The 89,823-nt window shown below is 35.4% G+C and carries 64 protein-coding genes, 1 tRNA gene and 1 riboswitch; of the genes, 21 read left to right on the top strand and 44 right to left on the bottom strand.

From position 1 onward, the window contains the following. Positions 1–402 precede the first annotated feature (402 nt). Positions 403–2,229 (bottom strand): pentapeptide repeat-containing protein, encoded by a 1,827-nt coding sequence (locus tag EO244_RS14335; protein WP_129255379.1) that lies wholly within the window; start codon positions 2,227–2,229, stop codon positions 403–405. A gap of 1,287 nt (positions 2,230–3,516) precedes the next feature. Between EO244_RS14335 and cobT (EO244_RS14330) the strand changes: the two genes are divergently transcribed. From cobT (EO244_RS14330) to EO244_RS14310, 5 genes are all read left to right on the top strand, one after another. Then, positions 3,517–4,575: a nicotinate-nucleotide--dimethylbenzimidazole phosphoribosyltransferase gene (gene cobT, locus EO244_RS14330; RefSeq protein WP_129255378.1), complete on the top strand. Its 1,059-nt coding sequence runs from the start codon at positions 3,517–3,519 to the stop codon at positions 4,573–4,575. Positions 4,576–4,763: 188 nt separating this feature from the next. Further along, a complete protein-coding gene (gene cobT, locus EO244_RS14325; protein WP_129255377.1) occupies positions 4,764–5,801 on the top strand; it encodes a nicotinate-nucleotide--dimethylbenzimidazole phosphoribosyltransferase in 1,038 nt (345 codons plus the stop codon). 77 nt (positions 5,802–5,878) lie between these two features. Continuing rightward, positions 5,879–6,637, top strand: a complete 759-nt coding sequence (locus EO244_RS14320; protein WP_129255376.1) for an adenosylcobinamide-GDP ribazoletransferase — start codon at positions 5,879–5,881, stop codon at positions 6,635–6,637. A gap of 113 nt (positions 6,638–6,750) precedes the next feature. Continuing rightward, positions 6,751–7,281 (top strand): alpha-ribazole phosphatase, encoded by a 531-nt coding sequence (gene cobC / locus EO244_RS14315; protein WP_129255375.1) that lies wholly within the window; start codon positions 6,751–6,753, stop codon positions 7,279–7,281. Positions 7,282–7,534: 253 nt separating this feature from the next. Further along, complete coding sequence (locus EO244_RS14310) at positions 7,535–8,266, top strand: tetratricopeptide repeat protein (protein ID WP_129255374.1); 732 nt, start codon at positions 7,535–7,537, stop codon at positions 8,264–8,266. A 73-nt stretch (positions 8,267–8,339) separates the two neighbouring features. Here the strand turns inward: EO244_RS14310 and EO244_RS14305 are convergent, their stop codons facing one another. Continuing rightward, on the bottom strand, positions 8,340–8,993 hold the full coding sequence (locus tag EO244_RS14305) for an aspartate kinase (RefSeq protein ID WP_129255373.1): 654 nt from the start codon (positions 8,991–8,993) through the stop codon (positions 8,340–8,342). 132 nt (positions 8,994–9,125) lie between these two features. Next, a riboswitch (TPP riboswitch) is annotated at positions 9,126–9,221 on the top strand. Between the two features lie 88 nt (positions 9,222–9,309). Between EO244_RS14305 and thiD the strand changes: the two genes are divergently transcribed. After that, the gene (gene thiD / locus EO244_RS14300) at positions 9,310–10,116 is read left to right on the top strand and encodes a bifunctional hydroxymethylpyrimidine kinase/phosphomethylpyrimidine kinase (protein WP_129255372.1); all 807 of its coding nucleotides are present in this window, start codon (positions 9,310–9,312) and stop codon (positions 10,114–10,116) included. Between the two features lie 61 nt (positions 10,117–10,177). Further along, on the top strand, positions 10,178–10,648 hold the full coding sequence (locus tag EO244_RS14295) for a YciI family protein (RefSeq protein ID WP_129255371.1): 471 nt from the start codon (positions 10,178–10,180) through the stop codon (positions 10,646–10,648). A gap of 65 nt (positions 10,649–10,713) precedes the next feature. Here EO244_RS14295 and EO244_RS14290 read toward each other — a convergent pair whose 3' ends face one another. Next, positions 10,714–11,187, bottom strand: a complete 474-nt coding sequence (locus EO244_RS14290; protein WP_129255370.1) for a superoxide dismutase [Ni] — start codon at positions 11,185–11,187, stop codon at positions 10,714–10,716. Positions 11,188–11,359: 172 nt separating this feature from the next. Between EO244_RS14290 and EO244_RS14285 the strand changes: the two genes are divergently transcribed. Then, positions 11,360–12,517: a twitch domain-containing radical SAM protein gene (locus EO244_RS14285; protein WP_129255369.1), complete on the top strand. Its 1,158-nt coding sequence runs from the start codon at positions 11,360–11,362 to the stop codon at positions 12,515–12,517. Positions 12,518–12,790: 273 nt separating this feature from the next. On the opposite strand, the gene EO244_RS14280 is transcribed toward EO244_RS14285, so the two are convergent. From EO244_RS14280 to gyrA, 13 genes are all read right to left on the bottom strand, one after another. After that, a complete protein-coding gene (locus tag EO244_RS14280; protein ID WP_129255368.1) occupies positions 12,791–13,804 on the bottom strand; it encodes a tRNA dihydrouridine synthase in 1,014 nt (337 codons plus the stop codon). 186 nt (positions 13,805–13,990) lie between these two features. Then, positions 13,991–14,590: a hypothetical protein gene (locus EO244_RS14275; protein ID WP_129255367.1), complete on the bottom strand. Its 600-nt coding sequence runs from the start codon at positions 14,588–14,590 to the stop codon at positions 13,991–13,993. Positions 14,591–14,624: 34 nt separating this feature from the next. After that, positions 14,625–15,440: a metallophosphoesterase family protein gene (locus EO244_RS14270; protein WP_129255366.1), complete on the bottom strand. Its 816-nt coding sequence runs from the start codon at positions 15,438–15,440 to the stop codon at positions 14,625–14,627. Between the two features lie 202 nt (positions 15,441–15,642). Beyond that, positions 15,643–15,999, bottom strand: a complete 357-nt coding sequence (locus tag EO244_RS14265) for an arsenate reductase family protein (protein ID WP_129255365.1) — start codon at positions 15,997–15,999, stop codon at positions 15,643–15,645. 125 nt (positions 16,000–16,124) lie between these two features. Then, positions 16,125–18,419 carry a M56 family metallopeptidase gene (locus EO244_RS14260; RefSeq protein ID WP_129255364.1) on the bottom strand — a complete coding sequence of 765 codons (2,295 nt, stop codon included), beginning with the start codon at positions 18,417–18,419 and terminating at the stop codon, positions 16,125–16,127. Next, entirely contained in the window at positions 18,406–18,804 is a 399-nt protein-coding gene (locus EO244_RS14255; RefSeq protein ID WP_129255363.1) for a BlaI/MecI/CopY family transcriptional regulator, read from the bottom strand. The genes EO244_RS14260 and EO244_RS14255 overlap by 14 nt, the downstream gene beginning before the upstream one ends. Positions 18,805–18,922: 118 nt before the next feature. Continuing rightward, the gene (locus EO244_RS14250) at positions 18,923–19,810 is read right to left on the bottom strand and encodes a DUF4249 family protein (protein ID WP_129255362.1); all 888 of its coding nucleotides are present in this window, start codon (positions 19,808–19,810) and stop codon (positions 18,923–18,925) included. Positions 19,811–19,823: 13 nt separating this feature from the next. Further along, positions 19,824–22,385: a TonB-dependent receptor gene (locus EO244_RS14245; RefSeq protein ID WP_129255361.1), complete on the bottom strand. Its 2,562-nt coding sequence runs from the start codon at positions 22,383–22,385 to the stop codon at positions 19,824–19,826. A gap of 266 nt (positions 22,386–22,651) precedes the next feature. Continuing rightward, entirely contained in the window at positions 22,652–23,107 is a 456-nt protein-coding gene (locus EO244_RS14240; RefSeq protein ID WP_129255360.1) for a hypothetical protein, read from the bottom strand. Between the two features lie 55 nt (positions 23,108–23,162). After that, positions 23,163–24,116 carry a FecR family protein gene (locus EO244_RS14235; RefSeq protein ID WP_129255359.1) on the bottom strand — a complete coding sequence of 318 codons (954 nt, stop codon included), beginning with the start codon at positions 24,114–24,116 and terminating at the stop codon, positions 23,163–23,165. Positions 24,117–24,181: 65 nt separating this feature from the next. Then, positions 24,182–24,751 carry an RNA polymerase sigma-70 factor gene (locus tag EO244_RS14230; RefSeq protein WP_129255358.1) on the bottom strand — a complete coding sequence of 190 codons (570 nt, stop codon included), beginning with the start codon at positions 24,749–24,751 and terminating at the stop codon, positions 24,182–24,184. A gap of 323 nt (positions 24,752–25,074) precedes the next feature. After that, positions 25,075–26,244, bottom strand: a complete 1,170-nt coding sequence (locus tag EO244_RS14225; protein WP_129255357.1) for a tetratricopeptide repeat protein — start codon at positions 26,242–26,244, stop codon at positions 25,075–25,077. 161 nt (positions 26,245–26,405) lie between these two features. Beyond that, complete coding sequence (gene gyrA, locus EO244_RS14220) at positions 26,406–29,003, bottom strand: DNA gyrase subunit A (protein ID WP_129255356.1); 2,598 nt, start codon at positions 29,001–29,003, stop codon at positions 26,406–26,408. 336 nt (positions 29,004–29,339) lie between these two features. Here gyrA and EO244_RS14215 point away from each other — a divergent pair, with 336 nt between their 5' ends. Then, positions 29,340–31,841 (top strand): ATP-dependent Clp protease ATP-binding subunit, encoded by a 2,502-nt coding sequence (locus EO244_RS14215; protein WP_129255355.1) that lies wholly within the window; start codon positions 29,340–29,342, stop codon positions 31,839–31,841. Between the two features lie 178 nt (positions 31,842–32,019). Further along, the gene (tpx, locus tag EO244_RS14210; protein WP_129255354.1) at positions 32,020–32,535 is read left to right on the top strand and encodes a thiol peroxidase; all 516 of its coding nucleotides are present in this window, start codon (positions 32,020–32,022) and stop codon (positions 32,533–32,535) included. Positions 32,536–32,611: 76 nt separating this feature from the next. Here the strand turns inward: tpx and EO244_RS14205 are convergent, their stop codons facing one another. The 6 genes from EO244_RS14205 to EO244_RS14180 all read right to left on the bottom strand — a co-directional run bounded on the left by EO244_RS14205 (position 32,612) and on the right by EO244_RS14180 (position 43,095). Further along, positions 32,612–33,517 (bottom strand): bifunctional enoyl-CoA hydratase/phosphate acetyltransferase, encoded by a 906-nt coding sequence (locus EO244_RS14205; protein ID WP_129255353.1) that lies wholly within the window; start codon positions 33,515–33,517, stop codon positions 32,612–32,614. A gap of 278 nt (positions 33,518–33,795) precedes the next feature. Next, positions 33,796–34,668 carry a formate/nitrite transporter family protein gene (locus tag EO244_RS14200; RefSeq protein ID WP_206734575.1) on the bottom strand — a complete coding sequence of 291 codons (873 nt, stop codon included), beginning with the start codon at positions 34,666–34,668 and terminating at the stop codon, positions 33,796–33,798. A gap of 35 nt (positions 34,669–34,703) precedes the next feature. Further along, positions 34,704–35,429 carry a pyruvate formate-lyase-activating protein gene (pflA, locus tag EO244_RS14195; RefSeq protein WP_129255352.1) on the bottom strand — a complete coding sequence of 242 codons (726 nt, stop codon included), beginning with the start codon at positions 35,427–35,429 and terminating at the stop codon, positions 34,704–34,706. 95 nt (positions 35,430–35,524) lie between these two features. Continuing rightward, complete coding sequence (gene pflB / locus EO244_RS14190; RefSeq protein ID WP_129255351.1) at positions 35,525–37,750, bottom strand: formate C-acetyltransferase; 2,226 nt, start codon at positions 37,748–37,750, stop codon at positions 35,525–35,527. Positions 37,751–38,159: 409 nt separating this feature from the next. Continuing rightward, entirely contained in the window at positions 38,160–41,195 is a 3,036-nt protein-coding gene (locus tag EO244_RS14185) for a sensor histidine kinase (protein ID WP_164977505.1), read from the bottom strand. Positions 41,196–41,598: 403 nt separating this feature from the next. Then, the gene (locus EO244_RS14180; RefSeq protein WP_129255349.1) at positions 41,599–43,095 is read right to left on the bottom strand and encodes a hypothetical protein; all 1,497 of its coding nucleotides are present in this window, start codon (positions 43,093–43,095) and stop codon (positions 41,599–41,601) included. 382 nt (positions 43,096–43,477) lie between these two features. Between EO244_RS14180 and EO244_RS14175 the strand changes: the two genes are divergently transcribed. Then, the gene (locus tag EO244_RS14175) at positions 43,478–44,572 is read left to right on the top strand and encodes a gamma-glutamyl-gamma-aminobutyrate hydrolase family protein (RefSeq protein WP_129255348.1); all 1,095 of its coding nucleotides are present in this window, start codon (positions 43,478–43,480) and stop codon (positions 44,570–44,572) included. Between the two features lie 98 nt (positions 44,573–44,670). Here EO244_RS14175 and EO244_RS14170 read toward each other — a convergent pair whose 3' ends face one another. The 3 genes from EO244_RS14170 to EO244_RS14160 form a co-directional block, all read right to left on the bottom strand. Next, positions 44,671–47,043, bottom strand: a complete 2,373-nt coding sequence (locus EO244_RS14170; RefSeq protein ID WP_129255347.1) for an ABC transporter permease — start codon at positions 47,041–47,043, stop codon at positions 44,671–44,673. A 503-nt stretch (positions 47,044–47,546) separates the two neighbouring features. Next, positions 47,547–48,155, bottom strand: coding sequence for a transposase (locus EO244_RS14165; RefSeq protein ID WP_129255346.1), 609 nt, complete (start codon positions 48,153–48,155; stop codon positions 47,547–47,549). 269 nt (positions 48,156–48,424) lie between these two features. After that, entirely contained in the window at positions 48,425–48,841 is a 417-nt protein-coding gene (locus EO244_RS14160; RefSeq protein ID WP_129255345.1) for a hypothetical protein, read from the bottom strand. 410 nt (positions 48,842–49,251) lie between these two features. Between EO244_RS14160 and EO244_RS14155 the strand changes: the two genes are divergently transcribed. The 5 genes from EO244_RS14155 (at position 49,252) to EO244_RS14135 (ending at position 56,338) form a co-directional block, all read left to right on the top strand. Next, complete coding sequence (locus tag EO244_RS14155; RefSeq protein ID WP_129255344.1) at positions 49,252–49,656, top strand: hypothetical protein; 405 nt, start codon at positions 49,252–49,254, stop codon at positions 49,654–49,656. Between the two features lie 333 nt (positions 49,657–49,989). Then, positions 49,990–50,295, top strand: coding sequence for a hypothetical protein (locus tag EO244_RS14150; protein ID WP_129255343.1), 306 nt, complete (start codon positions 49,990–49,992; stop codon positions 50,293–50,295). Positions 50,296–50,439: 144 nt separating this feature from the next. Then, a complete protein-coding gene (locus EO244_RS14145) occupies positions 50,440–51,981 on the top strand; it encodes an efflux RND transporter periplasmic adaptor subunit (RefSeq protein WP_129255342.1) in 1,542 nt (513 codons plus the stop codon). A 95-nt stretch (positions 51,982–52,076) separates the two neighbouring features. Continuing rightward, entirely contained in the window at positions 52,077–55,166 is a 3,090-nt protein-coding gene (locus EO244_RS14140; protein ID WP_129255341.1) for an efflux RND transporter permease subunit, read from the top strand. Next, on the top strand, positions 55,163–56,338 hold the full coding sequence (locus EO244_RS14135; RefSeq protein WP_129255340.1) for a TolC family protein: 1,176 nt from the start codon (positions 55,163–55,165) through the stop codon (positions 56,336–56,338). Before EO244_RS14140 ends, EO244_RS14135 begins: the two co-directional genes overlap by 4 nt. 131 nt (positions 56,339–56,469) lie before the next feature. On the opposite strand, the gene EO244_RS14130 is transcribed toward EO244_RS14135, so the two are convergent. Beyond that, on the bottom strand, positions 56,470–58,650 hold the full coding sequence (locus tag EO244_RS14130; protein WP_241687989.1) for a RelA/SpoT family protein: 2,181 nt from the start codon (positions 58,648–58,650) through the stop codon (positions 56,470–56,472). 299 nt (positions 58,651–58,949) lie between these two features. Between EO244_RS14130 and EO244_RS14125 the strand changes: the two genes are divergently transcribed. Together EO244_RS14125 and hemL are read left to right on the top strand one after the other, a co-directional pair. Further along, entirely contained in the window at positions 58,950–59,651 is a 702-nt protein-coding gene (locus EO244_RS14125) for a uroporphyrinogen-III synthase (RefSeq protein WP_129255338.1), read from the top strand. 11 nt (positions 59,652–59,662) lie between these two features. Further along, a complete protein-coding gene (gene hemL / locus EO244_RS14120; RefSeq protein WP_129255337.1) occupies positions 59,663–60,958 on the top strand; it encodes a glutamate-1-semialdehyde 2,1-aminomutase in 1,296 nt (431 codons plus the stop codon). A gap of 535 nt (positions 60,959–61,493) precedes the next feature. On the opposite strand, the gene EO244_RS14115 is transcribed toward hemL, so the two are convergent. Beyond that, on the bottom strand, positions 61,494–61,727 hold the full coding sequence (locus EO244_RS14115) for a helix-turn-helix domain-containing protein (RefSeq protein WP_129255336.1): 234 nt from the start codon (positions 61,725–61,727) through the stop codon (positions 61,494–61,496). A gap of 168 nt (positions 61,728–61,895) precedes the next feature. On the opposite strand from EO244_RS14115, the gene EO244_RS14110 reads away from it, so the two are divergent. Beyond that, a complete protein-coding gene (locus EO244_RS14110) occupies positions 61,896–62,528 on the top strand; it encodes a ribonuclease H1 domain-containing protein (RefSeq protein WP_129255335.1) in 633 nt (210 codons plus the stop codon). A 92-nt stretch (positions 62,529–62,620) separates the two neighbouring features. Here EO244_RS14110 and EO244_RS14105 read toward each other — a convergent pair whose 3' ends face one another. The 17 genes from EO244_RS14105 to mnmE form a co-directional block, all read right to left on the bottom strand. Further along, complete coding sequence (locus EO244_RS14105; protein WP_129255334.1) at positions 62,621–63,865, bottom strand: hypothetical protein; 1,245 nt, start codon at positions 63,863–63,865, stop codon at positions 62,621–62,623. Continuing rightward, the gene (locus EO244_RS14100; RefSeq protein WP_129255333.1) at positions 63,862–65,856 is read right to left on the bottom strand and encodes an AAA family ATPase; all 1,995 of its coding nucleotides are present in this window, start codon (positions 65,854–65,856) and stop codon (positions 63,862–63,864) included. Before EO244_RS14100 ends, EO244_RS14105 begins: the two co-directional genes overlap by 4 nt. Before the next feature lie 33 nt (positions 65,857–65,889). Beyond that, positions 65,890–67,716, bottom strand: coding sequence for an AAA family ATPase (locus EO244_RS14095; protein WP_129255332.1), 1,827 nt, complete (start codon positions 67,714–67,716; stop codon positions 65,890–65,892). 5 nt (positions 67,717–67,721) lie between these two features. Continuing rightward, positions 67,722–68,336 carry a hypothetical protein gene (locus EO244_RS14090; protein WP_129255331.1) on the bottom strand — a complete coding sequence of 205 codons (615 nt, stop codon included), beginning with the start codon at positions 68,334–68,336 and terminating at the stop codon, positions 67,722–67,724. Positions 68,337–68,357: 21 nt separating this feature from the next. Continuing rightward, positions 68,358–71,582: a type I restriction endonuclease subunit R gene (locus EO244_RS14085; RefSeq protein ID WP_129255330.1), complete on the bottom strand. Its 3,225-nt coding sequence runs from the start codon at positions 71,580–71,582 to the stop codon at positions 68,358–68,360. A 4-nt stretch (positions 71,583–71,586) separates the two neighbouring features. Continuing rightward, positions 71,587–73,413: an ATP-dependent helicase gene (locus tag EO244_RS14080; RefSeq protein ID WP_129255329.1), complete on the bottom strand. Its 1,827-nt coding sequence runs from the start codon at positions 73,411–73,413 to the stop codon at positions 71,587–71,589. 4 nt (positions 73,414–73,417) lie between these two features. Next, positions 73,418–75,253 (bottom strand): ATP-dependent nuclease, encoded by a 1,836-nt coding sequence (locus EO244_RS14075; protein ID WP_129255328.1) that lies wholly within the window; start codon positions 75,251–75,253, stop codon positions 73,418–73,420. Between the two features lie 4 nt (positions 75,254–75,257). After that, positions 75,258–76,427, bottom strand: a complete 1,170-nt coding sequence (locus EO244_RS14070) for a restriction endonuclease subunit S (RefSeq protein ID WP_129255327.1) — start codon at positions 76,425–76,427, stop codon at positions 75,258–75,260. After that, on the bottom strand, positions 76,411–77,976 hold the full coding sequence (locus EO244_RS14065; protein ID WP_129255326.1) for a type I restriction-modification system subunit M: 1,566 nt from the start codon (positions 77,974–77,976) through the stop codon (positions 76,411–76,413). The genes EO244_RS14070 and EO244_RS14065 overlap by 17 nt, the downstream gene beginning before the upstream one ends. 250 nt (positions 77,977–78,226) lie before the next feature. Further along, positions 78,227–81,352: a DEAD/DEAH box helicase gene (locus EO244_RS14060; RefSeq protein WP_129255325.1), complete on the bottom strand. Its 3,126-nt coding sequence runs from the start codon at positions 81,350–81,352 to the stop codon at positions 78,227–78,229. Positions 81,353–81,909: 557 nt separating this feature from the next. After that, positions 81,910–82,422, bottom strand: a complete 513-nt coding sequence (locus EO244_RS14055; RefSeq protein ID WP_129255324.1) for a hypothetical protein — start codon at positions 82,420–82,422, stop codon at positions 81,910–81,912. 5 nt (positions 82,423–82,427) lie between these two features. Further along, a complete protein-coding gene (locus EO244_RS14050) occupies positions 82,428–83,402 on the bottom strand; it encodes a conserved phage C-terminal domain-containing protein (protein ID WP_129255323.1) in 975 nt (324 codons plus the stop codon). Further along, the gene (locus EO244_RS14045) at positions 83,392–83,739 is read right to left on the bottom strand and encodes a helix-turn-helix domain-containing protein (RefSeq protein ID WP_129255322.1); all 348 of its coding nucleotides are present in this window, start codon (positions 83,737–83,739) and stop codon (positions 83,392–83,394) included. The genes EO244_RS14050 and EO244_RS14045 overlap by 11 nt, the downstream gene beginning before the upstream one ends. Before the next feature lie 136 nt (positions 83,740–83,875). Then, the gene (locus EO244_RS14040) at positions 83,876–85,369 is read right to left on the bottom strand and encodes a hypothetical protein (protein WP_129255321.1); all 1,494 of its coding nucleotides are present in this window, start codon (positions 85,367–85,369) and stop codon (positions 83,876–83,878) included. Beyond that, on the bottom strand, positions 85,366–86,451 hold the full coding sequence (locus EO244_RS14035; RefSeq protein WP_206734574.1) for a tyrosine-type recombinase/integrase: 1,086 nt from the start codon (positions 86,449–86,451) through the stop codon (positions 85,366–85,368). The genes EO244_RS14040 and EO244_RS14035 overlap by 4 nt, the downstream gene beginning before the upstream one ends. Before the next feature lie 189 nt (positions 86,452–86,640). Then, complete coding sequence (locus EO244_RS14030; protein WP_129255320.1) at positions 86,641–86,997, bottom strand: helix-turn-helix domain-containing protein; 357 nt, start codon at positions 86,995–86,997, stop codon at positions 86,641–86,643. A gap of 253 nt (positions 86,998–87,250) precedes the next feature. Next, positions 87,251–88,648: a tRNA uridine-5-carboxymethylaminomethyl(34) synthesis GTPase MnmE gene (gene mnmE, locus EO244_RS14025; RefSeq protein ID WP_129255319.1), complete on the bottom strand. Its 1,398-nt coding sequence runs from the start codon at positions 88,646–88,648 to the stop codon at positions 87,251–87,253. Between the two features lie 205 nt (positions 88,649–88,853). Between mnmE and EO244_RS14020 the strand changes: the two genes are divergently transcribed. Beyond that, positions 88,854–89,207, top strand: a complete 354-nt coding sequence (locus tag EO244_RS14020; protein ID WP_129255318.1) for a hypothetical protein — start codon at positions 88,854–88,856, stop codon at positions 89,205–89,207. A gap of 325 nt (positions 89,208–89,532) precedes the next feature. After that, a tRNA-Leu gene (locus EO244_RS14015) sits at positions 89,533–89,614 on the top strand. The last annotated feature ends 209 nt before the right edge of the window (positions 89,615–89,823 follow it).

Below are 89,823 nucleotides of genomic sequence, written 5' to 3'. Positions count from 1 at the left end.
TTATTTCATAGTTATTGTAATTTATACTTTCACGTTTAAATCCACTCATTTCGTTGGTGAGCATCCCTTCTTTTCTTTTTTCCATTACCTTGACTTTTTGTGTCAAGCTATTTCAGGGTATTACAAACACCTCCCGGGTGCAACGGAGCAATAAACTGGGTGAGTTGTTGATGTAGCAACTCTACCTTTGTTCTACTATTATGAGATTACTTCACTCGCTTGGGCTCCTTCGTAATGACAAATAGGGGCTGTCTTTGCGAGAGCGAGGCACGAGCTCGTGGCAATCTCATCATTAATGTAGCAACTCTGTCCCATTGCTATTTCATTACTTATATTATTTCTCCTTCTGGTTCCTGACCTTGTTGAGGGAAAGGAGAAGGCGATGTGGTTTGTTTTAACAGACTAATTCTTATACTTTCTAAAGGCAGTAATGGTTTGATAGATACCATAAGCGATAACTATTTTTCCAAGTATAAAAATAAAGATAGCAAGGTTACTTATTGTCTTTTCCTTATCTATAAAAAGATCATTGATACCACTAGGTAACCATAGATATTTAATAAAGCCTTCTCTATTTGTTTCGATGCTTAGGAAGAATACATCTCCAATACCATCGCGGCTCATAATAAATACGCCATAGAACAATAACCAAACTGTAAGTGTAAATAGCACGCCTCGAATCCAGCTTAATCCATTTTTATTCGAAATGGTGTTTAGCATCAGTACAATCATTTCATTTAAGAATGAACCGATTGAAGTCCATATAAATATTAAGAGAGTTATAAAAGCTATTAAGGTAAAAAGTATTTGATGAGAGCTAAAAACTATAATTAGAGCTGGGATTGCAAATAATACTGACAGTATTATTTTTCTTGTTACTGAATCTTGTAGGTTATGCAATAGAGTTTTTAATACTAAACTAGGTTTAATTTTGCTTATTAGTTCTTTTTGGTACAAAGCCATTTCTTTAGCCTTATAATGCAAGCCATCTATTGAATTTCCACTTTTATTAGCCGAATCCTTCAATAGGCGAGCAGTCTTTCTGTCTACAATAGTTTTTGCATTAGTATCTTCTATTTCAACGAGTCCTGTGTTTAGAGCACTTTTAAAGGTTATTTCTTCAATATTATCTTGATTATCTTCAAGCATTATAACACCGTCATTATATACCGATGTAAAATCTAAACGTTTAATATTTGATTCATAAATTCTAAATAAAGCACCTTTATTAATATTAGCAAAACTAGCTTCGAGTAAATCAATTTTACAATTTTCAAAGTCTATTCTGCCAAATATTTTAGCTCTCCTGAAAGTGATTTTATTTATGATATTTGGAGTAATCTCAGTAAACTCTTCTTGTTCTTCTTCAGGATAGGCTGTGAATAAAATATTGCCTTCTAGCTCAGTATCATAAAAACAGACTGATACCTCAAAGTGTGTTTTACGTAGGAGAATATTACTATGAAACTTAGCATCACCGAAATAGCAAGCACGATCAAAATTATTGTAGGACAAATCAACCTGTTTGTAAAATTCGGAGTTTCTAAAATCTATAAATGGAGTATCTCTTCTAGGATCATTTATAAATTCTATGCTCTGTCCATGAAAATTACCTTTAAAGATGGAATTATCAAAAGAGATCTCATGTATATTGAATAGTGCTTCATTAAAGTATACATCTTTATTAAATATACACCTATCAAAATTTGAGTTACGAATAAATTTAGCGTTTTGGAAGTTTGCATGTTCTTCAAAGAAACAGCCACTGAAAAAGGCATTCCCATTAAATGTTGAATTTTTGAAATTAACATACTTATGAAACTTAGTTTGGTTGAAGAAAGCACTGTAAATCAAACTATTTTCGCATACCACTCTTAGTTTAATCTCATGATAGTAGGTGTTCTCTATACCAGCACCATTGTTAATGAAACAATCTAGTTTTTCAGCTTTGTCATTTTCTTTTAATATATCACATAAGTTAGTGAGCGAGGGTTTATCGCCATTTGTAGTGGTACTAATAATACAGTTTGAAAGATCAATATATTTAAAAAAAGAGAAAGGCTTATATTCTTTATCGTAATCAATCTCTTGCTGTTCAAACTTATATTTTATCCAGTTTATAATTTTTTTAGGTGTGTTCAATTCATATCTACTAACGCCATTTTCACCTTTAATTTCTTTAATGTCAGAAATATCAGTTCTTTCACCTAGAAGATCATTTTTATTCATTTAAATACCGTTTTGATATATTTTCTTTTTTTGATCAATCAAATTTAACGATAAATAGATGACGAAAAGAAAAAACATAAAGGAATATAGATTGTTTATTTAGGAAAGGGATTCGTGATTTTGTTTATAGCTTTATTGGGAGCCTCACAAAAAAAGTGAAACCCTCAAACTATTGACCGTCATGCTCTGACTATAGGCAAGCTGCACATGTCAGGGTATGACTAGATTTTATTGGCTAAGTTTTATTGAGAGCCTCACTGGGAGTGAGACCCTCAAACTATTGACCGTCATGCTCTGACTATAAGCAAGCTGCACATGTCAGGGTATGACTAGATTTTATTGGCTAAGTTTTATTGAGAGCCACACTGGGAGTGAGACCCTCAAACTATTGAATGTCATGCTCTGACTATAGGCAAGCTGCACGTGTCAGGGTATGACTAGATTTTATTGAGAGCTTCACTGGGAGTGAGACCCTCAAACTATTGACCGTCATGCTCTAACTATAAGCAAGCCGTACATGTCAGGGTATGACTAGGTTTATTAGCTAAGTTTTATTGAGAGCCTCACTAGGTGTGAGACCCTCAAACTATTGACCGTCATGCTCTAACTATAAGCAAGCCGTACATGTCAGGGTATGACTAGGTTTATTAGCTAAGTTTTATTGAGAGCCTCACTGGGAGTGAGACCCTCAAACTATTGAATGTCATGCTCTGACTATAAGCAAGCTGCACGTGTCAGGGTATGACTAGGTTTATTAGCTAAGTTTTATTGAGAGCCTCACAAAAAAGTGAGACCCTCAAAATATTGAGTGTCATGCTCTGACTATAAGCAAGCCGTACATGTCAGGGTATGACTAGATTTTATTGGCTAACTTTTATTGAGAGCCTCACAAAAAAGTGAGACCATCATGCTCTGACTTTAGGCAAGCTGCACGTGTCAGGGTATGACTAGGTTTATTAGCTAAGTTTTATTGAGAGCTTCACTGGGAGTGAGACCCTCAATCTATTGACCGTCATGCTCTGATTATAAGCAAGCTGCACGTGTCAGGGTATGACTAGATTTTATTAGCTAAGTTTTATTGAGAGCCTCAAATTCATATTCCGTCAGAGCAGACCCGGATGTGTAGCGAATTAACTTAACTACTCTCGTTTTGAGATTACTTCAATCACTTAGGTTCATTCGTAATGACAGGTTCCTTATCGAAAATATATTCTCTAGCATTAAAATTTCTCAAGTATAAGTTCGCATTTTGTGTAAATTGCAAGCCTTACAAAACACACTAAACCTATGCAAGAATTTAAAATAGAAAACCTGTCTACTGAACTAGACGAGAAAATATTAAATAAGACCAACAATAAAACCAAACCTTTAGGTTCTTTGGGAATTTTAGAGCGTATTGCTTGTAAAATAGCAAAGATACAGAGCAGTTTGAGCCCTGAGATTAAAAAGCCTACAGTAGTCGTTTTTGCTGGTGATCATGGAATTGCAGATGATGGCGTGAGTTTTTATCCTAAATCGGTAAGTTACCAGATGCTTTACAATTACATGCAAGGCGGAGCAGCGATTAATGTTTTTTCGCGTCAGCATGGTATCGATTTTAAGGTGGTTGATGCAGGGGTTGATCACGATTTCGAGCCCGAATTGAATATCATCAACCGTAAGATTGCTTATGGAACTAAAAACTACCGATTTGAGTCTGCCATGACTAAGGAACAATGCCTGGAGGCCATTGAAAAGGGAGCGGGTATTATTGAAGATTGCCATAAGGAAGGCTGTAATTTTATTGCTTTCGGTGAAAAAGGGATTGGGAACACCTCTTCGGCAGCACTTATCCTAAGTCTTTTAGCCAATATTCCTCTTGAAGATTGCGTGGGACGTGGTACCGGACTCGATCAAGCCGGAGTGAAGAGCAAATACGAGCTTTTAAATGAAGGTCTGTCGAAATACACAGGCAAAACAGATGATGCTCTTGAGGTGATGACCTATTTTGGTGGTTTTGAAATTGCCATGATTATGGGAGGAATGCTTAAGGCGGCCGAACTGAAAATGACACTTCTAATTGATGGTTTTATCATTACATCGGCACTATTGGCTGCGTCAAAAATCAATCCTAAGGTTTTAGAATACTGTTTATATGCCCACAAATCGAACGAGAAAGCACACATCAGTATGCTCAATCATTTGGGTGCAGAACCGATTATGGACATCGGCATGCGATTGGGAGAAGGCACCGGTGCCATGGTTTGTTACCCTCTGGTAAAATCAGCCGTACAATACTTTAATGAAATGGCATCATTCGAGGAAGCCGGCGTCAGCGAAGCGGTTGAAGAAGCGGCTAGCCACTAAGTTTAAAATAAAAAAGGTTAAAGTATAACGTGAAATAAGCCCAACATTGGGCCTTGAGCGGAGTCGAAACAGAGTAAGGCAAAAGTAAATAAAGGTGAAAAATGACCTTGTTGCTAAGTCTAATTTTAAAGCAAAATAACTACCTTAGATACTGATTTAACCCAAAATTCACTCAAAATATTCGAATTATGATTCAATACAATATAAGCGCTCTTAACACAGAGAAAGCTGAAGCGCTTCAGCATAAAATTGATTTAAAAACCAAGCCTCTCGGCTCTTTGGGCAAGTTGGAGGAGATGGCCAAACACATTGGTTGTATTCAGAACACCTTAAGTCCGGCACTAAAAAAACCGGTTATTATGGTTTTTGCCGCCGATCACGGTATTGCTCTTGATGGGGTGAGTCCTTATCCACAGGAAGTGACCTGGCAGATGGTTGCCAATTTTATGAATGGCGGTGCAGCCATAAATGTTTTTGCCAAACAGCACGATATTGATATCCGTATTATAGATGCCGGTGTCAACTATGATTTTGATAAAAGTTCAGGCGTTTTGAATGCCAAAATTGCTTATGGAACCAAATCCTACCTTAACGAATCTGCTATGAGCAGTGAAGAGTTCGAAAAAGCAATGAAACGGGGTGGCGATTTAGTCGAACGCATTCACTCCGAAGGGTCTAATATTATTGGTTTTGGAGAAATGGGAATAGCGAATACATCTTCGGCTGCTATTATTCTCCATCTTCTTAGCAATATTGAGCTGAGTGCTTGTGTTGGCCGTGGTACCGGATGGGATGACGAAGGACTACAACGTAAATATGAAATTCTGGGTCGTGCCCTTTCAAAATACAGAGGTGGCAACACAGCTGAAGAGGTATTAACTTACTTTGGCGGCTTCGAAATTGTGATGATAGCAGGTGCCATGCTCAAGGCTGCTGAGCTGAAGATGTGTATCATGGTAGATGGCTTCATTATTACTTCCGCTTTATTAGCGGCCTCTAAAATGAATCCTAATATTTTAGACTATTGTATTTTCACACATAAGTCACAAGAAAAAGGGCATCAGTTAATGCTCGATCAGCTTAAAGCAAAACCACTATTGGATATGGGCATGCGTTTAGGCGAGGGTACAGGTGCTGCTGTTGCTTTTCCATTGATTCAATCGGCAGTCAATTTCCTAAACGAAATGGCTAGTTTCGATGAAGCTGGTGTGAGTAATGCCGAATAATTAATTTACAATGAGTGATTAACAATTAGTTTTAGATCTGTTTCTATCACTAATTGTTAATTGCCAATCTACTTTCTATGTTTAGAGAACTCAATATCTTCTTCACAGCACTTTCCTTTTTCACACGAATTCCTTTCCCAGGATGGGCTAAATTTGAAAAAGCCTATCAACACGAAGCAGTTAAGTATTTTTCCCTTTCGGGCATTATTATTGGTGGTTTGAGTGCTTTGGTCTTCGTATTGGCTCATTGGCTTTTGCCTTTCCATATTTCCCTTATTTTAAGCATGGTGTTTACCGTTTTATTTACGGGTGCTTTACACGAAGACGGATTTATGGATGTTTGCGATGGTTTTGGAGGGGGTTGGACCAAGGAGCGTATTCTTGAGATCATGAAAGATTCTTTGGTGGGCGCTTTTGGCATTTCGGGTATTTTATTTGTTGTTCTGGCTCGTTTCTTTGGTATGGAAGCCATTTCAGCAAGTTCATTACCCGTGGTTTTAATTGTGGCCCATTCACTAAGCAGAACCCTTGCCGGCAGTTTGGTCAATAGTCACGAGTATGCTCGTGTGGATAATTCAAAAGCTAAAGATTATGCCCACAAGCTAAGTCGGGGAAATCAAATCTTTTTATGGCTTACGGGGCTTTTACCCATTCTCCTTTTACAGGATGTCAAATATTTCCTGATCATTATCCCGGCTTTTTTAGCCAAATACCTTTTGGGACGCTTCTTTCAAAAATGGATTGGCGGCTATACAGGCGACTGCATTGGAGCCACACAGCAGGTGGTTGAAATTGTAATTTATTTGAGTATTTATATCATTTCAGTCCACATGTAATTGTTGTAAGAAATAAAATAACAGATTAAAGCCACTTCAACAGGTGGCTTTTTTGCTACAATTCATTTCATATTACTATTTTTGTCTATTCATTCAAAAGAAACAAAACAAATATGATACTTCACTTAATAAGACACACAAAGGTTAATGTAAAACCAGGTGTTTGTTACGGACAAAAAGACGTTGAATTGCTTGAGACTTACCCTGAAGAACTGGAAGCAATTAAAAAGAATATTGATGATTTGAAGTTTGACGCTTATTATTCGAGTCCACTCACACGTGCAAAAACGCTTGCAACAGACTTGTTTGGCGAAGCTGTAACATTCGATGATCGATTGATGGAACTGAATTTTGGAGATTGGGAAGGCAAGGCCTGGGACGAGATTCAAGATCCTTTTCTGGATAAATGGATGGAAGACTTCGTGAATAAAAAATGTTCCAATGGTGAATCTTTTGTAATGCTTCACGAGCGTGTGGTAAAGTTTTTAGAAGACTTAAAAAAGTTAGAGCAGCAAGATATTGCAATTGTAACTCATGGAGGAGTAATCAGAACCCTTCAGGCAATACATAAGAATATCCAGTTGAAAGAAGCTTTTAACGAAGCACCGGCAGGATTTGGAGAACTGGTTCAATTAGAATTCTAGAAGTTCTTTTTAACCTTAAAGTCTGATTATGTGGGAATACTCATCAGGCGACAAGTTTCTTTTAACAATTTTTTAATCAATTTTATTTGATTATTTAATGAAATCGTTATTTTTAGGCTTGTTTTTGAAAAACGAGAACAAAAATTAATAACATAAGTGACATCGATCGGAATACAAAACACTTTTAATTTCTTTTAAGTTGAGTTAATATTGTTTTGTGGCCCAGATCTAAAATTTAAACCAAATTACGAATATGAAAAAGTTATTTCTTACCCTAGTTGTATGTATAAGTGTTTTAGGTGCATTTGCTCAGGATGCTGTTCAATTAAAAAATGACGGAAACGCCGCACTAAAGGCTAAAGATTACAAAGCAGCTATCGTTCATTTAGAAAACTACCTAAGATTACCTGAAGCAGCAGATGATATCAAAACTGTTTACAATGTTGGATATGCAGCTTCAAAAGTAAAAGATTACGCTAAAGCGGTTATTTATTTTGACAAAACAATAGCAGCTAAATATAAATTGTCAAGTTCATATTTAAGCAAAGCAAATGCTCTTAAAAAACTTAACAAATATGACGAGATGGTTGCAACCTTAAAAGCTGGTATTGCTGCTGTTCCTGCTAAAAATGCAAAATTGACTAAAACCTTAGCTACGTATTACCTAATTGAAGGACAAAAAGCTCAAAAAGCTTCTAAATTTGACGAAGCTGAAGCTGCATACAAAAATGCTATCGAAGTGAAGTCTTCAATGAAAACAGATGCTATCGTTAGCCTTGGTTCTTTATACTTTGGAGAAGGTGCTAAAATTCAAGCTGCAGCCAATCCATTAGCAAATACTGAAAAAGAGAAGTTTGCTGCTGAAATTGCAAAAGCAAAATCATTCTACAAAAAAGCTGTTGATCAGTACACTAAAGCGAAAACTCTTGCTCCAGCCAGAGAAGATGTTGACTCTTTATTGAAAGAAGTTAAAGCTGTATTGTAAACGACAATCACTTCAAAATATTAAAGGGATGCTTTGGGCATCCCTTTTTTTGTCTTGTATCAATCTCTATAGTCTAGCTTTGTCCCAAATTCTTCAGAACGGAGAAGGTTTTATCAATTGCATCATCGTTTACCACAATCGTAAATTCATTAGTGGTAGATATCACCTCACGAATATTAATCCCAGCCCAGGCAATACTTTTAAGAATGTGGTAATAGAAACCGGCCTGTTGCGCATTCACATCCGGTAATTTAAGGGTCACAGCAGAAAGACGCCCACTTTTACTCAACATGCTTTCTTCCTTAAAAATAGTTTCAACCTGATCAGCTAAGGATTGACTAACAACTAAATTCGATTCAAAAACCCCCTGAACCATTGTATAGAAAAATTCCCGATTGGGACCAATAGCCCTTAACAAATCTGTATGCCTTTCAATCAGCATACTTGAATTTTTATAGGTGTAATCCACTAATTGTGAACGAACAATTATATCCCGAACAACCACTTCTGCTCCAAGATGAGAAATTTTACCTTTCATTTTAGGAATCAGTCTATTGATCGACATAACGATTGCGCCACTTTTCACCTGGTCTCCAAAATGTTGTTCCACCTCGGGCTGAATTTTTCGAGCCAATGAGGAAACATTGATTAATCCCTCAACCAAAGCTTCAGCAAGAAAAGGCTGATGTGCAATGATTTTTTCTACGATCTGAGAAATACTTAGCATATGTATATATTTTTCTCAAAAATAGACATATTGTTTAAATTTTCACACGGATTTTCCATAAGAATTCAATTTTATTGAAATAATTGAATGTGATAGCATTTTATAGATTTAATCATAAAAAGAATATATTTGTCATACCGTTAGGGGTGCTTGATTTTATCAGGCTGAGATAAAACCCTGGAACCTGACATGCATAATAGCAGCGTAGGAAAACGAATTCATTTTAAGAGCTTTTATACAGGCTCTTATCTTGTATTTTCTATCCCACAACAACATTTATGTCTGAATAGTTCCTAAACCTAAATTGAACTAAGACATGAAATACAATAAAGTACTCACCATTGCAGGGAGTGATTCCGGTGGAGGAGCTGGTATACAAGCTGATATAAAGACGATTTCGGCTTGCCAATGCTATGCCAGTTCAGCCATAACCGCTATTACAGCACAAAATACGCTTGGTGTTACGGCTATTCACCCAATACCACCTTTAACCGTTAAATCACAAATTGAGGCCGTTCTCGATGATATTGGAACCGATGCCATTAAGATTGGGATGTTGCATTCTTCTGAAATCATACAAATTGTAGCTGATTGCCTTGATAAATATCAAATCAAAAATATTGTTCTTGATCCGGTAATGGTATCGACCTCGGGGAATCCATTACTTTTAAATGAAGCTATCAATAATCTAAAAACAATTTTATTTCCTAAGGTTAGAATCATCACACCCAATCTGCCAGAAGCAGAAATATTACTGGGTCGAAAAATTGAAAAACAAACTGAATTTAGAAGTGTTGCCAAAGAGTTAGCTCAAAAATATCAGCTTTCTGTTTTATTAAAAGCGGGTCATTTAAGCGGAGACGATTTAATCGATGTTTTATACGATTTTGAAACATCAGAAAGTCATGATTTGAAGTCGAAAAGAATTGAAACACAAAACACGCACGGAACAGGTTGCTGCTTATCTTCTGCTTTTGCATCATTTTTGGCAAGAGGCTATACCATATCAGAATCAGCTCAACAGGCTAAGCATTATATCACAAATTCAATACAAGAAGGGCGAGATTATAAAATTGGGAAAGGCCATGGGCCAGTGCATCACTTTCACCAGTATTGGAAATAGCTGCTTGAGGATAAGTTAAAATGTTTTTCTTATCTTATAACTACAATTTAAAATCATAAAAATGAAGACTTTATACTCAATTTTATTTCTATGCATTGTAGGAATTTCTTTATCTGCCTGTCAGGAAACACCGCATAAAAGAGAATATAATCAGGAACTTGCACTCAAACTGAAGGCGGATCAATATGGTATGAGTCAGTATGTCATGGCATTTTTAAAAAGAGGTCCCAATAGAAATCAGGATTCAATTACTGCTGCACAATTACAAAAGGCTCATCTAAAAAATATCATGAAAATGGCTGAGGAGGGAACCCTTGTTCTTGCCGGCCCTTTTATGGACGATGGTGATATTAGAGGCATCTATATTTTTAATGTCGAAAGCTTGGAAGAAGCCAGGCGTTTGACAGAAAGTGATCCAGCCGTTAAAGCAGGCCGATTAATTATGGAATTACACCCCTGGTATGGTTCTGCAGCAGTTAAAGAAGTTAATGCTATTCATAATCAATTAACTAAGAAATCAATCGCTGAATAAGAAAGTGTTTATCTAAATATAGAAAAACCTCTTCATGAATGTGAAGAGGTTTTTTATATTGATGACTAATGCTTGTGTTCGTCTTTGCTAAAATATGCATGATCGAAATCATGAACCGTATCATTCAGGTTTTTAATCACTTCCAAATTTGTACTCTGCTTGGCTTTCATTGCATAGACACATATTTTATGCAGCAATTCAAGTTGTTTCATATTTTTTGCTTTCATTACCGGATCGTCACTCAACTTAACACGTTGAAACATAAAATACTGAGTCGCTATTTCCTGTAATTTCTTAGCATGCTCTTCTTTATTATTAACCCAACGAACCAATTGATTGTAGTCCGGTTTTTCTGCAGCAGAAAGCTCAACAATCATTTTCATACTCTTTTCGATGGTTTGAATATGCTCATACATCATTTTAACTCTGGCAGCATCATCATAAATACCGCAAGGAATTTCACAATGGGCATAGCTTTTAATCGTGCCAAACCCTGCAAACATAAGGCAAACAAGAGCCAATACTTTTATCTTTTTCATAATGAATAATTTTTATTTAAAAAGTTTAATTAAAATTAATCTAAATAGATGAGACCTGAAAATATTATGAAGCTTAAATAAAGACAAAACTGTATTTATTTAATAGGTGAAACAAACCAAAATAGGGGATCAAAACCTAAAGAGGAAAAAGCAATTCGATTATATTTGCAATATGAATCCAGAACGTCCTTTTTGTTTAATGCCCTTTATTCATTACCATGTAGGCAATGCAGGAAATGTAAAAGCCTGTTGTGTAGCCAATATCCCATACGGAAATTGCAACAAGCAAGCTTTCAATGAAATTTGGCAGGGTGAAGCCATCAATAAGCTAAGGGAAAAATTTAAAAAAGGAGAATCTGACCCACGGTGTGCTGTTTGTTTAAAACTCGAAGAGGCAGGAGGAAAGAGCATCAGACAAGAAACACATGAACGTTTTCCGACATTCAAAGGGTACGAAGCCATTTACCAACCCATTTATTTTGATATTCGCTTCTCAAACGCGTGTAATTTTGCTTGTCGCACCTGCTGGCATGGTGCCAGCTCATCCTGGTTTCCCGAAGCCAAACAACTAAAACGCAGTTTGGGACAATCGGCTTTGCTAAAGAATATCAACGATTTTGAAAACTTTATTTCAGAAACCGGTGAAGCCCTTTTTCAAGCAGAAGAAATTTATTTTGCAGGAGGAGAGCCCCTAATGAGTGAAGAGCATTATGCGCTTCTACACTATTTAATTGAGAATAAACACACTAAACTTCGCTTGAGATATAACACTAATTTTTCTGTTTTGGAATTCAAAGGTCATCGGATTCTGGATTATTGGAAGCAGTTTGAACATGTTGAGATTCTGGCAAGCATAGATGCTCATGGGAAATTGGGCGAATATATCCGAAAGGGATTTAATTGGACAAAATTTATAGAAAACAGAGAAGCAATCAGAGAATTGTCGCACATTAAATTCAAAATTGCCCCAACCATTTCTATTTTATCCATTGCCAACCTGCCTGAATTATACAAAACCTGTTTGGAACAGGATGTGATTCGAAAAGAAGACTTCTATATCAATATTCTGGAACGACCTTATTATTATAACACTAAGGCTATTCCTTCACACATTAAGAATACAATTGCGAAATCATTTGAAGCATTTTATCAGTGGGCTAATAAAAATTCGATTCCTCAGTTTGTTTTAAAACAATTTGAAGAATGCATTACGTATATGCAAGCCGAAGATTTAAATCAACATTGGAGCATGTTTTTAAAGGAGACGGAACTTTTCGATAAGCTTCGTGAAGAATCGTCAGAAGAATTAAAAACAGTGTTGGGAATTTAAACCAAACACTCAAATTTCAAATGCCTGATTTGAGACCATCATTTGATCTTTAAATACCCATTTTATTCATTTTATCTAGTTTAACAGAAATTTCGAACCACAATAAATAATGATAAAAACCCCATAAACAGCAGCTTACATAAACATAAAAGCCTTTAGAGCCCCCTAATTTAAAGCTATATTGAACTAGGGGACATCATGCCAATAAATATTCAATTCTCAGATGGGATTCTCGGGTAATTTTAATCAAATCTTACTGAAGATTTGAAATGCTTAAACCAATTCTTCCAGTTGGATATTTTGTTTGTGGAAATCTAAGGCTTCCTTCACTTCTTTAGCCGAAGAAGTTTGCATCAGCTGATGACACAATTTTGCCGCGCCATGAAACTCTTTGCAATAGATTTTGAAGAAACGTTTAAGAATTGCAAAATTCTTATTTCCCTGCCATGTTCTTTCGTATAAATCGGTATGCTCCCAAAGCATATTCAATTTTCGCTCTTCATCAACTTCAGATAAACCCGGACTAAACAACCAGGGATTTTTAAAAATGCCACGACCAATCATGACCCCATCCACACCAAACTGATTCACTTTATCTAAACCTTCCTGATATGATAAAACATCACCATTACCTATCAACTTTATCTGAGGCGCAATTTCATTTCGTAATTGAACGGCTTTGGCTATTTCGTCCCAATCAGCTAAGCCATCTGACATTTGTTTTTGAATACGACCATGAACAATGAGAGCATCAATCGGCATTCCCAGTAAATGAGAGATCCAGGAGTTTGTGACTACTTCTTTGAATCCTATTCGTGTTTTGACACTCAATGGCAGATCAGAACCCTCACGAGTCGCTAAAATAATATCTTTTGCCAATTCAGGATCTTGTATCAGTGCTGAACAACAACCCGATTTGACAACATTCTTTACGGGGCAGCCCATATTGATATCAATCCCGACAAAATCAGTTTCCTGAGCAATATACTGAGCTGTCTTGTAATATTTTTCCGGATCTTTTCCCCAAATTTGAGCAATGAGCTTCACCGACTTTTCTTTCAAGAGTAATTTCTCACTTTGATTAATTTGAAGACGATGTTTTACCTTATCATGACCAATTTCATGACACATCCCATCCGTTGAAGTAAACTCAGAAAACAAAAGATGTAAGCGATCTTGTTCTGAGTTTTTCAGAATCATCTCACGAAAGACTGTATCTGTAACATCTTCCATGGGAGCCAATGAAAAGGAGGGAGCTTTTTGCTCGTGCCAAAAATTAGTTTGCATTACTCTTATTTAGAATTAATAAACATTGCGAAACTAAAACTTTTTTTTGACATGCCAAACAAAAAAAGCCCTATTTGCATCTTAGTCACAAGAACTACGGCAAATAAGGCCTTATATCTTAAAAACTCCTTTTTGATTGAGTGAAGCCTAATATTATTTCTATTAAAGAATCAGATTTCTTCGAATCTAAAAATAGAAGGAAAGCCCTAAAGCTAGATTCCATATGTCACTATACTTGACGTAATCTGTTCGAATAGCCTCAAGTAGATAATTATCCATAGTCCCCATTTCAAAATAGAAGTCGATGCCTTTAATCGTTTTATAGGGTAGTGGATGATAAATCGTTGCTCCAACAAATGGAGCGAAATGAATTTTATTCTGAAAATAGTACTTATCAGGAAAATAATCAGGTAATTTCCGATATGTATTATGTGTCGATCCTAAATTAATACTTAAACCTGCCATAGGGCTCAGAATAAAGTCTTTATAATAAAATTTCTTAATATGAAATGTATTCTTAAAGGCTAATGTATTAAGGGTTTTGGCATCTGTATGATCGGTAGCCATACCGTACATGATGGATAACTGGTACCAGTCGTCAACCAGATAATAGGTTGCACCAAGGGACATAAAACCGATATTACCTGCATGTTGAATCTTTGCTGCTCTGGGAATATACCATTTTCGTTTTAGAGTATCGTTTTTAATTTTCTCATTTTCAGTCCCCTTTAAATTCAACGATAAAAGGGTGAAAACAAGAATGCTTATTCCAATTTTTTTAATCATTTCCTTTTCAATTATTCCAACATCAACATTCAAATTAAAAAGACACTTTCTCTATACTGTACGAATCTTCATCTATCGAGATGATCGCATAAGCTTTATCAGCAATATCCCCAACAACCAAATAATCCACTTGATCGTATCGCTTACCATGATAGAAACTATGGGTATGCCCATGCAGAGACAGCTGAATATCATTTTCCTCCATCATTTCATTAAACACATGTTCATTTCCATAGTTGTACTGATCCGCCCAAGGTGGAATATGGGAAACCGGAATAACAAAATTGTAATCGCCATCATTTTCCAAATTGGCCTTAAACCAATCAAATTCAGGATCATTATTCTTGTTCTCCCAAATATTATTATCAAACATCACAAATTTGCACCCTCTGAATGTAAATGTGTAATTGCCTGGTCCGAATGACTTTTCATAAATTGCTTTCCCATTAGACAGATAATCGTGGTTACCAATAACTGTGATAAAAGGTTTGTTAAGCTTAGACATTATTTCGTTAAACCAGGTGTATTCTTTATGTAGTGCACTTAAAGTCAGGTCTCCTGCATGAATCACAAAATCAATATCATCTCGGGCATTTAAAGCTTTAACCGCCTCTTCAAATTCATCGTAAAATGTATGGGTATCTGAAATAAGAGCAATTTTTAAAGACGATTTCCCAGCATCAATAGCTTTAAGCTTGGCTAGATTTTTAGCTGTTAAATCCCGAAACTCCTTTTCAACAATGATATCATAGGGACTGTATTCAAAAGGCAGATTACAGGCTGGCAATACACCAGTTAGTGTCAACATTCCTAAGATGCCAGACATTTTCACAAACTCTCTTCGTCGCATTTTTATTTAATCGTGTGTTTTGGATCTTTTCATTATCCATATTAAGAAAGGCTAGCGAAAATAAGAATTTTATGAGTTCTGTCTCCCTTTATAACATTAATTAACTAACAAAAACAATTGGTTGAAATAGCAAACGTTTTCAAACAAAAAAGTCCTGAAGCTGAAATAGCAACAGGACTGTTTGAAAATAAAATAAGATTTGTTACAAACCCAGTTTGGCTTTTGCAGCCTCTACGGTTTTCTTCGAATTTCCCACAAAAGCTTCTCCATCTATGAGAATAAACGGACGTTTCAAGAAGGTATATTCATCAAGCATCAACTGTTTGTAATCGTCCTCGGATAAATTCTTTTCTTTAAGTCCCAAAGACTTATATTTCATGGCGCGTTTGCTGAATAAGGCTTCATAAGAACCAGCCTGATTAGCAAACACCTTTAAATCAGATTCGCTTATATTTTCGATTTTAATATCCTGCTGTTCGAATTTATCATCGATGCCAAGTTCTTTCATAATTCTTTGGCAAGTAGAGCAGGTGGATAGGTAATAGATTTTATTTGTCATGATTGTGTTTATTTTATGAGACTCAAAGCTAATTAAATTTTAAATTCAACTATAAAAGGTTTAGGTCAGAATACAAAAAAAACGACCCCAAGGAATCGTTTTTTTTTAATTCGTTAAATATTTGATTAGTCTTTTTTTGACTTCATATATTCATTAAAATTCTTTATACGATCATTTTTTGTTGTAATTTCAATGACACCATTTTTTGCTTTTTTACCATATTTCTCAATAGCGGATTTATCTTTCAAAACATTAATCGATTCAATATCACTAGGGTCAATATCGGTTATTTTCATGTGTTTGTTCATTTTAACACCATCGATGATATAGAGTGGGGGATTCTTGGTCTTTCCATTTATTTTAATTGTCTTGCTATTTTTCGACCTGTCCTTTGAGCGCCTCATATTTTTGGAGTCAATCAGGATAACACCATTTTTTCCCTTCTCACCATAAATACTCGTTTCTGTTTTATCTTTTAAAACGTTAATGGATTCTATCACATCCGAATCAATCTTATTCAATTCGTTCTGACTAATTTCAATCCCATCAAGAATACAAAGAGGCATATTAGTTGAATCAATCTTCAATTTAATCTTTTTACCTTCATTATTCTTTAGACATTTTTCAATATGTATACGACTCTTTTCAATATTATCCTTCAAGTTTTGCTGAAACTCTGGAGATTCAAACTTTTTGATCATTTCCCTGATCTTTTCTTTTTGAGCTTCTAAAGTTCTTTTAAACTCACCGGATTTTATCTTCTCCAGTTGACGCTGAATACTTTCTTTACTGCGTTCCAGGTTTTCACGAATTTCCTGACGGAATTCTTCAGAATTAATCCTTTCCAAAGACGATTTTATCTTTGCTTTTAATTCATCCTTTTCTGTTTGACTCAGGTTTGAATTCTCATCAATATCTTTAAATGATATTTTTTGATGCTCTTCTCCGAGATTCTTTAATTCTCTTTCCATCTCAGCTTCAGCCTCAATGAGTTCTTTCTTAATATTAATATCAATTGATTCCAATTCCTTCAAGCCCTCTTTAAGTTCTTTCAAACTCTCTTCACTTATCTCAATTTTCACAGATTCCAACTCTTTAAGTGCATCTTTCAAAGCTTCTTTCTGAGTTTTACTTAATTCATCCATCTTAATTATAGTATCCTGTAAAGCACTATTCAATTCAGGTGCTTCGGGAACTTCTGGCAATGCAGGAGACTCAGGAAGACTTGGGATTTCAGCTAGGGAAGGCTTTGCAATAGTTTGAACCTTTTCCGGAGCTGTCAGGCTATCAGTCTTCTTTTTTTGTTCCAAATGAACAGGAGCAACTTGCCCGAACGGGTTGTTGTCAAGATCAACCAAACTTAAATTTATTGCACCTTGAGCTTTAACTTGATTTTCAGAATTTGCCAGATTTGAAAATAGAATCATACCAAACAGTGCAAATACAAATAAAGCACTCATCAGACCACGTTCCAAAACAGGATGGATATCCGTTTTAGGATTCACAATTCTTCGAACTCTATTCAAGAGGTTCGCTTTTTTACCTGAAAAACTCAATACCAATTCAGGTTTCTTTTTTCTGATACTTTCCATATTATTTAAGGCTTTAATAAGGGTTAAGGATTCACCACAAACCTTTACCGCCAGATCATCACAAATGTGTTCTCTTTCGGTATTAACCACAGAAGACAGCCACCATACCATAGGATGATAGAAAAATAGTATTTCGATTATGCCTTGTATAAACTGAACCAAATAGTCGTGACGACGAATATGGGCCAATTCATGAGCAATTATAATTTCAAGTTGATTATCAGGAATCCCACTTATTAAAATTATGGGTAGAAGGATTACGGGTTTAAAATAACCGATTAAAGAGGGAGAATCTATAGATGCCGATTCTCTGAATATAACCTTTTTCTTTATATTAAAACGCTCGACTAAACCGGATGCTAAAAGCATATGCTTCTCATTTAACTGAAAGGCCTTATGCTTTCTTAATCGTAGAGCTGTTATGTAATTCATTACCATTTTCAATGAAAGAAGAGCGACTCCAATCAGCCAGGTTCTTAAAAGAATGGGAAACAGAATATTAGTAGGCAAAAGGCTTTTAAACCAAGCCCAAGACATGACAAAACTTTGATTACCTGAAACAAGCTCTTGATCGAGATTAGAAAGATTGAGCTTAGTAATTAATGTCTTTTCAGGTAGTGTTGAGATGAATGTCAGAATTGCAAATACAAAAATAAATAACATGCCCAAACTAGCCATTGCATATCGTAATCGGGCATTATTTTTATCAAGAAATCGAAATGCCAGGGCTATGATTCCTGCTATTAAAGCTGCTTGCCAAATAGAGTGGAGGAGAGTCCATGCTAAAGCTTCTGACAAACTATGAATATTTAAATTACTTAGATTCATGATCGGCTTGTTTTTCAATACATTCAATCAATTTCTTTATCTCTTCGAGTTCTTCGGTACTACATTTATGATTTCCAAGAGCTTGTAAAACCATACCTGATGCCGATCCACCAAAAAGTGTACTCACAAATTTATCAAGCAACTGATTCTTTGTCGCTTTTTCTTCAACCAGAGCAGAATAAATATGGGTACGTGCATCCTTATAACGATCCAGCATGCCTTTCTCAGTCATAATCTGCATCACTTTAAGGGTGGTTGTGTATCCCACATTTCGCTCACTTTTAAGCTTATCATTAACAAAACGAACAGTTGAAGGACCGTAAGTCCATAATATCTGTAAAATTTCTAATTCAGCTTCGGTTGGCTTAATCTTCTGTGGTTTCATATTGTGGTGAATCTGTACTACGATTTGTTTCGTATCAAAGATATACGATACTTGTCGTAATTCAAAATCATACTACGATTTTTTTCGTAATAGACTAAAAAAATAATTTTTAAAGCGACTAGGGGAGTTTGATATTCATCGTACTTACGGCATATCCGGCAAAGATACCGGAACCTGATACAACATTCGAATGCAGATTGATTTTTTTATAGAAGGCAAAATTCTTGCGATTTTCAATCATATTCTTTGAACGCTCGAAAGCGTAATAATCCTTATTTACGTGGTAAAGCAGAACTTTCAGTTCTGCAAAATCGGACCAATTACTTGTTTTTTCAACAAAAAAGGAAATCTTTGTCTGCTGACCATTGAAACTATAATCCGAAAAAGTTTTACTCCCTAACAAATATTGTTGTTCCAGATCAGTTGCGTTTTCCAATAAGTTACCATTGAAAACAACATCATCACTATAATAATTAATATCAGTTGAATACGTATAGCTTTCGCCATTAGTCTCATATAAAGAAATTCCTTTGAGCAAAATCATATAGTAGTCTTGACTTGCTTCTTTATCATCGAATTTAAGACTGTAATATTGACGATTTGAATCTTCTTTCTCTAATATTACATCAACAATAGGCGTACTTAGCGGGATAAGAGTTTTACTGTGAATTGCATTGTAGTCTGGATGCCTGACAATAATCTCATATTCTTTTTCTGATTCAAAACTTGCATCCAACTGATACCAGCCATCATTGAGTGCTTGTAGACTCCCTAACAGCTTATTTTCGTTATACAACTCAACAGTTGCTCCATTAAGAGTCTGATTAGTTTTGTCTTCCTTTAAATTATAGGTTCGGGAAACATTCACCCTAACCAGACTATCTTTTCCAGCCAAGGCATTAAGAACCAATATTGGTGACTGATTTTTCAAAGCCAAATCCAGGTTTTCCTCACAGGAACTGAGTATAAAAATGCATAAAACAATGCTGTATAAATAGTTTCTCATTGATCTCAAATGATTAAAAGCGGTAGGTGTACGAAACACTTGGTATTAAGCCAAAAATACTTAATTGTTTCAAAGAATAAGAACTGTTGCCATAGGCATCATAGGTTTGACTCATATAAAGAAGGCTCGGATTTTTCCGATTATACACGTTGTAAACACCAATATTCCAAATTCGGGTACCGTGTTTTTTTTTCTTTCTAAAATTTAAAGAAATGTCTAATCTGTGATAAGAGGGCATACGTATATCATTTCTTTTTATAAACAGTGGCACATCTTCAATACGATCCGGCTGATATGGTGATACAGATGATGCGAATTGGGTATCAAGCGTAACGGGTAAACCGCTTCCATACGTCCAATTCACTGTAAAATCGATTTTAGAACTTAACTTTTGACTAATTTGAAAGCTTAAATCATGTCTGCGATCATAGGGAGAAGCAAATGCTTTGCCTGAATTCAAATATTTATATTTTACCTCCGATTTAGCCAGTGTATAAACCAAATGTCCTTTCGTTTTCCCTGTATTCTTTTTAAGCATGAATTCAATACCAGTAGACCATGATTTTCCGGGTTCCACTTGCTGATCCCAAGCTGAAGAGCCGTCACTTGTGTAATAGTTTTCACTAAACTCTAAAATATTACGCGTCTTTTTATAATAGATTTCTGATTCGAAACTAAGTCCTGGTAGAATTTTCCATACAGATCCAAGATTATACTGACTCGAACGTATAGGGCGTATCTTATCGTTGACAGGCAGCCAAATATCAGTGGGTAAACTTAAATCACTGCTCGTAATTAAATGCATGTACTGCGACATCACAGAAAATCCTGAATTAAAACTAAAATGCTCATTCAATTTATACTGTGCGGTCAAGCGAGGTTCAACAGATAAATAGGTCTTATTTTTTAATGCAAACCGACTTGTTCTAAGTCCAATATTGGTTAAAAGTTTCTTTGTCCACTGAATTTGATTTTCGGCATATAACGATAACTCCAAGGCACTTATACTTTTATCTTTTACCGTATTCTCTTCCAAACTATTCTTGCTGCTATAGAAACTACTACCTGGTTTGGTTAAATGGAATGCGCCTTCAAATCCAAATTTAAAGTAATATTTAGGGTGGGGTATAAAGTCAAATTCAGACTTAAGGGTATAGTCCCGAATTCCCGAATAAAATTCACGGTAATAGTTCTCCTCAAAGTCACCATCAGCTATTTTATTCAGACGCTGGTCCTTAACCGAATAGGTATATCGGCTTAAAATGAAAGATGTATTTCCAAACAATTTATCATTATAAACATGATTCCATCGGATTGAATTTGTAAAATTTCCCCAGCCAATTGTATTCCGGCTTTTCTCCGTTAAATTATCAGTCAGATCCTCGGTATGTCTCTGTTTCGCCAGGTCTTTACCCATATATGTACTCAAATACACTTTATCTCTGTTTGAAAACTTGTGCGTTAACTTAAAATTGAGATCAGCGAAATAATAACTCATATACAGACCTTCAGAATCAGCAAGAGAAAACAACAAATTTGTAAATAAATCGAGATAAGAACGTCGTGCCGAGACATTAAAGGTTGTTTTTCCCTTAATAATAGGTCCTCTGACACTCAACTGAGAGGTTAGGAGTCCAAGGTTAAATTCCCCCTCAATCTTCTTTTGATTACCATCTTTCATTCGAATATCGAGTACAGACGAGACTCTTCCTCCATATTGAGCGGGAAAACCACCTTTAATTAATCGGGCTTGATGAATAGCATCCGGATTAAAAATGGAGAATAAACCCAAGAGATGTGATTGATAATAAACAGGTACATCATCCAATAGAATCAAGTTTTGATCAGGAGAACCATTTCTGATAATTAAACCTGAAGAAGCCTCATTGGCAGTCTGAACACCTGGCAAATAAGAGATATTTCGAAAAAGATCGTTCATGCCTAAAACCGACTTTTGTTTCAAATCAGTTTCAGTAATATTATAAGTACTCAAAAAGAGATGGTTGATGTTGTTTGTTTTATCGTCAGCAACAACCTTTATCTCTCTCAGTAAATTATTGGGCTGGAGTTTTATATTAATGCTAGTGTCCTTAATACAACTGAATTTAAGTTCTTTATCCTCATAACCCACATATGATATTCTAACTTGAGGGCATTTCTTCTTTTGGTAAAAACTAAAAAAACCAAAATTATTACTCACAGTACCTTCAAATGTTTTGGGGTTATAGATGCTGGCATTTATCAGGTTTTCACCTGTTTCTGCATCGCTTATAAAACCACTGATTCTAAACATCTGTTCTTCAAAAGGGATCTTTACAATTAAGATTTTGTTATCCAAACAAACAATTTTAAATGATGACAAATCGAGAACTTGCTTCAAACAATTTTCGACACTATACTGCTGCTTTTGCAAGACTACTTTTTCATCAAAATTCAAATCACTGGTGTAGCTAAATTCAATTCTTGTCTGCTTATTTATCTCATTAAATAATTCAGATACAATGTACTCCTGTTTGGGTAGATTAAGTTGTTGTTTCAACAATACATCTTGAGCATAACTGTGTGTTGCTATCATCAACACAGATAAGAATAGGATATATTTTAGGATATGATTCAATAGACTTGATGTATTTTTAACGGACTGCAAATTTAATACAGAAGTTTTTTATATTAATCATACTCAAGCATTATTTCTTTGATCCTAAAGCGCTAATAGAAAAAAAGATAAAAACTGAGAACCATTTCATACAAATACATAACAAAAATGGCTTGCCAAATTAAGGCAAGCCATTGTAATCTAAAATTAAATATTCTGTTCTGAATCAAGTATTTCAATGTTTATTACATTGTTTTCTTGAATATATAACGAGTAATAAAAATACCTTTTCCATCGCCTTTTCCGCTATCACTCTCAACTGCAGATGTCACAAATGCCAATTCCCAACCTTCGGCAACCAATGTGTTTATTTTGGATGAAATAAGGGCATCATTCGAAGCAATATTCTGGAAGTTAATCCCCGCAACACTGTAGAAATTCAGCAACTTTGTTTCTGCAAACAGATCAACTTTGGCATCTTTTCTTTTAACTGAACCTTGATTACTTTTCTTGCCATCTGTACGTTCAGTTGTAAAAGCCTGAGCATCGATAGGGGACTTCTCTTCAATAATTCTTGATCGTCCAAGACCCATTGGCACAATTGATTCGACCGAAGTAACGACTTTGTACTGTACTGTTTGTGCGTTTGATTCAAAAACAAATGCGCCTACTACTAAAGCTAATAATAATAATTTTCTCATGTGAAATTTTAATTTAAATATTACAGTGATTTTGGTGTTTGAATTTTACCATGATTTATTTTATAGTAATAACTTGTCCTTTTTTCTCAATATTGGCCTGTATTAAAAGCTCTAATTGTTTTAAAACTTTATCTATATCGTAATTATTAAAATCTATAGTCAGTTTCAAGTTTTCAAGCTCAATGTTTTGATTCTTAATTTCAACTTTGTACAGTCTTTCAATATCTTGAAGAACCTGAATGAAAGGGGTATTTTTAAAACTCAGAAATCCCGTACGCCAAGAATCATAATTAAAACCGGGCTTATTTATTATTGCAAGCTGATTATCCTTAAACAAACCAACTTGCCCTTTTGTTAAAATTAATTCCTGGTCATTATTCTTAATTTTAAAACTTACTCTACCGGTATTAACACTAACAAGAGTCTGATCTCCTGCCATATTCCTAATATTGAAGCTGGTTCCCAAAACCTTAATCAGAGTTTTACCTGATTCAATAATAAATGGCTTGGACGTGTCTCTTTTTATATTGAAAAACGCTTCACCCTTGAGTTTAACCAAGCGTTTATTATCTCCAAAATGGTTGGGGTATATCAATTTACTATTCACATTTAACTGAATCTGACTTCCATCAGCTAATTCAAATTTATCCTTAGATTCTGTGGTTTGTACTTTCGATAATTTGCCAAATCCGGGAGTGGTGTTGTATAAATAAAGGAAACTAAGACTACAACTGATAAAAACGACAGCTGCATATCTCAAGATGTGCGTTACCCCAAAAGTCTTTTTTTTTCGCTTCATCTGAATTCTCTTCCAGTCGAGTTCCAAATCAATCTGTTCAAATACATCTATATTTGAAGCTGAAGACCAAAGTTCAGTCATTCTTACAAACAGTTCTTTGTTTTCAGACGATTCGGACAGCCAGGAAACCAAAGTAGCCTTTTCCTTCTCGTTAGCACGACCTTGAAGATTTACTCGTAACAAATCTTCATCTATATTAATATTTTTCATTTTCAAGCTTTTCTTATACTAAGACAAAATCAAAATCAAAACACGTACTTACACCTAAAAACATTTCATTTACTATTATAAATCAGCCATAAAATCATAAGATGAAGGAGAGTGGGACTCAATTTTAATCTCAGGCTTTTTAGTGCTTTTGAGATTTGTGTCTCCACAGTGCGCTTCGAAATCTGTAAATAATCTGCAATCTCTTGATTATCTAATCCTTCAATACGATTCATTCTAAATATGCGTTGACATTGATCTGGAAGCTCACCAATAGCTTTATAAAGCTGATATTCCAATTCTGTTTGTTCAAATATATCATCAATCTCATAACTGGCAGCATCGTTCAAATACAGAATATTCTCGTGATGCAGAGACCTGTTCTGATTTTGTTTGATAATGTTTAAACACGCATTTTTGACAGATTGATACAGGTGAGATTTAACTGATGTGTGTATTTTAATACGTTCTTTTCTGTCATAAAGCTTGACAAAAACATCCTGAACAACTTCACGAGATTCTTCCAAATCCTTAAGAAATTTATTTGCATATGCAGTCAATACCAAATAGTACTCATTAAATAACTGCTCAATACGTTTGTCATTAATTATTTCTACAGTATTAGAATTTGTCATCATAAACTTTCAATTTGTATCCGGACAAACAACTCGAAGGCTACTATAATAAAGTAAGTTGTTAAAATGTCATTAAATTTAAACAATCTGATTTAGTTAAGGACAATTAAATTTTTAAAACACGTACGATAAATAATATTTTTGATATTGTTTTACAATATTTTTTAGATGGAATTAATGAAGCAAATCTGAAACACAAAGTCTTATAATTCATATTATGTTAAGTAAGGCGTGTTTGTAATTATTTTCACAATTATATCAATATGCCCTCATAAAAAAGCCTCCAAGAATATTCTTGGAGGCTTCGAAAAATTTTACCGAATTTATTACAAGCTATCAGCTTTTGCTTTAAATTCTTCATATTTCTTCATATACTCAGGCTTTTCATTTCTAAGCTTGAAATAAAGTTCTTTAAGAGTCACAATTGAATTCTGCTCATCAGGCTTAATCTCAAGAACATTTTCGAAATATGGAATAGCTTCTTCATATAACTTATATAAGTTCTTAACAGCTGCATCATATTTTTTCTGATCTATAATATCATTAGTAACCTTACGAGCTTCTTCACAAACGTTTATTTGAAGAACACCAAGATTGTAATAAGAAATATAATCCTTAGGATCTTTAGCCAAAGCAATATTGTACAATTCTTTTGCTTTCTCAATCTCATTTGTTTTTTCATACAGAGTAGCCTTTGCTCTGTAGTATGAACCATTTTCAGGATCTAAAGCAATTGCTTTATCAAGGTATTCAGCAGCTTTACTTGGCTCACCTCCCAATAAGTAATGGTTAATCAACTCAACTAGCATGTAAGAATCGTTTGGATACATCTCAAACCCTTTATGTAGGTAAGTCAACGACTCTTCTGCTTTATTGCTATCTGCTAGAACTTTAGATAAATACGCATAAGCTTTAGCACCACCGTAATTATAACTTATAGTCTGCTTATAGTACTTAATTGCAGCTTCAAGATTATTAGCTTTTTGTGCAGCAAGACCAGCGTTAAAAATAACAGCTGTATCAACGGCAATATTATCAGCTTTGAACATTTCCATGTTCTCAATCTCTAAAACTTTCTCAAATGCATTCAATGCTCCATTATAATCTTCAGCATTGTAAAATTCAACAGCTTTATTTGTGTAATCTGGAATTAAGTTTGTCATCTGAGCTTTAACAGCCTTAGCATATTTATTCTTAACATCTAGTTCCAAACACTTCATGTAAGCGTCATAAGCTATCTGTAATGGTGTATCAGATAATTTTCTATAGGCTGGAAGTGGACTTTCGAAAATAGCTTGATAAACTTTTCCTTGTACTAAGTATGCTTTTGGCCATGCAACACATTTTTCGTCACTAATACCTGCATCAATAGCTTCTTTTGCCTTATCCAGTTTACCAGATGTTAGGTAGTTGCTAGCACCTGTTACTTTACTCTTCTGAGCGTTTACCATTGAAACACACAAAAGAAGAACCATAATGAATGATAATTTTTTCATCAGTAAATAGTTTTTGTTTTGCTTGTGAATCTTTCCTAATATTTAAAAAAATCAATAAGAAAGCCTCTTTTTATAGTTTGTTTGTATAAGAATCTTGCACAAATTTAATCCATAAATCGACAATTGAAACAAGATTATTTTCTTTATAATTAATCTAAGTTTTAGAATAAACTGGTTTGTTCACCATCCAAGGTATTTTTAGGCTGATCTTCACCATTCTCTTCAACTTGCTCATCAATTGATGTTTCAATTAAATTATCAGGCTGATCAACAACTACACCATTTTCAAGATCTTCAGTAATTAGTTCTTCCTCACCTGCTGCATTAACTTTTGCAACGGCGGCAATTGAATCCCCTTTTTTACTCAAGTTGATCAAACGCACCCCTTGTGTTGCTCGTCCCATAACTCTTAAACCTGCTACTGCTAAACGAATTGTAATACCTGATTTATTAATAATCATCAAGTCATCACTATCGCTCACTGATTTTAAGGCAATAAGTTCGCCTGTTTTTTCAGTAATATTAATGGTTTTAACACCTTTACCTCCACGATTGGTAATTCGGTAATCATCAATATTGGAACGTTTTCCATAACCATTTTCAGAAACCACCATGATATCTTCGTCTGAATTCTCGACACAAATCATGCCAACAACCTCGTCAGCCTCGTCACGAAGAGTGATTCCTCGTACTCCAGATGCAGTTCTACCCATCGCTCTAACCTGATCTTCAGCAAAACGGATAGCTTTTCCTGATCGAGCAGCAATTAAAATTTCTTTATTGCCATTGGTTAATCTTGCTTCCAACAACTGATCACCTTCACGTACGGTAATTGCATTCACACCATTGACACGTGGACGAGAATAAGCTTCAAGCGAAGTCTTCTTCACAATACCTTTTTTCGTACACAAAATGATATTATTGTTGTTGATATATTCGTCTTCGCTAAGAGTCAATACATTGATGTATGCTTTTACCTTATCATCAGGCTCAATATTTAGAAGATTCTGAATCGCTCTACCTTTTGATTGTTTTGACCCTTCAGGAATCTCAAATACCTTCAACCAGAAACATTTTCCTTTTTCGGTAAAAAATAACATGGTGTTATGCATAGTCGCCATTATCATGTGCTCAAGGAAATCTTCATCTCTGGTATGAGAACCCTTCGCTCCTACACCACCTCTGTTTTGAGTTTTAAACTCTGTCAATGGTGTCCGTTTGATATAGCCCATATGCGAAATTGTAATCACCATTTCTTCATCAGCATAGAAATCTTCCGGATTAAAATCTTCTGAAGCATATACAATTTCAGTCCTTCTTTCATCACCATATTTAGCTTTAACCTGAAGTAGCTCCTCTTTAATGATACCCATACGAACATCATGGTCATTTAAAATTGTTTTTAAATGATCAATCAATTTCATGATTTCATCATATTCAGCTCTTAATTTATCTTGTTCAAGTCCTGTTAACTGACGAAGACGCATTTCAACAATAGCGCGAGCCTGTATTTCAGACAATTCAAATCGCTCGATCAGAGATGCACGTGCAATATCAGGGCTTTTTGAGCCTCTAATGATTTTAATCACTTCATCAATATTATCCGAGGCAATAATCAATCCTTCAAGAATATGAGCTCTGGCTTCAGCTTGTCTTAATTCAAATTGCGTACGACGTACAACCACATCATGACGATGCTCAACAAAATAGAGAATCAAATCTTTAAGATTCAACAATTGTGGTCGCCCTTTTACCAATGCAATATTGTTCACAGAGAACGATGATTGCATTTGAGTGTACTTAAACAATTTGTTTAGCACAACATTAGCAATGGCATCACGTTTCAAATCAAAAACAATACGCATACCGTTTCTGTCTGATTCATCATTTACATTTGAAATGCCATCAATTTTTTTATCATTGATTAAATCAGCCGCCTTCATAATCAATTCGGCCTTATTAACCATATATGGAATTTCTGACACAATAATTTTTTCACGGCCAGAATCCGTAACTTCAATATTTGTTTTTGCTCTTACTACTACACGACCTTTACCCGTCTCATAAGCTTCCTTAACACCCTGGTATCCATAAATAGTACCTCCTGTTGGAAAATCTGGAGCTTTAACAATATCTACCAACTCATCAATAGAAACATCGTTATTATCGATATAAGCAATGGTTGCATCAATTATATCTGTCAAGTTATGTGGTGGCATATTGGTTGCCATACCCACTGCAATACCTGAAGCTCCATTTACTAATAAATTGGGGATACGAGTAGGAAGTACAGTTGGCTCTTGCAAAGTTTCATCAAAGTTAGGAGACATATCAACTGTATCCTTTTCCAAATCGCCAAGCATTTCTTCCGCAATCTTTTTCATACGTGCTTCAGTATAACGCATAGCCGCTGGGCTATCACCGTCAACCGAACCAAAGTTACCCTGCCCATCAACCAAAGGATAACGCAAAGACCATTGTTGAGCCATTCTAACCATGGCCATATAAACTGAACTGTCACCGTGAGGGTGATACTTACCCAAAACCTCACCAACGATTCTCGCTGATTTTTTATGAGGTTTATTGGCTGCTATACCCAATTCATTCATTCCGAATAACACTCGGCGGTGAACAGGCTTAAGTCCATCTCTAACATCTGGTAAAGCTCGGGAAACAATTACTGACATCGAATAATCGATGTAAGCCGATTTCATTTCCTCTTCAATATTAATGCGTATGATTCTTTCTCCCGTGGTCATATATTTTGTCTTTTAGATTCTATTCTTTAATGGGAAATATAATTCCTGCTTTTTGACCAAATGAAACGTTCATTTCATAGTTCAAATCACAGAAAGACAAAAGTAAAAAAATATGTGCAATTTTGATAATAAATAGGCTGCTATTTGAAGTCCAATTAAGATAAATATTTTAGCTATATTAAGCTCGATCAGCTTAAGTCCTTTAATCTTCGTCCTTTAGTCACAATGACCGTTAAATTCCCTATATTTTTGACTTAAGTTTACTTCGAATAAAAATATTCTTATTAAATTCACCAAAGACGAATAGAATAAATACACAACTAAAACATCATATATATGGAATCAAAGTTTTCACCCCGTGTAAAAGATGTCCTGTCTTATAGCAAAGATGAAGCTGAAAGATTAGGCAATAGTGCAATTGGCACCGAGCATCTTTTTTTAGGGATTCTGCGTGAAGGTGAAGGTGTTGCAATTAGCATCCTTAGTTCCCTGGGGATCAATCTCCTTGATCTCAAACACGATCTGGAATTTAAGCTGCAAAACACCACCTTAGACCGATTAGGTCAGGAAGATATTCCATTACAAAAATCTGCTGAGCGTGTTTTAAAACTTATTTACCTTGAAGCAAAGGCTTTAAAAAACCAAACCATAGATACTAGTCACCTATTATTGGCGATTTTAAAGGATGAAAAATGTTTGGTGACACGCTACTTAGATGCTAAAAATATAGATTATAATACAGTGAAAAATAATATCAATATTACTTTACCCAAAGCTCAAGCCGATTTCCCTTCAGAAGAGAGAGAAGGATCCGGTAGTGGCATGCATGGTAATAATCCCAAATCTGGGACTACAGGAAAATCAAACACACCTGTTCTCGATAATTTTGGGGTGGATATTACTCAAGCAGCTGAGGAAGGCACCCTTGATCCTATAGTTGGACGTGAAATTGAAATCGAACGTTTAGCACAAATTCTTAGCCGACGTAAGAAAAACAACCCTATTCTTATTGGGGAACCTGGTGTTGGAAAATCGGCAATTGTCGAAGGCTTAGCTTTAAGGATTATTCAGAGAAAAGTTTCTCGTGTCCTTTTTGACAAACGTGTGGTTACTCTTGATTTGGCTTCTATTGTTGCCGGGACAAAATACCGTGGTCAGTTTGAAGAAAGAATGAAAGCAATTCTTAACGAGTTAGCTAAAACCACCAATATTATTCTTTTTATTGATGAGATCCATACCATTGTGGGCGCTGGTGGAGCCACTGGTTCTCTTGATGCGGCCAACATGTTAAAGCCCGCTTTAGCTCGTGGAGAGATTCAATGTATAGGGGCGACAACTTTGGATGAATACCGTCAAAATATTGAAAAAGACGGCGCCCTGGAACGACGTTTCCAGAAAATTTTAGTTGAACCCACTTCAATTGAAGAAACAATTTCCATTCTCAATAATATCAAAGAGAAATACGAAGATCACCACAGTGTATATTATACACCGGATGCTATCGAAGCCTGCGTTAAACTAACAACACGTTATATTAGTGATCGTCACCTGCCTGATAAGGCAATTGATGCTCTTGATGAAGCGGGATCGCGTGTACATATTTCCAATATTCTGGTTCCTAAAATTATTGAAGAGCTTGAGGCAAACATCGAAGAAACCAGACAACAAAAAATCAAATCTGTTAAAGCTCAAAAATTTGAATTAGCTGCCAGTTTCCGAGACAAGGAAAAACAGCTGATGGATAAACTTGAAAGCGAAAAAGATAAATGGGAAAAGGATTTGAGCATGCAAAAAGAAAGAGTCTCAGAAGAAAATATTGCTGAGGTTGTTGCCATGATGACGGGTGTTCCTGTTAAGCGTATCGCTCAGGCTGAAGGTTCACGCTTGCTTCAAATGAATGAAGAGCTCAGAAAAAGAGTAATTGGTCAGGATGATGCCATTGCTAAAATTGTAAAAGCCATCCAAAGAAATCGAGCAGGCTTAAAAGATCCAAACAAACCAATTGGCTCATTCATCTTTTTAGGACCTACCGGTGTTGGTAAAACACAATTGGCAAAAGTCCTTTCAGAATATCTTTTTGATAGCTCTGAGGCTTTGATTCGTATCGATATGAGTGAATATATGGAGAAGTTTGCCGTATCGCGTTTGATTGGTGCACCTCCGGGATATGTTGGTTACGAAGAAGGCGGGCAATTAACTGAGAAAGTAAGACGTAAGCCCTACTCTGTTATTTTATTGGATGAAATTGAGAAGGCGCATCCCGATGTTTTCAATATTCTATTGCAATTACTCGATGATGGGCAGTTAACAGATTCGTTAGGCCGTAAAGTTGATTTCAAAAACTGTATCGTTATCATGACATCCAACATTGGATCGCGCGAGCTTAAAGATTTTGGTCAAGGAATTGGATTCCAATCCAAAAGCAGTAGCACTAACGACTATACCAATAATATTATTCAAAAAGCCCTTCGCAAGGCTTTTGCACCTGAATTCATAAATCGTGTAGATGATCTGATCATGTTTAACTCATTAAATGAGGAACATATTCATCAAATTATCGATATTGAATTGAGAGGCTTGTACAGCCGCGTTGAAGACTTAGGTTTTAAGATTAAGATTTCAGGAGCTGCCAAAGACTTCATCGTTGAAAAAGGCTATGATGTACAATATGGAGCCCGCCCACTGAAGCGTGCGATTCAGAAATATCTGGAAGATGAAATGGCCGAAGTCATTATACGTGCTTCCCTAACTGAAGGTGACACCATATCCGTTGGGCTTGACAAAAACAAAGGCAAGATCACAACTAAGATTTTGAAACAAAACAAAGAAGTTGAATAAACTTTAATAGTGCCAGCAATGCTGGCATTATTTATTTTATATAATTCAACAAAAATCTTTATTGCGACTTAGTTTAAATAACCAATATTACATATCTTTGGTATCCGAAAGGATAAAAAGAGAATTTACAATCCTGATTTCCTATTTAGACAAAATATAACATTAAAATACAAATCAAATGAAAAAAGACAATACAAAAGTGACATTTGCAGGTGGTGCAATTACATTGGTTGGAAACCCCGTAAAAAAAGGTGATAAAGCTGAAAATTTCACAGCACTAAATCAAGGTTTAGCTCCTGTATCTCTATCAGATTTCGATGGAAAAGTAAAGATTTTATCTATTTTCCCATCTGTTGACACGGGCGTTTGTTCAGCTCAGGCTCACCGATTCAACAAGGAAGCTTCTAGTTTAGGAGACGACGTTCAGATCATCACTTTATCCAACGACCTCCCTTTTGCTTTAGGCCGTTTTTGTGGTGCAGAAGGTATCGAAAATTTAATAACATTATCTGATCACAAGGAAATGGATTTCGGTTACAAGTATGGCTTCTCAATTGAGGAACTACGTTTATTGACTCGTGGAGTCGTTGTTATCGATAAAGAAAACACCATACAGTATGTTGAGTACGTTCCTGAAGTAACAGACGCTCCAAATTTTGACGCAGCTATTGAAGTGGCTAAAACACTTATTTAAGCTCAAAACATATAAAATAAAGAGGGCTAATTCTGATGAATTAGCCCTCTTTTATTTAAATACACTCAGATTGCTTTTATTTTGAAGCTACAAGTGCAGCCATAGCAATAGAATACAATTTCGTTTTTACGCTATCGCCACGTGAAGAAAGGATAGCCGGAACCTTCGCTCCCATAACCATTGCTCCGAGTTCAGCATTCGCTAATTTGGTATTTACTTTATAGAAAACATTACCGCTTTCGATATTTGGGAACACCATACAATCGGCATCACCGGCAACCATTGAATCCAATTTCTTAATCTCAGCAGATTCCTTATCAATTGCCACATCAATAGCCAATGGACCATCAACATAAGCACCTTTTATCTGACCACGATCAGCCATTTTAGAAATAATAGCTGCATCAACACAAGCCTCCATCTTTGGCAACACCTGCTCAGAAGCAGCAATCAAAGCAACCTTTGGCTTTTCAATTCCTAAAGATTGAGCAACTTTAATTACATAGTTTGTAATCGCAATTTTTTGATTCAAATCTGGCTGAGGGATTACAGCAACATCACTCACAACCAATAATTTATGATAATTCGGATTTTCCATCACAGTCACGTGACTCAAAACGGCCTTTGGAGGCATTAACCCATTTTCTTTATTAAGAATGGCTTTCATATACTTATCCGTACTTACAAGGCCCTTCATAATCATATCGCCTTCACCATTGTTGATCAACTCAACAGCTTTTTGAGCTGCCTTTAGTTCATTAGGCTCATGAACAATTGTAAAGCGTGACATATCAAAGTTATGCGCCTTACAAGTTTTTTCAATTTCAGCTTCGTCACCAACCAAAGTTGCATCAACAATACCTAATTCCACAGCATCGTTTACAGCCCCAATTGTATGAGAATCGTTAGCATAAGCAGCTACCAATCTTTTCTTTTCGTTGTTCTTAAGAACGTCAATGATTTGATCTAAACGTGTAATCATTTTGATTTATTTTGGTGTTTGTATTTGTTCTTCGTTGATGAATTTATAAAAGACAGCGTCCTTAAACTATCCATCTCTAGTGTAAGGCAAAAATATAAAATAAAGCCTGATTTGTATTTAAATTTGGGATAAATATTATCATCTATCATTAATATGAAGTTTTCCCTTATAAAATGAAAGTATAGAACTGAGTCAGTCTATTACCACTCTAAATCAAAAAAACATAAAAAAAGCAGCAACCTTAAGATTACTGCTTTCAAAACAATTTATAATTAAACTTATTTTTTATCATAAGCATACCAATAGGCAGTCCCTACAAATAAGCCCCCTCCTACAATATTACCCAAAGTCGCTGGAATTAAGTTTTTCACAATAAAATCCATCCAGGTAATATCTGCACCATGAAAAATGGCAACCGGAATAAAAAACATATTCGCAACGCAGTGTTCAAATCCCATTGCAACAAAAGCCATTACTGGAAACCAAATACCCAGAATCTTACCTGTGATATCTTTAGCTGCATAAGCCAACCACATTGCCAAAGCAACCATCCAATTACAAGCAATCCCTTTCAAAAAGGTTTTGTAAAAAGGATTTGACGTTTTTGCAATGGCAATTTTTATAGCCGAATCCATTGATGGAGAATGCATGATAACCTCAGTGAGATACACCAGAAAATAAGCGACTATAATTGACCCAATAAAGTTCCCTACATAAACAATAGCCCAATTTTTCAGAGGCACTTTCACAGACATGCGCTTTGATAAGACTGAAGGAATGAAATAAGCGGTATTCCCTGTAAAAAGCTCAGCTCCGGCTACTGCACACAGAATTAATCCCAATGGAAAAACAGCGCCAAAAAAGAACTTCTGCAAACCCGGATTGGTTTGAGCAAGCCCTGGCATGGCACCTCCAACGATTAAAGCCAAAAGGCTCCCCATAGCAATATAACCACCAGCTAAGATAGCCAAAACAAAAACTTTTTTAGAAGCTGTATCTCGTTTTGCTTCTGCTGTATGATTAACAACTTCAACAGTTTCTTTCGGAGAATTAAAACCAATATATTCTACAACCGAATTCGATTCTTTAGCTCCGACATATGCTTTACGCTCAACTGTTTCAACAGTTTCTTCAAATGTATTAAAAGACATCACTTGTTTGTTTAACAAAGAGTTGAACTCTGTTTTTAATTAATAATTATCTCTTTAAAGTACAGACTTAAGATCTCTTCTGCCCGAGTCAATTGTTCAGAAGAATTTTCAGGTACTCCATCAAGTTTATATTCCATACCTAAGTGCTCATATTTATGAACCCCTAATTTATGGTAAGGCTGGATTTCCAGTTTTTCGATATTTGAATAATCTTTGAAATATTGTCCCATTTCATGCAAATAATCTTCCTGATCTGAATACCCCGGAACCAACACGTAACGCAACCAGGTTGGTGTATTTGTATCTTTCAGATATTTGGCAAACTTCAGAGTTGTTTCATTTGTTTTACCCGTGATGGTCTTATGCCAATCCGGGTTGATATGTTTAATATCCAACAACACCAGATCTGTATTCTTCAACAAATTTTTCACATCATCATTAAATACATTTCCATTGGTATCGATACACGTATTGAAACCATCATCTTTTAGCTCCTGAAATAGAACAGAAAGATCTTTTGCTTGCCACAAAGGTTCTCCCCCTGAAATTGTGACCCCTCCCGTTTTACCGAAAAATGGTCTTTGATTGCGAGCCTTACGCATAATTTCTTCATTAGGAGTTGGTGTACCTCCCTTGAAAGTTATGGTATCGGGGTTCGCACAATATAAACATTTAAATGCGCAGCCCTGTAAAAAAACTACGAGTCGAATACCTGGTCCGTCATAAGTCCCAAGCGATTCGAAAGAATGAACATTTAGCATTTGTATGTTTGTTTTAAGTAAAAATGAATCTTTTTATAAAAAGATTCCGGAACTCCATAGGAGCCCCGGAATTATATCATTTCAAATGAAAATCATTACATTTTCTCGAAGAAAGAACGAGAAATAACTTCCAATTGCTGTTCGCGAGTCAATCTTACGAAATTAACTGCATAACCCGAAACACGAATAGTCAACTGTGGGTATTCTTCAGGATGCTCCATAGCGTCCATAAGAAGATCACGGTTCAATACATTTACGTTAAGGTGATGAGCACCTTTAACAAAATATGCATCCATCATAGTTACCAAGTTCTCTGTACGAGCTTCTTCAGTTGCACCCAACGATTTAGGAACAATTGAGAACGTATTTGAGATACCATCCAATGAATCTTCGTAGTTGATTTTTGCTACAGAGTTCAAAGAAGCAATCGCACCATTTGAATCACGTCCGTGCATTGGGTTAGCACCAGGAGCAAAAGGTACACCTGCAGCTCTACCATCAGGAGTCGCACCAGTCTTCAAACCATAAACCACATTAGAAGTAATGGTTAGAATAGACATTGTAGACTCAGCATTCTTATAAGTATGCAATTCTTTCAACATACTATTGAAGATGTTTGGAATCTCAACTGCAAAACAGTCTACTGCATCATCATCATTACCGTAGTATGGGAAATCACCTTCGATTTTAAAATCACAAGTTAAACCTTCTTCATTACGAACGGCAGTTACCTTAGCATTTTTAATTGCAGAAAGTGAATCAGCAACGATTGAAAGACCAGCAATACCATAAGCAAGGTTAATAGCAGGATTTGTATCAACTAGAGACATTTGTGCTTTCTCGTAGTAGTACTTATCGTGCATGTAGTGGATGATATTCATTGAATCGTTGTATACACGAGCCATTTCTCTCATCGCAATCTTATAGTTAGCCATTACTTCGTCGAAGTTCAACTCGTCGCTAGACAATGCTGGAATACCTTCGATAAGTACAGTACCTGTTTTCTCGCAACGTCCACCGTTAAGAGCCAAAAGAAGCGTTTTAGCCAGGTTACAACGTGCACCAAAGAACTGAATTTGCTTTCCAATTTCCTGATAAGATACACAACAAGCAATACCATAATCATCAGACTTACGAGTATCGCGCATCAATTGGTCATTCTCGTACTGGATAGATGACGTATCGATAGAAACCTTAGCACAGAATTTTTTGAATCCTTCAGGTAAACAATCAGACCAAAGCACAGTCATATTTGGCTCTGGAGAAGCACCTAAAGTATATAATGTATTAAGGAAACGGAAAGATGTCTTAGTTACCTTAGTTCTGCCATCCATAGTTCTACCACCGATTGACTCAGTTACCCAAGTTGGGTCACCAGCGAAAATCTCATCGTAAGCGTTCATACGAAGGTGACGAACCATACGCAATTTCATTACGAATTGATCAAGCATTTCCTGAGCCAACTCTTCAGTAATGGTACCATCCTGAAGATCTCTCTCGATGTAAATATCAAGGAAAGTTGAAACATTACCCAATGACATAGCAGCACCATCCTGCTCCTTAACAGCAGCAAGGTAACCCATGTATACCCATTGAATAGCTTCCTGTGCAGTCTCAGCCGGACGTCCTAATTCTAAATCGTATTTAGCACCCAACTCTTTGATTTGACCCAAAGCTTTAATTTGCTCTGCAACCTCTTCACGAAGACGAATCAAATCATCAGTCATAGTTCCGGTTAAACCAGCCAAATCCTCTTTTTTCGCTTCGATCAGGCGATCGATACCGTAAAGCGCTACACGACGGTAGTCACCAATAATACGACCACGTGCGTAATTGTCAGGAAGACCTGTCAAGAATCCTAATGAACGGAATTTACGAATCTCGTCAGTATAAGCATCAAAAACACCATCGTTATGAGTTTTTGCAAAGTTGCGGAAAATATCCTTAACGCGGTCTGATACCTCAAGACCTTGCTCAGTACAAGCTTTTTCAACAACAGCAATACCACCATAAGGCTTCATCGCTCTGCGAAGCAATTCGTCAGCCTGAAGACCTACGATTAGCTCCAACGACTTGTCGATATATCCTGCTCCATGAGAAGCAATAGTTGATACTGTTTCAGTATCTATTGAACGAACACCATTGTTTGCGCGCTCTTCTTTAACGGCATTCTTACAGATGTCCCATAATTTCTTTGTACGTTCTGTTGCTCCGGTTAAGAACGAAGCATCTCCCTCATAGGAAGTTAGGTTATTACTAACGAAATCTCTAACGTTAATTGCTTTTTGCCACTCTCCGGCCTTGAATTGCATTTTAGTCATGCTAACTAGTTTTTGTTCTTTTGGTTGTATAGAGCGGTTATCCACTAAAGATAATCCGGTAAAAATGCTAAGAAATATCGAACATCTCCTTCATTTTTACGGCCGCAAAGTAAAGACTTTAAATATTGCTATGCAAGCATTATTTAATTATTTTGCAATCTCTGGATTACAAAGCAGCAAACATCTAACAAACAGTGAGATAGCTGGGGAGTTAGTATTAATAGAGTACAATTTTGTTCTTAAAAGACCCATTTGTAAACTTTTAGACCGATACACGTTTCTTTAGGATTCTTCTTAAAACATAATAAAAGACAAACAAGTATTCTATTTCACAGAGGGTAATTATGAAAACAAAACACAAACTAAATGTCTAATAAGGAAATTCGTCTCTTGCTAGTAATAAAATAAGTTATTTATCTAAGGGAATGTATACTGAGAAAACTGTTCCCTTCCCCTTTTCCGATTGAATCTCAATCCTACCACCATTCAGCTCAACAAACTCTTTGGATAGCATCAAGCCAAATCCTGATCCGGTTTCATCAGAAGTCCCGTTCGTTGAACTAATGGCATCAATACGGAAAAGCTGATCAATTCTTTCAGAACTCATCCCTACACCATGATCCTTAATTCGAATCACAGCCATATCATCGAGCTCTTCTGTTTCGAGTACAATAACATCTTCAGGATAAGAGTATTTAATCGCATTCGACAGAAGATTTCTAACCACCGTATCGATCATACATTGATCTGCAAAAACGAATACATCCGAAAATTCCCCTTCAATATTCACCTTTTTAATTGCGGATAGTTTTTTATGAACATCAAGGTTTTTTTGCATCAATTCCCTGAGGTTAAAAGACTCAGGTGTCGCTATCATATTCCCTTTTTGAAGATTAGCCCAATCCAGAAGGTTTTCCAGCAGTTTAAAAGTATCATCCGAACTTTTATAAATCATCTCAATTATTTCATTCTTCTCTTCTGACTCCAATACCGAAGTATGATCCAACAACATTTGAGAAAAACCTCTTATAGCATTAAAAGGGTTACGCAGATCGTGAGCAATAATTGAAATAAACTTATCCTTCGCTAAATTGACTGTTTCCAACTCCTCATTAACCTTTTTTAAATCTTTGGTTTGTTCATCAATCAATCGTTGGAGATTCAACATTCTCTTATGTGCTCTATTTTTACTGGTCAAATAAGTCAGATATATTATAGCCAGCAAAAACAAAACAAAAATCACAACACTATACCACCTCAGATACCAAACTTCATTTACTTTAATGGTAAGATGTCTTTCATCACTCCAAAAGTAATTGCCCGAGTGTTTTGTCCGAATCTTGAATTGATAATCACCAACTTTTAAATCAGATATAATAATCTGGTTCTTTGTCTTTAATGGTAACCAATCTGGGACACCTCCAAACTCATCAATAATGCAATATTCAAATTGATTCTTTTTTTGTGGGTACGATAAACTGCTCACATTAAAAAAGATCGTTGTATTTTTAGATACGTTTAAAATACTATCTGTAAGTAAGATGTGTTTCCCATCCCAAATGCTATAAAGTAAAGGTTTGGGGATTTTTTTTGGTTTTTGTTTTATGTCAGAATAAGCTAAGCCATTACTTGTCCCAACCCATAAAACGCCTCCACCGTCAACCAATATATTGCCAATACGAACTGTTTTTGAAGGTAAACCATCTTTGGTTGTAAACAAAGTTAATTCATCACCTGACTTTCGAATTACCCCTCTACTTTCACTCAACCACAGGTGCCCCTCACTATCTTTAGTAACAGAGCTGATTTCCTTTCCCGTATAATCATCCAAATCAATTCGTTCAACGGCCCCATCAAAATACTTAATTAAACCAATAGAAGTTCCTATAAATATAGAATCTCCATCTATATAAATATCTCTGGTCCAGAATTCCTTCCCCTTCATAAAATCGGTATCAACACTGGCATTTGTAATGCTATCATTAAATTTATCGTAGAAATATAAATAAGAATCTTGATTTGCCCCACCAATAACCAAATCGTTTTTATTCAGATACTCCACATCACGAACAACACGATTGCCTCCAAATTGTTTTAAATAGGAACTCTGACTTCCATCTGATAAATCAAGCCGAAAAAGTTCATAATTACTAATCACCCATGCTTCACTTGACGAATTAATGGCAATATCAGTTACATCAGTATCCGAAACCTTAAAGGTATACGTCAATCTATTTTTCTTATAACAACGTATTTCTCCTACAGCATTCCCAACAAGAATCAAATCTTTCCAAATGCCTAATTTTGTCGAGTTGTTTGTATCAAATTCCAAAACAGTCTCAACACTATAATCCGGATATACCCGGCACACAGATTGGGGATTGAGAAAATAAATGCCTTTTTCATTTGTAACAAAATCCCTAACCCAATCTGTATTCTGATTAAGAAGCTGGGTAGAAAAGAATTCTGTCTCAAGATGTACAATGCCCGAATTGCTTGCCGCCCATACACAACCAAAATAATCCCGATACATATTATTGACAGAAAAGGAGGGAAACCCGCCAGCCGGATAAACGTTAAAATTAGGGCTCAAAGAAACCTCTAAAAGTCCCTGAAACCATGTCCCCACAAGAAACCGATCTCTTTTTAACGGTACCATACAGGAAGCTACAATATAAGGATCGAGTACTTTTTCCTCTAAAAGATCACCATTGGAAGCATACTTGAAATTCATTAAACCTTTCGATGTTCCCAAAATAAACTCATTGCTTTTATACAGAAAAAGGGTGTTAACCAAAAATTTCGCTTCATAATTCATCTCCCCAAAAACATTCAGATCTTCATTGAATTTATAAAACCAACCCCTCTGAGAAACCACCATTATTTGGCCTTGATCCAATTCCATAAACTGATATGATCGCAAATAAGAATCAGATTTATTCTTCTCATCCATTTTATACTTTGTCAGTTTTCCATTCGCATAAGAAAAGATATTAGAATGATCGGCAATCCAAATTCGATTTTTAGAATCCTGGTAAATATTCTTAGGATATTCGGGTACGCCCTCCCCTTTGTTACATTCGATAAATAACTCCAATCTTGCATTTTCAGTACCTGAAATCAATTTATAGATCGCATCATCAGAAACAACCAAAATTGACTGATCGTTTAATGAAAAAAAAGCTTTAAAATATGACGACTTCCCCTCGGCTATTGGCACTCTGTGAAATTCGTTATGTATTAAGGCATATAAACCGTTATCTGTAGCAAAATATGGAATCCCCTGTCTGTCAGCTATAACATCTTTCACTAACTCTTCGGGTAAACCATTTTCCTTATTATATTCATACATACTAAATACAGTACGCTGAGCAAATAAACTTTCTGCTGAAATAAAAAGAATGAGTAGACAAATAATTAATCTCCCTTGAATAACTGAATTCATTTTAACCATATATTAATGAGCGTATAACTAAAATAAGAATAAAACTTTCTATAAAAAAATATTTCAGTTAAATACAGAATGCTTACTCTCTTTTCCTGCCTGGATTCAACCTGCAAAATCCTCAATCAAAAAGCTCAGGACAAACACAACAAAAAGTAAAATATAAAATTGCCTTCTATCATGAGTATTAACTCGGGATAGAAGGCAAATCAAGTTAGTGAGAAGTACAGAACGGTGCGAATACGTCGCCTGACAAGTCAGTACTGGGCAGTCGCTACACTTTCCATGTGTATAGGTAACAATTTACGTTATTCATTTCTTTGCAATTAGATCGGTTCTTATGCACTGGCAACCACTAAAAAATTAGATTATTAAAAGTACTTAGTCGTTATATACATTCCAATTAGCTAACCTGCTCCTCAAAAACCTTTGATTCATTATGGGCTAAATCATATTCTTTTCCCATAATCAATTCCTCATTAGAAAAGTCGGCTGCTTCATGTATATTTTCTTCTAAACTTACACGTGTATGCCACATATTTAAATTTTTAAACCAATGTGCAGTTGAATAAACCATCTTTAAAACAAGGCTAAACAACAAACCTATCGTGTTAAAAAACAAAAGAGAGATAAGTTTCCCAAAAGACAAACTCTGTAATTCCAATTCTTGTAAATCTCTTTCTTCTGCATAAACCTCTGCATCATCTGCTTGCTTGATGTAAGCAAGAAATTCCTTATAATTTGCTTCGTGCATAACTTCGATATTTAAATCTTTCAAACGAAATAATTCGATAAAACCGACCTTTTTATATAAGTCTAAAACATATTGATCTTCTACATCAAATAATAAACTCAATCTATCAAACTGACAATGTTTTATACCTGATTGAGAACGCGTAAAATATTCGAATAAGCGATCTCCCTGTGGCGTATTAAGATGTGTTATTAAGCGAAATGTTCGAATTACGAACTTATCATCCACAACATCGCAAACAAAATATCCAACTAGAATCTGACAAACCTGAACGGGCAACAAAAGGTTTCCCTTATAATGTTCTATATCATTCCAAAGAACAAAATTCAAATTCAGAATTTTATTTACCTCAGTCTGATTAAAAATGTCCAATCGCTCTTTCAATCGATCCAACGCATGAGCCTGAATATATATTGGCAAGGCATCTTGAGTTCCCTTATAATGATCAGTTAATTTTTCCTTATGTATTTTCAACCACTGAATACCAGATGCGCAGGTTGGCATAGCCAACTTATAAACCGATCTTAAGGAACGATGTATCATCATTGATTCATGTCTAACCCAATAAACCGACACCATTGGGCTAAGCGTCATATTCAGTTGACCTAAATTATCTGTTCGTTTCATCTCAAAGGCATAGTACTTTTTTCGGACATCATTCAATCGGCTTAATAACAAAATCAAACAACCTGAATAATATTCAGGTACTTTTTTCAACAAGGAAATCCCTTCCAAACTTGGAATCGCAAAAGCCTGTTTTAATTTCCCTGCACGCCTTTTAGGTTTAATTTTATGATACAACACATGATAAAATGCAACTAATATATTATAATCCAACAAACCAATCGACTTTCCTTCATGCTTAATTCTAAACTCCTGAATAATCTGCTGATAGCGTTTCGTTATCATTTGCAGTTCTGAGTCACTTATGGCATTTTCGGGATGTTTTTGGGGAGAACAGACGTACCACAACAGATCAAAAATCATTTGCTTTTCGGCCTTCTTTAAAAGATGTACAGGCGGAAATTCATTGAGATGTACCTTCAAAACTTGAGATAAACGCTTCTCGAAATACACAAAAGCATCAAAAGACTCAGACTGTTGAGCCTCAAGCATCTCTTTTAGGAATAATTGCCTGCTTGCCATCCTAGTGTGTATTTAGGTACAGGTTTACTTGTTTTCAAAACTTAATTTCACTTAAGTCAATAGAAGTAAACAACTTGTAAATTATAATATAAATTCATAAAGAACAAATTTCAGAGGCCTTAAGTTCAAAAAAAGACTGTTTCATCCTAATTTATCATACGTCTGAATACAAATAACTGGCTTTTATCACAAGTCATATCAAATCAATCTTATGCCATTTTGACCTACATATTAGAGATAATAAAAGTTAATTGACACAAAGAGTCTGTTCGATATTTACATCATAAATTGATTTAAAGAAAGAAGAATAAATATAAACCCGGATAAAATCTTATTTTTGATGACGCCCTTTGCAGCAACAATCTAACACAAAAGGAAAATCATGAAATTCAAATTACTCTTAATTCTACTCTTACCTGTCAGTCTTTTGCAGGCACAACTGCTAAAACCTCTACCCGACCATCTGAACAAACGCATCCTAATTGCACACCCTACCGCAACCAATATCAACATTCTGGCGACTCTTTCGACAAAGGGTTTACTCGATTTGGATTCCATTCAATTGATTGGACTATATCATTGCAATGAAAAATACGATTACACCGAATCGCAAGCCATACTTGATACGTTAAGTGCATTTAATATGTATTTGGTGGAACTAAACGACAGTTTATATACAGATAGTCTGTATCAGAAGAATGAACTAACGGATGAATTTAAAGACTTGTTTAAGCATAGTGCAGGCATCTTCTTTTTTGGTGGGCCCGATATCCCGGCAAGACTTTATGAAGAAGCACAAAGCCCATTCACTCTGGTTGACGATCCTTATCGTCATTATTTCGAGCTCTCATTTATCTATCATCTGTTGGGAGGCTATCAGGATAAAAACAACGAAGCCTTACTCAAACAAAAGCCCCATTATTTGGTTCATGGTATCTGTTTAGGCATGCAAAGCCTGAATGTGGCCACAGGAGGCAGCCTCATTCAGGATATCCCCTCCGATATCTATCACGGTAGTGGAAGTAAGGGACTAAATAAGCTTGGCGAGAATGAAATTCACAGAAACTATTACAATCGTATGCCCGAAAATGAAAAACTGGAACTCTCCGGTTTTCACTTTCACCAAATCAAATTCAAGGGACCTTTTTTCTCAAAACTAACTGGAATACAGAAAAAAGAGTACCCATTGGTCAATTCCTACCACCATCAGGCCGTTAAAAAACTGGGGAAAGGCTTTAAAATATCGGCACGCTCTATGGACGGAAAAATTATTGAAGCCATCCACCATAAACGCTACCCTAATGTGTGGGGCATACAGTTTCATCCCGAACGAACTGACTTTTACAAGCCCAAAAACAAGGTGCGCTTTACTCCCCAGGGTGAAGCCAAAACATTTGCCGACTGGATTGACGAAGAAAGTATGAGCTTTCATAAAGCCTATTGGAAAGCGATTAATGAGAGGTTGCAGGAATTATAGATCAATAACCGTACTAAATAACAAAGCTCTCCGGATATCTGGAGAGCTTTATTGTTTTTATCGATAAACATCCTTTAAAATTACCTTTCAACAAAAAACTACTCGCATTTAATCGCGTCTATTGGGTTCAATTTAGCTGTACGATAGGATTGCATCAAAACGGTGATGCTTACAACCATAAGAGCAACTAGAAATGCGATAACAAAAAACCACCACTGTATGTCAACCCTAACAGAATAATTGCTTAACCACTCCGACATGGCATACACAGTTATGGGAACTGAAATAAGTGTAGCAATCATCACATAAATCATATTTAAGCGTAAAAAAGAATAAATAATCGTTGAATTCGAACAGCCCATAACCTTTTTAATACCAATCTCTTTTGTACGAGATTGTGCTATAAACAGGGTTAAACCGAATAGTCCAAATGAAGCAATCAGCATGGTAAATAAAGCTGAAATGGTGACCACTGTACTCATATTCTTTTCCTCTGAATACAAATCCTCAATTGTTTCTTCAATTGTTGAATAAGTGAAAGCCTGATCCTTACAGATCTGATTCCATGAATTCTTAATTTTAGGCAAAAGCGCATCAAGTGTACCGCCCTTATAGTGAACCGCAATTTGTTTGATATACTTATCGGTTATGGTGATCATTAGTGGTGGCGTCTGGGAATGAAATGAATGAAGGTTAAAATCTTTCGCTACACCGATAATATCGTAGGCTGAAGCCATCTGCTTACCAACAGGATCCTCAATTCCCAATTGTTTCACTGCTGTCTCATTCAGGATACATGCCTTTTTAGAATCGCTTCCAAATTCATGAGAAAAATATCTCCCCGACTGCAACTCAACCCCCATTGTTTTCAGGAAATCAAAGTCAACGGCCATCCCTTCCACCTTAACTTGTTTCTCCTTGTCCTGAAAATGAGGCATCATCATCACCATAGAAGAAGCCACGGGTAAACAACTCATCGATCCGGCTGCATGAATCACATTTGGGTTGGCTTTTATTTCATTTAGTAAAGGCTTATAGACTGTTTTATCCTTGACATCAATCAGTAGAACATTCGTATTATTAAAGCCTGGATTTTTCTTTATTGAGTACTGATACTGTGATCGTATCGTAAATGCCGAAGCCAAAAAGAAACAGAAAATAACCAACTGCAGAACAATAAGCGAGGCACGAAAAATATGCTTCTTTCTCCCTGTAAAGTTCTGCGATTTCAGAATACTCACCACCTTCAATCGTGATAAGCCAATTGAAGTGTAGAAACCTGATACGAACCCAATAAGTGCTGTTAATGTCAGATAAACCAACAAATAGGACGCAATATTGGATCTCACAATTGATAAATCTGTATCAAAGAGCTCTCTTGCAAAGGGTAATACAATAAACATGAGAAGAATAGCAATTGGCAAAACAATACTGCTAAGTAAAACCGATTCAGCAAGAAACTGATATTTGATTTGTTTATTATTAGCGCCATAGGTTTTACGTACGCCTATCTCCTTGGCTCTTTTAGACGACACGGCTGTAGAAAGTATAATGTAATTGAATGCTGCAACCAGAATGATTAATAAAGCGATACCTGAAAATAACTTGAGCGTACTGAGATTACCCACCATGCCTGCATTATTAATCTCGGCTGACTTAAGGTATACATCACTCAAACTCTGCAAAGAATAAGTCGATTTAGATTCAGCCCCCAGGTATTTAGTCTCTAAACGCCTAAACTGACTGCTTACGGCTTTTAAATCACTACCATCAACCAATCGAACCCATGTTCTCCAAAAACTATGTTCCCAACTACTATCAATATGATCAATTCCAAATGCTTTATTTAAAGGCGCAAAATTCCATTCAGGATTTACAAAACATTCAGCTTTAAATGTCGAATTCTCCGGAAGGTCTTCAAAAACGGCATTTACTGTTAAGACTTCTTCCTTTTTATTAATGGTAGCTCTGATTTGTTTACCAACGACATTAAGATCAGAAAATAGCTTCTCTGCCAAGCTTCTTGATAAACATATGGCGTGTTTATCTTCGAGTAAATCGCCAGTATTTGTACCCTCCAATAAAGGTAAAGTAAAAACATCAAATACATCTGAGCTGGTTGCTACGGCACGTCTAATTCTGAAACTATCGTCCTTATGAATAATATTAAATCCTCTGAGATTGCGCACGTTAATCGCTTTCTCCACTTGTGGAAATTCTTCCTTCAGAGTAGAAGCTAAAACATAAGGCGTTCCTGCCCATAAACTTTTATAGTCCTTTTTATAATCTATAACCCGATAAACTGAATCCCTATTCTTATGGCATGAATTATAAGAGAGTTCGTTAATGACAAATAGCAGTATAATAAAAGAGACAGCCAATGCGATAGACAGCCCCAGGATATTAATACTCGTGAAAACAATGTTTCGTTTTAGATTTTGAAGTGCTGTTTTTAAATAATTTCTAAACATACCAGTTTATTAGGTTAATTATGCTCTAATTATTACTAAATGATAATTGTACAAACATTTGCTTATAAATTGCACACCCCCTTTAAACAATTCTCTCACGCCTAATTCAACTTCACTACAATACATAATCATCTGCTTATCAATGAACAACAATATCTTTACATTAAAGAAAGATCAACTATCAATAGAAGAACTACAAATATAGTAGATTGTATTTGAAACACATCCTGTTTTACAAAATTATTATCATTGAATACATATAAATTGCCAATACTTGACATTTAAACCTCTTGCGACTGATTCATGGAAATTAAACCCACCATATCCAATAAGGACATTGAAAATTGATAGATATAACAAGCCCTAACAGATTTCAAACGTCTATCAGGGCTGTTATCATACCAAAGCTGTCAGTCTGCTTGCAGCTAACGGCGAGATTTCATCATAAATATATTGGCTGGGATGTGTTATCTCCTTATATGCTTAAATATTTTATGCTTAGTTCACTTGGAATATTTAGTCTCCTGCCATTTACGAGGATTATTATGAATGTACTGAGCAATCCGATCATATTCTCCCCAATTGCGAATAATATGATCGTGATAATTACTTTGCCAAAACTTATTCCTTCGATTATATTTGGGAATACCCGGGGCTTGCTCATCAATAAAATCATCCACTGCTGAAACCACTGCCGACTTAAAACCTGCCACAAACGACGATATCGACTTGGGCCTGCGATATGGCACAGATGCACGGCCCTGCATATCTGCATCACACACTGGCACACGGCCGCATACAGACGCACGGCCGTGCGTCTCTGTGTTCGCATCATCCGCAATATCATTCAAAATGATAATGGCATGAATATGATTGGGCATCACCACAAACGCACCCAACTGCAACTCCTGACGCATATCCGCCGATTTAATTAATTCAGCCTCTACTATTTTCCCAAAATCATTCAATACCATTCTGGCATTGACAACCCGCCCCAGAATACATTTCATATCCTGAATACAGATGGTGATAAAATACTCACCTGCACTGGCATAATTCCAACCTGGCTTTCGATGGGATTCTATTCGATATCGATTTTGATACTTTGCCATAACAAACATATATCTAATTATATGCCTATTAAATATACAAAATATTTTACTGACACATGGCCACATACAGACGCATGGCTGCATACAGACGCACGGCCGTGCGTCTCTGATATACAATTCACACATCATCCTCCCTTATACAGCCACGCGTATCCACGAAACACACGGCCATGCTTATCGATTCACATTAATCCATAAAACAAAAACAGCCCTGCCAATCTCGATAATTCAAGGCTGGCAGGGCTGTAAATAAATGCGATTGATTGATATCAGCTAATTGTATGCCTGTATTCATGCACGAGCTTTTCTCCCTCAGCAAAGTGCGTATCCAAAAGAAAATACAAATCAGACATGTGATTGTTTCTGCGACGAACCAACTTTATGAGCCATAAACTGAATAGTGACACGGCCATAAGGATACCCAGGGTAATACTGAGGAAACTCAATTTCCCTTCTTCATAAAGGGGTACATCAGTCAGATTAAAAACATTGGCAATGCTCTGCCCAATATTCATAAATAGGGAAAACAAAAGCAGAATGCCCGAAACAATGGCAACCAAACCAAAAAACATTCTCAAAAAGAATAGCAGCAAGCGCATGCGGTAAACCGATGGGCTCCCCTTATACAATTCATAGTACCTGTCTTTTGATACTTTTAACCAGTTTTCTATATCGCTGTAATTCATTCTGTAATAGTTTTTGTAATCATTAAACCTTATGATTCAATTCCTCCTTCGCCTTATTTCTGTACAAAAAGATCAATTTTCTATCTTCAATAAATCATTAATACAACAAAAATAACACAATATATCTCTTTAAATTATTATATTTTTCATTAAATCTATTTACTAAAATAATTCCATTATAATCAACAAGACAAACAGCTAGTCCAACTCAAACAAGAGTCGAACATCTACTTATTAAAATAGTAAATAGACGATCATACACCCTAAAAAAAATCACAATATAACGATTATACACAGCACAATACCAAACAAAGAGTAACGAACAATGAAAAATAAATTAACATTTTTTCATATCATTAAGTTTGCTTAAACCGAATAATAAACTAGTTTTGATGCTCAAATACGTTTTTGTGAAAAAGATAAATAATAACATATTAAGCCTTATTCTGGTCGTGCCCATGCTGGTCATGCTGGCTCATGATATTATTCCTCACCATCATCACAATACCCACACATCCGCAAATTTTGTAAATCTGGCTCATAATCATATTGAAGCCACATCGGTAAATTGTCATGGACATGGAACCACACAGCAACTGGCTCATTCGCATCAGGAAAATGAGAGTTCTTGCTGTAGTTTTGTTAATTTGCGTTTCTTCAAAGACTTTAAATTTCAGGTTATCCTGACACATATCATTCTGGATATGCTAAAATTGCGTGAAGATTCACCAATTAAGCACTACGTATCCAATTTTTCTCTGATTCCTGAACCTTACAGGGAATCATCCGGTCTGCGCGGACCTCCGCAGGTCTAAATCCCTTTACAAAATCATCTTTTATACGGGTGCCATACGCTTATTGCTTCCCCGACTTCAGTGCCGGCTTTTGAGCTGAATCTGTCAAACGTTGATTTTGTATCACTCAAAACAAAAACCCCCGTTGTATAAGCATACAACATGTATTGATAATTATTTACACTTTAATCAGAGAGGTTATTGTGTTGTTTTTTACGGAGTATCCTGATAAAAACAGCATGATTCCTCACAACACGAATCTGACACTTAAGCCTCATATCTAAAGCGTTCTCCTTCCAGAGAATAAAAAAGATATGGACAGCTGAGCTTGTGAGCATTCAAAAATCTAAACACATGAGAAAATTATTATTTGTCTTAGCCATTAGTGGTTTGGTATTCACCTCTTGCAACAGCACGGGTGCAAAGAGCAAGAAAGAGGAAGCACATACGCATGAATCGGGTTGCACGCATAGTCATGGTACAGAAGCGCATGAGCACCATCAGGAAGAGTTCAAAGTGGATTCAACCGCTACAGGCTGCACAAAGGGTACTACAACATGCACTGCAGATGAAAAGAAATCGTGCTGCGGTTCCGAAAAAGAAGACAATGCACACGAGGGACACGACCACGATCACGAAGGTCATGACCATCAGCATTAGAAGAGTGTATAGGGAGGCTTTGGCCTCCCCTATACTCCTCTTTTAGGGTAATAATTATCAATTAAAAAACTTATAAAAATGCATACCCCGACTTATTGCAAACGCCAATAAGTTTATACAATACACCGTTTTAACACACACACAATGAATAAAATATATTTAATCGCTCTGGGGCTATCCCTGTCCATTATCAGCTGTAAGCCATCGGCTTCTTCAGGTCACGAAGGTCATGAGCATGGCGGACACGATCATGGTGAGGTCGCAGCTGAAACACATGACGAACATGAAAGCCAAACGCTCACCCTTTATAGTCAGGAGACTGAACTGTTTGCGGAATTTCATCCCCTGGTTGCAGGACAAATTTCTGAATTCCTGGCACACTTAACGCGTTTGGACAGCTACAAACCCTACAAAAAAGGGAAAGTTGCGGTAACCCTAATTGACAAAAATGGCAATGCCATACGCAATACGGTTGATACACCGGCTTCTCCGGGCATTTTCACTCCCAGTCTGCAACCCAAAGCTGCTGGTTTATACACCCTGCTTTTCGAAGTGGATTCAAAATTTGGTAAGGAACGTTTCGTTGCGAAGAATATCGAAGTTTACGCCAACGAAGAGCAAGCCGAAGAGGCTCTGGAAGCTCAACACAAAGAAAATCAGACCAAATTCCTAAAAGAGCAAGCCTGGAAAATTGACTTTGGAACAGAAGAAGTGGCCTATGGCTTTTTTAATAAAGTGATTAAGACAACCGGCGAACTGATTGCATCGAGCAACAGCGAGATTCGTATCTCTGCCCAATCTTCGGGTATTATTCAGATGCCATCATCGGATATCGTTAACGGAAAGACCGTAAAGAAAGGCGAAGCCATCTTCTTTATTTCAGGTCGTGGACTTTCGGATAATTCCCTAACCAGCCGTTTTATCAATGCCCGTTCGGACTATGAGAAAACATCAGCTGACTTTAAAAGAGCTGAAGCCTTACGCGCTGATCAAATCATCTCTGAAAAGGAATTTAACGAAGCGAAATCGAACTTCGAAAAAGCTGAAGTGAACTACCAATTGATTTCTAAAGATTACAGTGCAAAGGGAATTAAGGTCAGCTCACCAGCAACAGGCTATATCTGTAAAGTCTTTGTAAAAGAAGGTGAGTACGTTGAGAAAGGCCAGGTTATCGGTATTGTGGACAGAGATTCAAAACTGATTCTTAAGGCCGACTTATATCAGAAACATTTAACACAGTTATCGAAAATTCATTCGGCAAACTTTAAGTTGCCTTACCGCAATGAGATCTATAACACAACGGCACTGGGAGGGAAACTTATTGCCTATGGGCGTGACATTCACGAAGAAGACTACACCACCCCGGTTTATTTCGAAATCAATAAGACTCCGGAGCTTTTTATGGGCTCTTATGTTGATGTTTACCTGCAGTCGGAAAGTACCCGCAAGCTTTTAAGCATTAGCAAATCAGCCGTTCTCGAAGATCAGTCGGTCTTTTATGTATTTGTACAAACCGAAGGCGAAAGCTATGAGAAACGTTTTGTAAGCATAGGGGCTGACAATGGTAAGGAAATTGAAATCACAAGCGGATTAAAAGCCGGCGAACGTGTGGTCAGCAAAGGCGTTTACTTTGTAAAACTGGCTTCATTGGCCGGGGCACTACCTGCTCACTCGCACAACCATTAGAATGGGTGATTTCGGGTTTAGAAATAAATAACATTTCAAAAGACTTTAGATATGAATCATGCATCTAAAATCTTCAACCATTAAATTAAAAGACTGTGTTAAATAAAATCATACAATACGCACTACACAACCGTATATTGGTGATGTTTGCGGCTTTTCTCCTGATTTTAGGAGGAGGCTACACCACTGCCAATATGGATGTGGATGTGTTTCCGGATCTGACTGCCCCCACGGTGGTTGTGATGACCGAAGCACATGGCATGGCACCCGAAGAGGTGGAAAAACTGGTGACATTCCAAATAGAAACAGCCGTTAATGGCGCAACCAATATCCGACGACTACGCTCCTCTTCCTCGGCAGGATTCTCCATTGTTTGGGTGGAATTCGAATGGGGAACTGAAATCTATCGTGCCCGTCAGATTGTAAGCGAGAAGCTGATGGCAATTTCGGATCAACTACCCAAAGGTGCGGGCAAACCAACTCTGGCCCCGCAATCGTCCATTATGGGTGAGGTGATGATGATTAGTCTGCAATCAGACAAAACGTCGGCAATGGATTTAAGAACTCTGGCTGACTGGAGTGTTCGACCACAACTACTGGCTCTTAACGGAGTGGCTCAAGTGGTGGTGACCGGTGGCGACTACAAACAGTATCAGATTCTGGCCAATCCTCAAAAAATGCGATACTATCAGGTCAGCCTGGATGAGCTGATGAAGGCGGCTAATGCCACTAACGAAAATTCGGCTGGTGGTTTCATCAACGAATTCGGCAATCAATACAACATACGTGGTATTGCCCGAACTTCTGATATTGATCAGTTGGGAAATTCAGTTGTTAAGGTGTATCAAAAATCACCTGTTCGTATTAGCGATATCGCCCGAATTGTTATGGCTCCGGCACCTAAAATTGGTTTGGGTAGCGTGAATGCTGAACCAGCCGTTTTGATGACTGTGAAAAAGCAACCAGGGGTTAATACCCTTAAGTTAACTGAAAAACTGGACGAGGCTGTTGCCAGTATTCAAAAGTCTTTGCCAGCTGATGTTAAAGTGAATACTCATATTTTCCGTCAGGCAGATTTCATCAACAATTCCATTGGTAATGTAAAGGGTGCCCTTTACGAAGGTTCGGTTTTTGTTATTATCATCTTGCTGGTATTCCTGATGAATTACCGCACCACGGTAATTTCGCTTTTGGCAATTCCACTCTCCCTGCTTTTCACCATCATTACCCTTAAGTTTTTGGGTATTACTATTAATACCATGACCCTGGGTGGTATGGCTATTGCCATTGGTGATCTGGTAGACGATGCGATTATCGATGTGGAGAATGTTTACAAACGGCTTCGCCAGAATTATCTTTTGCCCAAGGATAAACGAGAGACATCCCTTGCTGTTGTCTACAAGGCTTCATGTGAGATTCGTTCATCCATTATCAATGCCACCTTTATTATTATTGCAGCCTTTGTCCCTCTTTTCTTCCTAACAGGAATGGAAGGCCGAATGCTACAACCTTTGGGAATTGCCTTTATCGTATCGCTTTTTGCCTCTCTCATTACAGCACTAACAGTCACCCCCGTGATGTGTAGCTTTATGCTGACCGGAGACAAAATGTTGAATCGCAGGAATAAGGAAAGCTGGTTGGTTAGAAACCTGAATCAGCTCTACGAGAGATCATTGAACAAAGCTTTAGAATACAAATACCTGATCCTTAGTTCTGCCAGTATTCTCTTTATTGCCTCACTTTTTATTTTGAGTGGCCTGGGACGTAATTTCCTGCCTGATTTTAACGAGGGCTCCTTAACCATTACGGCAATTACAAAGCCCGGTATCTCTCTTGAAGAGTCGAATAAGATTAAGGTGATTGCAGAAAAGGCGCTATTAACCATTCCAGAGGTTCGTCTCACTGCCCGACGTACCGGACGTTCTGAACTGGACGAGCATTCATTTGGAGGAAACACCTCGGAGATTGAGGTGCCTTTTACATTGACTGAACGCACCAAAGCTGAATTCTTGGCTGAAGTTAGAAGCAAACTAAGTAAGATTTCCGGTGTTAACTTTGCTATAGGCCAGCCTTTGAGTCATCGTATCGACCATATTCTTTCGGGAACCAAAGCCAATATTGCCATTAAAATATTTGGCTCTGATCTGTCTAAGATGTTTCAGATGGCCAACCAGATTAAGGGCTCCATTTCGCCTATCGAGGGGGTTGTGGATGTGAATGTGGAACAACAGGTTGAAATCCCTCAAATCCAAATTCGCCCTAAGCGTGATATGCTGGCCAAATATGGCATCTCAATAGCGAGTTTCACCAGTTTTATCGATATCGCATTTGCGGGTGAAAAGGTATCTGATGTATTCGAAGGCATCAAGGCTTTCGATCTGGTTGTGAAATACGATGAAGAAAACCGAGGCAGTATTGAAGCCATCCGCAATGCCCTGATTGACACCTGGGACGGTAAGAAGATTCCTTTTAGCTACGTAGCCGATATTCAATCCCTGTCGGGACCCAATACCGTAAGTCGTGAGAATGTGCAGCGTAAGTTGGTTGTATCGGCCAATGTTGCAGAACGAGACCTGCGTTCAGTGGTTAACGATATCAAACTTGCAATTGACAAGGACATTCAGCTTCCTGAGGCGTATCGTATTGAATTTGGGGGACAGTTTGAGAGTGAAGCAAAGGCCTCAAAAACCCTGGCTTTGACCTCTCTTATTTCCTTTTTGATCATTTTCTTGCTTCTGTTTCAAGAATTCCGCTCAGCCCAATTGGCGAGTATCATTCTATTGAATCTGCCTTTGGCACTGATTGGTGGTGTTTTCACCATCTATTTCACCTCTGGCATGTTGAGTATTCCAGCCATTATCGGTTTCATTACCCTCTTTGGTATTGCCACCCGTAATGGAATTCTGCTCATTTCAAATTATCAGACCATGCTGGATAAGGGAATGGAGCTCAAAGAAATTATTGTTCAGGGATCTATTCACCGTTTGAGTCCGATTTTGATGACCGCTCTGACAGCTGCCCTAGCCTTGATTCCAATGGCTTTGGGAGGTGATCAACCCGGAAACGAAATTCAAAGCCCAATGGCAGTTGTTATTTTGGGTGGTCTGTTGACCTCTACCCTTCTGAACATCTACCTTATTCCTATTGTTTACCTGTTATTAAACTCTAAAAAGAAATCAATATGAGAGCATTAATAATCGGTCTGTTGGCACTGATATTGAGTCTGAATGTTCAGGCTCAATCAGACCTAAAAGAGGTGCTGCAGGCTATTGAGATCAATAATCTGAGTTTAAAAGCTCAAAACCAATATATCGAATCACAACGAATTGGCTACAAAACAGAACTGAACTTAGCCAATCCTGAGATTGCCTACGAAAAGAACTTCTCTGACCGTGAAGGAAATCCGTATGAGATTCTGATTAGTCAGGCTTTTGATTTCCCAAGTGTATATCTGCATAAAAACAGACTAAAGAAAGCCAGGACTGCTAATTTGGATAACCTTCTACAGCAAAGCCGTCAGCAGATTCTACTGGCTGCTCAAAAGGCCTGTTTAAATCTGATTTACCAGAACAAACTGAAGGCACAATTGAGCATTCGTTATGAGAATGCTCAAAAATTGGTTGAATTCTTTCAGAAGAAACTTGAGAAAGGCGATGCCAACATTTTGGAGATGAATAAGGTGAAGATTGTTCTGCTGAACATCAAAAATCAGGTTCAGCTTTGTGAGACTCAAATCAGCAATCTGAATGAGGAACTCAAACAGCTTAACGGTGGACGAGCAATAAGTTTTAACACCACTTTGTACCCTGAACTTGTGCTTGAAAAGGACTATTCAAAGCTTGAACTGGACGTTTTGAATGGTAGCCCTAATTTGAATCAAATGCGAGCCAATATGGATATTGCTTCAAAGCAAACCGCCCTGGCGAAGAATCAGGTTTTACCCAAATTCAATTTAGGTTACCGATATCTCAATTCGGATATCAACAAAGCATTCAATGGCATTAATATTGGCATTAGCATTCCACTTTGGGAAAGCCGAAATAAGGTAAAGTTTGCCAAACTGAATCAGTTGAGTCAGGAAAGTGAGTTTCTATCCCAAGAAAAAATGCTTTTGTCTGATGTGCACAAAAACTATAGAAAGATTCAAAGCCTTAAAGCTTCGTTATCTGAATACCGAATGATTCTGGAAGGCAATCATATGGATGAACTCCTAAAGAAAGCACTCGACTACGGGCAGATTTCAAGTATCGAATACTTTATGGAAAGCCTGTACTTTTATGACAGTTTCGACACTTATTTGCAGGTTGAAAAAGAGTACCAGTTAGCTCTGGCTGATCTGTTGAAATACCAGCTGTAAGTCAACCGACTAAATACGAAAAAGCCCTCTATAGTAATAAACGAACTATAGAGGGCTTTCCTATTTGGTTTCGTATCGCCATAAAATCCTCTGATCCTAAGCTGACGATACACAGCTTTGTTCTCTTGTTACTAGACAACCATATCGTAACGCGATACCTTATTTACGCCTTTTATTTGTTTCAGTTTGGCAATCAGGTTATTCAGATGATCGATGTTCGAAATAACAACCGTTAATTTCCCCTCGAAACCACCCGCATTGGTCTCTACCTGAATGGAACGCATCTTAACCCGCAAGTCTTTGGTAATCACCTCTGAGATGTTATTTACCATACCCAATTCGTCCTCTCCTGTAATGTGCAAAACAGCCTGATAGGATGCACTTCCCTTAGATGTCCAGCTTGATTTAACCACACGGTAAGGATAACGCGTTAGCATCTCATTGGCATTGGGACAGGAAACACGGTGGATACGAATACCTTTCCCAATAGAAATGAAACCAAAAATTTCATCACCGAAAATTGGGCTACAGCACTTCGACAGGGTATAATCCACATTGGCAATATTCTCATCCACAATCAAAACATCCTCACCACCTTTTTCCTGAGTTTTAGGAGCAGCGATCTTATGCTCTACAGAGGCTTTTTCTTCCTCCTTTTTTACCATGATCTCTTTAATCTCTGAAAGATCATGCGTTTCGATGGCAATATTGTAATACAAATCGGAAGCCAACTTGTACTTATATCGGTTTAATAATTTGCGAATATTCTCATCACAGAACTCAATCTTCCAGTTTTTCATCCGTCGCATCAGCATCTCTTTACCCAGATCAGCCTCTTTAACCCGCTCCTCGTTAATGGTTTGACGAATTTTATTCTTAGCCTTTGTGGTCACAACAAAACTCAGCCAATCCGACTTGGGCTTTTGATTATTGGAAGTGGTAATGGATACCCGATCCCCATTTTGCAAAACCTGACGAATCGAAACATTGCGCTGATTGACCGTTCCACCAATACACTTATCACCCAAATCTGAATGGATAGAATAGGCAAAATCCAGTAAGGTAGAACCTGATTTCAATTGCTTTAAATCCCCCTTAGGCGTAAAAACATAAATCTCTTTGCTATATAAATCAGCCTTGAAATCATCAATCAAATCGACGCTACTATCCTCACGGCTTTCAAGAACCTCACGAATATCCTGAAGCCAGTTGTCCAGACCTCCATCTCCTTTGTCTCCTTTGTATCGCCAGTGTGCGGCAAAACCTTTCTCTGCAATATTATTCATTCGCTTACTGCGAATCTGAACTTCGACCCATCGGCCTTGCAAGCCCATCACCGTGGTGTGCAAAGACTCATACCCATTTGATTTAGGGATGGTTATCCAATCGCGCATACGCTGTGGATTGGGACGATACAAATCAGAAACGGCCGAATAAACCTGCCAGCATTCTGACTTCTCTTTCTTCTCCGAAGCTTTAATAATAATCCGGATGGCAAAAATATCATAGACTTCCTCGAACTCAACCTGCTGCTTTTTCATCTTATGCAGAATAGAAGCAATCGACTTGGTACGGGCTTTAATCTTATACTTTATTCCCAAATTATCCAGTTCTACACGAATAGGCGCCACAAAATCTTTGATATAGGCCTCACGCTCCTCTTCGGTATCCTTAAGTTTCTGCTCTAGCTCAAAATAAGTTTCAGGATCGAGGTAACGCAAAGCTAAATCTTCCATCGATGATTTAACCTGATACATACCCAAACGATGAGCCAGAGGAATGTATAAAAAGTTAATTTCCTTAGCTAATGAAATTTGTAACTCCCGACTCTTATTTCCTGCATTACGTAACTGGAACAAGCGGTCGGCTAAAATAATCAGTACCACACGAACATCATCGGCAAAACTCAAAAGCAGCTTTCTAAAATTCTCGGTATGTAAGGTCGGATTTTGCGCATAAATCTCGGTAACCTTTACCAGGCCCTCAATAATTTGAGTCACCTTGGGACCAAACATCAATTTGACTTCCTTGATGCTAATGTGCTTTTTCTGAACAATATCGTAAAGCATAGAACAAATAACAGATGTACGTCCCAGTCCCAGTTCGGTCACCACAATCTCTGCAATTTCAAGGGTCCTGAAAATAGCAGGTTCACCATTGGTTCGCCGCTCGCCTTCGTGATCTTCCAGACTTAAATTAAAAGCCTTTCGAACCAGTTTGATATCATCCTGAGAAATAATATTCTTACATGATTTCAGGAGATTTTTATATCGATAGAGTATTTGTCTTCTTTCCTCTTCTTCTTGTGTCATAGCCACCATAAGTTTCTTTTTACAATTTAGAACTCAAATCTGAAGCTTTTATTATGTCAGTTTTATCACAAACTACTTTCTAAATTCAACGATCAACTGATAAAAGAACAATGAAAGTGCCCTTTTATAATTCGACTAAAAGTATAAAAGCTTCATCTCAATGGCAAATAGATTATCGTTTTTTAACGCTTAACAGGCCGTATTTAATTTTACCTAAGATAGAGGCAATCTCATGTTGAAATAATGCGATGATTTATTAAATTTGTTTGCTTCGACAACTCGAATCATTATAATCGCACATGACAAAAATACCTAAACGCATCCTTTTTACCCGAAGCCTGAATTCAGAACAAGTTGAATTCGGGACGAAGCTCAATTGTTTGATCGATCACCACACGTTTATCCGTATCGATTTGTGTCAGCTTGATCAAAAGACCATCGATATTATCAATTCGGGGGATTATCCCAATTGGATATTCACCAGCCAAAATGCGGTTCGAAGTCTGGCACAAATTAAATCAGACATCCAATTTAATCAAGTAAAAAAGTGCTTTGCAGTTGGTGAAAAAACAGCAGATATGCTGAAGGAAATAGGTCTTTCTGCTGAAATTCCCCAGCGCCACAATGCTGAAGCCTTATCACACTTGCTTGAAGATTACAGCGCTGAATCTTTCTTGTATTTTACGGGCAACCTGCGTCAGGACACCCTAATCAATTTTTTCGAAGAACGCGAAATACCTTATAAGGAAATCAAGGTTTACGAAACGCATTTAATTCAGCCCGAAATCGATTTGGACATCTACGATGCCATATGTTTTTGCAGTCCGAGTGCGGTTCATAGCTTTTTCAAAAACTATCAACTAAAAAACAACCAGCCCTGCTTTGCCATTGGCTATACAACGGCAGCAGCGCTAGTCGATTATTCAGATAACGTGATGCTGGCCGACCAAACCAACGTTTACGCTTTAATACAAACTTGTAATCAATATTTAAACTCATAAAACAGACTAATATGCACCAATACAAAAGAAGTTCCGAACTGTTCGATCAAGCTCAGAAATACATTCCAGGAGGTGTTAACTCACCCGTTAGAGCTTTTAAATCAGTAGGTGGCACACCCGTTTTTATTAAAAAAGCAAAAGGCAGTATCCTAACCGACGAGGATGATAACGAATACATCGATTACATTTCGTCATGGGGCCCAATGATTTTGGGACATGCTCACCCAACAGTGATTAAAGCCATTAAGGATAAGGTTGAAGACTCAACCTCATTTGGTGCACCAACCGAATTGGAAATTGATATTGCCAAGTTGATTGTGGATATGGTTCCCAATATCGATAAGGTCAGAATGGTAAATTCAGGAACTGAGGCTTGTATGTCAGCTATTCGTGTGGCTCGTGGTTATACCGGTCGCAACAAATTTATCAAATTCGAAGGCTGTTACCACGGTCATTCCGATTCATTTTTGATTAAGGCAGGTAGTGGTGCCAGTACTTTTGGCGAACCTAACTCTCCAGGTGTTACACCAGGAACAGCAAATGATACACTGACAGCCAAATACAACGACATTGAAAACGTCAAGCAAGTTGTGGCTGACAATAAAGGCGAAATAGCCGCGATTATTATCGAAGCCATTGCGGGTAATATGGGCTGTGTGTTGCCTAAAAAAGGATTCCTTGAAGAATTGCGCCAAATTTGTGATGAAGAAGGTATTCTGCTGATTTTTGATGAAGTGATGTCTGGTTTCCGTTTAGCCAAAGGGGGCGCACAGGAATATTTTGGTGTTAAAGCTGATTTGGTAACCTTTGGTAAAGTAATTGGCGGCGGCATGCCAGTTGGTGCTTATGCCGGTCCTGATGAAATTATGAAGGTGGTTTCTCCTGTTGGACCTGTTTACCAGGCTGGAACGCTTTCGGGAAATCCAATTGCCATGATTGCAGGTTATACCCTACTAAGCGAATTGAATGAAAACCCACAGCATTTTACCGAACTTGCTGATAAGTGTGAATACCTTCACAAAGGCTTAGATAAAGTCTTAGCTGATTCAGGATTCGCATACAGAATCAACCGTTGCGGTTCAATGATCTCGGTTTTCTTCACCGATGTGGATGTGGTTGATTTCGACACCGCAGCTACTGCTAATAATGAACTGTTCCCTAAATTCTTCCACGAAATGTTGAAACGCGGTATTTACTTGCCACCATCATCATTCGAAAGTTATTTCCTTTCGAATTCCTTAACTTACGAGATGCTTGACAAAACCATTCAGGCAGCTAAGGAATCATTGGAAGCCATGAAAGCTTAAACCTTTTTTAAGACTTTATATCTCATCCCAAGTTCAGATAATGAGCTTGGGATTTTTTGTTTCGATCCTATAATTTTCCCCAAACTCACTTCTGTCCAACGACTTTTACTATACATCATTTTCCGATACAGAAAGTAAGTTGATTCTACAATAAATAGATTAACAATAGGTTAAGGATATCTGATGACTCATGAGGTACAAATAGGGTACAAAAACTGCACAAGATGGCTTTACATATTCACAGATGGTCAAATCACTAATAACGTCACCTAAAACTTTTTTCTTTTGAATGCTTATTTATTTTCATTCAAGATAAAAAATAGACGTTTTCTGCTAGAACTATCAAACCACAAGTTTTTGATATAAAAGGTAAACTTACAAAACATCAATAAATTTCTTACTTTTTCACCATCAATTTTTCTATCAAAAGCTTCGAATTGAAAGTACAATTCAACTACGACAATATGTCAGGATAATTTACTAAATCAAAATAAGATTCAAGTAGTCTCCGATTAAATAAACTCCAATTTAAAAGTTATTGTTTGGAGTTAAAACGCAACTCTACCCTATCAATGAAATCTTTTGTGGTAATTTTGAAAGCTGATGATAATTTAAATAAAGTCGAAATGGTAGGCTGACGCAAACCCCTTTCTAAAAACGAGATATAGTTCGGGGTCAAATTACTAAGTTCTGCTAATTTTTCTTGAGAAAATCCCTGCTCTAATCTAATTTCCCTTAACACTTCGCCAAATATTTTAACAATCGTCATTAAATAAGGAGGTTGAATTCGAATCTTTAAATGCTATTATAATTAGGCAAGGTAGATTCTTGAATTTTCAACCACCACACACCATAGTTTGATTTTTATTTTACCTTTGTATTTATCAATTAATATTATCGTATAAATAAAGTATCATTTTTGATAAAATATCTATAAATGGCAAAACAAAAATATTACGTCGTTTGGAAAGGCCGTAAAACTGGAATATTTGATAATTGGACTGAATGCAATAAGCACGTATCTGGATTTAAAGATGCTGAATATAAATCATTCAAGGATTTAGAATTAGCACAAAAAGCTTATTCTGAAAATTATAAAAAGTATAAAGGTAAAGACACTACCACAACCAAACCAATACAAGAACAAATAGATAACGCTGGGAAACCTAATCTTGATACTATTTCTGTAGATGCAGCATGCAGTGGAAACCCAGGAATTATGGAATATCAAGCTGTAGACACAAAAACTAAAAAACTAATTTTCCATGGTGGACCTTATTATGACTCCACCAATAATATTGGTGAATTCATTGCTCTTGTCCATTGCCTAGCTCACATGAAAAAAAATGGTGATACTAGACCTATATACACCGATAGTAAAACAGCAATGTCATGGGTAAGAGATAAAATCGTACGAACAGATAATCCTAAAACAGAAAACAATAAGAAATCATTCGACACTATCGAACGAGCCTTGAACTGGCTTAAAAATAATGAATACCCTAATAAAATTCTTAAATGGGAAACAAAGGTATGGGGTGAAATTCCTGCCGATTTTGGAAGAAAATAATCTAATTCTAACTTCAACAAACTAAATTATTATTAATCCATCAACATTCCTATCAATTTACAATTGGATGGATTGTTGATGGCTTTTAAAGATCATATAATTGATTCATCCCAAATATCACCTATTTTAAATTCTTCAAATATATCTTGAGTCAACTTAGACAGGACATGATCCCCTTGCCTCTCAATATCCAAATAGTTCCCCATAATGAGCTCTTTTAATTCGTCTTTTCCAGAAAATAATTTTCCATCAAAGCTAGACATCAACTCATTTAATCGAGATTGATTATACATCAATGTTTGTTTAATAATACTATGAGCATAAGCCTTATGCTCCTTGTACAAACCTTCAATCTTAAAAGTTTCTTTACTATTAGATATCCTCTCTTTAAACTCTATATTATCTGATTCTACATAGAGCGTTAAATCAAAATCAGCATTATCTTTTACAGATGTTAAATAGGAAATGTCATACTTAAAATCATCTCCAATACTCTCTGATTTGATATTTGTGACAAATTTTCCACTTTCCCCAAATCTTTCTTCAAAAGGATTAACATGCTGTTCTAAATAGAAATCTTTTTCTCCTTTAAAACTGCTATTACAAACATGACATGAGGGTACTAAATTGAATAATGATACTCCCAAAAATGGATAAATACTCTTTGGATAAAAATGATCCAAAGCTGGACGCATCTCTTTGGTTCCATCTCCTTTAGAATAATAATGAATAAACTGACGATTACAATATGGACATGTTTTAAGATTCAAAATCTTAACCCAATCATAGGCGCCCCATGAGTTCCCTTTTTCTTTTAATTTTTCATACGAAAAAACATATTCTAGTCTTCCTTTAACATTTGCATTCTTAAGTTTAGTATTTATTAATCGTATAAAATCAATAAACTCCTCAGGTTCACCACAAGCCTTTAAATCCATAGAATCAAACAACTTGGATTGTTGAACTAGTTTAAACACCTCCTTATATTTAGATTCCCATTGATTTTCTCTCACCCACTTATGACTTGGTACTATTTTTTTTATCTCAGCCAATTTAGTTAATTCTTCACTCTCTAATTTCTCGGAGAATATAAGATCATCAAAGTGAGTTCTAACATATTGAATTTCATTTCTAATCTCACTTGGAGTTCCACAAATTAAATTCTTCAACCTCGTTTTGTCTTTCAATAAAACAGAAATAAATCCTTTTAATGTTTTGTCAATATTTTTCTCTTTCTCTAAATCAATAAGTTTTTTTAAACAATTACTATCAAACCAAGCCCAATGCTTTTTTTGAGCATTCAATATCTGTTCTTTTGATAAATGTATTTTTATCATTTCTTTTGTTTTTCTCTCTCTTCTATTTCGTTAATTCTTCTCTTATAATATTGCAATTCAGTTTCCTTCTCATACTTTTGATTAAGTAAACTGTGGAGTTTGTTTTTTACTATTGGCTCTCCAATTAGATCTATTACTTCTTGTGCTTCAGATCTAGAGCTGATAGAATATGTTCCAATATTTTTTGCAAAATTGATAACATCATTTATCTTTTGTTTTGCAAAATCTCCAATCAAACCTTCATCCATAAAAAAACCATCTGCTAATAATGTATGGATATTCGCACCAAAAGTTTTCAGTTTACTTTTCTGAGGCAAAGCATAGCCGACATCCTCTTTTGTAAATCCATTTTTCCCAATATCACTTGGTGAAATGACTCTTAAAAAAAGAATATTGGATTCAGGAATATCAGAAAGAATAAAAGGAGAATGAGTTAGAAAACATATATTAATACCAGATATGGATTCCAGTGATTGCCTCTTTAAACTCTCAATAAGATATTTTATCAACTTCTTTTGTAGTTTTGGATGATAATAAAGCTCAATCTCATCAAACACGATGTTAACATCCCTATATTTCAAATAACCATTTTCTCTAGACACAGAATTAACATTGACAATATGATAAATGACAGAGCTTACAGAATGGATTAATTGCTTTTCTCCTGAACTTAAATCACTAAACATACTCGGCGTGAAATTGGCATTAGAATCAGTCACTAAAGATATGTCATAATTGAAAAATGCTGGAGGAAGAAATTCAATCAACTTTACTTCCTTGTCTCCATAAAGTCTCTCTAAAACAACAGCTAATTTTTCAACAGGAATGATATATACTCCATTCTCTTCATATTGAAAATTTTCAAAAAGATCATTATTAACATAGTTAATTGCTTGGCGCAACTTAAATGTAATATGACTTCTATCACCACTTAGTTTCCTAATTAAATCTTCAAATTTCGATTTATAGAACTGTCCTTCTGAAGAATTAAAATAACCAACATAGGGAGAATAAGTACGAACAATAGAAACAAGTTTTTTTATTATATATCTCTTAACTGCACCTGAATATGGGATGTTTTTGCTAATATCTAATCCCATATGCTTAGCTAGCATAGCCAATATTCGCTTTTCCCTAACACCATTCCTTTCAAAAAATTCTCTAAATGAGATGTTTATCTTTTTTTTCTTATTATCCTCATAACTGTATACATATTTAATCTTATCTAAATTCGGAATAAAGTGAAGATCTTTCACTTTTTGTTTCTCTGTTATCTGACGATAATCAAGATTGGTATTACTAGGCCGAAGAATATTAGCTAATAATCTAGAATAAACTAAATGATTTTCATCATTAATATCAATGTTTCCATCAGTTCGCATAGGATTTAAAACAACTGGTGTCTGATAACCATCATTTTTATGGAAAATTTTATCTACCCACTTCCCAATATGTTGTGAATTTAATGCGTAATGAGAATAATTTATTGCTATAGTATAGAAGAAATCATTTAGGTAAAACTGAGTATTACCTATAGGCTTTGTAATGCAATACTCATTATTCTCAGACATCACATAATTCGTGATTTCGATTCTATCTTTTTGAAGTGTCAATCGACAAATTTGTTTTCCTCTATGATAACACAATTCTACATTTATATTCTCCTCTAATTTTAGAGACTTTCCATCATTATCTATCAGAACATTATTTATTACAGATATATTATAGATCGTAACGAAAACCAATTCAGAAATTGTACTCTTTCCAGAACCATTTGCCCCAACAATGGCCGAAATATTAATTTTGGGACTTTTACTATCTTGAGAGTTAAATATGTTATTAGAAGCACCCTTTTTATGAATTATCTTATCATCTAATATCTCATAATTAGAATAAAAATTATAATACTTATTCACCTTTAATAGTTTTAAGTATTTTGTATTGCAGCCTTCTAATGGTCTTATTCCAATTATTTTAAAATCCTCTTTCATTAATATTAGTTGTTTTGGGTATAATAAAACTGATTATTTTTTACTATTCAGTTTTTCGATCTCAGCTTGATGCCATTTTACTTTCTCATCAATCGAACGTCGGTCATTAAGCATTTGCTGAAGCTTGTTTCTTAATATTGGCTCACCAATAATCTCAATAAGTTTCTGGGATTCTAGGTTACCCTGCTCATTAATTTGATTACCCTTTAAATAACATATCAATTGATTAATTATGTCCATTGCAAAATCACCAATTAATCCATCCTTTAGAAAAAAGGAATCAGATAATAATTCATGAATATTAGCGCCAAAAGTTTTCCGAGTCGAGGAATCAACAATTTCGGTTTTTGAATCTACTCCTTTCTTAAGCAACATCACATTCTCAGATGGCAAATCTGAAAGTAGATATGGACTATGAGACGTAATGATTAATTGAAATTTATAATCATGGAAATCAGAATTCAAAAAATTAAGCAACCATTTTAACAACTTTTTTTTCCATGCGGGATGATAACCTATTTCAGGTTCATCTAAAAGAACTATATACTCTTCTACAATATCTGAATAGTCCTTCTTCCTATTTAATATTTCAAAAATTCTTGCGAATAAAACAAGAAAGGAGTGTTCTCCAGAGCTATTGCCTGAATCAAAGAAATAATCATTTATTCGCATCAAATTTTCACGATCATCTCTCAAGATTTCTTCTTCCAATGCAATAAATTCTCTTAATAAAGTTCTATTTTCATTATTATTTTCAATAAGAAAATTTAAAAGGTGATGCCTCCATTCGGTTCTTTCTTCTGAGCTAGCATACCTGGATAATCGAAATTTAGTAACAAACTCCCCTTGATTAATTAGTATATTAAAGATTTCCAATAGATTTTTTATCTCTTTCCCCTTATCAAATATTTCCTCAGCATCTCCTTTTTCAAAAAGATATTTTCTTATTAATTCGCTATCCTCAGGTAACTTGTCACGACAGATGACTTTTAGTAAATTCAAACGGTAAAGCGAATCTGTTAAGGCAATTATTTCTTCATCTTTTAATTCAACCTCATTACTCCTATCTTCATGTTTGAACCAATAAGATTGGTAAATTTGTGTAAGTATATAATCCTGATACTCGTCAAGATATTCTTTACCCTTGAATGTATGGGTATAGTAATCAAGTTTGAGAAACCTATTATTCCCACTATAATTTGGTGAAATTCTAATTTTTTGTGGCCCTGTAAATGGACAATCTTCATGAAAATTCAAATAGAAATTTGCAATCCGATAGGCGTCTTCTCGGTAAAAAGGAAACAATCCATTATACTCTTCATCTTTATAGCTCCACAAAACATCTGACATAAGATATTGTGTTGAAATATTTTCCAACCCTGAGTTTCTTAGATCAGACCTCCAATCTAAAACATTAGAATAATAAATGAATTTTGTTTTAGCAAAATCATTAAACCATTTTTCTTCTGGCTCCAGAGGTGACTCGTTATATTCTACTATGTTATAACCCGACTTCTCGATTATTCCTTTAGATATTGTTAGATTTTTATGATAGAAAAGGTAGTTATCAATACATACTATACCTTCAAATGGTATATTAAAACTAAATGCACCATTTTGCATTGTAGCAATTGCTTCAAGAATGATTTCACATAAACTACTTTTACCACTTCCATTCTCACCAGCTATTGCGGTAACTGATTTAATATTAGGCCCAAAACCAATTATCGCCTTAAGCTTTTCCTTTATTTCAAAATTTTCACCATCATATGAAAAAGAATGATTCCCTGAGTGGTTAAAATTAAAACCCAACTCTTTAATGTTATTAAACTCTTTAACCCAGATATATTTTAGTTCCATCAATTTTAATCTCCTTTTTGATGCTGTTGCTCGTATAATTCTATTCTCCTCATAATTGTCTGTGCACTAAAAATTGACTGAAATGCTCTATCAACTACAATTGACATTAAAAACATAAACAAAGCTCCAATATCTATTAATAATCCTATTATTTTGTTCTCATGCAATACCCCAAACATAAGAGCAACTGCACCCATAGCAAATAGAATTACAATCAGAACTTTGGGGGCTCCAAGAATATAGGTAGCAGCTTTCCCGTTAGGTAATTCAAACTCAAGCGTATTATTATTAAATGATCTAATACTTGGGATTGCCTTTTTCAAAAGTTTATCAGAAATAACTGGCGCATACTGATTGTAGAAATTCAAATAAGATTTCAACTGATAATACTCCAAATTTATTTTTTGATTAGAACAATAGATTTCGGCTTCGAGTTCTAACAAATGTTGTTTTTGAATATAAGTATCTAAGAATTTTGTTTCTGACAGTAATTTATATTCATCGATTAAAAATTTCATTCTTTTATACCTTCTCATTCTAAAAGGCATACTCATAAAGTATATTATTGAACTCGAAACTCCTTCAAGTGATGTTTTTAACAAAGGCTCATTTATATTCATAAATTTATTTTCAATAATGATCTACACCCCCTGATACTTCTTAAAATTCTCAGCTTGATCTAGGATTTCTTTATATACTTCATCCTTAGTAACAGGTGGGTAACCAAATTTTGCTAATAATTTAATAAGATCCATTTTTAATTCGGCTTTGATATCATCACGATGGTTCCAATCAACGTATTTAGCTTTATCATCAACAACTAGCTTTACTTCTTTTGCTAATTCAATACATTTTTCGTCAGGATAATCAAAATCGAACTTGTGAGCAATCATCTTTAATATGTCGTAGAAAGCTTTTTCTTCGAAGCCGATCCCCATATCTCCAAAGGATTCTTTTTCTTTTTTCAATAGATGATACAAGTCGATAATCTCATCTGTAAAATCTTCCAAAACATCACTTTGAAGCACATCGCCCTTTCTTTCATTGTAATCATCGACCAGTTTTTTCATTTTTTTAGAAAAATCGATCCCTTTGGCTTTATTCACCTTTTTGAACTCGTCGATGGCTCTAGCCAGCAGCTGTTGTAAAAGTTTAATTTTAGTATTGGGTAACTTTATTTTATCAATTTTAGCCAGGTAGTCTTCATCAAAGATGTCGATATTGGTTTCTTTTGTATCACCCAGTTTATATATCTCCTCAACACCATCACTTTCAATTGCTTCTTTAATCATTTCACGCACCTTAATATTCATCTGAGCAGTATCAGGTGCATCTCCCTTGGTTAGCTTAAACACGATAGAGCGAACTGCTAAATAAAAGTGAATGACATCTCTTTCATATTGATTAAATTCATCGCTACCACAGCAAATATCGTAAGCCGCTTTTAATCGTTTTACCAGATTCATAAAGCGGTTCTCAAGCTCTTTGGTCAATTGAAGAAACTCAGCTGCATTTCTTAGACAATTGAGTTGACGTAAAGAATCATCAGTGAAGTAATCAGCATTGTCAAACTTGTGAAATAAGCGTCTTAATAAATCCAACTGATCTTTTACAGTATCAATCGACTGTCGAACATCTTCGATACTGGTTCCTCCTCCTCCAGTGTATTTTTTAAGAGCCTTATTCATGGCACTCTTTATACCAATATAATCGATCACCAATCCTTTTTCTTTTCCAGGATAATTACGGTTAACTCTTGATATGGTCTGAATCAGATTATGCAATTGAATCGGCTTGTCGATATACATGGTATCTAAGAATGGTACATCAAACCCGGTTAACCACATATCTACTACAATAGCTATTTTAAAATTCGATTTCTCGTTTTTAAATTGAGTATCGAGCTTTTTCCTGTCATCTTTTGTACCCAACATATCATAGAGCAACTTCTCATCATCCTTGCCTCGGGTCATGATCATTTTAATACGCTCTATAGGCAATATCTCTTTCTTTTCTTTATCAGATAATTCATAAGCATCGTCACATGCTTTTACTTCTGCCCATTCAGGACGAAGAGTGATAATCTCTTTATATAAATCATAGGCAATAGGACGAGAACTGCACACAAACATGGCCTTACCCTTTACTGTAGAGCCTTCGTTTATTCTTTTTTCGTAATGATCAACAAAATCTTTAGCTACCGCCTTTAAACGATCAGGATCACCAAGGATAACATTCATATTGGTTGTGGCTTTTTTACTCTCTTCAACCTGATGTTCATTTGCCCCTTCCTCTTCGCATTGCTTGTAATATTCTTCTATCTTCTTAAGTTCCTGATTTTTTAACAGCACCTTAGCTGCACGACCTTCATAAACAATTCTCTTGGTGATTTCGTCCTTTACCGATTCTGTCATGGTATAAGAATCCTCAATCTGACCAAAAACATCTAAAGTGGCATCAATAGGCGTACCTGTGAATCCTACATAGGTGGCATTGGGTAAAGAATCGTGAAGGTATTTAGCAAAACCATAGGTTTTTGTAACCGTACCTTTTTCTTCATCAACGATTACTTTCTGGTCTAAATTGGTTTGAGAACGATGGGCTTCATCCGAAATACAAATCACATTGGTTCTTTCGGTTAGAAGTTCGATATCCTCTGTAAACTTATGAATGGTGGTTAGGAATACACCTCCGCTATTTCTGCCTTGCAATAGCTCTCTTAAATCTTTACGGCTCTCAACACTAACTATAGTGTTATCACCTATATATCCTTTGGCATTCGTAAAAGTTCTAGCCAACTGATCGTCCAAATCGGTACGATCTGTAATCAGTACTATGGTAGGACTTGAAAAATCCACACTTTTCATTAATAAACGAGACAAGAACAGCATCGTGAAACTTTTACCACAGCCTGTGGCTCCAAAGTAGGTTCCTCCCTTACCATCGCCCTGTGGGCGTAGATGAAGTTTAATGCTCCAAAATAACTTATTAGCTGCGTAATATTGAGGGTAACGACAAACAATCTTCTCATCCTTTTTGGAAGCATCGGGTATGTAAATGAAATTACGTATGATATCACGTAATCTATCGTGATCAAACATCCCTTGTATTAATGAATACATGGAATCGATACCATCTACTTCTTCCTCATATCCCGTAATTTTTCGCCAGGCATAATAGAAATCGTAAGGTGCAAAAAAGGAACCAGACTTATTATTAACCCCATCAGATATCACACAAAAAGCATTGTATTTGAACAGTTCAGGAATATCACGTTGGTAACGAATCGTTAATTGCTCGTAAGCATTGTAGATGGTTGCACTTTCTCGTATAGCTGATTTGAACTCAAAAACCACAACAGGAATACCATTGATATATAATATACCATCAGGTATTCGTTTTTCGTAGCCTTCAATCTCAAGTTGAGTGATAATTTTATAAATATTATTATCAGTATTTAAAGTATAATCTGCTTTAGAATCAGCTGCCAATTGAATATCGTCATTCTGACTTGCTTTAGCATGTAACTGCTTACTTGGATAATCAATTAAATATATCCACAAATCTTTAACTTTGGGAGCTTCACGTTTAAAAACAAAACCATCGGCTATCAATTTCATGATAGCTTTATTAGATTCATACAAATCGGATGAAGGATAAGATTCGAGCTGACGAATAATAAGCTCCACTTCAGTATCTGTTAAATCAGCACTTTTGTACTGACTCTTCAAAAAGCTTCGCAAATCATCTTTTAGCAGAACTTCTTCTGGCTTACGAATAATATCTTTACCAGATACATGTGAAATATCCTGTTCGCCTAATAACTGAATAAATGCTTCTTCTAGTTTTGCTTCGGTGAATTTCATAGAACTAAATTAACGGACTTAAAAATCGAGATATTTCACGTTGTTTGTAGTCACCCCATGGCATCATTCGTTTTTTAGGATAGCTCACAAATAGAAATCTTTTCGCTCGAGTAAAAGCAACATATGTATTATTCTTCTCTTGATTTAATTCTTCTCCTCCTTTATTTATTGCTCTGTAATCAGGGAAAGTTCCATCATCCATTCCTATCAGAAATACAATTTCACTCTCTTGTCCTTTCATCGTATGAACGGTACTCAAGCAAACACCAGTTTCTTTTATATTATTGTTTTTTGTAATCCCTAAAGCTATTGCAGCTTTAAAGCCTTCTAGACTTGTTTTTATATTTTGCTTTTTATATTGGATAAGCTGAGTATTAAAATCATCCAACTCATCTAATGTTAGCTTTCTTTCATCATCATCAAAAAACTCTTCATTGAATATAATTCTTAACTCTTCAATCTTTAGATGGATGTTTTCCATACTAATCTCATCTACCAGTTTTTTAATTCTTAAAGAAATTGGATAAATAGATTTTTGAAGTTCTTCAATGTCATTAACATCCCTAACCTTTATGTAATCTTCTAACTTCTTTTGATGTAAGCGATCTAATGGATTTATTTTGATTCTAAAGAACAAATCAAAAATCTTCATTGAGGATGAAGTAAATTTAATGCCTGAATTTCCAGATTTATAATAAAATGGTATTTCTTCTGAAAGCAACATCCCTTCAATATTTTTAAAAACAAATTTATTTCTAGCTAAGATTGAGATTCTTTCATAAGTAATTTCACCTTCGATGTCTGAATGTTTTTGAAGATTTACAAGCTCTTTAATTTTATTTGCAACATAAATTGCTTCATCTTGATCTGTATCTAAAGCTTGTATTTGGAAAACTCCTTCAATTACATAGTTAACTGCCTCAACATCTAAGTCCATTAATTGATTTGATGCTTCAATTATTGTTTTAGAACATCTATAATTCTCATCAAGAACTATTTCCTGAGCACTAAAGTCATTTATAAAATCTTCCTGCATGAATGTTGATGCTGAACCATTAAAACCATATATCGATTGGTTAGGATCTCCTACCATCATCACATTTTGAATCATACTTCCGCACAATGCTTTTAATAGAAAGTATTGGAGTTTATTTAGATCTTGACACTCATCAATGCAGATAAAGGAATAAGCCTTCCTGTATAAATTAGCAACCGCATCATTATTTGTAAATAAGTCATATACGAGCTTTATAATATCATCAAAATCAATTGCATTATTTGATTTTAATATGTCTTGATAGTTTTTATAAAGATATTTAAGCTCTTCATCCTTTGATCCTTCAACAAGCTCATCTGGTGAAATTAATTCACGTTTAACAGTTGAAATAAATTGTAAAGCGTTATATGTATATTGATTCTTCTGTTTAGTATCTAAATCATCATAAATTTCTTTGAAATATGGAATTGATTCTATCGCTTCTTTTATGAGTTCAATTCTATCTGAATCATCCTCAAAAATATGTGGCATCTTTTTATATCCCAACAACTTAAATCTCAATTCTAGAATAGATTGACAAAAACTATGAAAAGTACCAACAAATACGTTTTTATTTATTTTTTCAGAAGAACCTAAACGTTCTTTAATTTCAGCCGCAGCTTTATTTGTAAAAGTAATAGCTAAGATTTTACCTTGATTAGATTCTGATAATCTTTTAACCCTTTCAGTTAAAACCCTAGTTTTACCGCTGCCTGCACTAGCGAGGACTAAAAAAGAACCATGCTCTAAATGCACAATGCCAGCTTGTTTTTCTGATAAATTTACTTTATTCATTATGCTATGGATTTAAGATTTCATTTACTTTATTAAATAAATCTACAATTTTAGGTGGTAAATCCTTATCTGAATTATATATTAATTCAGATAATACGCTAGGGTATTTCGTTTTGTTATGAGATAACAAATCATTCAAAGCTCTCACTCTACCTTCAGCACCATTATAATCACGAAGGTCTTCAACAAAAATATTTTGCACACAAGTTTCACAAACATCATCAGTTCTAATTCTACCTTTAGAACTTCCATTCTTATTAGCAATTAACTCATCCAAATCATCCGTATTCAAAATAGTTTCTAGACAGGATTCTATTTCTTCCTGATAACCATTTTTTAGCATATAAGATTCAAAATCATCTTCATTTTCAAAATGAATTATATTATCAGGTAATACTATGTCATTTACATGATCAGTAGATTTCGATAGTTTCTTATAATCTTTCTTTATTTTTTTTATAATATCAGATTCACCATCACTTAAGATAAACCATTTAATATTTAAATTCTTCAAAAAATATATAAAAGGAAAATAATTTCCACCTCCCGAAATTCCAACAATATCAATTCCTAGCTCTACGATGCTTTTAGAGAAATGTTTTTTTAGTAATAGTGGTAATGCTTGTTCTTCAGTTTCTCCTTCACATAAAATAATAACCTTAGAAAAGTACAATTCACCTCTAGTATTAATAACCTGTCGGCTAATTTTTCTAATTTCTTCTGTTGTCAACTCATCTTCAACAATCTTTCCAATTAAGGTTGAATTGTCTTTTTTTACTATACTTCTGATTTCTTTTATTTTGGCACTACCAGCTATGTATGTAGAATGAGTTGAAACAATCTTTTGCCCAACAATATTATTTATTTGAGAATATAATTTTTTCTGAGCGTTAGGATGTAAGTGGGATTCTGGTTCTTCAATTGCAATAATAGGATAGTATGCTACTTGACCTTCATTTGCCAAATTCATGTTCTGTAAAATGAAAGCTTTTAAAATTAATAACGAAGACCAACTTCGTGTTCCCATTCCATGATATTCCATAGCAAACTGGGAGTAATTAATTTTTACACCTTTATTTAAATCTCGTAATTTCTTTGTGAAAGGAGTAATATCAACAGTACTATTGGGATTATCCATTGCAGTATCCAACTCCTCTAGAGTCGTATGTAGATTTGTTAGAACCTCACTACGCTCTATTGTTTCTTTATTTAAATCTCTTATTAATCCCTCGATTAACTCTTTATCTCCATCTTCATAATTAATTGATGATAAAATTTTACCTAGATATGAGGTTTTAGATTTTAAGTCATCAAGAATATCTCTATTGGCATCTAAATAGAAAAAAGGAATTTCATCAAAGTAGAAACTAAGTTCATTATCATATTCATTCTCATACCAGTGAGTTCCATCTTCTGATATAAATTCATTCCACTCATCTATAACAAACTGTTTCTTTCTATATGTCTTACGTATTAAGTTCTCTTCGATTATGGTTCTAAAGGAAAGAGTTTGATTACCATCACTATCAAGGGATATTCTATTCTCGGTAAAGACTGTAGCCCACTTGTCTTCAAATATATTTACCTGCTCTCCTGCATCATTTACACTAATAAAAAGCAGATCTACTATAATTTTATCTCTAAGGACATCATCCGAGAAGAAAAAATCATCATCCGAGATTTGATGTGAATTAGATAGTGCAAGCTGTAATGCTCTTAATAGAGTTGTTTTTCCAGCATTATTTGTACCAACCAATACCGTTGTTGGCAGAAAATCAACTTCAATATTATCTAATCCTCTAAATCCGTGAATTCGTATTTGTTTTAATAATATCCCCATATGTCTAATCCGCAATTGTAGTTGTTGTATAAGTATTCTCTTCGGCCTCTACTTTGGTCATTTTTGAGAGTAGTAATCCCTTCATATCGACCAATAATTTAGTTTCACTAGCTCTAACTTTTATTTGTTCAAAAATTGGTTTGGCTTTAGTATGAAAAGATTGCATTTTCTCATGAGTAAATGAGGCAATCTTGTATTCTTTCAAGTAATCACTATGAACCCTTTGTCTTCCAGATGAACCAACCATACTACTTATAGCATAAGTTCTAAACATATCATCTTTAGCTAAGCAATATACCCAGTATGGACTAATTGCTTTTTTGGCTCTCATAACGATAAATTCTGTAGAACCATATGCAACTTCATTATCTACCAAACAGTCAACAAAAGCTGTTTTTCCATTCTCTAAGCAAGGTGTAATCCTTGCTAAAAGTGTATCTTCGTTTTTAAATTTTGAACCTGAAGTAAATTCCCTTTTTATATTTTTTTTAATGCTCATTGCACTTTCCTGTACGTCAGCCATTTCAATATAGCTTACTACAGTATTCTTTTTGATTAAATGTTTAGGATTAAATTCAATATAACTATCTAAATCCATTAAATCTTCATTGGTGCCATCAACAAACCAATTCTTAAACAAAGCCTGTGCAGTTTCTTCGAGCTTTTGGTTGAGTTGCTCGTTTAGTTTTATGCGGTTAACTACGGTGTTGTATTCTTTTACTATTTCTCTTTGCTTTTCGATTGAGGGGATGGGGAGTTCGACTTCACACATTTCTTCCCAATCAAATATTTCACGAACACTTCCATGTGATTTATAGCGAGCATAGCGGTCAAATTCGGGTCTCCGAAACCACATCATTAGGTATTCTGGGTCAAGCTTATCATGATCTATAATATCAAAAACACTATATGCCTGTGAAACTAAAGCTATATCATGGTCTTCTAACATCGCCAGACCAATTTTATCCCCACGTCTAGAAGTGTCAGGAATATAGGTAAACTGCTTCCTTTTTACTATTTTATATTTCTTAAAATCTGTACCTACAGTATTTGCAATTGATGGAATGAAAACCTTCTGAACACTTACTCCTAATAATAAATCTACCTCAAGTTTCTTATTTCTAACATCAACTGGTCTAATGTATTCTCTAAGCTGCTTATAATTTGACTTCATATCCCAACTCTTTAAATACATTTAATAAATCAGCTTTCGATTTTTCTTCAGCTTCTAATAGTTCTGAAAACTCAGTTTGAAGAGTTGTCATTTTTGTGTCGAAATCAATATTCTCATCACGATTTACAAATTCAATATACTTACTAGGAACAAGCGAGTAATCTTTTGCAGCTACTTCAGTTTTGGTTGCACCATAACAATATTCTGGCACGTTTTCAAAATCAGAGTTTTGTTGCCAGTCGTGATATGTAGCAGCAAATTTGCTTATATGCTCTTCATTAAATTGTATATATTTTTTTTCAAAAGGTTCGCCTTCCTGGCGTAAATCCATAAAAAGGATTTCTTCTTCACGTAGGCGGTAGTTGCGAGTTTCATCGGGCAATTCAACTACTCTTTCAGTTTTATTATGGTTTAAAATCCAAAGCGTTACGCTAATATCAGTGGTATAAAACATGTTACGTGGTAAAATGACAATGGCTTCTACCAAATTATTTTCAATAAGCTGTTTACGAATCTTGTATTCTTCACCACCGCCAGATAAAGCTCCATTGGCTAGGATAAAACCTGCCACTCCATTTTGCGAAAGCTTACTCACCATATTAAGTATCCAAGCATAGTTGGCATTGCTTTTCGGTGGTGTATCGTAACCTGCCCAACGAGGGTCGTCAGTCAATTCATCGGCAGCCCTCCAATCCTTTTGATTAAAAGGTGGATTGGCCATGATATAATCGGCCTTAAGATCTTTATGCTGGTCTTTTCCAAATGTATCGGCAGGTACAGCACCAAAATTGGCAGCAATACCACGAATGGCCAAGTTCATTTTTGCCAGTTTATGAGTTGCGGATGTATATTCCTGTCCGTAAATGCTAACTTCTTTTTTATTTCCGTGATGGCTTTCAATAAATTTTATCGACTGTACAAACATACCTCCAGAACCACAAGCAGGGTCGTAAATAATACCTTTGAATGGTTCAATCATTTCGGCAATAAGATTTACGATACTATCAGGGGTGTAGAACTCTCCTTTCCCTTTTCCTTCGGCTATTGCAAACTTCTTAAGGAAGTATTGATATATCTTACCAATTATATCAACTTTTTTGTCCTTGATTGTATTAATATCGTTAATGGTGTCGAGTAAAGCTGAAAGCTTACTTACATCCAAGTTTAAACGAGAGAAATAGTTATCGGGCAATGCCCCTTTTAGTGTAGGGTTATTCTTCTCTATGGTATGTAATGCGGTATCTATCTTTAATGCAATATCATCCTGCTTGCCATTTTTAATGATATAGCTCCAACGGCTTTCTTCTGGTAAAAAGAATACGTTTTTGCTCGCATAAAACTCCTTCATTTCAAGGAAATCCTGTTCACCATCAGCTATCATTTCCTTTCGCCTCTCTTCAAACTTATCGCTTACAAACTTTAAGAAAATCAAGCCTAATACAACGTGCTTGTATTCGCTACTTTCTACCGTTCCCCTCAATTTATTGGCCGAATCCCAAAGGGTTTCTTCCATACTCTTCTGCTTCTTAGCTGTAGCCTTTTTCGCCATCTATAATATCTTATTGTTAATTTCCAATTTAAGATTGCAAGTTAAGAAAAAGGAAGGAAACAAAAGCTTGTCAAGGCTGTCAAGTTGAAGTTTTAAATGAAAACAATTGTAATAATCTGATCCACTGACAATACCCCACAAATATTGTTTTAGGGTTTACTTAGTACGAATAAAAGAACCCCGTAACGTATCACGGGGTACAATTAGGTTTAGACAAATATCAAATAACTCATTGGCAAACAAGAAAAGATTACTGTACGCAATGGTTCTCAACACTTAATTTCATTTTTTTCAACTCCCTAAAATAGGCTTGCTTAAGCCAGATATTTTCATCACCAATAGCTATAAATCTAAATTTAGCTCTTGTAATAGCCACATTTAATAAATTTGGTTTCATTGAGGCCCATCGGGCTGCACCTTTTGATTTTTGGTCTAAGCCCAAACACAGTATTACTCCTTCTGCCTGTTTACCTTGAAATGTATGAACAGTTCCTATATGTGTTTTCAACCAATCACCCATAATGTGGCTATCCATATTCTCATCGTATTTTTTTATTTCATTTATTAATGGCTTAAATAAATACGAATTTAATTTATAACTAATCTCACTAAATGGAGTGATAACAAAAATATCTGGAAGTTGATGTACAGCTTCAATTTCTCTAATTAACAAATCTTTTATAACACTAGCCTGTTCCTCAACGAAATGTCTTCCTTCTACACTTCCTTCACAATGAATAAAAGAACTTTCAAAGTTTACCCTAATTGATTTAGGCATAGCCGTAGCTGAAAACATTGTATTATCATAAGCTATCTGATTTGAGATATCGAACATAGGACTCAGACATCTTCTATGTACCCTTAATGGTATACCAATCCAAACATCTTCCCCATTTATATTTAAAAACGAGCCCCAAGGATTGATTCTATCAGCCATTGACTGCACAGATAATTCAGTACTTATTTGTGACTTATTTAGATCAAAATATTTGCTAATATTATTTGTGAGCGCACTTGGTACTGTAACAACTGGTTCAATTTGGAATGGGTCTCCAACTACCGCAACTCTTTTTGAACGCCAAATCGCACCTGCTGCAGCCTGCGGTATGGCTTGTCCTGCTTCATCTATAAACAACCAAGGGATATCTTCTTTATCTAGATCTTTAAACATGGTTTGAACTGATGCAAATGTTGTTGAAATAACCGGAATAACCATAAAGAATGTATCCCACATGGCTTTCACTTCCTCTTTAGAAGCATTGGTATTACCTTTTAGATATTCAAAAAAACCTGCAAGTGTTGTTGATATTCTGCTTGAAGTAGAGTTTGCATTTAAAATAAATTGTTCATTCAATTTTAATGCTAAAATAAATAATTCAGACTGTAGTTTTTTTAGATTGTCCGAATACCAAGGACAAGATTGCTGTGAGTTTTTAGATTCAACATTTGCCCAAAATTCATTATCAGCATAATTTTGTTTCAGTTCTTCTCTTGCTTGCAAGGTTTTACATTCAAGTATCTCAAACACCTTTTCTGTTTTTAAAAGTTCATTTGAAAACTTATCGTACACAGCCTTTAACTCATTAAATAAGACATCAACCTCATGCAAAGCGACTTTTTGTTCTCTTAGTTCACTACTGATGCTGTTGTATTCATTCAATATAGTCTGTAGTGATGATTGATATTCCTTTCTTATTCTCTTATTAAACCAATAGACAAAGAAATTTGGTTTATTTGATTGAATTATTGTAAGCTCATTTAATGCCTCATTTTTAGACTGTTTTAATCTATCAACAGTATTCTGTTCCTTTTTTAACTCTCCTGAAGCTGTCGTACATTTTAATTGATATTCCTTTACCTCTCTTTCAAATTGATTTTTTAATCTTAATGTCTCTTCATAATCTTCGTATTCAATCTTAAATTTTTCCAATCTCAGTTTTTCCTGAGCAACTGCATCGAGTTTTAAATTAAAAACTGAAACTATATTATCCCATTCTGAACTGTCATCAACCTTGTTCAATTTTAGAGTTTTCTGTAAATCTGTAAAGTCTTTATTAAACCATAAGTTACTAACTAAATCATTCCTGTTTTGTTTATTACCTAATACAGCCGAAATTAACCCCCAATTATCCTCATTGATACAATTTTCAGCAACCTTCTTGAAATAACTAATTTGATGAGAAAATGGCGAAGCTTCTTTTTTTAATGGTAACTCTTTTGATATATTTTCTACTGCCCCATTGTTTGAAGAAGCCACAACCATACCAGCGTTCGTTAGTTCTGTGGCGGGTGCATAAACAAAAGCTGAAAAATTCTCATTTATACCTACTTGTCCAACTTTTGTAAAAGCATCTGAAGGATTTTCAATTTTAGAGAGAGCTTTAGCTCTTTTTACAACAATAGGTGCTACAATATCTCTTAATAAAGTCGTTTTTCCTGTTCCCGGTGGGCCATTTACTGAAAAAATCCCTTCCTGATTAGATTCAGACAGGCTATTGAAGATATTATTAACAGCAAATTGCTGCATTAAACTTAGGGTATATTCTGAAGGCCAACATCCATCTGGATAATTAATAGGTGTCAAAGACGTTTTTAAGGCTTCAGTATCTTTTGATAAATCGATTCGTTTTGAACTTTTACCTAAACTACCATTCAAATAATCTAAGAATGCTTTGGGACTATCACCTGGCTTAAATTTAGCAAGTATACTTTCCAAATCTTTAGTATAAAAGCTATTCAAAATGTCAGTGGTAGCACTATTATTTATAGATTCTTTTTTAGAAATAAACTTTTCATCTCGTTTAATGTAGATGCTTTTATTAGGCTTTACAGACCACCCACATAACGTTTCAATTTTAGACTGTATATTTTTAAGCTGAAGATAACTTACTGAAGGTTTAGATCGACACACTCCACCACTTTCTTTCGCAAGCGGGTCATTAAAAACATAGTCAAAATCAACAATAACTTTTTGTTTTATATTTTCAAATTTTCTTGACCAATCATCAGACTTCACCTCACCTTTTTCCAATTGGCCCAAAGCCCAAGGTAATGTAGAAATACCAAGGGAGTCATTAATATAGTAGCCATCAATATCAAGCTTCAAGGAAGCAAAACAAACCTTAGTGTTTCTTTCATTCTCATCTTTCTCTTTATCTTTAAAATACCCTTTAATAAAATTCGTTGCATTTAAAGAATCAAATACACCCAGAAAAATAGTATACTCTATCGTTTTCTTTTTATCAGAAGATCTTAAAGGAATTCTCCAAGGTTCTGAATCTGTTAATTCAGCAATATTATTTCCCTTTGGTAATGCTGCTGGACTAAAATGCTCCAATTTATGCCAGCATGATAATATTTTTTTATATTCAGTCATAATTCAATTATAATCTCTTCGAAACACCCAAATAATGCAACATATACCATTATTGTAATACAATCGTAATTCTATTCCTTATTGAGTAACACGTGTAACTTAACACAAAACTATATTATTCTAACTAATATTAATACTGTCAAGTTGGATTATTAATAAAGTTATGAGACAAAAAGAAACTTAGCAATACTAAGCAACGAGCCTTAAGACACCAACATTAACAGCAAGTTGGTCGTATATTGGGGAAACGTTTCTGATAAGTTGATCTGGTTATAATGGGATGTTGGTGGCAAGTTGATGGTGAGTTGCTAGGTGAAAAACACAGCATTAAAGCCTTATCAGCAATCAATCCTAGTACAAGCTATTTAATGGCGGTAAGAAACAGGGATGTTTCTCGCTTCAACTTCAATATTTGATGGAAGGTTGCTCTGGTTGCAATAAGAAATTGATGGCGAACTTGCTCTTCATTGCAGGTAATATTGTTGGCTATCCCATACGACAAAAAAGGTTCGAGTTATAATTCGAACCTTTTTAATTTTAAAAAATTACACAACAACCTAGTTAGTACTAGACTTTCTTTGCTTGTACTTTAAGAATTTAATCTCATCTTGTTTTATTCGTTCAATATCCACTTGCTGAAGCATTTTATTGATTTTAACTTTACGCTGTTTACTGTACCCCTCAATAAATTGAAGACAAGTCCTGAGATTAACACCGTAGAAATCTCCACAATCCCCTTTAATTCCACATTCAAAAGCCAATCGAATCTCTCTTAAAGTTAACCCCTTATACTTTTTTATCAATACTTCAATCAATCGTTTTACTAGATACAACAGTTCTTCTTCAGATATTCTTTGTCCTGCATCAGCAACTAATTGTGTAACCAATGAAACAATAGCTTCTTTAAATACATCCATTTCATAGGATCGAATAGGTGTATCACGACATATCGCTTTAGCTATTGGATCATCATTTTTGAAAGGAGCAAGCAAACTTGCAAGCTCATGTGGTTTACTTGCTATTTCAAGAGGAGTAACTAGATTTTTATATTCTGATATTTGATTTTTCATGATATTTAAGATAAGTCGATTTTAATTGATTTTAATTTTTCATTCACCGAATGCCCTTTTTTTATAAGCGCAATTAGCTTCCCTGAACTTTTTTCAGAACCATCTTCAGATGATGCGTTAAAGTACTTTTCAAATTTGTCGCTTCGCGTTATAAACTCAGGTGTTAAGTATATCGGGTTTTCTCTATGATAACGGCTATTTGTGCACTTCTCTACTGCTTCCACAAGATTTTCAACCGTAACCCCCTCTTTCATTCTTGCATTAAACTGAGACCTTGATTTTTTATCTCCTCTAAATCTCTTATTTGTTAGACGATTTATTTCAGAAATAAAATATTCATATCCAACAGGGGCGCAATCGTCCCTTTCTAAATAATTATTCTTAGATTCTTTAATTATTACTTTCTTGTTTATAGTAGAGCCTGACTGTCGTTCCACTTCAGTTTTTATCGTTTGATCCATTGAAGTTCTCGAATCAATTTTATCCTGATAAAGATCATAATTAACGATAGTTACAATTATTCCTCTTGTCGTTTTCAATGTAGCTACCATTCCCTGATTTCGTAACCATTTCATAGCTGCTTCAATTTGATGCTTTTTATAACGAACTTTTCTTGCTCCTACAAACCAACGCAGAGCATCTTGAATCTCTTGATAAGAGGTAAATTTTTGGCCTCGATTAATAATTCTACCTGAAGATCGTGCCGCTTTGTGATTAGCATTGACCACAAGCCAAACAAATATTTCACGAAAATGAGGTGGCTTATTAGCAATTTCACTTGAATAAAACTTACGACTGAATTTGACCCAGCCTTCAATCATCGAATTTTGTGGAATTGCTTGCTCTGTTGCTGGTTCAACATTATTTATTGCTTGCTCAGTTGATTGCTTAGCAATATTTGTTGCTTGTGATATTTTTGGTTGTTGATCGCATTGTTGATCACGAGAAACGTATGAGTTGCTAGAAGTATTATTTTGCATATAAAACCTCCTTCTTACTTAGGTATTCATCAGCTTTTTTATCAATTTGCTCTTGAGTAGGTATTTGATTCTCCAAGAGCCAATTTTCAACTTGATCAACAGAAAACGTCAAGTACTTTCCTCTTCTGCTATGAGGTATCAAACGCTTACTAGTAAGGTTATAGAGGTGAGATTTACTAAATCCATAACGTTCTCTTACTTCTTCAAAGTTTAATACCTGCTTACCTGATTCTCTTACTGGCTGAGAAAGATATGAACCTAGAATATTTCCTAACTCTTCTTTAATTACATTACGAAGTTTTTCTTCCGTAAATGGTGTCAAAATAATTTGATCCATCTTATTTAATTTTTAAGTGAATAAAATGGATAGCGTCCCATCCTATTATCTAATGATCATAGATCAAAGGTAAGGGCTGAAAAAAGCAAAGGGGGACTATAAAGTCCCCCGAAGTTATCTTGTAATTAGTTTATTTTTATTCAAAGCTATTTATTGTACTACTAATCTTTTGAGAAATATCACTTAATTCAACCTTATCATATTCCTCCTTAACTGACACTAGAGTTTTTAATCGTTGTCTCATTTTTCTAGGTGAATCATCATTTATATCATCTTCTCGATCTAGATCATTACTTCTCTTCTTTAACCTAAAGCTTTTTAATACTGGAGAATTATCAATTTTAGTAACCACTCTCCCTCTTATGAGGTGTATGAACTTTGAAATGCTAGCCAGGTTTATATCTTCGGGCAAATAAGCATCTAACCCAAGACTATGGAGAAACAAATGAAATATTTCAGTTAATTGATCCGAACCAAATTTTGCATCAAAACATGGTTTACCCTTTTCTTGGTATTCAACAGCTTTTAATAATTCTATCTCTCTTTCACAATCTTCAACTATAGAATAACCGGCATTTGAATGGTTTTTAAGCAATAATTCAAAACAGCAAGCTTCAACTTCTAAAATATATAGAATTTTTTCGCTCGTGCTTTTTAATGATGATGAGTGCTCGATAATCTTGTCAAAATTGAAATCATGAGTTTTGCTGTAATCTAGCTGATATGAGGCGAATTCAACAGCTTTAAATTTGAATGAGAGATAACTCGAATTATCGTGATTCGATTTTATTTTTAATGCTTGTGTTGTAACTTCTTCAGCAATTTCAGTCAACCCCACTCGTTTGAATTGAAGAATAATAAGGTCATAGTTAATTCTACTCTGAAAATATAATTCTTCATTTAAATATCTTTCAGTTAAACTCGCGAAAAATGGAGAATTATTAATCCCATAAAATTCTACATCAGCTAGAATGTGAATAAATTTTGCGAAGCGATCTCTATTCCTATCTATTGTAATATCTATATCAAGTGATTTGAAGAAATAATAGAATATTTCAACCCATTCTTTCACACTGAATCGATTAAATTCGTTGCCAGTAAGTTGTGTCCCATCCAAATTCTGCTCATGTTGCTCTATAATTTGTAACATTACCTTGCAATCCTCTATAAAATCAGGATCCCTTTCATAACAATTGTGAAACTTGTCCTTAAGACTACTAATAAGTACTTCAATAACAAAAATCTTCTGGGAGTTAGTATCTTCAATTGAAGCAAGTATTTCTGACAGTTCGTTTACGGTTTTAATATCAGTCCCTTTTCTATAATGCCCTTTACTTAATAACATGTTGTATATTTGATTATGCTCTTTTCTTCCTGGGAAGAGATTTTTTTTAACCATTTGCTGATTTAAATGTGTTAGACAACCCAGATAAATTTCTGGCGTGTCATAGATATATAATTCCAAAATTTCATCAACTAATTCTATTGTTAATTCTGGATTTCCAAAATTGGTATCAATAATGTGAAAGCATTTTTTAACGTTTTCATGGAGAAATTCATCCTGAATAACAGATATATCAGCATCTTCAATACATACTGTTTTTAAAAGCATTTCGATTTCTGGATTCATAAACTTATATCATCTAATTTGTTAATAGCTTCGGTTTTCTTGGAGTCAATAATCTTAGCATAGATTTGAGTAGTACGAATATCTTTATGTCCAAGAAGTTTTGAAACCGTATAAAGATCTGTGCCAAGTGTTAATTGCAGAGTGGCAAAACTATGCCTTGCCGCATGAAAAGTTATTTTCTTGTTTATTTTAGCCTTAGTAATCCAATTTTGGAGTTTGACGTTGTTCCATGCGGAATAATCCAACCCAGGAAATACAAGCCCCTCTTCATTTCCTTGCTTCTCAAGAAAATTGATAGCATTTTGTGGTATTGGCAATGTCTCTTGCCCTTTAGTCTTTTTTTGTTGAAATCTTATAAAGTACCCATTGTCTTTTGAATGTTGGATTTCTTGCCATGTGAGCTTTTGAATATCCGAGAAACGCAGACCAGTAAAAGCACTAAATAAAAAGGCTTGTTTTAAAATGGGAATTTCGCATTCAACCTGTGCTAACTTCTGGATTTCCTCCACAACTAAGAATTCCCTTTTCGTATCCTCTTCTTTAATACTCTCAACTCTTTGCGCAATATTCTCGGCTAATAATCCATCTTTGAAAGCTTGTTTTATAGCCGCCTTAAACTTATTGAAATAGGAGATTTGAGAGTTATTGGCTAATGAAGTTTTCTTCATCAAATATTCTTTAAAATCTTCAATCAATCTTTCAGATAGATCTCCAACTGTCAACTCATTATTAGAGAAATCGCATATATACTTATAGGCACTTTTCCAATTTCCATAGTTTTTGGGACTATCGATCCTTTTTTGAGCTAATTTATCGTAATAAGCTAAAAAATCGGTTTTCTTTTTAGTAGCAGACATAAAGCCATATGTTCCTTCTTGGACTTCAATTTGTCTTTTTGCTCTAATGCTTTCTGCAAGAGACTTTGTTGCTCTATTATGATCTTTATCTTCCTGCGATTTGGGTCGTTCATAGATATGAAGATTCAGAAATTCTCTGCGGGTTGAATTTCCTGTATTGGGGTTTTCTACAGGAGGGTAAAAATCCAGATAAAGGCTTTTACGTCCTTTACTAATTTTTTTCATCCTTAGGAATACTTTTATACTATTCATTTTTAATTATTGTTAACAATATTTAATTTTAAAAACTCAATTCACTTAGTTAATTATTACTCTATTCTTATAAAGTTATCGTGTTACATCTACGAAAAGACTCTCTGCTTTCCATCTATATTTAGATTAAATTAAAACAATGATAGAATACAAAATAGATCACTATATTTGTAAGAACAGTTCTTTTATGCTGCTTTTGGGAATAATAATTTTTCCCCCAATCTTTCCTACATTGAGATTCCCCTCCTTAATCACCCGCCAAAGTGAAGTTCTACTAATACCTAAAAGAAAACAAGTTTCCTTCAAACTCAAGTATTCTTTATGTTGAATATCTATCAGTGGTTTTTGTTTTAATTCATTGGTCGCTTTGTTGCTCGCTTCAATTTTCTCATTTTTCTTTCTAGCCTTATAAGCTCTTTTTCGACAAGGGTCACTACAATGCTTTGTAACGGTCGTTTTTGCAAGAAATTCTTTGCCACAGAACTGACAAATCCGCATGATTTGAATATTTGAACTCATGAATAAATGGTTTGTTTCAACTTATTCCAGGATGTTTCAATATGTTTCTGATTGTTTCAGTTTGTTTCATCATATCGCCATATTTGTACCCCAAAATTTTATTTACTATTAAAGGTACAAATAGGGTACAAAAATTAACAGATCATCAAGTAAACATGAAAGAAACACATGGAGCCCAAACACAAAAAAAGCCTTGTTTTAGCTAGTAAAACAAGGCTTTTTTATATGTAATTTGTATTTAGTTTTTGCCTACCTATTTTCCGATACAGAAATTCTTAAAAATATTTCCTAATACTTCATCGGTTGAAATGTCTCCGGTAATTTCCCCAAGAAAATGCAGACATTCACGAATATCCTGAGCCAGAAAGTCGGTTGGAATCATATTCATCAGGCCATCGTTCACGCGCTGTATGCTTCCCAATGCGGAATTTAGAGCTTCAAAATGACGGGCGTTGGTCACAATCACATCCTGCTCATTAAGGGTATCCATATTCACCACCTTCAAAAGCTCGGTCGCTAATTCTTCAGTATTGGTTTGTTCTTTAGCCGAAATAAACATCAATTTATCCTCTTCATGCAAACCAATAAGTTGCTTGCTCAATGCCTCCGTATCCTTGCACAAGTCAATCTTATTCAGACAAACAATCAATTTTTGTTGCTCACGATCGATGGTCTCATTCACTTTAGCAATCGATTCGTTTAGCATTTCTACCGGACGGTTGGCATCAATCATAAGCAGAACGATTTGTGCCTGGCGCATTTTTTGAAAAGTCCGCTCAATCCCCATATTCTCAATCTTATCCAGCGTGGTACGAATACCAGCGGTATCGATAAATCGGAAAGTCACCCCTCCCAGATTGATGGTATCTTCAATCACATCGCGGGTTGTTCCCTCAATATCTGAAACAATGGCTTTATCTTCTTTGAGTAAAGCGTTCAAAAGAGTTGATTTCCCAACATTGGTATTTCCCACAATGGCAACAGGCACCCCATTTTTAATAGCATTCCCCAACTCAAAAGAGCTCACCAATTTGTTTATCATGGTCTCAATTTCATTCACCAAAGCCTGCAGTTGCGTTCTGTCAGCAAATTCCACATCTTCCTCACCAAAATCGAGTTCCAGCTCTATCATCGAAATAAAATGTAACAAGCGTCCTCGCAAATTAGCAATCTCGTTGGAAAAGCCACCTCGCATTTGCTGTAAAGCCACCTTGTGCGCTGATGCCGAACTAGATGCAATCAGGTCGGCCACTGCCTCGGCTTGCGAAAGGTCCATCTTCCCATTTAGGAAAGCACGCTGGGTATATTCTCCGGGATGAGCCATTCTGGCTCCTGATTTCAACAAGACCTGTAAAATTCTTTGCTGAATATAGGGTGCACCATGACAAGCAATCTCGGCACTGTTTTCACCCGTATAAGAATAAGGGGCTTTAAAAACCGTCACCAAAACTTCATCCACAATCTCTTCCCCATCCATCAAATTTCCAAAGTGAACCGTATTGGCTTTTTGCTCGCTTAATACTTTACTCCCCTTTGATTGAAATATGGTGTCACAAATTGTAAGTGCATTTTCTCCTGAAAGTCGAATAATAGCAATGGCTCCATGTCCCGCTGCAGTGGATATGGCACATATAGTTGATTGATCTATCATCTTTGTATAGCTTATTTTATTTAAATATGTGAGAGATAAAGCTCACATTCTATTACTTCTATTCCATACCAATTGATTAAGCTGGAAATGAATCTACAAATATACGACAGATCATAAACATGAAAGCCAAATACCTGAAATTTATAAACTGTTTCTTTTTTTCTATGTTTGCAAAAGAAATTTATAAATATTTAATACTTCATATATGAACACTATTAGCGGACGCTGGTCATTCACCGAAGATTTTGGATTTGGAAAAGATGAAGGCTTTGCCGAATTCTCTCAAGAGGATGAAAATATTAAAGGCGTATTGGTTTACACTGAAAAGATAGAAGGAGAAACCCCTTTTCGTGTACAACAAGAGATTGAAGGCACTTTTGATGGCCAACAATTAAAAATTACAGGCACTTCTGTTGAAATTTTAGATGCCGAAGAAGAGATTGAATACCACTTGGACACTTGGGAAGGTATTTTAAATAATAAAAACCAAATTGTAGGGCACTCTTACGACGACCATGAATGCTTTGGTGTCTTCGTTATGGAAATGATTCAAGGATAAAGACAAAAGCAGAAAAGAAATTAGCTTGCAGGTTAAAATGTCGAAAGGAGCTCAAGAATGACTCGATTAAAACCAATAAATATAAGACTCAGGCAATTAGACTATCGATGCCCAATTTTAGCCTCAATAACGAGGCATACTAGCAGATTTGTCATAAATAGTTTCGCGGAAAATTTATCAAAAAAAGATTAATTCTTTAAATACTATTTCACAGATACTTACCTCTAAAAGGCCCGTAACTACTGATTTTCCTGACAATTATTTTTGAAAAATATTTGGAGCTTAAAGAAAAACACAGCATCTTTGCATCGCAATCAAGAGAAACGCGGATGTGGCGTAATTGGTAGCCGCGCTAGACTTAGGATCTAGTGCCGAGAGGCGTGGGGGTTCGAGTCCCTTCATCCGCACAAAAAGGATCAATACGAAAGTATTGATCCTTTTTTTATATCTAATATTTATGGTGTGACAAATCCAGAACTTCATCTCATGGGATCACTGGTAAAAGTTGGGTCTAATTCTATAATGATTCTAATTAGGCGAATATTTTTGTTAACCGAAATAAGAAGAAGTCAATATCTACGACACCTCTTAAAGATCTCCTGAAATCTTTAATTTT

Origin of the sequence: Ancylomarina salipaludis, from assembly GCF_004122035.1 — a bacterium.
Classification (GTDB): domain Bacteria; phylum Bacteroidota; class Bacteroidia; order Bacteroidales; family Marinifilaceae; genus Ancylomarina; species Ancylomarina salipaludis.
This window is presented reverse-complemented; position numbering and strand designations above follow the sequence as displayed.

What these genes read in the sequence shown, in the direction of transcription:
- EO244_RS14170 (WP_129255347.1), bottom strand. Translation starts at nt 47,043, where the DNA reads ATGTTTAGAAATTATTTAAAAACAGCACTTCAAAATCTAAAACGAAAC.
- EO244_RS14080 (WP_129255329.1), bottom strand. Translation starts at nt 73,413, where the DNA reads ATGAATAAAGTAAATTTATCAGAAAAACAAGCTGGCATTGTGCATTTA.
- EO244_RS14060 (WP_129255325.1), bottom strand. Translation starts at nt 81,352, where the DNA reads ATGACTGAATATAAAAAAATATTATCATGCTGGCATAAATTGGAGCAT.
- EO244_RS14035 (WP_206734574.1), bottom strand. Translation starts at nt 86,451, where the DNA reads ATGAAAAAAATTAGTAAAGGACGTAAAAGCCTTTATCTGGATTTTTAC.
- EO244_RS14200 (WP_206734575.1), bottom strand. Translation starts at nt 34,668, where the DNA reads ATGTCTTTTAATACATTTGAAGAAACTGTTGAAACAGTTGAGCGTAAA.
- EO244_RS14240 (WP_129255360.1), bottom strand. Translation starts at nt 23,107, where the DNA reads ATGAGAAAATTATTATTATTAGCTTTAGTAGTAGGCGCATTTGTTTTT.
- EO244_RS14320 (WP_129255376.1), top strand. Translation starts at nt 5,879, where the DNA reads ATGTTTAGAGAACTCAATATCTTCTTCACAGCACTTTCCTTTTTCACA.
- EO244_RS14270 (WP_129255366.1), bottom strand. Translation starts at nt 15,440, where the DNA reads ATGCGACGAAGAGAGTTTGTGAAAATGTCTGGCATCTTAGGAATGTTG.
- EO244_RS14185 (WP_164977505.1), bottom strand. Translation starts at nt 41,195, where the DNA reads ATGAATTCAGTTATTCAAGGGAGATTAATTATTTGTCTACTCATTCTT.
- cobT (WP_129255377.1), top strand. Translation starts at nt 4,764, where the DNA reads ATGATTCAATACAATATAAGCGCTCTTAACACAGAGAAAGCTGAAGCG.
- EO244_RS14230 (WP_129255358.1), bottom strand. Translation starts at nt 24,751, where the DNA reads ATGATGACAAATTCTAATACTGTAGAAATAATTAATGACAAACGTATT.
- cobC (WP_129255375.1), top strand. Translation starts at nt 6,751, where the DNA reads ATGATACTTCACTTAATAAGACACACAAAGGTTAATGTAAAACCAGGT.
- EO244_RS14235 (WP_129255359.1), bottom strand. Translation starts at nt 24,116, where the DNA reads ATGAAAAATATTAATATAGATGAAGATTTGTTACGAGTAAATCTTCAA.
- EO244_RS14090 (WP_129255331.1), bottom strand. Translation starts at nt 68,336, where the DNA reads ATGAATATAAATGAGCCTTTGTTAAAAACATCACTTGAAGGAGTTTCG.
- EO244_RS14105 (WP_129255334.1), bottom strand. Translation starts at nt 63,865, where the DNA reads ATGATAAAAATACATTTATCAAAAGAACAGATATTGAATGCTCAAAAA.
- EO244_RS14085 (WP_129255330.1), bottom strand. Translation starts at nt 71,582, where the DNA reads ATGAAATTCACCGAAGCAAAACTAGAAGAAGCATTTATTCAGTTATTA.
- EO244_RS14245 (WP_129255361.1), bottom strand. Translation starts at nt 22,385, where the DNA reads ATGATAGCAACACACAGTTATGCTCAAGATGTATTGTTGAAACAACAA.
- EO244_RS14175 (WP_129255348.1), top strand. Translation starts at nt 43,478, where the DNA reads ATGAAATTCAAATTACTCTTAATTCTACTCTTACCTGTCAGTCTTTTG.
- EO244_RS14225 (WP_129255357.1), bottom strand. Translation starts at nt 26,244, where the DNA reads ATGAAAAAATTATCATTCATTATGGTTCTTCTTTTGTGTGTTTCAATG.
- EO244_RS14275 (WP_129255367.1), bottom strand. Translation starts at nt 14,590, where the DNA reads ATGATTAAAAAAATTGGAATAAGCATTCTTGTTTTCACCCTTTTATCG.
- EO244_RS14250 (WP_129255362.1), bottom strand. Translation starts at nt 19,810, where the DNA reads ATGAGAAACTATTTATACAGCATTGTTTTATGCATTTTTATACTCAGT.
- EO244_RS14130 (WP_241687989.1), bottom strand. Translation starts at nt 58,650, where the DNA reads ATGACACAAGAAGAAGAGGAAAGAAGACAAATACTCTATCGATATAAA.
- EO244_RS14030 (WP_129255320.1), bottom strand. Translation starts at nt 86,997, where the DNA reads ATGAGTTCAAATATTCAAATCATGCGGATTTGTCAGTTCTGTGGCAAA.
- EO244_RS14310 (WP_129255374.1), top strand. Translation starts at nt 7,535, where the DNA reads ATGAAAAAGTTATTTCTTACCCTAGTTGTATGTATAAGTGTTTTAGGT.
- EO244_RS14070 (WP_129255327.1), bottom strand. Translation starts at nt 76,427, where the DNA reads ATGAAGTCAAATTATAAGCAGCTTAGAGAATACATTAGACCAGTTGAT.
- EO244_RS14215 (WP_129255355.1), top strand. Translation starts at nt 29,340, where the DNA reads ATGGAATCAAAGTTTTCACCCCGTGTAAAAGATGTCCTGTCTTATAGC.
- EO244_RS14160 (WP_129255345.1), bottom strand. Translation starts at nt 48,841, where the DNA reads ATGAATTACAGCGATATAGAAAACTGGTTAAAAGTATCAAAAGACAGG.
- mnmE (WP_129255319.1), bottom strand. Translation starts at nt 88,648, where the DNA reads ATGATAGATCAATCAACTATATGTGCCATATCCACTGCAGCGGGACAT.
- pflA (WP_129255352.1), bottom strand. Translation starts at nt 35,429, where the DNA reads ATGCTAAATGTTCATTCTTTCGAATCGCTTGGGACTTATGACGGACCA.
- EO244_RS14125 (WP_129255338.1), top strand. Translation starts at nt 58,950, where the DNA reads ATGACAAAAATACCTAAACGCATCCTTTTTACCCGAAGCCTGAATTCA.
- EO244_RS14100 (WP_129255333.1), bottom strand. Translation starts at nt 65,856, where the DNA reads ATGAAAGAGGATTTTAAAATAATTGGAATAAGACCATTAGAAGGCTGC.
- EO244_RS14040 (WP_129255321.1), bottom strand. Translation starts at nt 85,369, where the DNA reads ATGAATCCAGAAATCGAAATGCTTTTAAAAACAGTATGTATTGAAGAT.
- EO244_RS14095 (WP_129255332.1), bottom strand. Translation starts at nt 67,716, where the DNA reads ATGGAACTAAAATATATCTGGGTTAAAGAGTTTAATAACATTAAAGAG.
- EO244_RS14335 (WP_129255379.1), bottom strand. Translation starts at nt 2,229, where the DNA reads ATGAATAAAAATGATCTTCTAGGTGAAAGAACTGATATTTCTGACATT.
- EO244_RS14050 (WP_129255323.1), bottom strand. Translation starts at nt 83,402, where the DNA reads ATGCAAAATAATACTTCTAGCAACTCATACGTTTCTCGTGATCAACAA.
- EO244_RS14135 (WP_129255340.1), top strand. Translation starts at nt 55,163, where the DNA reads ATGAGAGCATTAATAATCGGTCTGTTGGCACTGATATTGAGTCTGAAT.
- EO244_RS14280 (WP_129255368.1), bottom strand. Translation starts at nt 13,804, where the DNA reads ATGCAAACTAATTTTTGGCACGAGCAAAAAGCTCCCTCCTTTTCATTG.
- EO244_RS14265 (WP_129255365.1), bottom strand. Translation starts at nt 15,999, where the DNA reads ATGACAAATAAAATCTATTACCTATCCACCTGCTCTACTTGCCAAAGA.
- tpx (WP_129255354.1), top strand. Translation starts at nt 32,020, where the DNA reads ATGAAAAAAGACAATACAAAAGTGACATTTGCAGGTGGTGCAATTACA.
- cobT (WP_129255378.1), top strand. Translation starts at nt 3,517, where the DNA reads ATGCAAGAATTTAAAATAGAAAACCTGTCTACTGAACTAGACGAGAAA.
- EO244_RS14020 (WP_129255318.1), top strand. Translation starts at nt 88,854, where the DNA reads ATGAACACTATTAGCGGACGCTGGTCATTCACCGAAGATTTTGGATTT.
- EO244_RS14260 (WP_129255364.1), bottom strand. Translation starts at nt 18,419, where the DNA reads ATGAATCTAAGTAATTTAAATATTCATAGTTTGTCAGAAGCTTTAGCA.
- gyrA (WP_129255356.1), bottom strand. Translation starts at nt 29,003, where the DNA reads ATGACCACGGGAGAAAGAATCATACGCATTAATATTGAAGAGGAAATG.
- EO244_RS14150 (WP_129255343.1), top strand. Translation starts at nt 49,990, where the DNA reads ATGAGAAAATTATTATTTGTCTTAGCCATTAGTGGTTTGGTATTCACC.
- EO244_RS14065 (WP_129255326.1), bottom strand. Translation starts at nt 77,976, where the DNA reads ATGGCGAAAAAGGCTACAGCTAAGAAGCAGAAGAGTATGGAAGAAACC.
- EO244_RS14145 (WP_129255342.1), top strand. Translation starts at nt 50,440, where the DNA reads ATGAATAAAATATATTTAATCGCTCTGGGGCTATCCCTGTCCATTATC.
- EO244_RS14075 (WP_129255328.1), bottom strand. Translation starts at nt 75,253, where the DNA reads ATGGGGATATTATTAAAACAAATACGAATTCACGGATTTAGAGGATTA.
- EO244_RS14165 (WP_129255346.1), bottom strand. Translation starts at nt 48,155, where the DNA reads ATGGCAAAGTATCAAAATCGATATCGAATAGAATCCCATCGAAAGCCA.
- EO244_RS14110 (WP_129255335.1), top strand. Translation starts at nt 61,896, where the DNA reads ATGGCAAAACAAAAATATTACGTCGTTTGGAAAGGCCGTAAAACTGGA.
- hemL (WP_129255337.1), top strand. Translation starts at nt 59,663, where the DNA reads ATGCACCAATACAAAAGAAGTTCCGAACTGTTCGATCAAGCTCAGAAA.
- EO244_RS14305 (WP_129255373.1), bottom strand. Translation starts at nt 8,993, where the DNA reads ATGCTAAGTATTTCTCAGATCGTAGAAAAAATCATTGCACATCAGCCT.
- EO244_RS14180 (WP_129255349.1), bottom strand. Translation starts at nt 43,095, where the DNA reads ATGGCAAGCAGGCAATTATTCCTAAAAGAGATGCTTGAGGCTCAACAG.
- EO244_RS14115 (WP_129255336.1), bottom strand. Translation starts at nt 61,727, where the DNA reads ATGACGATTGTTAAAATATTTGGCGAAGTGTTAAGGGAAATTAGATTA.
- EO244_RS14285 (WP_129255369.1), top strand. Translation starts at nt 11,360, where the DNA reads ATGAATCCAGAACGTCCTTTTTGTTTAATGCCCTTTATTCATTACCAT.
- EO244_RS14055 (WP_129255324.1), bottom strand. Translation starts at nt 82,422, where the DNA reads ATGAAAAATCAAATATCAGAATATAAAAATCTAGTTACTCCTCTTGAA.
- EO244_RS14045 (WP_129255322.1), bottom strand. Translation starts at nt 83,739, where the DNA reads ATGGATCAAATTATTTTGACACCATTTACGGAAGAAAAACTTCGTAAT.
- EO244_RS14255 (WP_129255363.1), bottom strand. Translation starts at nt 18,804, where the DNA reads ATGAAACCACAGAAGATTAAGCCAACCGAAGCTGAATTAGAAATTTTA.
- EO244_RS14290 (WP_129255370.1), bottom strand. Translation starts at nt 11,187, where the DNA reads ATGAAAAAGATAAAAGTATTGGCTCTTGTTTGCCTTATGTTTGCAGGG.
- thiD (WP_129255372.1), top strand. Translation starts at nt 9,310, where the DNA reads ATGAAATACAATAAAGTACTCACCATTGCAGGGAGTGATTCCGGTGGA.
- EO244_RS14205 (WP_129255353.1), bottom strand. Translation starts at nt 33,517, where the DNA reads ATGATTACACGTTTAGATCAAATCATTGACGTTCTTAAGAACAACGAA.
- EO244_RS14295 (WP_129255371.1), top strand. Translation starts at nt 10,178, where the DNA reads ATGAAGACTTTATACTCAATTTTATTTCTATGCATTGTAGGAATTTCT.
- pflB (WP_129255351.1), bottom strand. Translation starts at nt 37,750, where the DNA reads ATGACTAAAATGCAATTCAAGGCCGGAGAGTGGCAAAAAGCAATTAAC.